This window comes from Chitinophaga sancti (assembly GCF_034087045.1).
GTDB lineage: Bacteria > Bacteroidota > Bacteroidia > Chitinophagales > Chitinophagaceae > Chitinophaga > Chitinophaga sancti_B.
This window is the reverse complement of sequence record NZ_CP139247.1, coordinates 2,988,940-3,104,282: the sequence shown is the minus strand read 5'-3', so window position 1 is coordinate 3,104,282 and position 115,343 is coordinate 2,988,940. Positions and strand designations below refer to the sequence as shown.

95 protein-coding genes (2 of these 95 only partly in view) are annotated in these 115,343 nt (G+C 44.5%); 42 read left to right on the top strand and 53 right to left on the bottom strand.

From position 1 onward, the window contains the following. Positions 1–1,005 carry the 5' portion of a serine palmitoyltransferase gene (gene spt, locus SIO70_RS12940; protein WP_083722743.1) on the bottom strand. Its footprint begins 222 nt before the window's first position, so 1,005 of the gene's 1,227 nt are visible here — the first part of the coding sequence; the start codon lies at positions 1,003–1,005; its stop codon lies beyond the left edge, outside the window. Between the two features lie 588 nt (positions 1,006–1,593). Here spt and SIO70_RS12935 point away from each other — a divergent pair. Continuing rightward, the gene (locus SIO70_RS12935) at positions 1,594–2,733 is read left to right on the top strand and encodes a hypothetical protein (RefSeq protein ID WP_320581270.1); all 1,140 of its coding nucleotides are present in this window, start codon (positions 1,594–1,596) and stop codon (positions 2,731–2,733) included. Between the two features lie 25 nt (positions 2,734–2,758). On the opposite strand, the gene SIO70_RS12930 is transcribed toward SIO70_RS12935, so the two are convergent. The 3 genes from SIO70_RS12930 to SIO70_RS12920 all read right to left on the bottom strand — a co-directional run bounded on the left by SIO70_RS12930 (position 2,759) and on the right by SIO70_RS12920 (position 7,340). Then, entirely contained in the window at positions 2,759–3,331 is a 573-nt protein-coding gene (locus SIO70_RS12930; protein WP_320581269.1) for a GNAT family N-acetyltransferase, read from the bottom strand. A 65-nt stretch (positions 3,332–3,396) separates the two neighbouring features. Next, on the bottom strand, positions 3,397–4,113 hold the full coding sequence (locus SIO70_RS12925; protein ID WP_320581268.1) for a ThuA domain-containing protein: 717 nt from the start codon (positions 4,111–4,113) through the stop codon (positions 3,397–3,399). Between the two features lie 2 nt (positions 4,114–4,115). Then, positions 4,116–7,340, bottom strand: a complete 3,225-nt coding sequence (locus SIO70_RS12920; protein WP_320581267.1) for an AsmA-like C-terminal region-containing protein — start codon at positions 7,338–7,340, stop codon at positions 4,116–4,118. A gap of 217 nt (positions 7,341–7,557) precedes the next feature. Here SIO70_RS12920 and SIO70_RS12915 point away from each other — a divergent pair, with 217 nt between their 5' ends. The 4 genes from SIO70_RS12915 (at position 7,558) to SIO70_RS12900 (ending at position 11,915) form a co-directional block, all read left to right on the top strand. Continuing rightward, on the top strand, positions 7,558–8,442 hold the full coding sequence (locus SIO70_RS12915) for a helix-turn-helix transcriptional regulator (protein ID WP_320581266.1): 885 nt from the start codon (positions 7,558–7,560) through the stop codon (positions 8,440–8,442). Between the two features lies 1 nt (position 8,443). Continuing rightward, positions 8,444–8,869, top strand: coding sequence for a DUF983 domain-containing protein (locus tag SIO70_RS12910; protein WP_320581265.1), 426 nt, complete (start codon positions 8,444–8,446; stop codon positions 8,867–8,869). A gap of 425 nt (positions 8,870–9,294) precedes the next feature. Then, positions 9,295–11,292, top strand: coding sequence for an ATP-binding protein (locus SIO70_RS12905; protein WP_320581264.1), 1,998 nt, complete (start codon positions 9,295–9,297; stop codon positions 11,290–11,292). Beyond that, positions 11,289–11,915, top strand: a complete 627-nt coding sequence (locus SIO70_RS12900) for a response regulator transcription factor (RefSeq protein WP_320581263.1) — start codon at positions 11,289–11,291, stop codon at positions 11,913–11,915. Before SIO70_RS12905 ends, SIO70_RS12900 begins: the two co-directional genes overlap by 4 nt. Here the strand turns inward: SIO70_RS12900 and SIO70_RS12895 are convergent. Further along, positions 11,907–12,596 (bottom strand): Crp/Fnr family transcriptional regulator, encoded by a 690-nt coding sequence (locus tag SIO70_RS12895; RefSeq protein ID WP_320581262.1) that lies wholly within the window; start codon positions 12,594–12,596, stop codon positions 11,907–11,909. The two genes, SIO70_RS12900 and SIO70_RS12895, sit on opposite strands and share 9 nt — an antisense overlap. Next, a complete protein-coding gene (gene cobA / locus SIO70_RS12890) occupies positions 12,583–13,347 on the bottom strand; it encodes a uroporphyrinogen-III C-methyltransferase (protein ID WP_320581261.1) in 765 nt (254 codons plus the stop codon). The genes SIO70_RS12895 and cobA overlap by 14 nt, the downstream gene beginning before the upstream one ends. 183 nt (positions 13,348–13,530) lie before the next feature. Here cobA and nirB point away from each other — a divergent pair, with 183 nt between their 5' ends. From nirB to SIO70_RS12855, 7 genes are all read left to right on the top strand, one after another. Next, a complete protein-coding gene (gene nirB, locus SIO70_RS12885) occupies positions 13,531–16,017 on the top strand; it encodes a nitrite reductase large subunit NirB (RefSeq protein WP_320581260.1) in 2,487 nt (828 codons plus the stop codon). After that, positions 16,008–16,379, top strand: a complete 372-nt coding sequence (gene nirD, locus SIO70_RS12880; RefSeq protein ID WP_320581259.1) for a nitrite reductase small subunit NirD — start codon at positions 16,008–16,010, stop codon at positions 16,377–16,379. The genes nirB and nirD overlap by 10 nt, the downstream gene beginning before the upstream one ends. Positions 16,380–16,453: 74 nt before the next feature. After that, positions 16,454–17,809 (top strand): alginate export family protein, encoded by a 1,356-nt coding sequence (locus SIO70_RS12875; protein ID WP_320581258.1) that lies wholly within the window; start codon positions 16,454–16,456, stop codon positions 17,807–17,809. Between the two features lie 97 nt (positions 17,810–17,906). Next, complete coding sequence (locus SIO70_RS12870) at positions 17,907–19,205, top strand: MFS transporter (protein ID WP_320581257.1); 1,299 nt, start codon at positions 17,907–17,909, stop codon at positions 19,203–19,205. Next, positions 19,166–22,654 carry a molybdopterin-dependent oxidoreductase gene (locus SIO70_RS12865; protein ID WP_320581256.1) on the top strand — a complete coding sequence of 1,163 codons (3,489 nt, stop codon included), beginning with the start codon at positions 19,166–19,168 and terminating at the stop codon, positions 22,652–22,654. Before SIO70_RS12870 ends, SIO70_RS12865 begins: the two co-directional genes overlap by 40 nt. Next, positions 22,648–24,018, top strand: a complete 1,371-nt coding sequence (locus SIO70_RS12860; RefSeq protein ID WP_320581255.1) for a rubredoxin domain-containing protein — start codon at positions 22,648–22,650, stop codon at positions 24,016–24,018. The genes SIO70_RS12865 and SIO70_RS12860 overlap by 7 nt, the downstream gene beginning before the upstream one ends. A 214-nt stretch (positions 24,019–24,232) precedes the next feature. Next, positions 24,233–25,717, top strand: a complete 1,485-nt coding sequence (locus SIO70_RS12855; protein WP_320581254.1) for a malate:quinone oxidoreductase — start codon at positions 24,233–24,235, stop codon at positions 25,715–25,717. A gap of 120 nt (positions 25,718–25,837) precedes the next feature. Here the strand turns inward: SIO70_RS12855 and SIO70_RS12850 are convergent, their stop codons facing one another. From SIO70_RS12850 to SIO70_RS12730, 25 genes are all read right to left on the bottom strand, one after another. Continuing rightward, entirely contained in the window at positions 25,838–26,821 is a 984-nt protein-coding gene (locus SIO70_RS12850; protein ID WP_320581253.1) for an acyltransferase family protein, read from the bottom strand. A gap of 167 nt (positions 26,822–26,988) precedes the next feature. Next, the gene (locus tag SIO70_RS12845) at positions 26,989–27,663 is read right to left on the bottom strand and encodes a hypothetical protein (RefSeq protein WP_320581252.1); all 675 of its coding nucleotides are present in this window, start codon (positions 27,661–27,663) and stop codon (positions 26,989–26,991) included. Between the two features lie 210 nt (positions 27,664–27,873). Continuing rightward, complete coding sequence (locus SIO70_RS12840) at positions 27,874–29,259, bottom strand: undecaprenyl-phosphate glucose phosphotransferase (RefSeq protein WP_320581251.1); 1,386 nt, start codon at positions 29,257–29,259, stop codon at positions 27,874–27,876. 12 nt (positions 29,260–29,271) lie between these two features. Beyond that, complete coding sequence (locus SIO70_RS12835; RefSeq protein WP_320581250.1) at positions 29,272–30,501, bottom strand: WcaI family glycosyltransferase; 1,230 nt, start codon at positions 30,499–30,501, stop codon at positions 29,272–29,274. A 2-nt stretch (positions 30,502–30,503) separates the two neighbouring features. After that, on the bottom strand, positions 30,504–31,052 hold the full coding sequence (locus tag SIO70_RS12830; RefSeq protein WP_320581249.1) for a WcaF family extracellular polysaccharide biosynthesis acetyltransferase: 549 nt from the start codon (positions 31,050–31,052) through the stop codon (positions 30,504–30,506). Further along, positions 31,027–31,491 (bottom strand): VanZ family protein, encoded by a 465-nt coding sequence (locus SIO70_RS12825; RefSeq protein WP_320581248.1) that lies wholly within the window; start codon positions 31,489–31,491, stop codon positions 31,027–31,029. Before SIO70_RS12825 ends, SIO70_RS12830 begins: the two co-directional genes overlap by 26 nt. Then, entirely contained in the window at positions 31,491–32,399 is a 909-nt protein-coding gene (locus SIO70_RS12820) for a glycosyltransferase family 2 protein (protein ID WP_320581247.1), read from the bottom strand. Before SIO70_RS12820 ends, SIO70_RS12825 begins: the two co-directional genes overlap by 1 nt. A 1-nt stretch (position 32,400) precedes the next feature. After that, complete coding sequence (locus SIO70_RS12815; protein ID WP_320581246.1) at positions 32,401–33,552, bottom strand: XrtY-associated glycosyltransferase XYAG1; 1,152 nt, start codon at positions 33,550–33,552, stop codon at positions 32,401–32,403. Beyond that, on the bottom strand, positions 33,549–33,743 hold the full coding sequence (locus tag SIO70_RS12810) for a hypothetical protein (RefSeq protein ID WP_320581245.1): 195 nt from the start codon (positions 33,741–33,743) through the stop codon (positions 33,549–33,551). Before SIO70_RS12810 ends, SIO70_RS12815 begins: the two co-directional genes overlap by 4 nt. 3 nt (positions 33,744–33,746) lie before the next feature. Then, entirely contained in the window at positions 33,747–34,853 is a 1,107-nt protein-coding gene (locus SIO70_RS12805; RefSeq protein ID WP_320581244.1) for a glycosyltransferase, read from the bottom strand. Positions 34,854–34,862: 9 nt separating this feature from the next. Next, positions 34,863–35,846, bottom strand: a complete 984-nt coding sequence (locus SIO70_RS12800; RefSeq protein ID WP_320581243.1) for an acyltransferase — start codon at positions 35,844–35,846, stop codon at positions 34,863–34,865. Further along, positions 35,815–37,200 (bottom strand): hypothetical protein, encoded by a 1,386-nt coding sequence (locus SIO70_RS12795; protein ID WP_320581242.1) that lies wholly within the window; start codon positions 37,198–37,200, stop codon positions 35,815–35,817. Before SIO70_RS12795 ends, SIO70_RS12800 begins: the two co-directional genes overlap by 32 nt. Beyond that, the gene (locus SIO70_RS12790; protein WP_320581241.1) at positions 37,193–38,326 is read right to left on the bottom strand and encodes a glycosyltransferase; all 1,134 of its coding nucleotides are present in this window, start codon (positions 38,324–38,326) and stop codon (positions 37,193–37,195) included. The genes SIO70_RS12795 and SIO70_RS12790 overlap by 8 nt, the downstream gene beginning before the upstream one ends. Then, entirely contained in the window at positions 38,235–39,572 is a 1,338-nt protein-coding gene (locus SIO70_RS12785; RefSeq protein ID WP_320581240.1) for a hypothetical protein, read from the bottom strand. The genes SIO70_RS12790 and SIO70_RS12785 overlap by 92 nt, the downstream gene beginning before the upstream one ends. Continuing rightward, the gene (locus tag SIO70_RS12780; protein ID WP_320581239.1) at positions 39,569–40,807 is read right to left on the bottom strand and encodes a glycosyltransferase; all 1,239 of its coding nucleotides are present in this window, start codon (positions 40,805–40,807) and stop codon (positions 39,569–39,571) included. The genes SIO70_RS12785 and SIO70_RS12780 overlap by 4 nt, the downstream gene beginning before the upstream one ends. 7 nt (positions 40,808–40,814) lie before the next feature. After that, positions 40,815–42,305, bottom strand: coding sequence for an oligosaccharide flippase family protein (locus SIO70_RS12775; protein ID WP_320581238.1), 1,491 nt, complete (start codon positions 42,303–42,305; stop codon positions 40,815–40,817). 2 nt (positions 42,306–42,307) lie between these two features. Then, positions 42,308–43,312 carry a polysaccharide pyruvyl transferase family protein gene (locus SIO70_RS12770; RefSeq protein ID WP_320581237.1) on the bottom strand — a complete coding sequence of 335 codons (1,005 nt, stop codon included), beginning with the start codon at positions 43,310–43,312 and terminating at the stop codon, positions 42,308–42,310. A 484-nt stretch (positions 43,313–43,796) separates the two neighbouring features. Beyond that, on the bottom strand, positions 43,797–44,894 hold the full coding sequence (gene gmd / locus SIO70_RS12765; protein WP_320581236.1) for a GDP-mannose 4,6-dehydratase: 1,098 nt from the start codon (positions 44,892–44,894) through the stop codon (positions 43,797–43,799). A 31-nt stretch (positions 44,895–44,925) separates the two neighbouring features. After that, entirely contained in the window at positions 44,926–46,260 is a 1,335-nt protein-coding gene (locus SIO70_RS12760) for a UDP-glucose/GDP-mannose dehydrogenase family protein (protein ID WP_320581235.1), read from the bottom strand. A 38-nt stretch (positions 46,261–46,298) separates the two neighbouring features. After that, positions 46,299–47,240: a GDP-L-fucose synthase gene (gene fcl, locus SIO70_RS12755; RefSeq protein ID WP_320581234.1), complete on the bottom strand. Its 942-nt coding sequence runs from the start codon at positions 47,238–47,240 to the stop codon at positions 46,299–46,301. 9 nt (positions 47,241–47,249) lie between these two features. Beyond that, positions 47,250–48,269, bottom strand: coding sequence for a mannose-1-phosphate guanylyltransferase (locus SIO70_RS12750; protein WP_320581233.1), 1,020 nt, complete (start codon positions 48,267–48,269; stop codon positions 47,250–47,252). 12 nt (positions 48,270–48,281) lie between these two features. After that, a complete protein-coding gene (locus tag SIO70_RS12745) occupies positions 48,282–48,824 on the bottom strand; it encodes a UpxY family transcription antiterminator (protein ID WP_320581232.1) in 543 nt (180 codons plus the stop codon). 193 nt (positions 48,825–49,017) lie between these two features. Further along, on the bottom strand, positions 49,018–51,396 hold the full coding sequence (locus SIO70_RS12740) for a polysaccharide biosynthesis tyrosine autokinase (RefSeq protein WP_320581231.1): 2,379 nt from the start codon (positions 51,394–51,396) through the stop codon (positions 49,018–49,020). Positions 51,397–51,514: 118 nt separating this feature from the next. Continuing rightward, positions 51,515–52,246: a polysaccharide biosynthesis/export family protein gene (locus SIO70_RS12735; RefSeq protein WP_320581230.1), complete on the bottom strand. Its 732-nt coding sequence runs from the start codon at positions 52,244–52,246 to the stop codon at positions 51,515–51,517. 225 nt (positions 52,247–52,471) lie between these two features. Continuing rightward, a complete protein-coding gene (locus SIO70_RS12730) occupies positions 52,472–53,158 on the bottom strand; it encodes a response regulator transcription factor (protein ID WP_320581229.1) in 687 nt (228 codons plus the stop codon). Between the two features lie 423 nt (positions 53,159–53,581). Here SIO70_RS12730 and SIO70_RS12725 point away from each other — a divergent pair, with 423 nt between their 5' ends. Continuing rightward, positions 53,582–54,319, top strand: coding sequence for a HAMP domain-containing sensor histidine kinase (locus SIO70_RS12725; RefSeq protein ID WP_320581228.1), 738 nt, complete (start codon positions 53,582–53,584; stop codon positions 54,317–54,319). 9 nt (positions 54,320–54,328) lie between these two features. Then, complete coding sequence (locus SIO70_RS12720; RefSeq protein WP_320581227.1) at positions 54,329–54,724, top strand: response regulator; 396 nt, start codon at positions 54,329–54,331, stop codon at positions 54,722–54,724. Here SIO70_RS12720 and SIO70_RS12715 read toward each other — a convergent pair. Continuing rightward, a complete protein-coding gene (locus SIO70_RS12715; protein WP_320581226.1) occupies positions 54,696–56,291 on the bottom strand; it encodes a gliding motility-associated C-terminal domain-containing protein in 1,596 nt (531 codons plus the stop codon). The genes SIO70_RS12720 and SIO70_RS12715 overlap by 29 nt on opposite strands. Positions 56,292–56,842: 551 nt before the next feature. Here SIO70_RS12715 and SIO70_RS12710 point away from each other — a divergent pair. Then, positions 56,843–57,547, top strand: a complete 705-nt coding sequence (locus SIO70_RS12710) for a hypothetical protein (protein WP_320581225.1) — start codon at positions 56,843–56,845, stop codon at positions 57,545–57,547. Here SIO70_RS12710 and SIO70_RS12705 read toward each other — a convergent pair. Then, positions 57,544–58,527: an acyl transferase gene (locus SIO70_RS12705; protein WP_320581224.1), complete on the bottom strand. Its 984-nt coding sequence runs from the start codon at positions 58,525–58,527 to the stop codon at positions 57,544–57,546. The genes SIO70_RS12710 and SIO70_RS12705 overlap by 4 nt on opposite strands. Positions 58,528–58,711: 184 nt before the next feature. Here SIO70_RS12705 and SIO70_RS12700 point away from each other — a divergent pair, with 184 nt between their 5' ends. The 5 genes from SIO70_RS12700 to bioB all read left to right on the top strand — a co-directional run bounded on the left by SIO70_RS12700 (position 58,712) and on the right by bioB (position 63,910). Beyond that, positions 58,712–59,152, top strand: coding sequence for a hypothetical protein (locus tag SIO70_RS12700; RefSeq protein ID WP_320581223.1), 441 nt, complete (start codon positions 58,712–58,714; stop codon positions 59,150–59,152). Between the two features lie 121 nt (positions 59,153–59,273). After that, positions 59,274–60,812: an acyl-CoA carboxylase subunit beta gene (locus SIO70_RS12695; protein WP_320581222.1), complete on the top strand. Its 1,539-nt coding sequence runs from the start codon at positions 59,274–59,276 to the stop codon at positions 60,810–60,812. 22 nt (positions 60,813–60,834) lie between these two features. Further along, entirely contained in the window at positions 60,835–61,665 is an 831-nt protein-coding gene (locus tag SIO70_RS12690; RefSeq protein ID WP_320581221.1) for a UbiA family prenyltransferase, read from the top strand. A 63-nt stretch (positions 61,666–61,728) separates the two neighbouring features. Then, positions 61,729–62,829, top strand: coding sequence for a M42 family metallopeptidase (locus SIO70_RS12685; RefSeq protein ID WP_320581220.1), 1,101 nt, complete (start codon positions 61,729–61,731; stop codon positions 62,827–62,829). Positions 62,830–62,917: 88 nt separating this feature from the next. Continuing rightward, complete coding sequence (gene bioB, locus SIO70_RS12680) at positions 62,918–63,910, top strand: biotin synthase BioB (protein WP_083722795.1); 993 nt, start codon at positions 62,918–62,920, stop codon at positions 63,908–63,910. A 200-nt stretch (positions 63,911–64,110) separates the two neighbouring features. On the opposite strand, the gene aroQ is transcribed toward bioB, so the two are convergent. The 3 genes from aroQ to ytxJ all read right to left on the bottom strand — a co-directional run bounded on the left by aroQ (position 64,111) and on the right by ytxJ (position 65,572). Then, on the bottom strand, positions 64,111–64,524 hold the full coding sequence (gene aroQ, locus SIO70_RS12675) for a type II 3-dehydroquinate dehydratase (RefSeq protein ID WP_083722796.1): 414 nt from the start codon (positions 64,522–64,524) through the stop codon (positions 64,111–64,113). A gap of 16 nt (positions 64,525–64,540) precedes the next feature. Continuing rightward, positions 64,541–65,104, bottom strand: coding sequence for a UbiX family flavin prenyltransferase (locus tag SIO70_RS12670; RefSeq protein WP_320581219.1), 564 nt, complete (start codon positions 65,102–65,104; stop codon positions 64,541–64,543). 138 nt (positions 65,105–65,242) lie between these two features. Then, on the bottom strand, positions 65,243–65,572 hold the full coding sequence (gene ytxJ, locus SIO70_RS12665) for a bacillithiol system redox-active protein YtxJ (RefSeq protein ID WP_320581218.1): 330 nt from the start codon (positions 65,570–65,572) through the stop codon (positions 65,243–65,245). A gap of 329 nt (positions 65,573–65,901) precedes the next feature. On the opposite strand from ytxJ, the gene SIO70_RS12660 reads away from it, so the two are divergent. The 4 genes from SIO70_RS12660 (at position 65,902) to SIO70_RS12645 (ending at position 69,785) form a co-directional block, all read left to right on the top strand. Further along, positions 65,902–67,254 carry a UDP-N-acetylmuramate--L-alanine ligase gene (locus SIO70_RS12660; RefSeq protein WP_320581217.1) on the top strand — a complete coding sequence of 451 codons (1,353 nt, stop codon included), beginning with the start codon at positions 65,902–65,904 and terminating at the stop codon, positions 67,252–67,254. Positions 67,255–67,263: 9 nt separating this feature from the next. After that, a complete protein-coding gene (locus tag SIO70_RS12655) occupies positions 67,264–68,037 on the top strand; it encodes a 3'-5' exonuclease (RefSeq protein WP_320581216.1) in 774 nt (257 codons plus the stop codon). 69 nt (positions 68,038–68,106) lie between these two features. Beyond that, positions 68,107–68,871, top strand: coding sequence for a polyprenol monophosphomannose synthase (locus tag SIO70_RS12650; RefSeq protein ID WP_320581215.1), 765 nt, complete (start codon positions 68,107–68,109; stop codon positions 68,869–68,871). A 50-nt stretch (positions 68,872–68,921) separates the two neighbouring features. Continuing rightward, entirely contained in the window at positions 68,922–69,785 is an 864-nt protein-coding gene (locus tag SIO70_RS12645) for a DMT family transporter (protein WP_320581214.1), read from the top strand. A gap of 34 nt (positions 69,786–69,819) precedes the next feature. Here SIO70_RS12645 and SIO70_RS12640 read toward each other — a convergent pair whose 3' ends face one another. From SIO70_RS12640 to SIO70_RS12630, 3 genes are read right to left on the bottom strand one after another with little or no spacing between them, the layout of a single operon-like run. After that, a complete protein-coding gene (locus SIO70_RS12640; protein ID WP_320581213.1) occupies positions 69,820–70,581 on the bottom strand; it encodes a DUF4397 domain-containing protein in 762 nt (253 codons plus the stop codon). An 11-nt stretch (positions 70,582–70,592) separates the two neighbouring features. After that, positions 70,593–72,221, bottom strand: coding sequence for a SusD/RagB family nutrient-binding outer membrane lipoprotein (locus SIO70_RS12635; RefSeq protein ID WP_320581212.1), 1,629 nt, complete (start codon positions 72,219–72,221; stop codon positions 70,593–70,595). 16 nt (positions 72,222–72,237) lie between these two features. Beyond that, a complete protein-coding gene (locus tag SIO70_RS12630) occupies positions 72,238–75,342 on the bottom strand; it encodes a SusC/RagA family TonB-linked outer membrane protein (RefSeq protein WP_320581211.1) in 3,105 nt (1,034 codons plus the stop codon). Positions 75,343–75,749: 407 nt separating this feature from the next. Here SIO70_RS12630 and SIO70_RS12625 point away from each other — a divergent pair, with 407 nt between their 5' ends. From SIO70_RS12625 to SIO70_RS12610, 4 genes are all read left to right on the top strand, one after another. Beyond that, positions 75,750–78,500 (top strand): alpha/beta hydrolase family protein, encoded by a 2,751-nt coding sequence (locus SIO70_RS12625; protein WP_320581210.1) that lies wholly within the window; start codon positions 75,750–75,752, stop codon positions 78,498–78,500. A 243-nt stretch (positions 78,501–78,743) separates the two neighbouring features. After that, positions 78,744–79,550: a DUF6597 domain-containing transcriptional factor gene (locus SIO70_RS12620; protein WP_320581209.1), complete on the top strand. Its 807-nt coding sequence runs from the start codon at positions 78,744–78,746 to the stop codon at positions 79,548–79,550. Between the two features lie 297 nt (positions 79,551–79,847). Continuing rightward, positions 79,848–80,363 carry a cupin domain-containing protein gene (locus SIO70_RS12615; RefSeq protein WP_320581208.1) on the top strand — a complete coding sequence of 172 codons (516 nt, stop codon included), beginning with the start codon at positions 79,848–79,850 and terminating at the stop codon, positions 80,361–80,363. A gap of 155 nt (positions 80,364–80,518) precedes the next feature. Beyond that, a complete protein-coding gene (locus tag SIO70_RS12610) occupies positions 80,519–81,133 on the top strand; it encodes a DUF4230 domain-containing protein (RefSeq protein WP_320581207.1) in 615 nt (204 codons plus the stop codon). 98 nt (positions 81,134–81,231) lie between these two features. Here SIO70_RS12610 and SIO70_RS12605 read toward each other — a convergent pair whose 3' ends face one another. Beyond that, a complete protein-coding gene (locus SIO70_RS12605) occupies positions 81,232–81,951 on the bottom strand; it encodes a hypothetical protein (RefSeq protein ID WP_320581206.1) in 720 nt (239 codons plus the stop codon). A gap of 206 nt (positions 81,952–82,157) precedes the next feature. Between SIO70_RS12605 and SIO70_RS12600 the strand changes: the two genes are divergently transcribed. Continuing rightward, positions 82,158–82,487, top strand: coding sequence for an RNA recognition motif domain-containing protein (locus SIO70_RS12600; protein ID WP_072361796.1), 330 nt, complete (start codon positions 82,158–82,160; stop codon positions 82,485–82,487). A 176-nt stretch (positions 82,488–82,663) separates the two neighbouring features. Here SIO70_RS12600 and SIO70_RS12595 read toward each other — a convergent pair whose 3' ends face one another. From SIO70_RS12595 to SIO70_RS12580, 4 genes are all read right to left on the bottom strand, one after another. Further along, positions 82,664–84,058: a dihydrolipoamide acetyltransferase family protein gene (locus SIO70_RS12595; protein ID WP_320581205.1), complete on the bottom strand. Its 1,395-nt coding sequence runs from the start codon at positions 84,056–84,058 to the stop codon at positions 82,664–82,666. 100 nt (positions 84,059–84,158) lie between these two features. After that, on the bottom strand, positions 84,159–85,409 hold the full coding sequence (locus tag SIO70_RS12590) for a CinA family nicotinamide mononucleotide deamidase-related protein (RefSeq protein WP_320581204.1): 1,251 nt from the start codon (positions 85,407–85,409) through the stop codon (positions 84,159–84,161). 20 nt (positions 85,410–85,429) lie between these two features. Continuing rightward, positions 85,430–85,840 (bottom strand): acyl-CoA thioesterase, encoded by a 411-nt coding sequence (locus SIO70_RS12585; protein WP_083720362.1) that lies wholly within the window; start codon positions 85,838–85,840, stop codon positions 85,430–85,432. 31 nt (positions 85,841–85,871) lie between these two features. Continuing rightward, positions 85,872–86,282 carry a DoxX family protein gene (locus SIO70_RS12580; RefSeq protein ID WP_320581203.1) on the bottom strand — a complete coding sequence of 137 codons (411 nt, stop codon included), beginning with the start codon at positions 86,280–86,282 and terminating at the stop codon, positions 85,872–85,874. A gap of 366 nt (positions 86,283–86,648) precedes the next feature. Between SIO70_RS12580 and SIO70_RS12575 the strand changes: the two genes are divergently transcribed. The 3 genes from SIO70_RS12575 to SIO70_RS12565 all read left to right on the top strand — a co-directional run bounded on the left by SIO70_RS12575 (position 86,649) and on the right by SIO70_RS12565 (position 92,488). After that, entirely contained in the window at positions 86,649–89,720 is a 3,072-nt protein-coding gene (locus tag SIO70_RS12575) for a tetratricopeptide repeat protein (protein WP_320581202.1), read from the top strand. A 20-nt stretch (positions 89,721–89,740) separates the two neighbouring features. Next, on the top strand, positions 89,741–91,375 hold the full coding sequence (locus SIO70_RS12570) for a hypothetical protein (protein WP_320581201.1): 1,635 nt from the start codon (positions 89,741–89,743) through the stop codon (positions 91,373–91,375). A 111-nt stretch (positions 91,376–91,486) separates the two neighbouring features. After that, a complete protein-coding gene (locus tag SIO70_RS12565; RefSeq protein WP_320581200.1) occupies positions 91,487–92,488 on the top strand; it encodes a hypothetical protein in 1,002 nt (333 codons plus the stop codon). Positions 92,489–92,492: 4 nt separating this feature from the next. Here SIO70_RS12565 and SIO70_RS12560 read toward each other — a convergent pair whose 3' ends face one another. Both SIO70_RS12560 and SIO70_RS12555 read right to left on the bottom strand, forming a co-directional pair. Further along, positions 92,493–93,386 carry an SDR family oxidoreductase gene (locus tag SIO70_RS12560; RefSeq protein ID WP_320581199.1) on the bottom strand — a complete coding sequence of 298 codons (894 nt, stop codon included), beginning with the start codon at positions 93,384–93,386 and terminating at the stop codon, positions 92,493–92,495. A gap of 101 nt (positions 93,387–93,487) precedes the next feature. After that, complete coding sequence (locus tag SIO70_RS12555; RefSeq protein ID WP_320581198.1) at positions 93,488–95,632, bottom strand: prolyl oligopeptidase family serine peptidase; 2,145 nt, start codon at positions 95,630–95,632, stop codon at positions 93,488–93,490. A 325-nt stretch (positions 95,633–95,957) separates the two neighbouring features. Between SIO70_RS12555 and pfkA the strand changes: the two genes are divergently transcribed. Then, entirely contained in the window at positions 95,958–96,938 is a 981-nt protein-coding gene (pfkA, locus tag SIO70_RS12550; RefSeq protein WP_083720367.1) for a 6-phosphofructokinase, read from the top strand. 10 nt (positions 96,939–96,948) lie between these two features. Next, positions 96,949–98,388: a pyruvate kinase gene (gene pyk / locus SIO70_RS12545; protein WP_320581197.1), complete on the top strand. Its 1,440-nt coding sequence runs from the start codon at positions 96,949–96,951 to the stop codon at positions 98,386–98,388. 66 nt (positions 98,389–98,454) lie between these two features. Here the strand turns inward: pyk and SIO70_RS12540 are convergent, their stop codons facing one another. Beyond that, positions 98,455–101,229, bottom strand: coding sequence for a TonB-dependent receptor domain-containing protein (locus SIO70_RS12540; protein ID WP_320581196.1), 2,775 nt, complete (start codon positions 101,227–101,229; stop codon positions 98,455–98,457). 118 nt (positions 101,230–101,347) lie between these two features. Here SIO70_RS12540 and SIO70_RS12535 point away from each other — a divergent pair, with 118 nt between their 5' ends. The 4 genes from SIO70_RS12535 to SIO70_RS12520 all read left to right on the top strand — a co-directional run bounded on the left by SIO70_RS12535 (position 101,348) and on the right by SIO70_RS12520 (position 105,397). Beyond that, positions 101,348–102,334, top strand: coding sequence for a helix-turn-helix domain-containing protein (locus tag SIO70_RS12535; RefSeq protein ID WP_320581195.1), 987 nt, complete (start codon positions 101,348–101,350; stop codon positions 102,332–102,334). A 28-nt stretch (positions 102,335–102,362) separates the two neighbouring features. Next, positions 102,363–103,721 (top strand): NAD-dependent succinate-semialdehyde dehydrogenase, encoded by a 1,359-nt coding sequence (locus SIO70_RS12530; protein ID WP_320581194.1) that lies wholly within the window; start codon positions 102,363–102,365, stop codon positions 103,719–103,721. A 48-nt stretch (positions 103,722–103,769) separates the two neighbouring features. Beyond that, a complete protein-coding gene (gene coaA / locus SIO70_RS12525; protein ID WP_320581193.1) occupies positions 103,770–104,714 on the top strand; it encodes a type I pantothenate kinase in 945 nt (314 codons plus the stop codon). Positions 104,715–104,866: 152 nt separating this feature from the next. Further along, positions 104,867–105,397 (top strand): YceI family protein, encoded by a 531-nt coding sequence (locus tag SIO70_RS12520; RefSeq protein ID WP_320581192.1) that lies wholly within the window; start codon positions 104,867–104,869, stop codon positions 105,395–105,397. Between the two features lie 171 nt (positions 105,398–105,568). Here the strand turns inward: SIO70_RS12520 and SIO70_RS12515 are convergent, their stop codons facing one another. Further along, the gene (locus tag SIO70_RS12515; protein ID WP_320581191.1) at positions 105,569–106,840 is read right to left on the bottom strand and encodes a hypothetical protein; all 1,272 of its coding nucleotides are present in this window, start codon (positions 106,838–106,840) and stop codon (positions 105,569–105,571) included. A gap of 41 nt (positions 106,841–106,881) precedes the next feature. Here SIO70_RS12515 and SIO70_RS12510 point away from each other — a divergent pair, with 41 nt between their 5' ends. Then, complete coding sequence (locus SIO70_RS12510) at positions 106,882–107,616, top strand: GntR family transcriptional regulator (RefSeq protein WP_320581190.1); 735 nt, start codon at positions 106,882–106,884, stop codon at positions 107,614–107,616. 168 nt (positions 107,617–107,784) lie between these two features. Here the strand turns inward: SIO70_RS12510 and tssD are convergent, their stop codons facing one another. From tssD to SIO70_RS12485, 5 genes are all read right to left on the bottom strand, one after another. Further along, on the bottom strand, positions 107,785–108,174 hold the full coding sequence (tssD, locus tag SIO70_RS12505) for a type VI secretion system tube protein TssD (RefSeq protein ID WP_083720376.1): 390 nt from the start codon (positions 108,172–108,174) through the stop codon (positions 107,785–107,787). Positions 108,175–108,356: 182 nt separating this feature from the next. Continuing rightward, positions 108,357–108,869, bottom strand: coding sequence for a type VI secretion system TssO (tssO, locus tag SIO70_RS12500; protein ID WP_083720377.1), 513 nt, complete (start codon positions 108,867–108,869; stop codon positions 108,357–108,359). A gap of 29 nt (positions 108,870–108,898) precedes the next feature. Continuing rightward, entirely contained in the window at positions 108,899–110,074 is a 1,176-nt protein-coding gene (locus SIO70_RS12495; RefSeq protein WP_320581189.1) for a hypothetical protein, read from the bottom strand. Between the two features lie 25 nt (positions 110,075–110,099). Further along, positions 110,100–110,954, bottom strand: coding sequence for a TssN family type VI secretion system protein (locus SIO70_RS12490; RefSeq protein ID WP_320581188.1), 855 nt, complete (start codon positions 110,952–110,954; stop codon positions 110,100–110,102). Positions 110,955–111,073: 119 nt separating this feature from the next. Next, positions 111,074–112,030 carry a type VI secretion system baseplate subunit TssG gene (locus tag SIO70_RS12485; protein ID WP_320581187.1) on the bottom strand — a complete coding sequence of 319 codons (957 nt, stop codon included), beginning with the start codon at positions 112,028–112,030 and terminating at the stop codon, positions 111,074–111,076. Between the two features lie 245 nt (positions 112,031–112,275). Between SIO70_RS12485 and SIO70_RS12480 the strand changes: the two genes are divergently transcribed. The 3 genes in view from SIO70_RS12480 to SIO70_RS12470 are tightly spaced (at most 55 nt apart) and all read left to right on the top strand, a layout consistent with a single transcriptional unit that may run on beyond the window. Continuing rightward, a complete protein-coding gene (locus SIO70_RS12480) occupies positions 112,276–113,259 on the top strand; it encodes a PKD domain-containing protein (protein WP_320581186.1) in 984 nt (327 codons plus the stop codon). A 29-nt stretch (positions 113,260–113,288) separates the two neighbouring features. Then, a complete protein-coding gene (locus SIO70_RS12475) occupies positions 113,289–113,720 on the top strand; it encodes a GPW/gp25 family protein (protein WP_083720382.1) in 432 nt (143 codons plus the stop codon). Between the two features lie 55 nt (positions 113,721–113,775). After that, on the top strand, positions 113,776–115,343 hold the 5' portion of the coding sequence (locus SIO70_RS12470; protein ID WP_320581185.1) for a hypothetical protein. 265 nt of this gene lie beyond the right edge of the window; the window shows 1,568 of its 1,833 coding nt (coding positions 1–1,568); its start codon is at positions 113,776–113,778; its stop codon lies off the right edge, out of view.

The following is a 115,343-nucleotide window of genomic DNA, read 5'->3' as shown; positions in this document are numbered from 1 at the left end:
TTCTTCATTGCGGATGTAAATAGGAATGATGGGGGTTTCAGATACTTCACCCGTGTCAAAACCAGCATCTTCCAGCAGTTTGCGGGCATACTCTGTATTGTCCCACAATCTCTTGATATGATCAGGTTCTGATTCAATAATATCCAGCGTAGCCAGTACACTAGCCACAGCAGCAGGGGTCATGCTTGCGCTGAAGATCAGTGCGCGGGCAGTGTGTTTCAGGTACTCAATAATGGTATTGTCAGCAGCAATAAAGCCCCCCAGGGAAGCAAAGGATTTGCTGAAAGTACCCATGATCACATCAACCTTGTCAGTAAGACCAAAGTGAGAAGCGGTACCGGTACCATTCATTCCTAAGATACCCAGACCGTGTGCATCGTCTACCATGATATTTGCACCATAGGTATCAGCCAGCGATACGATATCAGGCAGTTTAGCCAGATCGCCTTCCATGCTGAACACCCCGTCTATAGCAATTAAACGCACCGCTGTTGATGGCAATGCCTGTAGCTTGGCTTCGAGGCTGTCCATATCATTGTGCTTGTATTTGACCACCTTGGAGAAGGATAAACGGCTACCATCAATAATGGAAGCGTGATCCAGTTCATCCAGCAGGATGTAATCATTGCGGCCGGTCAGACTTGACAAGGCACCCAGGTTGGCTTGAAAACCAGTGCTGAATACGATGGCGTTTTCTTTGCCTACAAACTTTGCCAGCCTCGCTTCTAATTCCAGATGTAAATCCAGGGTTCCATTCAGAAAACGCGACCCCGCACAACCGGTTCCGTATTTTTCTGTCGCCTTAATAGCTGCTGCTATTACCTGAGGATGGTTTGTGAGCCCGAGATAGGAATTGGATCCAAACATCAGTACTTTCTTACCCTCAATTTCTACCTCAGTGTCCTGACCGGAAGAGATAGGTCGGAAATAAGGCCAGATTCCTCTTTCTTTTGCACTGTTTACCCGGGCTATTCCCGCCATCTTCGCACGTAACATTTTACTCATCTTTTTGCTCTAATTCGGTTGTTGTAACACAATACCTGTGCAATTTCAGATACTGTGTTTTATGACCTGCACCTTTTTCAGATCATAATTGACAGTATTTAATACTTATGACGACAGGCTAATAGCCAGGCATCACACCACTGAATGCAGCGTTTAAAAAAAAAGGTCCAAAAGCAGTATGCGAGTTGCGGTTTAAGCACTATTCACGAAAAATCGTAAATGGTTTTATTTATTAAGTATGTTTGAAAACAAAATGGTGACTATCATTATTCAAACAATGTCCTAATTTGGTGGCCCAAAAACAGTATGCGAGTTGCGGTTTAAGTAGAGTGATCCGGTAGCCCGGACCTTACGATTGACGGCACCAAATTAGGAATAAAAATTGAATTAAGATCAAAAAAAATCTAAATCATCAAGAATCACAATCAGATAGACAAATAAAATTATTTTATACGTTCAATTATTTTCACATTAATTATCAATTAGTTATACAACAAAAAGACCGAACCCATCCAATTGGCACAGTTTTTATATAATATAATTAAACTATTTGTAATTTCACTTCCCTAACGATCTAAACAACATCGTATGCACCTTTCAAAAACCATTTCTGCACTGCTCCTATGTTTTGCTATAGCAGTTTCCGCCAGCGCGCAGGATCAGGAAGCAGATTCTACCGGTTTACCCGGGGACAATTTCAGTTTACAGGGAGCTTTGGATTTATTTAAAAAGGCAGGATCACCTGAAGAATTCGAAAAATTATTAAACACACAGGATAATAAAATCAATAACCTCGACCTGAATGGAGACGGACAGATTGATTATGTGCGTGTTACAGGAAAGAAGCAGGACGATGTACAGATATTTGTACTGCAGGCCCTGGTATCGCCCACTGAAAGTCAGGACGTTGCCGTGATCTCTCTTGAGAAAACTGCTGATGACAATGCAGTGATCCAGATAGAAGGGGATGCTGATATTTATGGTGAATCTACCATAGCAGAGCCATTGCCTGAGGCCGACAATGTATTTAATTACAGTCCTGCCAGCCACGGTCCATCCGTTTCAAGCCCCGAGGGGATTATTGTAAATGTGTGGTTCTGGCCATGTGTTCGCTTTGTATATGCACCGGCTTACACTGTATGGATCTCACCATTCACATGGGTAGCACATCCGGTATGGTGGCGTCCATGGCGTCCAATGCCTTATTACGAATACCGTCCTTACTGTGCACATTACCGTACCCGCTATGTAGTTGTACCTACCCGCAGAATCCAGCCTGCACGTGTAATGTACAGACCTACCCGCATGACTTCTGTAACCGTGATTCAGCGGAACAGGGTTGTGGTGGATAACTATCGTAATAACAGGAATAGCGGCAGGGTAGATCGTGGTGGAAATTATGGCGGCAGAGGCGGTTATACACCGGGAAGGACTAATAATGGCGGTGGCAGTTATACACCGGGCAGAACTAACAATGGTGGTGGGAACTACACCCCTGGAAGAGTGAACAATGGCGGATCTAACGGTGGCGGTAACTATACCCCGGGCAGAACCAACAATGGCGGATCAAATGGCGGTGGTAACTACACCCCGGGCAGAACCAACAATGGCGGCGGCACCAGGCAATCTGTAGGAAACGGCAATAGCGGCGGCAGACAATCCAGCGGCAGCGGCAGATCATCTAACAATGGTGGCGGTTCACGCGGTGGTCGCGTTTCCAGAAACTAATATATTTCCCAGCAGGTAGTTTCCCTCAGGAAACTACCTGTTCTTTTCTTTTACAAAATGCCAGATGCGCCGTTTTCTCCGGCAACTCTACCAACCCCTGATACTCAAACCCCGCTCTCTTATTCAACACATGTATCTTCTCATTTCTCGCATCCGGTTCCACTATCAATCGCTCCACCCTCGCATCACTAAATAAAAACGCCATTATCACCTGAAATACCTGGAAGGTAAAATCCGGTATCCGCTTCTCCACCGGCGCCATCAGGATATGAAATCCGTAATCCCCCGGTAGCGCATCATAATACTCCCCTATCCTATCTTCCTGTGCCTTATAAAACTCCACCAGAAAAGCCGGCTTGTCATTATAAAACCCCAGAAAAGGCTGTACATGCGGCAAAGCGATCAGATCGGCATACATTTTACGCACTGTCTCTATCGTACTATGCTGTAATTGCCAATACACGGCATACTCCCTGTTCACCCAATCGTGAATCAAAGGAATATCAGTATCCAATACCAATGGTCTCAGGAAAAACTCACCGGAAGAAAAAGACGTGCCTGCATCAGCACTTAAAAAAGCAGGTAATTGTTGCGTCATAGTGGAATGGGTTATAAACAGCAAGCTAAAACAATTCAAAAATATCCATTGCTCAAAAATGGAATTTATTTTGCGGAAGCCCAGCTGATTGCATTCCTGAATAGTAAAACATAAGTCGGGTTATCAAACAATTCAGGCGCATGCCCCATAAAAATATATACATTCCGTGCTTTCATACGTGGGTTCGTCCATATCACCGGATGATCACCTTTCAATATAGTATTCACATGTGCCAATACATGCACATCCTGCCGCGGACTCCTGTCATATGAATACCACTCTTCTTTCTTCACTAAAAATGAATCAGGCACACCCCGCATCACCGGATGCTTCGCATCTTCCACCACCACCTCTCCATCCGCAAAATCAGGAATATAATCCTTCCACCTGATATTCCCCATAAACCGGTGAAACCAATCCCACATAGGATACCCATCAAACTCACCCAGTAGTGTAGCATGATGAAAACCGATCCAGCCACCTTTGCCTTTGGTAATGTATGCTTCAAATGCCTTCACTGCCGCTGGTTTCCAGGCATAAGGTGCATAATCCAGTTGTATAAACAATTGATACCTGCTTAAAAAGACTGCATCAATCTTATCTGTATTCTCAATATAATCGATCACGAAATTGCTGTCTTTTGCCAGCTGATCCAGCCACACCTTTGCTCTTTTAGTGTAAGCAATATGATGTCCTCCATTTTCAGCCAGTGCAAGCACATGCAATCGCTGTGCCTGCACCGTACTGCAATAAATTAGAAGTATCATGATTGCTTTCAACATAGTTACGCTTTTTTTGCCTTCCCTAATCCAACTTTAAATTTATCTGGCGTACCTGTCACTTTAATATTCATAAACCGGATCGTTTTGTTCTTATCCCTGTACTCAATCGCATCTTCCTGATCCGGATCCACATCTTCTTTTTTCCTGCCAAACAACCCCTGCCATCCTGCACTCGTTACCACCTTCATGGGCACTCTCAGGTAATACTCCATATTGAAATCCAATCCCTGCTTACCTGAAATCTCTATAAACCCAAGTGATGAGTTGATATTCATTTTAGGAATTTCCAGTACGCCATTCTTCAGGGTCAGCTTATTCTTCAACGTATCAAAGTTGATCTTGTTCAGGTTCTTGTCTTTAAAGTAACTTGCCATCGCCTGCATCGGGGTAAAGTTCACCAGACTACCATTCCTGATATCCACATCCAGTGTAGCTTCTGAATCTTCCAGCCTTGGTGTCAGATCCGGATGCATCAGTACACGGCACCTTACCTGTCCAAACAATCTTCCCTTCACATTCTTATTGATCACATAATCCTGTCCAAAGTAATCCAGCTTCAACATCATCTTCTCAATGTTCACGTCATTGAAACGGATCCTGCTCCTGAACATAATTTTAGCCGGATCAGAACCATTAAAGTGACCTCTCATCCCAATGGTACCTTCAGCAATATTCATTCCCAGGGTATCGATATACATATGATGGTTACTCTGCATCCGCATCTTTGTCGTAAAGTTCTTTATCCACAGATGATGGTACTTCACCTTTCCTACTTCCGCATTCACGGTAATATCTGTAAACGGTACATTGAAAATGTTGAACGCACTCTTATGAATAGAATCCGTTACTGTATTTCTCACGGTTGTTGGCGCTACCAGCGGCTTATCCTCTTCCTCTTCCACACCTGAAAATTTATAATTCGTGAGCTGATCCACATCCAGTTTTTCAGATTTGAATGTGAAGAAATTCGGTTTCTTCCGCTGGGTGGTATCAGATCCTAAAAACAAACGGCCACTGATATCAAAGTCACTGTTACCTATTTTTCCTGTCAGCGTGTCGATGCGTACAAAGCGGTTATTACCATACATGATGGTACCATTGATCTTTTCCAGTGCGATCGGGTGCACTTTCAGTGATCCGGATATATTCGCAATATGAAGTTTAGCAAATTTGAAGACAGAATCATACTTCATATCACACTTGGCACGAAGCCAGATATTACTGGCTACCTCATGCTGATAATCTTTTGGCACATAGTTTTTGCTAATTCTTCCCAGCAGGTCATTCATGGCCAGGTGTTGTGATTTCAGGTCAAATGCTACCTGTGTTTTTCCTCTCTTTACCTTATCAAACCACAACTGGTAGTTGATCACTCTCGCACTCAACTTCAGATCCGTACTATCAATCAGGCCACCGAAGTTACGCATCAGCAATGCAGTATCATTGATCGCCACTTCTGTACCAAAATCATGAAATACATGTGGGTAGTATTTAAAGGATGCATTCAGTTTCTCCATTTTGAAAGTGCCTTTGGGCAATGGAGCAGGATGCAGCAACTGGTTCACAGATGTTTCGAGAGACAAGGCGATGTTAAACCCATTGATCTCTTCCTTTGCTTTTCTTGCTTTGGCAGAATCAAAGGCCAGCACATCGCTCATCAATACCTTATTGCTATGTACATTCAGCGTCACCTTTACTGGTTGCTGGTGCTTGTGGAACACTGCAGGCAGGTCACTCAGTGAGCCACTCAACATGATGTCAGAATGGCCTACGCGCAACGCCAGACTATCCAGCGTTACCATGCCATTCTTCATGTTCGCATGCAGGTTCATATTGCGCACCATATGCGGGTAATTCGGAATCCAGAAGGTCAGCTTGCTCACTGTCAGTTCACTCTGTATACCTTCTTTCAGTTTACCGAGCGAAGCTTCCGGCAGTTGCATATCCACCAGTTCCTTGAAGTTCATGTTCAGACTGATGTGCCCTGTTACCTTCTGCAGGTCTTTGATACCCAGGAAAGCACCGATGAATTCGAGTTCCAGTTCTGAATTCACCTGCATCACAATCTTTGGATCGGTGAAGTCGCGCATCACAAAGTTGCCTTTGAACACACCTTTATCAGGCAATGCGCTCATATTCAGAATGTGCAGCTCAGAGGTTTTGAGCGAATGCTCAGCACCATTGGTATAATATCCTTTAAAGTTAAGACTGTCCACTTTCTTGTTCGCATCCGGGTTCAGGAAGTAAGCATTTTCACAACCGAAGTTGACAGAGATGAGTGGCTTTTCGCCATCGCCCAGTTTACCCTTCATGACGCCTTTGAAAGAGATCCGGCCGTCGTATTTAAATTGTTTCAGTTGCTCCGTCACACTCGCAGGTGCAAAAGATAATAACAGGTTGATATCAGGCTTGTCTCCTTCCAGTTTCACATCAACCAGGTTGCCCTGAGACATATTCAGGGAACCTGTTACACTAAAGCTTGCCTGTTCCAGTTTCAGTTTGCCCACGGGCAGGTTCAGTAACTGATGTTTGCTATCATAACTCAGTTGCAGATCTGTCTCAATATTTTTATGGCGGAAAAGCACAGTGTCAGACGGGGTGGTATAATCAATGACCTGCTTACCTTCCATCGTTGCCTTGATCAGATCCCCATCCATTCTGAACGAGGTCTTGATCTTGTCGATATGTGTGGCCGCATGCGATCCCATCACCTTGTCGGTATACGAGATATCCAGGTCTCTCAGAATAATCTTTTTGATATCCAGCTGCATAGGTGCCGAATCACCGGAAGAAGTAATAGTCGAATCCGACTGAATACGGTTGGCCTCCACGATATCGATCTTCCCATTTTGCTCTTTAACCAGGTGCAGGTAACCATTTTTCACCACCAGTACCTTTACATTATATTGCTGGCGGATGATGTCTGGCAGACTAAATCCGACAAACAATCTTTCAACCTGGTACAAAGGTTTGCCAGTATGCTGTTTGTTAGCATAAAATGTAACATTCTTCAGTCCAATCGATACGTACGGAAAGTTTTCAAATGGGGCGATATTACTGCCCCCCACAACGAGATCACCGGGCAGCTGCTTATTCAGCTCCCTGAGTGCCATTTGTGTTAATCGTTCCTGCTGCGTGTACAAAATAAGAGAGGCGATCCCTAATAATGCCAGCATAGAACCCAATACGATATATAGGATACGAAAAATGCGTTTCCGTGTCTTCATGCTTCTTTAATGATGTGTAAGTTGAGACTTATATAATTATGCAAAATTAACCAGAACCATATAAAATAAAAATATTTTATATGTATATAAAACGCTTCCCGGCACAGTATTCCTCCAGTAATTACCGAATCAGTAAAAAGTACCATAACACCCCCTTATTTCACCATCATATACTCATGAAATCCGGTAATTTTGTACAATCAATAACAACAGCACAATGGCTCGCGCTACAATACCGGTTTACGACGTTTGTACCATCGACAAAAACGGGCAACCGTTGCACCTTATGGTAGAAGACTTTGCCGGTTACCTCGACAAACACTACCAGGCAAGGCATCATCCGCACAGGCACGCCTTCTATCACCTGGTGATGTTTACAAAAGGTAGCGGATCCCACACCATCGACTTTGTCAAATTCGATGTTCAGCCCTTCCAGATCTACTTCATGGTACCAGGACAGGTACACAGCTGGGACTTTACAAGCCGTACAGACGGGTATATTATACATTTCGCCGCCGACTTCTTCCGCTCATTCCTGCTCAATCCAAACTACCTGGACCAGTTCAGCTTTTTCAGTGGCAACAGTCAGCAATCCGTTTGCGAGTTGCCGGGTTACGTTCACCCTGAAGTGACCGAGCTGTTCGAAAAACTGCTGCGGGAAGCAAATCAGCATCCCCAACTCAATTTGGACATGATCTGCCTGCGGTTGCTGGAGCTATTCATTACCGTAGAGCGACATACCTCCCGGGGGGGACCCACTGCCCTGACATTGCACACTTCCATGCAGCTCCGCAACTTCCAACAGCTGATCAATCAGTACTTCCGTACTAAAAGACTGCCAAAAGATTATGCCGCTTTGTTGTACATAACGCCTAACCATCTCAATGCATTGTGCAGAGAATTGTTGGGTAAAACAGCCGGCGACGTCATCCGCGACAGGATCCTCCTGGAAGCTAAACGCCTGCTAACCAACGCGGACATGAGTATATTGGAAATCGCGTACGATCTCAACTTTAAAGACAACTCTTACTTCACCCGTTTCTTTAGAAATTACGAAGGGATCACTCCCGAAGAATTCAGAAAGAAATACATTACTCAATAATATGTGTGCAGAAAAAATCGAGAAACAGCCTAATTTATTCCTTAGCATCTGGAAAAACAGATGCCCAGCCTGCCGTAAAGGAAAGCTCTTTAAGACGGATAATGCATATGATCTGAAGCACTTTACAGAAATGAACGATAGATGCCCGGTGTGTGGAGAAGATCTGCAAAGGGAAATAGGGTTCTATTTTGGAACCGGTTATGTAAGTTATGCCCTCACCGTAGCGATCAGTGTGGCTACCTTTGTGGCCTGGTGGGTACTCCTTGGGTTTTCCCTCTATGATAACAGAATTTTCTGGTGGATTGGTGTGAATGCGGTGTTACTGATCCTTTTGCAGCCACCTATCATGCGCATATCCAGAACCATCTGGCTGGCATTCTTTGTCGGGTATAATCCTGAAATAAAAACAGGACACTATCACCACTAATGTGGTTTAGGTCCTTAGGTCAGCTCAGAATATTGAAATTTAAAATGGTTATGTGAACAATAATTTAACGAGAAGCTCGTTTTTGGTTAACAGGCAGCGGGTGTACGAATCCCGCTGCCTTGTCATCTCTGGGGTTTGTTCAATAAAATCTATGGCCTCGTGAATATTTTTGATTAGTATATCGTCATTGTTGTAGCCCTTCGGCATATTTCGCTTTCACATTTCCCTTTCGACATCACAAAAGTACAGCCTGTTCTCCCGGAAAAAAATCCCGGAAAACAGGGGTTTTCTTAGCTGATCATATTAAAAACAATCTAAATCCAATAATCTCAACCAATTAGCTATATTTATAAAATATTTTATATATTTCCATCCGGATGGGAACATTATTTACTTACAAGCGGGTACTAAGTATACTCATAATCATGCTGTTAATAGCTAACAGCGTATTTATCACCAGCTGCTCCAGGTCCAAACCGACCTATCTGGATAGTCTTCAGAATGCCATTCGTCGGGTACCTGACGAAGCATCAAGAGTGGAATTATTCCTCCGGCTTGCAAAAAAATTGCAAACCACCGACAGCGCTTTAGCCTTCTCTTACATACAACAGGCACTTAAACTGGAAGAAAAACGGGACAACAAGCTCGGCATCGCCAGTGCTCATCTGGCCCTGGGTGAATGGTACCGCACGTACCACGACCCTCAGGAAGCGGAAAAGTACCTGATCCTGGCCAAAGAGGCCCTCAAAAAGGACACAGCCAGGGAAAGCCGCAAGCTCATGGCCATGACACGGATCAATCTCGCCATGGTCATGGGCGACAAAAGCTATACCCAGCTACAGGTAGAAGAATACCTGAAAGCCATCCCCGTACTCGAACAGCTTAATGAGCCCAAAATACTGGGGGGCACCTATCAGAGCCTGGGGGATATCTTCTTTAATAAGGCACAATACAAAACCGCCACTACTTATTATAATAAGAGCCTGGATACCTACGCAGATTCTGCAGCGTTTACGGAAGATATCATCAGCCGTCACCTGAACCTGTCCAGTTGTATGTTTTACCTGGATAGCCTGTCGCAGATGCAACAACACCTCGCAGACGCCAAGAAGAAACTGGACTCCATGCCTGGCGACTCTTCCAACCTGTGGGCTTCCTGGTTCGATTACCAGGGGCAACTGGATCAGAAGCACCAGATGTATGTACATGCTACTACGATGTTCAATAGCGGATTGTCCATCGCCCGGCGCTACCAGGACAATACTACAATCTGTCAGAACCTTTATTCCCTGGCCAAATTGTACAACCGCCTGGGCCAGTATGATATAGCCATGTCATTCATGAATGAATATACCACGCTGGCGTCTTCCCTCAGGGATTACCCACTGCACATGCTGGCGCTGGACCTCATGGCGGATATTGCTTACAAACAAAGTAATTCAGATCAGGGCTACCGTTTCCTGAGACAATATATTACCCTTTCCGATAGTATGCAGGAGCAGGAAGTCACGGCCAAACTGCACGAACTGGAAACCCAGTTCCAGACCTCTGAAAAGGAAAGGCGCATACTGCAACTGCAACATGAAAACGAAAGACAGGAATTTGCCCTGCAAAAAAACAGGTTGTTGATTTCCCTGATGATCGTGATTATGATTTCGTTATTAGTCGTTGCAGGTTTGAGTTATCTGTTCTACCGAAATGGCCGCAAACTCCTCACACAACAGGAGCAACTGCACCAGTTCGAAGTAGACCGCATCCGCCAGGAACACCACATTTCCCTTTTGAGCGCCATGCTCGAAGGGCAGGAACAGGAACGTACCCGACTGGCCAGAGATCTGCACGATGGATTGGGTGGGTTGTTATCTGGTATCAAACTTGAGCTATCTACCATCCCTACCATAGATGATATTGAGATCAAGCATGACAAAGTAAACAACACACTACAACGACTGGACGGCGCCATGGACGAATTGCGTCGTATAGCGCGTAGCATGATGCCTGAAATCCTGATTAAATATGGACTGGGTGAAGCAACAGTAGAATACTGCCGTGGCCTTAAAAAGACCGGAGTTAATAATATCGTCTGCCAGGTATACAACTTCCATACAGATAGTATGAAACATACCCGCCAGGTTGTACTTTACAGAATTATGCAGGAGCTGGTCAACAATGCTATCAAGCATGCCGACGCCTCCCAGATCCTCGTACTCCTTCAGCAAACCGGCGATACCATCTTTCTCACAATAGAAGATGATGGTGCCGGCTTTGACACCACGCAGGGAAATAAGCTGAAAGGCGCAGGCCTCGCCAATATTCAGGCCCGTGTAGACTTCCTCGGTGGAAAAATGGAAATTCAATCAGAAATAGGAACAGGAACCACCATCACAATCGAATGTGCAACAAGCGAAAAAAATGATGCATGATAAAGGTTATAGTTGTTGAAGACCACCCCATTATGGTGGAAGGACTGAAGAACATACTACGTTCTGACCTGACCATTAATGTGATCGGGGATTATGGCAATGGAAAAAGTGTACTACAGGCATTGGAAGAAAAGGAGCACCCGGATGTCATTCTCATGGATGTAAACCTTCCGGATGTGAGTGGCATAAACCTGACCACTGAAATAAAAAAGAAATACGAGGATATCAAGATCATCGCTCTCAGCGTACATGATGAGCAACCTGTGATTCACAGTATGCTACATAACGGGGCCAGTGGATATGTGTTGAAAAATGCGCTGGGTAATGAAATCATCAAAGCTATCAATACTGTGATGGATGGAGAAGAATACCTTTGTACAAGTACCCGCGAAGCACTGAAAAGCGCTGATCAGGACCTGCTCAAAGCCATCCCCCGTATTACCCGCCGTGAAAAGGAGATCCTCCAGCTCATAGGCAAGGGGCTCACTACTATTCAGATAGCAGAACAATTATTTATCAGTACCCATACAGTAGAAAGCCATCGTAAGAACCTGATGGAAAAATTCGGTGTGAACAATACGACTTCGGTTGTAAAACTCGCTGCTGAATACAAACTATTGTAACTGGGAATACACCTGCAGCTTCGCGGTATCTGTCACGGCTATGCTCTTGCCGGATACAGCGATGGCCTGCTCCTGTATCAGTTCACTCATCACCCTGAAAGCCGTTTCGTACGTGGTACCTGTATAAGAAGCCAGATCCTGTCTGCTTAATATCAGGTCTATATTCCCCTCGGCATCCTGCCCAAATTTTTCCAATAATAATAACAGGGCATACGCTACTCTTCCCTTCACCGGCATATTCACCAGGTTCCGCATTTTCTGCTCTGACTCCTGGAGTTCAGTGGCATAGAAGAGCATCATAGCATACAGAAAATCATGGTTGACCTTTAGCGAAGTCTGGAAAAAATCAATGGGGATAAAACAAACTTCCACAGCTTCCAGCGCGGTAGCCGATACAGGGTAAAGTAAGGTTGTACCCACTCCCCGATGACCAACAATGTCTCCCTTGCGGGCAAAGCGGACTATCAATTCCTTCTCCTCTCCCCAGTGCTTATGCACTTTTACAGAACCACTATACAAAAAGTAAATGCCCTGTACCGGTTCGCCTTCCTTAAATAATAATCCTCCTTTTTTGACAGTATAGGTTTGTTTGTGTGCCTGTATTGCAGGTTTCCATTCGGGTACACAAAGCTTACAAAACATACAGGTGGCGACGTCGCAACCTGGTTTATCTTTCTTCATCGTTCTTCTTTTTGATCAACGCCTGCACTTTGGCAGTTATGTTACGCAAACGTACTACTTCTCCGACTACTATCACAGCTGGATTTGCCATTCCTTCATGATGTGCTTTATAATAGATATCCTTTACGGTACCGAGTACCATTTTATCCCTGCCTGTAGTGGCTTCCTGTATGATGGCCACCGGCAGATCCTTCTTACCATGCTTGGAAAAGATTTCCATGATGGCTTCCAGTCTGCTCATCGCCATTAATATAATCACAGTAGCAGTCGATCGGGCTGCCAGTTCAATATCTCCTGAAATATCGCCGGTCAGTGTAGTGCCGGTTGTTACCCAAAAGCTTTCGGTCACCCCCCTGCTGGTCAATGGAATCATCTGTGATTCCGCCGCTGCCAGCGCACTGGAAATACCGGGAATAACGTCCACTGGTATACCTGCGGCATTCGCTGCTGCAATTTCTTCACCTGCACGGCCAAATACAAAAGGGTCCCCCCCTTTCAGTCTTACTACATGCCCGTGGCTAAAAGCATACTCTACGATCAGGTGGTTGATCTCCTGCTGAGACAAAGAATGGCATCCATATCGCTTGCCTACAAAACGCAGCACTGCATCCGGCCGGGCATAACTCAGCAAAGCCTCGTTCACCAACGCATCATATAATATTACATCTGCCTGTTTTAAAACATTAATGGCCTTTAGCGTAATTAGTTCCGGATCACCCGGACCAGCACCTACCAGGGATAATTTTGCCATGCTTCCTCTATATTATAAATAATTATATTTGATACAAATCATACTATTCAATATAAATTTACAATCATTATTCTTAATTTTATGATGCAAGTCATATAAAAAGGAAGAAATTCGATAGTCAGTCAGGAAAAAGTTATCATATTAACTATTTCGTAATAAATAACCTTCTGCTTCTTATCAACCATGAAAATAGTAATCATTGGCAACGGAATGGTGAGCTATAAGTTTTGTGAGAAAATAATCTCAAAGACACACACAACACCACCTCAGATCACGATATTTGGCGAAGAGCCCCGTCCGGCTTACGACCGTGTTCACCTAAGCGAATTTTTCGCCGGCAAAACTGCGGATGACCTCCTCCTCGCACCTGCTGACTGGTACAGCAAAAATAATATTCGGCTGCATACCGGAGACCCTGTTCAACATATAGATCGTGAAAATAAGACCGTTCACTCTTACAAAGGTATCAACGAATCTTATGATTTTCTCATATTCGCCACAGGTTCAGCTGCTTTTGTTCCTCCCATCCCCGGTGTTGACAAAAATGGTGTATTTATATACCGTACCATCGAGGACCTGGAACTAATGCGCGACTACGCCCCCAAAGCAAAGCGTGGCGTAGTGATAGGCGGTGGTCTGTTGGGCCTGGAAGCAGCCAAAGCCATGCTGGACCTCGGCATTCCTGACACCCATGTCATCGAATTTGCGCCAAGACTCATGCCCCGGCAGATTGATGATGCCGGCTCCCGCATTCTCCAATCCAAACTCAGCCAGCTGGGCCTGGAAATTCATACCAACAAGAACACCTCTATTATATTAGGTGATGATACCATCACGGGTTTACAATTTTCCGACGACTCTATCCTTGAGGCAGACATGCTTGTGATCTCTGCAGGTATCAAGCCCAGAGATGAACTGGCAAAACTGTGCGGTCTGGATACCGGCCACAGAGGCGGCATAGTAGTCAACGACCAGCTGCAAACCACCGACCCGGCCATCTTTGCCATTGGTGAATGCGCCTTACATAATGGTATGGTTTATGGCCTCGTTGCCCCCGGCTATGAAATGGCGGATGTAGTCGTTTCTAACCTCACCGGCAGCAACAAAACCTTTACCGGTTACGACATGAGCACCAAACTCAAACTCATCGGCGTAGATGTAGCCAGCTTCGGAGATCCTTTTACCGGCCGTCCGATTGTATATGAAGACACCATGAAAGGCATCTATAAACGTATTAATGTATCTGACGATGGTAAAACACTGATAGGCGGTATTCTCGTTGGGGAAGCGGAAGCTTACAACATGCTCCTGCAAACCGCTAAGAACAAAGTGGTGCTGCCCCCCAATCCTGAAGATGTACTGCTCGGCGCCCGCGGAGGCAATGCTGAAGCAGGTGCCGGGGTATTAGGCCTGCCTGACGAAGCCATCATCTGTAGCTGTGAAAGTGTGACCAAAGCCACCATCTGCCAGGCAGTAGAAGCAGGTAATGAAACACTGAATGATGTAAAGAAATGTACCAAAGCCGGTACCTGCTGTGGAGGTTGCGTACCTATGGTCAAAGACCTCATCACTTCTACCATGAAGGCACAGGGCAAATACATCCGTAATGTGATCTGCGAACACTTCCACTATTCCCGCCAGGAATTGTACGACCTGATCAAAGTAAAACACCTGTATACTTTCGATGAAGTACTGGACACTTACGGTCATGGCGATGGCTGCGAAACCTGCAAACCCGTAGTCGCCTCCATCCTGGCCAGCCTCTGGAACGAACTCATTCTCGACAAAGGCAATGACACCGTTCAGGATTCCAACGACCGTTTCCTCGCCAATATCCAGAAAGGTGGTACCTACTCAGTAGTACCCCGCATTCCCGGTGGCGAAATCACCCCTGCTAAATTACTGGTCATCGCACAAGTGGCCCTTAAATACAATCTCTACACCAAAATCACAGGTGGTCAACGTATAGACCTGTTCGGAGCTCACCTCAGCGATCTGCCTTCCATCTGGGAAGAGTTGATCGCTGCGGGCTTCGAAAGTGGCCATGCGTATGGCAAAGCACTGCGTACAGTAAAAAGCTGTGTAGGTTCTACCTGGTGCCGTTTTGGTCTGCACGACAGTGTAAGCTTCGCTATTCAGATAGAAGAACGCTATCGTGGTTTGCGTGCACCACATAAAATTAAATCAGCTGTATCAGGTTGTATCCGTGAATGTGCTGAAGCCCAGAGCAAAGACTTTGGCATCATCGCTACCGAAAAAGGCTGGAACCTGTATGTAGGTGGCAATGGTGGTTCCAAACCACAACACGCCATCCTGCTGGCTTCGGACCTGGACAGCGACACCTGCATCCGCTACATCGATCGCTTTCTCATGTTCTATATCAAAACTGCAGACCCACTCACGCGTACGGCTACATGGCTCAACAAGCTGGATGGTGGCATTACCTACCTCCGCAATGTAGTCGTGAACGATAGTCTGGGTATTGCAGGCCAGCTGGAAGCAGAAATGCAATCCCTCGTAGACAGGTACAAGTGCGAATGGAAAGAAGTGGTTGACAATCCAGAACTCCGCAAGCGATTCAATCACTTCGTAAACGCCCCCGGCGAAAAAGATCCTACCGTAAAATTTGATCATCTCAGAGAACAAAAAAAAGCTGCCGAATGGAAATAACTACCAACACTCAGAAAGATTGGGTACTCGCCTGTCACACCACCGATGTACCTGCTAACGGTGGCGTATGTGTAAAACTGGGCGATGAACAGATTGCCCTGTTCTACTTTGCCCGCCGAAACGAATGGTATGCTACCCAGAACCTTTGTCCGCACCGCCAGCAGATGGCCCTGAGCCGGGGTATGACCGGCACGCAGGAAGGCGAACCCAAAGTGGCCTGCCCCTTCCATAAAAAAACATTCTCGTTGAAAGACGGACGCTGCCTCACGGATGAGCATGAATGTAACATCACCACTTACCCCGTGAAAGTGGTTGAAAATAAAGTATATATAGGAGTGTATAATGCGGCGATGGTTATGTAAATTACGATAGAACCTGTCATGTATTGAATAATAACAGTGTAACAATCGTAATTCACACCACTCAACCAGAATTTATGAAGCTACTGTTCCGCGCCGGAGCATTCTCCATCGTACTTAGCGCTATCTTCTACCTCCATGCAGATGCGCAGTTTTCTATCGGGGCTCAATTAAGAACACGCACGGAATACCGTGATGGACAAGGGGCACCACTACCACAGGGATCAAACCCCGCCGTCTTTACATCTCAGCGTACCCGCCTCATGACAGGGTTTTCCGGTTACCGTTTCAAACTGGGTGCTACTATCCAGGATGTAAGAGTATGGGGCCAGGATGTATCAGTGATCAACCGCACCACTACCCAGGACCTCAATGGCCTGATGGTACACGAAGCCTGGGCAGAAGTAATGTTGCTCGACACCGTTTACAAAAACAAAGCCCTGAACCTAAAGGTCGGCAGACAGGAAATTGCCTACGACGATATGCGGCTGCTGGGTAACCTGGACTGGCTGCAACAAGGTCGTCGCCACGATGCAGCTATCCTGAAGTATGAAACAGGCCCTTTCCAGTTACACCTGGGTGGCGGCTTTAATCAAAACAAGGAAAACAGCACAGGAACGATTTATAACGAAACGCCTCCTGGCAACTACACAGCTACCACTAACGCAGGTACCATGTACAAAGCCATGGAATTCCTCTATGCCGGTAAGAAATTTAAGAAGGGCAATATATCGTTCCTCTTCTTCGCCGACCAGTTTTCTAAATATCACATCGATACTGTGGCAGGTGTGGCGACTAAAACATATGAACAGGCGACCTACACCCGCATGACCACCGGACTGTTTTACACCAACACATTTAATAAGTGGACGGTGACAGCTTCGGGTTATTACCAGTTTGGTAAAGGCGCCACTGGCCTGAAACTGAACGCAGCTACCCTGAATGGTAACTTCATGTACCAGGTATCCAAACCATTCAGCGCAGGTGCCGGTGTAGACTTTGCCACAGGTGGCACGTCATCGGACGGCAAGACCAGCAACGCCTTTGACTTCCTGTATGGTACCCCTCATAAATACTGGGGCTATATGGACTACTTCTATGTAGGCAGTCCGTTTGGCAACAGGGGCTTACAGGACTACTATATCAAAACGAAATTCAAACCAAATACCAAATGGACACTCACCGGCGATATTCATGAATTCCTTGCCAGTAGTGAGATACCAGGGTATGATACCCGCCGTTTTGGGGAAGAGCTGGACATCGTAGCCAACCTTGCCCTGACGAAGGTAGTCAGCTTCGAAGGTGGTTATAGCCACTTCTGGAGCACCAATGCATTAACATCCGCAGGCGTTAAAAATGTTGCAAACGCTAAGAGTAATAGTAACTGGGCTTACTTAATGATCATCATCAAACCGGATTTTATTTTCAAGTAAAGGATTAGGATACATCGTTCGCCAGCCATAGCTAAAAGTACGCTTTCAGCTAAACGGTACTGCCATGCCATCACTTAACCAAAAAACTCATTGCACTATGTCGCAAAACAACCAGCTCAAAACCCTCCCGCTGTTCTCACTGAATAGCATTAACATGCGCACATTTCACATTACGTGGCTCATGTTTTTTGTTTGCTTCTTCGGCTGGTTCGGTCTTGCACCGCTCATGCCCACCATCCGTGAAGACCTGGGCCTATCTAAGGCACAGGTAGGCAATATCATCATCGCCTCCGTATCGGGTACCATACTGGCACGCCTCATCATTGGCAAACTATGTGATACCTGGGGGCCTCGTAAAACGGCTATCCGGCTACTGATTGCTGGTTCAATACCGGTGTTTTTGGTAGGGCTGGCCAGGGACTATACCACTTTCTTACTTTTCCGCTTAGCCATCAGTGTGATAGGCGCATCCTTCGTAGTCACACAGTATCATACTTCCATGATGTTTGCCGCGAATATCAAAGGCACTGCTAATGCAGTAACCGGTGGCTGGGGCAACCTGGGTGGTGGGGTAACGAACATGGTGATGCCGGTTATCTTCGCAACGATTGTGGGCCTGGGGTTCACCAAATCTGAAGCATGGCGGTATGCAATGATCCTGCCCGGCATCATGATGCTGATTGTAGCCTTCCTCTATTCACGCTATACAAAAGATACACCGGATGGTAACTTCGATGAGATAGGCCATCATGCGAATAAAACAAAAACTGATTATTCCATACTTGCTGACTGGCGCATATGGGCATTGACATTGGCATATGCAATGTGCTTTGGCATGGAGATCACTTTTGACAATGTGGCTTCTTTACACTTTGTCGATACATTTCATTTATCACAGAGCAGTGCAGGTTTCTGGGCAGGCGTGTTTGGCTTCATGAACATCTTTGCCCGTGCCATGGGTGGTATCGTATCGGACAAAGTAGGTGCCCGCTTTGGTCTCAAAGGCAAAGGTCGTCTGCTCGCCATCGTATTATTACTCGAAGGCATTGGCCTGTTGCTCTTTGCACAGGCTGGTAATCTCACACTGGCGATTATCTCTATGCTCACCTTTGCGCTCTTCCTCAAAATGGCGAATGGTGCTACCTACGGCATTGTACCTTTTATCAATGAGAAAAACATTGGACTGGTCAGCGGTATCGTAGGTGCAGGAGGTAACCTGGGCGGTATGCTCTTTGGCTTCCTGTTTAAGTCTGAATCCATCTCCTACATACAGGCATTCACTTACATTGGCTACATCGTAATTGGTGTATCGCTCATCGTGATGCTCACAAGATTTATCAGTAAACCAGCTAAATCATGGCTTCATACAAAACAACCTGTTGCTATTGCGGAGTAGGATGTGGGATCGTCGTGCACCAGGACAGGCAGGGAAAGATCCAGGTAGAGGGAGATAAAGATCATCCTGTAAACAGGGGCATGCTTTGCTCCAAAGGGATGAATCTTCACTATACTGTGATGGACACCAGCGACCGGTTGCTCTACCCTGAGATGCGCTACAACCGCCACTTACCCAGGCAACGCGTATCATGGGATCAGGCACTGAATCGCACTGCCGCCGTGTTTACAAAAATCATTCAACAATATGGCCCGGATGCAGTAGCCTTCTACGCATCCGGGCAATGCCTTACAGAAGAATATTATGTAGTCAATAAACTCATCAAAGGATTCATTGGGAGTAATAACATAGATACCAACTCACGCCTTTGTATGAGCAGTGCCGTTGCTGCTTACAAACTGGCGTTGGGCGAAGACAGTGTACCCGGTGCTTACGATGACCTTGAACTCGCTGACTGCATCTTCGTAGCTGGTGCGAACCCTGCATGGTGTCATCCTATTCTCTGGCGGCGTGTAGAAGCTGCGAAAGCTGCTAATCCTGATTTGAAAATTATCGTCAGCGATCCCCGTGTTACACAGAGTTGTGCTATGGCAGATCTGCATTTGCAAATTCATCCCGGTACCGACATTGTATTACATCATGCCATTGGCCGTGTATTAATAGAACAGGGACATATAGATCCACTATTCATTCGCGATCATACAGATGGTTTTCAACAATACAGGGATATCGTGATGGAACGCAGCATAGCAAGTGCTGCCGAAATTTGTGATATACCTGAAAATGCTATCTACGAAGCTGCATCACTGATTGGAAATGCATCTGGCTTCATGACTCTCTGGACCATGGGGCTTAATCAAAGTGTAGTTGGTGTACGCAAAAATCTCAGCCTGATCAATCTTCATTTGATTACAGGACAGATAGGCAAACCCGGTGCAGGACCTTTCTCCCTCACGGGCCAACCCAATGCCATGGGGGGCCGTGAAGTGGGTGGCTTATCTAACCTGCTGCCGGCACATCGTGTATTGGATAATCCGGCGCATCGCAAAGAAGTACAGGCGTTCTGGGGTGGCGTGCCGCTATCAGAAAAACCCGGTCTCACCGCCACAGAGATGTTCACAGCACTCAATGATGGTAAACTAAAAGCCATCTGGATCATGTGTACTAATCCGTTGGTAAGCTTACCTGATGCGCGATTGGCAGAAGCAGCTTTAAAGAAAGCAAAGTTTGTAGTGGTACAGGAAATATCCAATCGCCCTGAAACCTTGCAATATGCTGATGTGATCCTTCCCGCCGCTGCCTGGACGGAAAAGGAAGGTACCATGACGAATGCAGAACGCCGCATCAGTTATCTCCAAAAACTCACAACACCTCCCGGCGAAGCGCTGCCTGATTCAGAGATCATCTGTCGCTTTGCAATCAAGATGGGCTTCCATGGTTTTGATTATGAAAATACTGCCGCTATCTATGATGAGCATTGCCGCCTCACAGCGGGGACCAACATCGATGTAAGCGGCTTAAGTTATTCTACTTTACAGGAAAAACGTACCGTGCAATGGCCGTACCCACAGGGGGAAAAAGGATTTGGTACACCGCGTCTTTTCACAGATCATACTTTTTATACCCAAACCGGCAAGGCAGCGATTCACTCTTTTCCTGACGGGAATAACTCTACCCCTCCTGATCCTGAGCTACCACTCATTCTTACCACAGGCCGTATACGCGACCAGTGGCATACCATGAGTAAGACAGGTAAAGTGAGCAAACTAAAACAACATATTCCAGCGCCACTATTAGAGATCCATCCTGACGATGCAGCAGAAAGAGGCATCAAAGTGGATGATATCGTTGAGATTTACAATGCTAACGGCAATGTACGTGTGAAAGCACAGCTCAGTACCAATATCAAGAAAGGAGTGGTCTTCCTGCCTATGCACTGGGGCAAGACACTCAACAGTGATCTGAACAGGGCAAACAACCTGACCCATACGCTGGTAGATCCTATTTCCAAACAACCTGACTTAAAATACACCGCAGTACAGGTACGGCGTTTTCAAAAGCCTACACAACGTATCATTATTATCGGTGCGGGTGCAGGTGCCTGTGGTTTTGTAAAGTCGTACCGGACGATGAATACAACAGATGAAATCACTGTATTCAGCAAAGAAAACTTCCCTTTCTATAACAGGGTCATGCTCCCTGACTATATAAGTGGTACCCAGCAATGGCAACAGCTGGTAAAGATGACAGATGAAGAAGAAGCTTCACTAAAAGTGAATCTGCTCAGAGGCATCAGCATCGTAGATATAGATCGCAGGCACAAAACAGTCACAGATAGCCTGGGTAATGAACACCAGTATGATATCCTTATTCTGGCGATGGGTTCAAGAGCAGCCATGCTCAAGGGTGTACCACCATTAAAAGGTGTATTCACTATGCGCAACAGATTGGATGCCGATGCGTTTATCAAACATATCGACCCGGCCAAAGGAAAGGTGATGATTGCAGGTGGTGGTCTCTTAGGCATCGAACTCGCAGCTTCGCTCAGAGAGATTGGGATAGAAGTAGGTGTACTGCAACGTACCTCCCGCCTCATGTCCGCACAATTGGATAAACTGGGTAGCCAGTTATTGTATGAAGAACTGAGTGACAGAGGAATTGAAATATTGTACAATGATGAAATAGAGCGCTTCACAGGCATACAAGCATTAGATGGTATCAGGTTGAAAAGTGGCCGGCATGTACCTTGCCAGGCAGTCGTACTCTCCATAGGTACCACCCCAAATATAGAGCTGGCGCAGGCTTCACAGCTCACCTGCAATAGAGGAGTGATTGTAAATGATTACATGCAAACCAGTGATCCTGCAATATTTGCTATCGGAGAAATCGCAGAGTTCAAAGGTACGCTCTATGGTATTACAGCTGCTGCAGAGCAACAGGCGGCCGTGGTAGCGAAGTTCCTGAGTGGAGATATCAGCACTTATTACCAGGGCTCACTCTTCATGAACATCCTGAAGATGCATGGCACGGACCTTTGTTCCATGGGCACTGTAGAGACACCAAACGACCCGGCCTATGAAGAAGTTGTATTCATCGATAAGTCCAAGCGCTATTATAAAAAGTGTGTCATTCACAATGACCGGCTCATTGGCGCTATATTAATAGGTGATAAATCAGAGTTCCTGGAGTTCAGGGACCTGATAGCCAATAAGATTGAATTATCAGAGAAACGATTAGCCCTGTTACGGTCCAACAAGAAGGCGACTCCTGTAATCGGAAAGCTCATTTGCAGTTGTGGTAGTGTGGGAGAAGGGAACATCAAAGAGAAGATCAAAGAAGGGATGCACACGCTGGAAGGCATCTGTCAGGCTACAGGAGCAGGATCTGGCTGTGGTAGCTGCAAGCCGGAGGTAAAGGCGATCCTTGAAAAGATATTACAACCATGCTAAAGAAAACACAGACCATACAGATCAATTTTACGGGTGGAATTATTTCTCCCGGCTACCTGCTGTCTATCTTAGAAATCGCGGAAACAGCGAAGATATCGGAGGTACGTTTTGGACAGCGGCAGCAACTGATCATAGAAGTATCTGCTCAAACGGCCCGATTATTCGAGGATCATGTCAGTACCACACCCAATATCATCAGCGCTTATCCGGCCACCGGTATCTTCATTTCCAATACCTGGCTCTCTGAAGGTATCTATAAAGATGTCTTTGAAATGCTGAATTGGGAGTCGAAACTCAAGATCAATGTCTGTGATAGCCGCAATACCTTTACTCCTTTCTTTACAGGGCACCTGAACTGGATAGCAGGTACGCAACCCAATTACTGGCATTTGGTATTTCGCTATCCGAAGAGCACCCAGCTCTATGCATGGCCGGAACAGTTGTACACAAATCACATCGGTGAATTGAGCAGACAGCTGGAAACACAGCTGCTGAACCATGAACCGATTCAGGGTGTAGCCGTGGAGAAAGACCTGCAATTACCAGACTTTCACCTGCCTTACTATGAGGGTTTCAATAAGTACGATCAGTATTACTGGCTGGGTATTTACCGCCGGAATGAATACTTCCCTGTTTCATTTCTGAAAGGGCTCTGTCATATCTGTATGGAAACAAAGACCGGCCAACTCTATGCTACACCCTGGAAATCATTGATCATCAGGAATATTGAGCAGGAACACCGCCCGCTGTGGGATTATTTATTAGGGAAGTATGGCATCAATGTACGACATGCCGCCAATGAACTGAACTGGCAGATACCAGATAATAATGAGGATGCACTGGTGCTCAAACGCCACATCATCCGGCACTTTGATAATGCGGATGTACGTACTTACGGGCTTTGTTTCAGTGTAGGTCATCATTGCTTTGGGAGCATCGTCATCACACAGCAGGAGGCGAAATACAAGACAGCGCTCAAGGGACAACTCCGTTACGATATCAGCTATACGCCGGACTTCAATCCCAACTCTGGCACTCTGATCAATTACCGGTCCGGGGTAGCCAAAGAACATCTGGGGCCCTACATCACTTCACTCTGCAAATACTTTTACGAAAGACACAACACCAATGATCCGCTGCCGGGTTATGTTGCAGCACATACGGTAGCTATACCACCTGTGGAAAAATACGTGCACCAGTGTCCTGCATGCCTGAGTATCTATGATGAGCAAATGGGGGATCCTGATCAGTCAATAGTGCCCAATACCACATTTGAGCAATTGCCAGCACACTATAAGTGTGCACTCTGTGATGGGCCCAAAGCGGATTTTAAACAGGTTTCGTATGCTACACTTACGGCATAAATAGCATTCCACCGGGAGTTTTTTCCTTGCTACTGCAGGCAATATCATTGCTTTAACAATACATTTGCATTTTTCCAATACCACCACTCGCAGTACCTTCCACACCATTCTCATCCTTATAGTCCTATAAAAAGAGTCAAAAAACCCTGATTTCACTACAAAATGCGATCATTAAGTATTATTTTTGCGCTGCAAATCGCGTAAAAAAAATAATATGTCTCCTAAATCGGCGCCTGACATCGTACTGATCGGTGCGGGCATAATGAGTGCAACGCTAGGCGTATTGCTGAAAGAATTACAACCGGAGCTGACAATAGAAATCTTCGAACGACTGGACGTGATCGCCGGAGAAAGCTCAGATGCCTGGAACAATGCTGGTACAGGCCATTCTGCTTTCTGTGAGCTGAACTACACACCAGAAAAGAAGGACGGATCTATCGACATCGGAAAAGCGATCAAGATTGCAGAATCTTTTGAAATCTCAAAAGAGTTCTGGTCGTTCCTCGTGCAGGCAGGTTGCGTAAACTCGCCGGGCAATTTCATACAGAGCGTACCTCACATGAGCTTTGTATGGGGAGAGAACAACGTAGAATATCTCAAGAAACGTCAACAGGCGCTTTCTGCAAATAATCTCTTCAAAGGCATGGAATTTTCCGAAGACCCTGCGGTGATCAAAAACTGGATCCCCCTGGTAATGGAAGGTCGTGACCCTAACGAAAAAGTAGCAGCTACCCGTATGGAAGCTGGTACTGATATCAACTTCGGTGCCCTCACCCGTTCTCTCATCGCTTATCTGCAACAACAACCTGGTGTACATCTTCACCTCGAACACGAAGTGAAAGACCTGGAACAGGGCGAAGATGGTAGATGGAGATTGAAAGTGAAGGATCTGAAAAATGGTAAAAAAAGAACATTACAGGCGAAATTTGTATTCATCGGCGCTGGTGGAGGTTCCCTTCCACTGCTGGAAAAATCAGATATCATAGAAGGTAAAGGCTTCGGTGGATTCCCTGTAAGCGGACAGTGGCTGGTTTGTAAAAACCAGGCAATTGTTGAAAAGCATGCAGCTAAGGTATATGGTAAAGCTTCTGTAGGTGCACCGCCAATGTCGGTACCTCACCTCGATACCCGTATGATCGATGGCAAGAAGGCATTGCTGTTCGGACCTTATGCAGGTTTCTCTACCAAATTCCTGAAAAAAGGTTCGTGGCTGGATTTACCCCGCTCTATCAAGTTCAATAATATCCGTCCGATGCTGGCTGCTGGCCTTGATAACCTTCCTTTGACAAAATACCTGATTGACCAGGTACGTCAGTCACCGGAAGAAAGGCTGGAAGCATTAAAGGATTTTCTGCCTGAGGCGAAGATGGAAGATTGGGAACTGGAAGTAGCCGGACAGCGTGTACAGGTGATCAAGAAAGATCCGGAGCATGGTGGGATCCTGGAATTTGGTACAGAAGTGGTAAGTTCCGCCGATGGTAGTATTGCTGCATTGCTGGGAGCTTCTCCTGGTGCAAGTACAGCGGTGTCTATTATGTTGGAATTGCTGAATAAGTGCTTTAAGAAGGAGTTGGCGACAGAAGCATGGAGGAATAAGTTGCTGCAGATGATTCCGTCTTATGGGAAGAAGCTGGCGGATGAACCTGATATGCTGGAACAGGTGAGGTCATGGGCGAATAATGTTTTAGAATTGAAATAAAATAATCATGAAAGAGGGTATTGAATTCCCTCTTTCATAATTGTTTTATTCTTTTTTATATCAAGGCCTGTTTTTCAACATAGAAAGAAGGCCCCTTTTATTCATTTGATAAAAAAGCCCCTACCATACTGCTGATATCTTCTGTACAATAGGTATTCTAAATATAGCATCTACTATTGGATCACATACCAACTGCCGCAACTTTTCTATACTGATACCCACTACAAACACTACGATCCCTACACCCAGCAAACTGCTGAACAATTCCACATCATTATGTATAATACTGTCCAGATACACCACAAAGTCACTTATCACAAAACAAACATTGCGCTGCTCATGTATCAGATACGTTCCAAATACCAGCGTAGAGATTGAATTAATAAATCCACTTCTAATAGATATATTCCTGAATGTATAAAACAGGGATACCGCTGCCAGGATGATGAACGGACTATTGTAGTTATACACATTCCATGCCTTATCATATTTCCCCATTCTGAATGCTGTATAAGCCAGTGCAAAGGTCACAAGACAGCACAGGATATACCACAACCAGGGCACTCTGATTACCGGCACATAATAACGACAAAAATAAGCCAGTATATAAATAAAGATGAAATTACAGATCCCAAATCCCCGATCGGAAATGAAGTTCCCCGGAATGTATTTAATATTACAGAACACCAGCAGGATGAGCAGTATCCATATCAGCTGTCCTTTACTCATCGCATTCAGTCCTTTATTCAATATCGGAGATATAGCATACAACACTAAGAACACCGGGACAAACCACCATCCTTTATAAATAAAAAAGAACGTGGTAATAAAAGTGCCCTTATCAAAAGGTGCCTGCCCTGTAACTACAAACAACAGGTACAATAGCACAGAATACACCAGTGCCTGGAAGAATAATGCAAAGAATGATTTTACTTTGAACCTGATCTGAAAATAGCCGGAGATGAAAACATAAGTATTCACAGCCACAATCAGAAAACTATTCAGTAATAACTGGAACGCTGTAGAAGAAGTAGGTATATACCCCCCTGTGCCCAGCTCTCTCAATCTTAATCCTCTTGTCACCACATGATGCATTATGATCATAAACATAAGTAGTATACGCAATAGTTCAATATTAGAGTCTCGCTGAACTTTTTCAATTTTCATTGGAGCAGATTATTATTATGATGAATGTGAAAAACAAAAAAATAGAGGATATGGAAATATCCCCTTTGTTTTAACCTTATCTTATTGTTTCTAAGAGACTTTTTTTACCTCAACCCCGCTGCCTTATACGGTATCCTCACTACCACACTCACACTCTTTCCCGGCTTTATCACCAAACTAAAACTCCCCTCATGCAACGCCGCCATATAAGACATCAAATAACACACCGGCTGGTTGAGCAATTCGTTATCAGCATCCCTGAAATAGTTTGCATTGAAATTTCCCCTGATCTCAAAATAGCTTTCTTCAAAACTAAATATAAGCTTAGGCAACTGATGACTCATTGAATGCCGGTTCATCCAGAAATAAAGATTCAATACCAACTGACGGATCACAAACTCATCTATATAAGCATCAATCCCTTTTTTTACAGATGGTAACTCAGTGACGGGTTGCAACACTTTATTATATGGTTCATCCCGGATCAACTGATTCAAAAATAAATGCAGGCTCGTTTGCTTCCTCTTAAATGCAAAACTTTTGTTTAGCATATATTGTACTATCCGTACATTTTGCAGCTGGAAGTCTAATTCGATCACCTGCGACTTGATGGCCTCCGTCTGACGTATTATTCTTCCTTCGACTTGCTTCCCATCATATAACGCGATCAGCTCTACGCTGGAAAGAATACTCGCTACAATGGATTTCAACTCGTGAAAGATGTCCTCAATAAGCCGGTTGTCCTCAAGGAAATTTTGTACTGACACAGAAGTTTTCATTTACAACGCTGTTTACAGGCTTCCTAAAGTTGGTTATCGGCTTATAATAATGCCGGAGTGTAAAACTAACACTTAATGCCTGTTATTTGCTATTAACATTATTACTTATATTAGTAAAATATGGCCAATCTGATGTTTTTTTTCAAGGTAGTATCATGCTAGCTTATAAATAGTATACAACCCAACTGCCGTTCACTATATTCAAAAAAGTTAAAACGCATTTTTATCTCCTCTGATGGTATTGAATACTGTCAGGAAAATGATCTTCAAATCAAAATACACCGACCAGTTTTCCATATACCAGATGTCATGTTCTATTCGCTTACTCAGATGCAGATCGTCTGTAATCTCCCCCCTGTAACCGTTTACCTGCGCCCAGCCCGTAATACCCGGTTTTAAGAAATGCCTGATCATATACTTCTGAATAATCGCCGAATATTCTTCTGTATGCTTCAGCATATGCGGTCTCGGACCTACAATCGACATATCTCCCCACAACACATTCAGGAATTGTGGCATCTCATCGAGGTTCGTCTTTCTCATGAATTTTCCCAATCTGGTAAATCGCTTGTCATTTCTCGTCGCCTGCTTACTGTTCGCATCATTGTTTACATACATACTTCTGAACTTCAGACAACGGAATGTTTTGTTATTTCGACCGGTTCTGTTCTGGATAAAGAATACAGGTCCCCTGCTTTCCAACTTCACCAGCAGCGCCAGTAAAGGTATCAGCCAGCTCAGTAAAAAGACCGTCACCCCTAAGCTGAATACCAGGTCAAAGAAACGCTTCCTGATCCTGTTTGCAATATCATCCAGCGGCTCTGACCGCAGTGAAATAATAGGAATGTTATCCAGGTAATCAATGTAGATCTGCCTGTTTACAAACATCCTGAAATCAGGGACAAAGCGAAAACGGATAAAATGTTTCTCTGCTTCATGGGCCAATGTATACAGGTAAGGAAACTGCTCAGGTGATAAAGTAGAATAGATCTCCCTGATGTTATTTGACTGTGCATAATTGATGCACTCCTGCAAGTTGCCGATAACGGGATAATATGACAGCTCATGTACATTGTTGTATTCTTCAAAATAACCCTCAAAACGGAGATTGCTCTTTCTACCCAGCAGGTTATCAACCAATTGCTTGGAAAGGTCGTTATAACCCACGATCACCACCTTCCGCTCGATTTCCTTGCGCCGCATCAGGTAATGCGTCAGCATATAAAAGAAAAGCCTGTCTGCCAATACAATGATGAGGAAAAGCGAACAATATGTAATGATGAAGATTCGGTTATAGGCTTCTTTATTTAAAAATACAAATAACAATATTAAGAGCAGGTAAAGCAAAATACCCTGAATCGTTTTCCTGGCTATCTTTTCATAAGACATCTGCTGACTCATAAAATAAATACCCGTAGTATACAACGCAATAACCCACGCAATATTTGAAGCGAGTAAAAAAGTATCTCTATCCAGGTGTACTGGTACCTCTTTTTGTTGTAACCAGTAAGAAACAAAGAAGAAAAAAGCATTCAGACAAAAGAAATCCATAATCAGGATCTGAATGCTGCATATTTTTAAATAACGGTTCAACATAAAAAATAAGTTTTATCCTACTACTACATGTTCTTCGAATCGCCCCATAATCCTCCCGACTGCCAAATAATTCTCTGCGTACGCTCTGCCGTTTCCTGCTATCACGCTCACATCTTCACTCACTGACCGAAGTATCCCTTCGTTGAGGGCCTGTTGATCTTCTGCATCTACCAGTATCCCCATATTATGTGCAGACACCAGGTCATGCAAGCTCGTGCCGCTATTGGCCGTTATCAATGCCAGACCACCCACTGCTAAAATTGTCGTAAGCTTGCTTGGCATAACCAGGTCACTGGCATTTGCTTTTTGTATCACAAGATGTACATCGGCCATATTCAGGAAGTGATTAAACCGCTCAAATGGTTGCAAAGGGAAAAAGATCACATTCTCCAATCCCATCTCCTGCGCCTGCGCCACTAACCGCTCTTTGTATGGTCCTGACCCACAGATCAGAAATTTAAGATGTCTGTCTCCCCTCAATGCCTGTGCGGCCAGCAGAATGGATTCCAACCCCTGTTTCTCCCCGATCGCACCTGAATACAACACAATCTTATCCGTCGCAGCAAAGCCGTATTCTGTTTTCAACAACAACCGCTCTTCAATAGGATGAAACTTGTTTACATCCACCCAGTTCGGAAAGAAGAAAATATCTTTCTTCGCCTTTTCCTGGATCTTCTTCATCATACCATCCGAAATACTGCCCACCATATCTGCCTGCCTGAAAATATATCGCTCCATTTTGAAGAGTATATTGATCAGCTTTGGCGAAGTAATCAGCTTCAGGTCTCTCGCTGCTTCTATCTGCATATCCTGTATATGATAGAACACTTTCGCACCTCTCAGTTTCTTATAGATCACCGCCAGCAATCCCAGATGGAAAGGAGGAACTACCGTAATCACAACATCATACTTCTTCCGGGGCAACAATGTCAGCAACTTAAAAAATGCAGATACGGCAAATGAAAAGTCGAGCATGATCCTCGTTTTGCCCGTAGGTTTTGCCGGCACATATTGCGGACATCGGTATACCGTCAGGTTGCCCTGTTTCTCTTTCGTATACCAGTTCTTTTTCCTGTCGTAAGGTGGCTGCACCTTCCACTCCGGGTAATATGGGTAACTGGTGATCACTGTACAGTCATACCCGTTATCCGCCAGCCATTTCATCATCTCACCATTGTATTTCCCTATCCCGGTAGGTTCCGGTGAAAAGTTCCCGCCTATCAATAATATTCGTTTGGACATATCTATGCTAAAATCTCTCTTTTACGTACTGAAATAGCAGGGTTCCCTGCATAAACAAGCCAGGCATCCATATCCTTCGCTGCGACTGACTTCACCGTCAGTACAGCATGGGAGCCGCATACAATACCAGGGCACACTACTGACTGCGCACCAATCCACACCCCATCTTCTATCCTGATACCACCCAGTCTGTAAGGAAAATCACTACGTTTGTAATCGTGATTACCCGTCAGCAACATGGCCCCTTGTGATATACACACATGATCGCCAATACGCACCTCATCCAGATTGTCGATCCAAACACTCTCTCCAATCCAGCAGTGATCACCAATTTCGAGCTTCCACGGATATTTGATCCTCACCTTGGTCTTGATCACAAGACCTTTGCCCACCTTCGCGCCAAATGAGCGCAACAGCCTCCGCTTAATGCCATAGGGCCATGGCAAAGCACTGTTAAAAATGTAATAGTTAACCAGGTACCATAATCCGATTTTCCACTTGGGTCCGGCTGCATAGTTGCCTGTGTTAAACCTGGATAGATCTGTGTTCATCGGTGTATGAAGTATTTGATTTGTTTTGAAAAAAGCGGCATAAATAAACTCCAGCTATTGCGCCAGTCGTATTGAGCAATACATCGTCAACATCAGCGACTCCACTTTCTGTATAATACTGTATGATTTCAATGGCAAGGCTTAACAAAAATGCTAATACGGCTATCTTCACTACACGCTTCATATTGAATACCTGCATCATCACAAATGCAAATGGCAGGAACAACACGATATTACCAAACAGGTTGCCGAAGAAATAGAAAGCATGGACCAACCACGTACCTCCATGTGTGTCAAACAACTCCTTCACACTATCCACGATCGGGTGTAATCGCAATCGCTCTGCATCTGACAACTTCACTCCTTTTCTCCACGGCGCCCAAAACACGATATAAAACAGCCCCACGAAATACGTAATACTATAAAAGGTCCTTTTCATTAATTAAGCACGATATTATAATCCTCCTTCAGCACAGCAAGCATCTTTTCTTTCCCTTTATCTCCATTCAGCTTCCGTTCAAACTCTTCCAGGTTCACATCTACCAGTAGGCGATACCAATACCCCTGCATAAAGTGAAACACAAATCCATGATACCCGTCCATAAATCCGAATCGTAAAATGTACCTGTACATGAAGTAAAAGGAAGCCCGCATACCCGGTGATAAAGAAGAATATACCCGCTCCTTCAGGAACCGTTTTTTCTTCGCCTGCGTGCTCTCCATTTCCAGCAATCGCTTATCTGCACTCAGCAGGCCGTATTTAATATTCAGCAGGTCAACCATCTCACGGATGGCATAGTTATTATGCTTGTTCACCCACCAGTGTATCGCATTCAGGTTGTAATCCACAATGTGCTCTTTGAACTGTGCTGTCTTTCCTTCGGACAGTACAATATGTTCATCCATCCACCGCTGCTCTATACTGCCTATTCTATTTCGCCAGATGCGCAGCAGGTTGTGTGGATAGAAACCACCATGCCTGATCCACTTGCCTTTGAACAATACCTTTCTGCGAATGTAAACACCACTTACTTCTGCTGGCAGTCCCTGTACTTTTTCATTGATCTCTGCAATCAATGCCGGTTCCAGGTATTCATCACTGTCCATGCGCATTACCCATGACGCCTGAATACCACAGTTATCCAGTCCCCATTGAAACTGCTGCGCATAATTCACCCATGTGTGCTGAAACACCTTTGCACCATAGCTCTCTGCAATCGCTACCGTACCATCCGTAGAAAATGCATCTACGATATAAATCTCATCCGATACCTGTCGCATGCTTTCCAGACAGCGACCGATATGCTTCTCTTCATTGTATGTAAGAATAATGACTGCCAGATCCATATTATATTACCTTTTTCGCTGTTCCTGAACTTTGATACAAGGTGACATAATCTCCTGCCAGCTTGTTCTCATTAAAATCCCTGTTGATGATATCCTTCGCAGTAGCCGTAATGCGGTTGCGTTCCAGCTTATCGTTGTAAGCCAGGGTCAGCTTCGCTCTTACCTCTTCAATGTCTTCAATACCTGTGATCCATCCCAGCCTGTTTTGTTCTACATAGCCAGACAAGCCCACATTGTTACTGATCAATACCGGTGTACCTACGTACAAAGACTCGATCACTACAATCGCAAAGTTTTCATTGTGCGAAGTGAGGGCAAACAGATCTGTATTTGCAAGGAAAGGGAATTTCGTTTCTGAATTCTTCCAGCCTACCCACTCTACATGATCTTCCATATTCAGTTTAGTAACGATCGATTTCAGTTCTGCCACATACGCTTCCTCACCTGAACCTGCTATCTGTAATTTATATCTGAAAGGCACTTGGGATAAGGCAATGAGCAAAATGTCCAACCCCTTCTTAGGATCTACACGAGACAAAAAGCTGATAGTAAATACTTCATTCTCCTGACGGGGACAGTCTACCACTGGCAAGTCTACCAGGTTAAAGATCTTTGCCCCCTGCCAGCCGTTATGGATGCGCAGACACTCATTCCACTCCATAGGCGAAGAAGTATGCAGATAAGTATGCTTGAGTAAACTTTTGCCGATTACATTGTGCAATACTTTTTTCTTTGCCTGGTTCTTAGCCGTCAGTACATAATCGCAGAACATACCATGCGGAGAAAGTACCGGTTTGATGCCTCTCAGTCTGCACATGAGCGAAGCACCTAATACAAGGAAACTCCACCATGAATGTATATGTACCACATCAAATGACTTCGCTGTTTTCCAGGTATGTTTCCACAAAGCAGGAGATACATGTGTATGATCGCCTGTTATTCTTGGAAAGTAGTACACTGTTACACCATCCACCTGCACAGGTGTCTTTAAAGGCACCTCTAATTCCTGATGACCGTTCGCAGTTGTAGTGAATACAGTCACCTCATGCCCAAGGCTTACCAATCTCTCAGCCAATCTGGCAATCACTACAATGGGCCCGCCGTATATAAAAGCCGGCTTGTAAGAAGGAACAATAAATAAGATTTTCATCATGATGCTTTTGCGCTGATCACCGGCATGGCTACAGCTGCTTTCTTACGTTTTTTTATCAATAAGGGCATAGCCACTCTTTTCTGAAAATGTATTTCCAACAGGTAAGCCATCACTAAGGTCAGCCCTGCAAAACAGATCCATGTCAGTGCACCGGGTCCCATGTGGTGCTTTACCAAACCTCTAAAGGCCATAACTTATTTTGCGTCTTCATGCAGTACAGGCTTGGGTGAAGAAATATGTCGGATGGCGGTCACTGCATTATCCGCCATTGTATCCATGGTTAATTCTTTCCTTACATAAGCGCGGGCATTCTCGCCCATTCTGCCTATTTCTTTTTCTGTTGAGAGCGACAATGTATCTACACATTCCGCCATGCTCTCGAAGATCATTCCATTGTGACCGTGTCTGATATAGCTGTATTCCACACATTGCAATACAGACTCAGAACGTTTGAATGTAAATACCGGCTTACCGTAAGACATCGCTTCTACAATTGATAAGCCCACCCATCCCGGCTGAAAATAAATATCCGCCATGCTGAACAACTCATCCTTCACCTTTCTGTCATACAGTGCCCCAAAATCATGAACATGTGTATACCCGGAGAAATCTGGTTTCAATCGGCCATCACCGATGATTACAAATGCGAAACCTTCAGGTGACAATCTTTCTATCAGCTCTACCAGCAGATCTACCCGTCTGCCCGGCTCATTGAATCTTGCACAGTATATGAGCACCCGTTGCTGGGTTATACCATATCTTTCTCTCAAAGATTGCTTATCAGCCATATTCAATTCGAGAATGGCATCCACACCAGAGATCGTATTATTTAATGCATGTCCATTCATCTTCGGCATAAACGGTTTCCACACTTCTAGTTCTTTCTTTGTATAGAACCACACACCATCAGACAAGCCAATCATCCAGCGCAGTAACAGGTGCGGTTTCTTTTCTTCCTTCACATATCGCTTTACAGAAATTCCATGTCCCCACAACACAATTTTTTGTTTGATGAAAGGCTTCAGTAACAGGATCAGCCAGGTGCTCAGGTGACCAAAGTTCAGCATCAGCACCAGTACTTTGTATTTCCTGTTCAGCAACGGGAAAGGATTATACAAAACGAATGGTCCTTTCATAAATGCACGCAAAGGAATAATGCCGGTATTTCCCTCTTTGAAATGATGCTTGCCAATATCGGCCTGCTTCTCATAACAATACAGGTCCATTGGCAACTGCTCCTTCAGCATGTTGAAAAACTCCTCCCTGTAGTGAGGTATATATGGTTGCAAAATGCCGATCATGTTAAAAGTTTAATTGCCCATCAGGTACTTTCTCAAAATGTCATTCTTTGATAAGATCTCAGAAACACCAAAGCTGAGCAGGTAAGTCACAATAATGGATCCCAGTGTCAGTACCAGTCCCTGTACAGGATGATGGATGAGCTGCATGCCTGTTTTAATCCCTTCCAGAAACACACCATGTATCAGGTAAATGCCCATTGAATTCCTGGACAATGCCATCATACCCGGATAACTACCATTTACCTGGAATAGCAGCAATGGAAACAACACCGCTACAAAAGCCAATCCAGTCAATACATGTGGCATAAACAGCTGTGCAAAAAACAACGCCACTGCCCATATTGGTACCAGTATGTATAAGCTGGTGCCATACATCTCTTTCACCTTTTCATAGTTGATGTAAAACAACATCCCTATCGATGCTGAAATCAGCGAAGGCACAAAGTACAACAGGATATGCCTGGTAAACCAATCGGCCTGCTTGATATCAGAAGGTGTATACCATAACACAATAGCAGATATGCACACAATAAAGAAGATGACCACATTTGCTATCTTCCGGTTTCGCACAGCCACATTCAATAAAGGAAAAAACAGGAGACTGAGGTAGAAAAGGTTGGGCAGGTACCACAACTGGTAAGAACTGCCTTTGAACACGAACGTCTCTATCCACTTCATTTCAAAAGGCTCGTGTATAAACCTTGCTTTAAATATTCTAATACCCAGGTAAATCAGTGTCCACAAAAAGAAAGGAATCATCAGTCGCTGGATGCGGGTCACCAGCATTTCTCTAAAGTTTCGGCGCCCCTTTCCGATGATCTGCCAGGCAAAGAGAAACATTGAAATGGCGATAAATACCGGTACCGCATAAGCATTCAACGGGTTCAACCTTTTCGTCAGTATACTACCGGCACAACCATGTATCCATACAACACTTAAAGCGGCGATAGGCCTGATAAAATCAAACCCCGTAATGTGCTGCCTGTCGTTCATGTGCGGAGGGGGTGTCTTTTGATTTAATAATATCACTTACATCGAATCCATAAATTTGCCTGCTGCCTTCATGAATGGAATCAAACGCTACCATGGTACCGTCTCCTTTCCATCTTGGGTGCAAATCACAGTGCAGACCACTGCGTGTGAAAGCCATCTGCTGAGGAGAGAATGCTTTCAACACTGTCTTGTCCACACCCTGCAGGTATGGCATAGATTTATCGAGGTCAGGCTGTTGATCCAGCATCTTATAAGTGCCAAGATCTACGCGGCGCTGTGTACTGTATTGGAATAAGAACAAGGTGCGGATGCCTTCGCTGTTGGGATAGGTATCACAGATCATCCAATCCCTGTTAGCAGGACAGAACATCGGATGCCCATCTTCAGTAATTACATCCTTTGCCAGCAAAGAGTGCGGCGCACCTTCTGCATCTGTAAACAACAACCAGTTAAAACCTGGATTACTGTTCACACCTGGTTTAGGCTTATATAAAATCTTCTTGATTATTTTTTTCGCCCTGCCTACCAAACCAGTTGGAAGCATGCGATATAACAATGAACTACGCAGTTTTTCCACACTACTACCTGTACGTCCCCATATAGCAATATGGTTATCATCCTGCCAGTCAAAGTGGCTCAGAAAACCGGTTGCCAGACAATGCAGTTCAGAGCCATCCGTATTGATAGTCATGAGGCGCGTGGTCTCACCACCATCTTTCAGTTTATATCTGTGCAAGAAGCAAACACGTGTCTGTGAAGGGTTCAGTAACAAGTGAGTGAAGTAATGGTTATTCCCCAGGTTCGCATTCATCTGGTAGTTCGCTACCTCTGCTACAGAGATGATCATCTCTTCTTCCCCTGTGTATACATTGTGCTTCACGATACCAGAATCAGCAGGTGCATCTTCACCTGCATATGCATCCGGCAAACCTGTGTAACCATAACCACCTACTCTGAACAACCGCGCATAGTCCAGACCAAACGCCCAGCCATCATCTGTAATCACATGGGTAGGAAATTCCAATGGTGTACATTCACCTGTTTTTGTATTATAGATTTTAGAACGCCATGCATGATTGATCTTATCATTTACAATGAAAAGATCTGATTTACCAATCCACTGCTGGCGTGCACCCTGTGGATAATTGTATGCATAAGTCTCTCCCATTTTATGATACTTTCCTTCCTTGTCCAGGTACCCGATATCACAGGGTACATCAGGATTTGGCGGTGTTAGCATATCATCGATCCTTAATGCAAGTAATTTATCGCCAGCATTGTTCCATGCGATCAGATCATGGAAACCGAAATAAAAGTTTCCTTCTCCCTTAGAAAGTAAAACAGCTTTATGCATACATCGGTTCTTTTTGTAGTATCCAGTTGGAAAATTCACGGGAACGGGTTGTCCAGCTATGCGCTGTAACGTCCAATGGCACACGCTCCAGCTGCTGCCGGACAAGCCCCGTAATCAACTCTGCCAGGGAACCCGGCTGAGTATTGTCGAAGTAGTACCCTTCGTTACCAAATATCTCTTTCGGCTCACCAATATTGCAGGTGAATACCGGTTTATGAAAAGGAATGTACATGTAGATCTTGCTGGGACAACGCGCCCAATCCTGTACCGTATTGTTCAATGGAGAGATGAATGCATCTGCCAGTTCGAAGTAAGAACTCAGCATGGTCTCAGGTACGTAACCCAGGAACTCAATGTATTCTTCAAGACTATTCGCTTTCACATAGGCTTTCGCCTCATCCAGGTGCCGGCCTCTACCCAGCAGCAATAATTTGATATCAGGTGTTTCTTTCACCGCTTCCTTCACCGCTTCCAGCATGGTGAACAGACCATAGTTCTTCGTCATTGTTCCCATATAGATGAGCACCGTTTTCCCTGCATACTTTGCCTGCAGGTCATCGAGGTGTAGCCTGGGAGCATCAATCACTTCTGTACTATAAGCATATGGAGAATACAACACAGACATATTGCGACGCATGAATTGTTTAGATCTCTTGCGATAGAAAGTTTCAAGATAACGGCTGGCACAAATCAGTTTATCTGCATATATCACAGACAGTGATTCAATAAAGTGTGCCATAATCTTTTTCAATCCCTTATTATCAGGAATACCTGATTGTAGTTCAGAGTGTTCAATCACCATCTGCGGGTTGAAGCCCAATGCACTTTTTCGAATCCAGTTACGGAATCCAAAAGAGCAGAAATAAATATAATCAGGACGAATCTCTTTCAGCAGCATGATTTTTTGTTCCACCTCACCATTCATGTTGGCTGGTTTATAAAAATATACAGCTACATTAGGACCACACTCTATGCTGGCTCTTTCCCTGTTCTCAGCACAGTCCATCGCAATGATGGAGACCTCCCATCCCAGATCAGCTAATGGATTGGCCATTCCCAGGGCGCGCTTCATAGTAGCTATCGTCGTGATATCCCCCGTTGTCAGGAAGCAGATCTTCTTCTTCATCGTCTTCTTCGTTTTGTAATGAATGGTAAATGGTAATTATGAATCCGATTATCAATGGTAGCGTATTTCGGATATGTGGCAAAGGTGAGAATGGGAATACCCAGAGTAGCTGAACCGTAAAGTATACAAGGATCGGGTAGTAAGGAGTCTCCATAGCCCGCTCATTCATGATAAGTGAAAACGCCCGTTTCATGACCAACCAGAAAATGTAGAAGATACAGAGAAATGCAATGATACCTCCATACAACCAAGCCCCCAATAATATAGAGTGACTGGGTATCACACCACTGTTATTCAGTGCTTCCATTCGGCTTCTATCTCTGTCTAGATCTTTAAACATCAGACTGCGGTAATGATTGTTCTCATCTACTGCCCAGGAGCCATGTCCAAGCCAGGGTGCATCTTTTATAGCTTCGATGGCTACAAAAAATTCACCTCGCCCCTCTCCGATCAAAGCAAATGGATTGTAAGGATTATCTGCATGTGATAGCTGATCATCGGCATGCTTACCTCCAAATTCACCAGACAATACGGCATTTACATAAAATATATACAAGACCTGGAAAAGAATGCCCACAAAAATGGTTAAGCCGATTTTTCTTGCAAGAGTCATATGCATAAGCACCCTGCGGAAGTGAATGATCAATCCCCCAAAAAGGAAGAACATCCCGTTCGAACGAAAGTCAAGTGCCACATTGGTAAGTCCATACGCCATAATAATGGCTACGGTGAGCATATCCTTTCGCTGATTATACGTGTAAAACGTAATGATTAAAATAATATAGTTAGTAATTGGTGCAATCCTGAACTTAAAGACTGAATAGTCCTCCATCATAGAAGATGTATCCTGCTCCAGACTCGAACTGCCAAAGAGAATCAACCTGACTACCTCGGCACACATAAAGGCGATAATTATCCGGGGTGTGTCGTCGAACATCCTGAACATAAATGTAAAAACCACCAGGGATACCCCAATCGCCGCCCAACCTCTTAGCATGTTGTTCATGCTATTGTTATTAATCACATCGCTCAACATTTGTATGGCGAGGAATATCAGCAAAGCTACCTGTATCCTTTTCACGTCAGGATTATTGTGGTATAGTTGTTTGGTACGGCTAAAATTCAATGAGTTGAGACCTGCATATACTTCACTCATAATAAGCGTACCCACAAATGACATCTGCACAGAACTGAGCAGAGAGTACAATACGATTTTTATATTCGATTTGTTCCTGGATAAATTCATGCGCTGATTATGCTTTTATATAGTTCAGTTACTTCCTGTGCATATCGTTCCCATGTGTGGCCGGTGCGAATCGTTTCTGCTGCTTTGAGTCCCAATTCCTTTCTCAGTGCCGGTGCTGCGCTTAGTTGCAGGATAGCAGCTGCCAGTGCATCGGCGTTATCATCGGGAATCAAAAAACCGTTTTCCATGTGTGTTACCGGCGCCCCGCTGTTTACAGTGGTGATTACCGGTAGTCCTGCTGCCATCGCCTCTTTCACGGATTGTGCCGCGCCCTCTACATATGTCGGGAAAATATACAGATCGCTCTTTGCGAGAAATGTCTTCAGCTGATCTTGTGGCATTGAACCATGCAGGGTGATACCCGGATGATTCCTGAACCAATCCGGAATAGCCAGTTCGTTCGATACATTGCCAATCACATCCAGTGTGAAAGGAAAATCTTTTTGAATAAGTTGTTCGATAGCCGATACGATCAGGTGAGCACCTTTGCGTACACCGAAGTTGCCTGTGAAAACCAGGCGGATCGTACCTGACTCATAAGATTGTTTTAGTGAATGAAAGCTCTCATCGATACCCAGGTGAATCACTTTGATCTTATCAGCAGCAAAACCCTGTGCAACAAAAGTGTCTTTCACATAGTCTGAATTCACCAACACCACATCTGCTTCTTCACAATCTTTCAACACATTGTTCCAGAAGCCATCGGAGATATTGATGAATTTTGATTCTTTGCTTTCGCTTAGTAGTTTGTCCAGTTGTCTTTTAATTTCACTGGGGTGCGCAATACTATGGTCTACGACAACTTTCATGCCCTGTGCACGAGCCTTTTTAATAGCACCTGCGCGGCCTGCACCACTACGTACATGAAAGATCTGGCCATTGCGGATGTACTTTTTTGATTCAATACCAAAAACTTTCCATCCCATTCTTGCCGCTTTATCTCTCGTTAAAAATTTCTTTCTGGTAAGGATAAAAAGAAACTGTATATAAAATTCAGAGAAACTGCAGGTGCGGATCAGCTCTCTCGGAAATCCCTTGGGAGAGCGCTTTCGCAAGCCGTAGGCAAGGTTGCTCCTGCCTACCAGTTTGCCCATGACATTGATAACTTTGTCAGGAAAGTGCTTCCCAGGTACCCAACCTGTAATCACTTCCACATCTACTCCCTGCTCTTTGATAGCAATGGCGGACTGTATCAGATGTAATCTGCCCTGTCCTGTCGAAATAATACTCTTCATATTTGATCTAGTTCCTTGTGAGCAAGCGTTTAACTCCGTTGACAACGGGGATTTTTTCAAACAGCAATCTTTTGATCTCTGCAAATGTATCTGGCATAGTAAGGTATATGCCACCCATATAGAATCCTGAACCGATTACAGAAATAAGGATCATGGCCGTGACCGGGTTAGCACCCAGATAAAGGAATCTGAAGAAATACCAGCAACTACCATAGCAAAGCATCGCTAAAGGAATCGGTATCACAAATACCTGCACGGTTTCTTTCCAGGTACCACCCAACAGTTTAAAACCATTGTATAACCAGATGGGACTAATCAATATATAAAAAAGCGATACACCTGCAGCCGTGCCATGCACCCCCCAAAGCAGTGTACCCGATAAAACCAGAATCACCATGACTATCAGTCCATAAAAGGATTGCCTCGCCATACCGGCAAACATCCCTTTTAGCCTGTAGGGTGTAGACCAGAGCCATGCTACCGCACGAAAAGCCATACCTATAGACAATATTTCTACCAATGCAATGGTCTGTACCCATTTTGCAGAGAGAAACACCCGAACGATCCAGTAAGCAGTAGCACCCTGCCAGATGGCGAAGGCCGCACCAAATACAGACAAATAGGTCACACTTTTTTTGAACATATCCTTAGCCCGCTGGCTATCTTTAATCGAAGCCAGGCTTGGAAACAATACACTGGGCAGGTTATTTGCCACAAAGCCAATCACCTGTATCGACAGGCTAAAGGCCATATAATAAATACCTACTATGGTCTTACTCACTAAAAGCCCAAGTACGATATAGTCTGCCTGATCCATGACTCGCTGCACAATGGAATTTATTAACGACCACGAACTGCTTACGGTAAGGTACTTCCAACGGCGCAGGTGTAGATTAAAATGAATATTCAGGTGTGTAACACGGTATTTTACAATTAGGAATGTCACTGAAACAACAAGTGGAGGTATTACAAAGCTATATACTCCAAACCCTATAAAAGCCAGTGCTACCGTCATAAACATCGTCAGCACTGTCTCCATGATCCGGATAACAGAAAGCGTTTTAAAATCTAAATCTATACGCAGTTTTGTCAGAGGGATCACACTCAATGCGTCCAATGGTGTAGTCAGTGCATAGAAAGCAACCAGGACGAAAATGTTATGATCCTTGTACACTAAACTTCCTATATAACCCATCACCAGCAAAAAAATACAGGAAACAAATCCGAATACCCATGAGATGCCAAAGGATAAAGGAAGCCAGTTTGTAAAGGCCTTCTGCCGCCTGATTAATACATCGTTCAAGCCAAACTGCTGAATGATCAGACCAATGCTGGTGACGGTATACACCAGGCTGATAAGACCAAACTGCGCTGGCTCCAGCATCCATGCCAAAACGATCTGACCTAAGATGGAGGTTAACTTTGTTGCTCCAGTTTGCATCAGCATCCAGCTGATGCTGTTAAATACATGTGTTCCTGAAAGATTCTTTTTGCTCAAAATTAAATAGATGACTGAATGAATGAAGATAATTTCTCCGCTTCTGAATCAATGATATCAAGATTAGGATACATGATGCCATTGTTCTTTTTATGATCAAAGCCTAGTCTGTTAAAAATACCCGCCCTCGGACTATTGGTCAGCAATCGGGCAGGCTTACCAAAGGCGAGACTTACTGCACAGGAATGTACCCTGTCTGATACCGTGAAGTCTGCCGATTTATACAAGGCCAGGTAAGAAAGCAGATTATAGCTCAAAAACGAATTAGGTAATGCAAAATTGATATGGTTAAACTTTGTAGACACTTCCTGGTTAACTCTGACAATCTTATGTCCCTTTATAGCTTCCTGCACAGGGCGAAAGCGGTTCAGGTGGCGGCTAAAACGGTGATTGAGCCCACAAAATGTCTTTTTACGCTCCAGCTCTATGTTCCTGATCTCAACCTCTCCATTTACTTTGTAGACTGGTTCCAGTTCCCTGTAAAAACTGCTGATAAAAAATTTGAAATTTTTATCCAGTGTATCTACAGGCAACATTTTATTCACCAGGAATGCGGTGCAGATACCATTGTAAGAATTCTTTACATAATCTTTGAACTTCAGATAAGTATCCTGATCGCGGGATGATAAGAACAACGGCTGATATTTTTGAAAAAATTCTCCCGTTTCAGTGCGCAAAGAATCAGAGATACCTGCACTTGATACACTAACGAGTGCATACTGCTCCCCTCTTTCTTTGATCTGTTTGATCTTATCTTTATAATTGGTCAGTATCTGGCGAATTATAGGACCAGAGAAAATATGCAGATCAGCAAATTGATAATTCATCAAGTGAAGGGCATTCTTCTTTTGCCAGTCGCTCTTCGGGCGAAATGCTCTTAAGATCGGTCCCTCTTCCATTAATACATTGGCTTCCGGATACAATTTTTTAATTAATACAAAAAGTGCACTCTGGTAAAACCCATCACCGATGTTATTCCAAGTAGAATTTTCAACTAAAATTTTCATATAGATAGATATTTAATTCACCATTGCCGGCATAACTTCCGGGTGGCTGATTAGAACTCGCTTAAAGGTTGACGTAAAAGATTTTTCCGGGAAACAATGTAAAGCATATGCCAACAAGTGTGACAACAGCGACAGCCAACAATACAAAGGTTTTTGATATAGCTATTGTTAGTTTACAGTAATATTCAGTTAGCTAAAAAAATGCAACATTAAATTATAATAATAACATAGACAATCAAGGATACCGTCAGTAAAACAGATCAAATAAAAAAGCAGCATATCGAACCCAAACCTGCACACAGAAATATCTCATGCAAATACTTTACCGATCACACTATACGAATTGCCTGAATGAACTTTCTTCTTCCTCTCAATTCAGGTAGGAAGCATGCCCTGTAGCTACGTACAGGGCAGCCAACCCACGAAGGCCGTCGAGAAAGGAAAGACCTGTCTTAACCGGTAATAACTTCGCAATTATTATATTTTAACCGATGAGATGTTCAAATTGTGCAACAGACTCTTTGCGGAACAGCTCAACATCTGCCGCTACCATTTCTTTCACCAGTTCAGGCAGGTCGTATTTAGGCTGCCAGTCCAGTTTTGTCTGTGCTTTGGTTGGATCACCGATCAGTAATTCTACTTCTGTAGGACGGAAGTACTTCGCATCTACTGCTACTACTTCTTTACCGATTGGCAACACAAATTCCTTGTTACGGCAGGCTGTTACAATCGCCACTTCTTTTTCACCCTGGCCGGAGAATGCCAGTTCGATACCCAATTCGTTGAAAGCCATTTTTACAAAGTCACGTACAGGTGTAGTAATACCCGTTGCGATCACATAGTCTTCAGGGGTATCCTGTTGCAGGATTCGCCACATCGCATCTACATAATCTTTTGCATGACCCCAGTCACGACGTGCATCCAGGTTACCGAGGTACATTTTGTCCTGCTGACCGAGCGCAATCGCAGCTACACCACGGGTGATCTTGCGGGTTACGAAGGTTTCGCCACGCAGCGGACTTTCGTGGTTGAAAAGGATACCATTGCAGGCGAACATGCCATAGGCTTCACGATAGTTCACCGTGATCCAGTAAGCATATAGTTTTGCTACTGCATATGGGCTACGTGGGTAGAAAGGTGTTGATTCGCGCTGAGGAACCTCCTGCACCAGACCATATAGTTCTGAGGTGCTAGCCTGGTACACGCGGGTCTTTTTGTCCAGCTTCAGGATACGGAGTGCTTCGAGAATACGAAGAGTACCGATACCATCAGCGTTGGCAGTATATTCAGGAGTGTCAAAGCTTACTTTTACATGGCTCATAGCAGCCAGGTTGTAGATCTCGTCAGGTTGGGTTTCCTGGATGATGCGGATCAGGTTAGTGCTGTCGGTCATATCACCGTAGTGCAGTTTGAAACGCACGTTCGGATCGTGGGGGTCCTGGTACAGGTGGTCGATTCTATCCGTGTTGATAAGGGAAGCACGGCGTTTGATACCATGTACCATATATCCTTTTTCCAATAAAAGTTCTGACAGGTAGGCGCCGTCTTGTCCGTTAACACCGGTGATTAAGGCCACTTTCATATTATATAGTTTTTAAAGAATTTAAAGTTTTTTATTTGGTAATAAATTCGATCTCTGTCGGCTGTGCTGTTCCTATACCGTAAGCCACTATTCCTTTCTTCTTCAAATAAGGCAAATCATAAATATTCCTTCCGTCAAACACCACAATTCCTTTCATCCTATTCCAATCCGGTAACCTGAAATCATTCCACTCCGTCACCAGTACTACCGCATCCACACCTTCCACTGCATGGTACATATCCTCGCACCATATCACCGTATCGCCCAATGTCTTTCTCGCTTCTTCCATTGCCACAGGATCAAATACTCTTACCACTGCACCCGCTTCCAGCAATGCATTGATCAGTACGATACTCGCTGCTTCGCGCATATCGTCCGTACCGGGTTTAAATGATAAGCCCCAGATACCAAATACGACTCCGGTCAAATCACCATCATAATGATTTGTGATCTTGTCGAACATCACCAGCTTCTGATCATTATTCACGGCTTCCACCGCTTCGAGTATGCGCAGTGTATGCCCATAATCTTTACCGGTTTTCACCAGTGCTTTCACATCTTTTGGGAAACAGCTACCGCCATAACCAATACCAGGATATATAAAACTGGTACCAATACGTGCATCAGAGCCAATCCCTTTTCTCACCATATTTACATCTGCGCCAACAAGGTCACAGAGGTTAGCAATATCATTGATAAAAGAAATTTTCGTTGCCAGCATCGCATTTGCTGCATACTTCGTCATTTCTGCAGATGCGATGTCCATGAAAATGATCGGTCTTCCATTCAGTAAAAAAGGTCTGTACAGTTGTTCCAGTATCTCTTTACTCTTACCACTGTTCACACCCACCACGATCCTGTCAGGTTTCAGGAAATCCTGTACCGCAGCTCCTTCTTTCAGGAACTCAGGATTTGAAGCCACATCATAATCCAGGAGTTCATCGCGTTTAAGTACAGCCTGTTTGATCTCCCTGTTTACTTTCACCGCCGTACCTACAGGTACAGTAGATTTTGTCACCACTACGAGATAGTCAGTCATAGACTGTCCTATTTCTTTAGCCACCTGTAATACATATTGCAGATCTGCACTACCATCTTCACCCGGAGGCGTGCCTACTGCTATAAATGCAACAGCAGCACCCGGAATCACCGCTGCCAGGTCAGTACTGAAAGACAGTCTGCCATTGGCTACATTGCGGGTCACTATTTCTTCCAGTCCAGGTTCATAGATGGGAAGAATACCACGATCGAGGTTCCTGATTTTTGCTTCATTTACATCCACACACACTACTTCTGTTCCTACTTCTGCCAGACATGCGCCGGTTACCAACCCTACATATCCGGTACCTATTACGATTACTTTCATCAGATTACTTTGATTAACAATGTGAGCAATAAAAAAACTCAGCTAACGGCCATATGACGTTTCCTGAGGAAATCCGCGTATGCTTGTACTAATCCTTCTTTCAGTTCAGTCGTGTGTTTCCATCCCAGGCTATGCAGTTTGGAAACATTCATCAGTTTACGTGGAGTGCCATCAGGTTTTGATGGATCAAATACAATTTTGCCATCATAACAAACTACTTCTTTCACCGTTTCTGCCAGTTCTTTGATGCTCAGGTCTTCGCCCGTGCCAATGTTGACCAGTTCTTTGCCATCGTAGTGCAGCATCAGGTATACACAGGCAGCAGCCAGGTCGTCGGCAAACAAAAACTCACGACGTGGGGTACCGCTTCCCCATACAGTTACACTGTTCTTGCCCGCTTCTTTTGCTTCGTGGAAGCGGCGGATCAGGGCAGGTAAAACATGTGAGTTTTCAGGATGATAGTTATCACCAATGCCATACAGGTTTGTGGGCATCACACTGATATAATTACAACCATATTGATCACGGTAAGCTTCGCAGAGTTTGATACCTGCTATCTTGGCGATGGCATATGGTTCGTTCGTCATTTCGAGAGGTCCTGTGAGCAGGCTATCTTCTGTGAGTGGCTGTGGGGCCATTTTCGGATAGATGCAGGAGCTACCCAGGAATTGCAGTTTTTTTACACCGTGTTTGTAAGCAGCATGAATAATATTGGCTTCCATCATCAGGTTATCGTACAGGAACTCTGCACGGTAAGTGTTGTTCGCATAGATACCACCTACTTTTGCAGCTGCGAGGAATACGTAATCAGGTCGTTCGCTTTCAAAAAACTCATTTACAGCGGCCTGGTTACGCAGGTCCAGGTCTACAGAGCTACGGGTGAGCAGGTTGTTGTACCCTAAAGTCTGCAATCTTCTTTTGATTGCACCGCCTACCATGCCGCGGTGACCTGCTATATATATTTTATCGTTTAGTTGCATAGTATTTATTTAAAGTAATTCAGGTCTGTTTTCTTTTACCCACTGGTGCAGTTGTTTCACTTCCTGGCCTTTCCCTTTTTGCAGAATCAGCAGGGCTTCAGGCGTGTTCACCACTACTACATTTTCCACGCCTACGAGCGCAACCAGTTTATCTTTGCCAAGGACCATGCTGTTCACAGGGTCGCTCTGGATAAAGACAGCCTGGTGATTGCTGTACTGGTAGTGTTTGGCAAGTGCATCTGCGAGTGCTTCATATCCCCCTACGTCACTCCATTCCATTGTACTGGGTACCACTTTTACAATATTGCTTTTCTCAAGTACTGCATAGTCAATACTGTCAGCAGGAATTGCTTCCATGGTAGATAGCTGGATGCGGCCTGTTTCCAGGTATTCATCAGCAGCAATGGCAGCAGCAGTGTAAATAGCTGGAGCATATTGTTGCAGCTGTTCCAGCAATACACCTGCTTTTCCACAGAAGATGCCGCTGTTCCAGAGGTAGTCACCACTGTTGAGCATTGCTTCGGCAGTTACGATATCCGGTTTTTCAGTAAATCGTACTACATCGTAAGCATCGTATTGTATATACCCATAGCCTGTTTCAGGATAGGTAGGCTGTAGCCCGATAGTTACGAGGTGATTGGCAGCAGCCAGTTTCTCTGCCATGAACACATTCTGGGCATAGATATCCGGCGTACCAATAAGGTGATCTGCTGGTGTAATGAGGAGAATTGTTTCCGGATCGGCGACGAAGGCTGCTAAAGCAATGGCAGCAGCGGTATTTCTACCTACAGGTTCAGCAATCCAGCGTGCATGTGCAGCACCGGAGTTTTGCAGCTGATCTGCAACGGTAGTGACCTGTTGTTCATTTACAATGGCCAGTACACTGTCGCAGGCAAACGCATTGCGTTGCCAGGTCAGTTGCAGGAGGCTCTGGCCGTCAAATAACGGCAATAGTTGTTTAGGCGTCTGTTTGTTAGACAGCGGCCAGAGGCGGGTACCAGACCCGCCACAAAGGAGAATATGTTGCATGGAGAGGGGGGGTTAAAGCGAAACGTTAGAAGGCTGTTGCCTGAATTGATTGCTGTTGAGAAGCACCAGTTCGCTTTTCCTGACAGTAGCGGTAAGGGCAAATCCCATGCTGTATAATACAGCTTTCACCGTATTTTTTCCTGACTCCACTACCCTGCCACGCTGATGCATGAGTGGGCCAGCAGTGATCTGTATAAGGTCGTTTTGATGAATGGGGAAACTTTCTACTTCCACATTGTCATATTCATGCAGGAAACGCTTGATCAGATCAATCTCATGCTCAGGAATACAAGCTGGTTTACCCAGCCAGTATACAAAGTTTACAATACCCGCCGTTTCACGCACGGTCGTTTTCATCGTCTCTGGAATACGAACAAATACATAAGATTTAAAAAGCGGCTCTTCCACCACTTTTTTACGATCACTCCACTGATGAGTAACTCTGTTGATGGGACAATAGGTTTCGACCTGTTTACGAATCAATGACTCTGCAACTTTCTTTTCCCATCTAGGTTTGGTATACACGGCATACCAGAAATTCTGACTCTTTTCCATGGGAATGGTTTTAACGGTTAAAAAATCGAAAATGCATTTGGGGGGAATTTATAAAGACAGGGGGGGGGCATGGTCTTTTGATCAGAAGGCATGGCTTCGCCTCCTCAGTCCCATGAGTGTCTTGATGGATGTCTATATCTCTAAATGTTTATCTGTATAGGATCAGAACGTTGTGGTGTGTGTGTAACGCAGCTTATTTAAAAAGCCGGTTTAATCCTTTCTTCTTTATTGAACCGTTCTGATGTTCGTCGGTATAACCATAACCATAACCATTGCCATAACCATAGCCGTAACCATTGGCATAACCATAGGAGTAACCTGGTATACCCCGCATTTTGATACCATTGAATACAATACTCAGTTTCCCAAGTTCTTGCGAATGATAAAATTCGTCGATCATTCTTAAGTGGAACTTAGGCGTACGCTGGTGGCGTACCACAAACAGGGTTGCATCTGTAAATGGTGCCAGCAGGCGGGCATCTGTTACCGGACCTACCGGAGCGGTATCGATAATAATATAATCAAAAGTGGCACTAAGCGAAGCTAACAACTGTTCCAGCCTGCCATTCAGGATCAACTCGGCAGGATTCGGAGGAACCACCCCGGATGATAGCAGATAAAAATACTCGTTCCCTTCCACGGGTTTCTTCAGAATATCACCGATTACCGCCTGATCGATAAGGTAATTGGTGATACCAGGCGTATGTGGTACATTCAGCATCTTACTTACCTTTGGCTTTCGCAGGTCAAATTCCAGCAACACAACCTTCTTTTTTATCAAAGAGAGGCTTATAGCCAGGTTGATGGCAATAAAGCTCTTTCCCTCACCTGATATGGAAGAAGTGATCATAATGGTCTTATTTACCCCGTTAATGCCAATATAGCTGAGGGATGTACGCAGGGCACGAAATTGTTCCGCTACTGCCGTACGTCGACCATCAGTGATGGCTATCGGATGGGCTTTGTCGTCCTGCATGATTTCGCCCAGTATCGGTGCATTTGTAGCCTTTTCGATGTCAGCACTGAACAATACTTCCCTGTTGAACATATCCTTGACAGAAATAAATCCGGCTACCACAGCCAAACCGCCTAATACTGCAAGACCAAGTATCATTGATCGTCTTGGACTGAACGGGAAGGAATCTGCTTCTGCTGCATCTACGATACGGCTGTCTGAAATAGCCGCAGCATATTGCAGGGCAGTTTCTTCTCTCTTTTCCAGCAGGAATGTGTAAATGTTATTTTTGATCACCTGCTGACGACTGATGGTCAACAGTGCTCTTTCTTTGCTGGGTACTGTTCTGAGAATGCTGCTATACTTCACATTATCTACCATCAGCTTTTGCTTGCCTGCTTCCAGGTTTGAACGCAGACTGCGCACATTTTCCAGGATGGCAGGTGTCAGCTTCTTTTTCTGATCCTGCAGACTGGATAACAGCGGGCTATTTTCACCCGTCGTTTTCTTCAGACGTGTGAGCTGCATTTCGATTTCAGAAAGCCGGTTCACAAGTTCCAGCAACACAGGATCTGTTAAACCAAATGTAGCAGGTACCATATTTTCATCTTCTTTTCTGCCCTTTACATAATCTTCGATTGAATTTAAAACGGACAACTGCATGTTCGCTTCTGTCAGTTTAGTATCATTCTCCTTTACACTCTCCAGGAACATCTTACTTTGTTCACTGATATCGACCAAACCCTCATTCGTTTTGAACTTTTCGATTTCACCTTCTACCAGCCCCAGCTCATTGCTCACGATCCGAAGGCGTTCATCTACAAATGCCATGGTTTTAGCACTCATCCTATTCTTATCATCGATGGCTGCAGCATCGTATACCTTCATCAATTCATTCAGCACAGCTTCGCCTCTTGTAGGTATCACATCACTGTATTCCAGGCTGATCACGTTCGCTTGTTTATTAGCCTGTCCTACTTTGAGATTAGCCATCATTTGTAAAGTAAGTACTTTATCTCCGGAGACATGCAAAAAATAATTGTGCCTGACATCACCTTTCACATTGCCAGGCAGGAAAACCATCCTACCCCATTGTGTTTGAACGGTATCACCCATGTGATAGGTAATATTACCTATAGACACCTGTTGGGTAGCATCATTTACTTTGAGCGGTAACTTTATGTCCTCAAGTGGCGCTATATGATCTGGTTCCAGAAATAACATTCTCACGGGTGTCTGCTGATAGACTACCACATCCCTGATCTTGCCATCATCAAATACTTCGCCGTAAAGATTCAGGTGCTGAATTACTTGTCTGGCAAGTGTTTTAGACTTAAGTATTTCGATTTCATTATCTATTTGCTTACCCGATCCGAAGATATCCAGAGAAGAAAGCACTGAGCCCTCCATACCCTTCGTATCATCTTTTATGAGCAATGCAGCTGTCACTTTGTATACAGGAGTAGCATATCTCAGGTATACAAAGGCACCAGCTAACGCAATCAGACCAGCAAGCACAAATAATGGCAAGTAAGGCTGATAACGGCTCCTAAGCAGATCCAGCAGATCAGTCTGATCTTCCTGCTGTTTACGAATATCTGTTTTCTTTCTTTGCATGTAATTCAGCCAACTATTTAATAAAAAATGGGGTTAATAAGTACATTACAATCAGCACGACCTATCTAATCTCGTCACATGGTTTTCCGATAAATCAAAGTCGATATATTTTCATATTCTAATTGAAGACTAACCGGTCTAAAATAATTACCACCAGTGAGAGACTACTAAGGACAATCGGTATTATCTGACGCGCCGTATTGGTGCTTGCCACCTTTGCCTTATTAGGTTCCACATACACTACATCGTTAGAGTTCAGGTAATAATAAGGCGATGATAAAAGTGAGCGGTCGTTCAGGTTAAGCCTTTTCACAGTTCTGGTCCCATCATCACTTTCACGTATCAGCATTACGTTCTCTTTCTTCCCGAATACCGTAATATCGCCTGCTAATCCCAGTGCTTCGAGAATAGTGACCCTGTCACTTCCAACGTTTACTACCTGGGGCCTTGCGACCTCGCCTATAATGGTTACACGATAATTTAAAAACCGAACACTCACCACCGGGTCTACGAGCAATTTACGTTCCGTGAGTTGATCCCGTATTGATTTTGACAGCTGGGCCTTGGTTAGACCTGTGACCTTTACCTGGCCCAATACGGGATATTGTATATTTCCCGAATCGTCTACTAAAAATCCGGTTGCCTGAGGGCCGCTGCTGGCGACACCTCCCACTGCGGCCATACTTGGCGTGTTGTAGATAACTGCATCCTCCACGTTCATTGAGCTAACAGTGATTTGCAGAATGTCATTTTTCTGAATAACCGGCTCAAGATTTCCTTTTATGGGTGCCAATACAGTGTCAGGTAAGTCATGAAAATATACTGACTGCTTTGTACTAACACAAGACATAAAGAAACAGCAGATAAGGACCGGGAAAAAAAATCGGGGTAAATAATCCTTACTTAAAAACATTGTTCCAATTTATTATTTTAAGGTTTTTTCTTCCTCGCTTTCCGTAGTACAATATTAGTTTATCATGCCCTAAAGCACTATTACTTACTAGAGTATAATTCGATGATATACCCAAAACGCGCCTACTTATGATAGTAGTGCTTATTCAAGCCACACGATTTATCATGCGAAAAACTGATTTGAACAAAATCCTGCAAAACATTTAAATAAAAAGGCTATACAAAGACTTTTCGACCAGATTTTTGAAATCAACTCCGATTTTGTAGCAACATTCAGCTTTTGATATACTTTTTTGAGATGTTGGTTGACAGTAAAGACAGTAACAAACAACTTGTCTGCCATCTCCTTATATGAGTAACCCTCCTTGAGTAATGCAAGTAGTTCATATTCCCTCTTTGTCAGCTTGTGTCTTATATCTTCTAAGGGATCTTTATTAATATGGTTAATCAACATATGTGCTGCTTTGGGTGACAATGTGCTTCCCTCACTGATGGCATCTAATATTGAATGATAGATTTCCATCAGACGACTGGTCTTAATGATGTATCCATTAGCACCTTTTCGAATCGACTCTATAACATAATGCTTTCCATCATGCCCTGATAAGACGATGATTTTAGCGTCAGGATATATACGGCGCAATTCATGCATGCCCTGTATACCCGACTCTCCTGGCAGCGAAATGTCTAAAAGGATGACATTGACATCTGCTTCTTTAAAGGAAAGCTCTCTAAACTCCTCCATTGATTTACAAGCAAAGATAACTTTACACTCTTGAAAATCTTCGAGAAACTCTCGGTAATTATTCAATTGAAAATAGTTATCCTCTATAATTCCGATGTTGATCATAGGTCATTAATTAACTTGGTTTTTTTTTCAATATGACATGGTCTAATAAATTTTATATGAACAAAAATGATTCCAGAATATTGGTCTCGGATATGAATTTTTAATTAATAATTAAACAGAACTTTATATATTATTCTTAATCTTCCACTATCCTACTGTAGCTATTTAAAAAAAATCTATGTATCTATTTTAATAACATCCTGTGACAAAAAATTGTTCAATCCAATATTACAGGCAAATTATGACTAATCTCTTTTAAAACACAATTCAACTTTAAAATTAGGGGGTAATTACCTATCTTGTTTTAGAAAGATGATTTCAAAGACACGAAATTGTGATTAATATATCATTAATTTCCATGTAAACAATTTTCTACAGATCGTGTATACCACATTTCATCAATTGCACGTTAACCATAAACACATGAAAAATATAGATACTACTTCATCTAATGATGTTGCGAACTTACTTAATAACGCAAGCAATATTATTGCTATTACGTCACATGAATTTAAAACTCCGCTGACAGCCATATCCGCATCAGTAGAATTATTGGCGGCAAGACTACACAGCAACCAACAGATGGATGCCTTCTATGAGAAAAATTTATCACGTATCACCACCGAAATTTTCCGCCTCAATAATATGCTGGATGAGATGCTTACCATCAATACCATTATGTCCGGTCGTATGACTCTGAATAAACAAATCATAGATGTTGTTCAATTGCTCATAACATTGCGATCAAATTACTTTGCAGATCCGGAAGATACCCGTAGCTTCGAACTTATTGTTAGCGGTATACCGCAGTGCATTTATGCAGATCACAATCAGATGAACAGGATCTTTATGAACCTCGTGGGCAATGCTTTCAAATTTTCAAGAGAGAAGCCTCCAGTGGTTGAAGTTGATTTTGATCATCACCAGGTAGTGATCCGGGTTATAGACGATGGTATCGGCATTCCAGCCAGTGATTTGCCACAACTATTTCAACCCTTCTTCAGAGCAAGTAATGTCGATGAAATTGCCGGAACCGGGTTAGGGTTATCAATTGTTAAAACCTTTGTGCAGGAAAATAATGGCACTATTACTGTGGATAGTATTGCTGGTGAAGGCAGTACATTTACACTTACCTTTCTATATCATTCTGATTCTCTATAGAGAAAAGCTATGCAACATACCATCTTATTGATAGAGGACAAACCAGGCTTGAGAGATACAATACAAAGCCTGCTGGAATTACATCAGTATCAGGTCATCACCGCCGCAAACGGGGAAGAAGGCATTCACATGGCCACTGAACACCTGCCACACCTGGTGATCAGTGATATTTATATGCCTGTTTTGAATGGTTATCAGTTACTGGAAGCCTTTCAGGCGAATGAACAACTACGCTATATACCTGTCATCATACTTAGCGCAAGATCGGCCACTGAAGAAGTAAACCTTGCCCTTAAAAAAGGCGCAGCGGCCTACATTAACAAACCATTCCTGTTTGCCAATCTGAATGCCAGTATCCAGCAACTGTTACAAACCACTAGCGGATCAGCACCACTGACCCTCTGAACTCTTTATGTTCATTGTTCCTGTCATTGAAGGTGCAGATATATGCAAATGCCTGCTGATCCTGTATAACACCTTTTACACTTCCATCCCACCCTGCCTGCGGATCATTGGTACGAAATACCAGGCCTCCCCAACGGTTGTATACACTTAGTTCATAATGCGTGAGTGCATCGTATACTTTTGGTTTGAACAGGTCATTGTTACCATCGCCATTCGGACTGAAGGCAGTCGGCATGACCACGATACAGTTATGAAAGGGTGAAGTGATATTAGCACTACCACCAATCTCACAACCATTGGTATCTGCTACCTCATATATATAGTGCCCTGCTCTCAGTGAGTAAAGAATGCTGTCCTGCTGCCAGGTACCGCCCTCTATCCGGTATTTGTAAGGCTGTGTGCCACCTTCAATCTGTAAAACTATTTTTCCATCCTGTGTTTCACCACAACTACAGGGTTTTATGGTTATTCCTTTCAATGCAAGAGGTTCGGGGTCGCGCAGCAACGCCGTGAGGGTATCGGTACAGATCTGTCCATCCTTTACATACACCAGGTACCTGCCTTCATCTAACCCTGTAAATACCGAATCGCCTACAGGTGCATTATCATCCAATACAAACCGGTAAGGAGGCATACCACCTGAAACGGCTACATGAATTTCTGCATTATGACGACCGTTACAGGTAGATGGAACCGTTGTGAGTGTTGTAGTCAGGTCAGACATGCCCACTGTAACAGTGCCTCCCCCCGTCGCACCATTTTCGGCTGTGACGACTACCGTATATTCACCGGGTGGTAATTGATTTACCCTGGCCGTTGTGTAATTGCCCGGTGTCCAGAGATATGTATAAGTAGTGCCATCATCTACCGGCGTAACCTGGATAGTACCCGTACTGGCATTGTTACAACTTGGTGTAGCCGACAGCGTAGTCTTTATCACCTGCCGGATGTTGGAGAAATTATCAATCAGAACAGCTGTACCTATATCACTCTTTGGGCAGGTCTGTGAAGGATCTGCCCAGATGGATATATATTTATAATCAGCTGTTGGCTCAAGTATGGCATAATACCGGCTCCAGGTAGTATCTGTAAACGGACCGGACGACCAGAGTCGCTGTGCAGTATCCGTAGGACTATTGCCTCCATAAATGGTGAGGTTACCATTGCAGGCAGCCTGCAGGTATTTTGGAGAATAGGCCAGGTCTACAGAGATAACATAGGCCAGTCCTTTTTGCAAAGGAGCAGAGAGTAGCTGTGCAAGACCTTCCCTGTAAGCAGGACCGCTATGCAGGCCAGCATAAGCTTTACCATCGGAGGGCCGCTTAAAAATGTTGAGCGGGCCGGGTAATACATCGGGCGTGTGTGACGCCGCTACCCAACCGGTAGGCACACTATCCCTTCCAATATTTCCTTCCATTGACGGGTTGTTCAGCTCAATTACCTGGGCATTGGCAATCTGAAGCAAACAAACATTCACTGTTAAGAAACACAAAACACGGGTTATCACACGAGCTATATGGCTATAGCGGTGCGCTACCCGTATTCTTGTAAATACAGGCAATGACATAGGATACGATTTTTAAATAACGGATGAAAAGCCAACAACATTCTATGCCCGTGGTATTGGAGCAAGGAATCATTCATTTTCATAGGTCAGGATGGAGGATAATTGGGAGGTGATCCCAATTTCAGCATCCTTTATAAGGTTTATTGGCTTATTGCATTCTCAGGTAAAACAAATATACAATATATTTAAATACAATATATGTTAAGAAGTGATTTTCTTGAACTGACGAGATTGTTAGTATTCCCTTGTTTGAGTAATACGGCAAATATAGCATAGCTTTTAGGCTATCCCGGAGGTAAAAAATATATGATCCGCCTATAAGCCGTAGATATCCCGCCCCTATATAGATGCGGGATATCTACGGCTTATAGGCGGGTTATAGGCGGCTTATAGGCGGGTTATCTCCCTGAAAGTAATATAGAAACCTTATAGAGACATATCTTTCCAGCGATACATTTTAAATAAACGTAAAACTGTACCTTTAACTTTTCGCTTCCCCTTATTTTTGATAATTTGCAAATAAAGCCACCTATGCCAGGCATGAAGTAAGTATGAAGAAACAGACGCAGTTCATAACAAGCACATACTTCATTTCCCTGATCAAATCATGGTTACAGGGCACCAAAACACGACCTGAAATCATATCTGAGACTGCAGACGTATTGCATTTAAGTAACATCGCATCGACCGATGTTACTTACCAGCTTATCAGCACTGCCAGGGAAATGAATGAAGATTTTTACACCGATATCGTGAACCACATCAATTACGATGCGGATACGGTTCCTACACGCGCAGGACTGATACACCACCTCAGTGCCCTGCTGGCGGAAGAAATTACACTGGGGGAATTAATTGAATGGGCTACCTGGACCAACATCGGAGAAGATGAGCTGAGTGCGGGTATCTTTGAAGATTTTACAGTGGAGTATTTCTGCCTGGATTTCCTCCGGGCCAATGACGATCTTTTCTCGCCTCAAATGTGCAGGCGGGTATTAGAAATTCTGCAATACACAGGCGCTTCGCCTTTACAACAGAAGATCGCCTTAACATTATTACCAGATCATGAACTGGATGATTTTAAGGAGTTTTTATCGCAGTATTCTCAAAAGCCTCCCTCTATAACGGTACTAGATCAGTACCTTATGAAAAAATTTGGAATGAATCATGAGAGTTTCCCATATATGCAGGAACTCAGTTCACCGGGAACAGGAACAGCAACTTTAGTGAATAGGGTACAATTAATCACCACTTAACCAACCATGAGGCTACACCCTCTTAAAGCCGAATTATCCAGTCTCCCTAATACTTCGAAAGTGCCATGCTCATGCAAGCGGCCAATATCTTCTGTTGCTATAAAAGAACAGGAATAGATATTCGCAAGGTCGATTACATTGATCACGCCGGCAGCTTTTTCAGTATAGAGCTGGAAGGGGTCATTTTCATCCCTGACCAGTACCTTCATCCATGGCGGGGTGTTGAAAAACCCCTGTCCATAACTGTATGCCTGGGAGAGTAACTCGGTCATACCATATTCTGCATGGATCTGGCTGCACCCCAGTCGTTCCTTCAGGAAAACGTGTACCTGGTCGCGGGTCCATTCTTCTCTCCTGCCTTTCATTCCACCGGTTTCCATGACGATGGTGTTTTTCAGTTGAAGGGCATATTGCTCTGCAAAATCCAGCAGACCAAAGGTGACACCGATCAGCAGGGTTTTCTGACCACGGGCTTCCAATTCCTGGAGCTGGCGATATAATTTATCGTGTTCATACAGGTAAAAACCGCTGGCAGGATGACCGCTGCGCTTTACCATGTCCTGTACCATGTAAACGAGGGAGGAGTGCTTTCTTTCCAGGTAAGAAGGCAGCAGGCCGACAACCACGAAATCCGTAACCGGACCATAGAACCGCTCGAAAGCAGTGAGGAAACTCTGTTCGTAGATAGCCGCTTCTTTCACCAAATGTCGACTGTTGATCGTCTGGGTGGTACCACTACTTTCAAAGATCAGCTGGGGTTCAAAAGTGCCACAGGTAACCTGGTGAGTTTTGAAGAACTGAATAGGGAGGAAAGGGATTTGCGCCAGGGAGCGCACATTGCCCGGCTGAATGCGCAAAGCATCTGTGTAAGCACGATATAATGCATTTTCACGATACTGAAAACGAAAGGTCTCAAGGGACAACGCTTCCAGGTCCGACCCGTCAGAAGAAAATATTGCTGTTGTAGAAATGCCACTCATATACACTGATTAGTAAAACCTCACAAAGTTAGGGGGAAAGACGTAACAAAAAATGAATATTGGACGTTATTACAATCGGAACGCACTCCTGCCGGAGGCAAAACCCCTGTTTTGGAGCGTATTCCGTTAAGGAGAGCAACTCCGTATATTAGCAAGAGTTAAAAAAATAATGTAGGTTTGTTATATGAAGAAAATAGCTTTTTTATCCCTCATCTCTTTACTGGCCATCAACGCCTGTAAAAAAGATTCTCTGGGTACTAAACCAGTGATTACGTTTAAATCATATTCTTCTTCCCCCGTATCCGCATCTACCGGTATGGACGTGACTTTCGACGTATCAGACGGAGATGGAGACATTGAAAATACCTTCAATTTCGCCGCTATTTACGACACCGCTCCTGAAGATACCGCCTTTGACGGAAGGCCAATGCCAAGTCTGGATGCGCACAAGGGTACCAAACTGACAGCCGAGGTGATCCTTCACCTGACTGCGACCGACTTCCCGCAAATCGGGGCGAACCCGGTCGCAAAAGATAGCGTACATTACCTGGTATATATTCAGGATGATGCCGGTAATTACAGCGATACCATTGTAACACCTAAAGTACAGGTGGTCTACGAATAATAGTTCAATACCTTTTTATATATACCTTTTTAAAAAAACGCTTTTGCCTGTGGCAAAAGCGTTTTTTTATGTTTTTTTCCCCGATATTTAGTGTTCGCGCGTTATTTAACACCTTGATACAATGGACAAAACCACGGAACTCCAAAACAAAATAGCCGAAGCTATGCTCGGCGGAGGCGAAGCCCGAACCGCCTCGCAGCATAAAAAAGGAAAACTTACAGCCCGTGAGAGATTACAATTACTGATGGATGAAGGTTCTTTTGAAGAACTGGATATGTTTGTACATAATCGCAACCGTGGTCTGACCACCGACCAGGAAAATTTTCCGGGAGACGGCGTTGTCACCGGTTTTGGCACGATCAATGGCCGGCTCGTCTATGTTTTTTCACAGGATTTTACTGTCTATGGGGGCAGTCTTTCTGAACCCCATGCCCGCAAGATCTGTAAGATCATGGACCTGGCTATGCAGAATGGGGCACCTGTAATTGGTCTGAATGATAGTGGCGGTGCACGCATACAGGAAGGTGTCGTGAGCCTGGGTGGTTATGCAGATATCTTTTATCGCAATACCCGGGCCTCGGGTGTCATACCACAAATATCGGCCATCATGGGCCCCTGTGCCGGCGGTGCTGTATATTCCCCTGCTATTACCGATTTTATCCTGATGGTGGAACAGACTTCTTATATGTTCGTAACAGGACCGAATGTGGTAAAGACCGTTACGCATGAGGAAGTTACTTCTGAAGAACTGGGTGGTGCACATACCCATGCCTCCAAAAGTGGTGTGACACACTTTAGCTGCGCCAATGAAGTGGAATGTATTCAAAACATCCGGCAACTGCTTACTTATGTACCGCAGAACTGTGAAGAAGATGCACCGAAATACCCTTATACACCTGCAGATGAAAAGAGAGCAGCACTGAATACCATTATTCCTCCAAACAGTAATCAACCTTATGATATGAAGGACGTGATCGCTGAATTGACGGATATGGATAGTTTCTTTGAAGTACATGCGAATTATGCAGAGAATATTATAGTAGGCTTTGCCCGTATTGCAGGCAGGAGTATTGGCATTGTGGCCAACCAACCGGCACACCTGGCGGGGGTACTGGATATAAAGGCTTCAGTAAAGGGAGCCCGTTTTACCCGCTTTTGTGATGCATTTAATATTCCACTGCTGGTACTGGTAGATGTACCCGGATTTCTGCCAGGAACAGATCAGGAATGGAATGGGATCATTACCAACGGAGCAAAACTACTCTTTGCACTCAGCGAAGCCACCGTACCTAAAATTACGGTGACTACCCGCAAAGCTTATGGTGGCGCCTATTGTGTAATGAACTCAAAGCATATCGGGGCCGACCTCAACTTTGCTTTTCCGCAGGCAGAGATTGCAGTGATGGGACCAAAGGGCGCGGTAGAAATTATTTATAAAAAAGAAATTGATACAGCTCCAGATCCTGAAGCCAGGATGAACGAACTGGTGGCAGAGTATACAGAACGGTTTGCCAATCCTTATTTAGCAGCAGAAAAGGGATACATTGATGAGGTAATATTGCCTGAACTGACAAGGATCAAGCTGATCAAAGGGTTTGCGATGTTGGAAAATAAAGTAGTGACGCTGCCACGCAAAAAACATGGAAATATTCCATTGTGATTGCTGTAAATTGCATCCCACTATGTTCAGGGCATTTACTAACTTTTTATTGTTCTCGTCGGTTTACGTCTCGCTCTGTGCCATATTACTTATATGGCAAACGAACACCTTATTGAATTTACATCCGGTCAATATTGACTATTATAAATTCGCATTTTTCTCGACGATCTGTAGTTATAATTTTCACTGGTATCTTACGCCTGCCGAGTATTCATCTTCGCCACGATTGCAGTGGGGAGTGCGGCATAAGAACCTGCAACTCGTCTTCGCTATTATCGGCGGCATAGGTGCTGCCATCTGTTTTTGGGACCTGAAGGCCTACTGGCTGGAACTCAGTGGCGCCGCCTTTCTGACCTTTTTGTATTCTGCTCCTAAAATTCCGATTCCTCCTTTTACCTGGCTGCGTAAAATTGCTATTGGTAAAACGATCTTCCTGACGTCGGTATGGGTATATGTCACGAATGTACTGCCCATCTTTTTGTCAGGCGCACACTTTACCACGCAGGCTGTACTTTATATCGTACACCGGTTCTTTATAATCTATGCATTGTGCATACTGTTTGACTATCGGGATGTAGAGTCGGATAAAAGAGAGGGGATCCGTTCACTCATCACATGGCTTAGTAAGCCGGCGTTGATGAGATTGTATTTCTTTTCATTGCTGATATCGGCGCTGTTTGCGTTTTTGGTATGCAGGGATATTATTACTTTTTACCTGTTGACACCAATCGTCATTACTGCTTTACTTACTAAATATACACTCAACACAAGATCGGATTATTACTATTACTTCGTATTGGATGGGCTGGTTATGTTATCGGCCGTACTACACTACATAGCAGTGGTTGCCTGATAATTAAGGTCTATACACGTAATAGCTTTTCCTTACTTTTGTGCCATAAATTACATTAACAGCATGTCAAAAAAGCAAAAGTCCGTAATAAGCAAGGACGCGCTTACGTTCCTGCGGAATTACCTGAATAATCCCTCCCCTACTGGTTTTGAGAAGGAAGGACAGAAACTGTGGCTGGAATATCTGAAGCCTTATATTGATGAGTACTTTGTAGATGCATATGGTTCTGCGGTGGGAGTGATCAATCCCAAAGCACCCTTCAAAGTCGTGATAGAAGCACATGCCGACGAAATTTCCTGGTTTGTAAATTATATTTCTCCTGAAGGGTTGATTTATGTGATCCGCAATGGTGGTTCTGATCAGCAGATCGCACCATCCAAGAGAGTGAATATTCATACTGAAAATGGTACTGTAAAGGCCGTGTTCGGATGGCCGGCTATTCATACACGTATGCGTAGCACAGAAGGCAAAGAGCCACAACCTAAGGTAGACAACATCTTCCTGGATTGCGGTGCACGCAGCCGTAAGGAAGTGGAGGAACTGGGTATCCATGTAGGTTGTGTGGTGACGTTCGAAGATGGTTTTGAAGAGCTGTCAAATGACTATTATGTATGTCGTGCGATCGATAACCGGATTGGTGGTTTTATGATTGCAGAAGTTGCACGTATGCTGAAAGAAAAGAAGCAGGAGCTGCCTTTCGGTCTGTACATCGTAAATGCAGTGCAGGAAGAAGTTGGTTTGAGAGGTGCTGAGATGATTGCAAAACGCATCAAGGCAAATGTTGCGATCATCACAGACGTAACGCACGATACCACTACGCCAATGATCAACAAAAATATTGAAGGTGAAATCAGGTGTGGTTCCGGTCCAAGCATTACTTATGGTCCGGCGGTACACAACATTCTCCGTGATCTGATCATCAAGACAGCGAAGAAGAATGATATTCCTCACCAGCTGCATGCAGTAAGCCGCAGTACCGGTACAGATACAGATGCATTTGCATATGCGAATGATGGTACACCTTCTGCATTGATCAGTTTACCGCTACGATATATGCATACTACGGTAGAAATGGTGAAGAAAGACGACATAGAGAACACTATATTATTGATTTACAACACATTACTGAACATTACACCAAAAACAAACTTCCTATACCTGTAATTAGGTGTTTAGACACCTAATCCATTCATACTCCGTAGTTTGGCAGTATGGATTAAATGTATAGATTTGCTACTCAAATTACATTATTATGCAAGATGTGCAGATCCGTCACGACTGGTCTATTGAAGAAATAAAAGAGATCTACAATACGCCCTTACTGGAGCTCGTTTTCCGTGCGGCATCTGTTCACAGACAGACGCAGGATACGGCGGAAGTACAGGTATGTACTTTGCTCTCCATCAAAACCGGTGGTTGTACCGAAGACTGTGCTTACTGCCCCCAGGCAGCGCGCTATAATACCGACATTAAAGTACATGGCCTGATGCAGAAAGATGCGGTGCTGGCATATGCGGCAAAAGCGCGCGAAGCTGGTTCTACCCGTTTCTGTATGGGTGCTGCATGGAGAGAGGTGCGGGATAACCGCGACTTTGACCGTGTACTTGAAATGGTAAAAGGTGTAAATGAAATGGGCATGGAAGTATGCTGTACGCTTGGTATGCTTACGGAAGATCAGGCGCAGAAATTGGCGGATGCAGGCTTATATGCTTACAACCACAACCTGGATACTTCCGGAGAGTATTATGAGCAGATTATTACGACCAGGACTTATGATGATCGTTTGAAAACGTTGGATAATGTACGTAAGGCAGGGGTGAGTGTTTGCTGTGGAGGTATTATTGGTCTGGGTGAGAGCCATGAGGACAGGATTGGTATGATCCATACGCTGAGCAATTTGCCGGTGCATCCGGATTCAGTGCCGATCAATGCATTGACACGTGTAAAAGGTACGCCACTGGAAAATATGCCGAAGGTACAGTTTTGGGATATGGTGAGGATGATTGCGACAACGCGTATTTTGATGCCGAAAGCGATGGTGAGGTTGAGTGCGGGACGTGCGGAGATGAGTATGTCTGAGCAGGCGCTGTGTTTTATGGCGGGTGCGAATTCTATATTTACGGGTGAGAAGTTGTTGACGACGGCGAATCCTTCATTTGAGGAGGATCATATGATGTTTGAATTGTTGGGGTTGAAACCGAGAGAGGCGTTTAAGGGTGAGGAAGTTCAGGCGGCGATATTCTAAGTAATAGCGCTTAATTTAAACTAAATATTACTTAAAATCATTCCAAAAAAAATCGCTTTTCCCCTTTGGGAAAAGCGATTTTTTTTGGGGCGGGATTCTATCAGCAAGCTCCGCTTGCTGATAGAATCTCGTAAGCGAGCTGATTGAATTCCGTAACCTCCTTGATAGAATTTCGCAAGCGAGCAGAAAGAATTTCGCGATTATAGGAAGTAATTTATCCCTAACGCATATCCTTTCATTCCCAAACCAGCAATCGTTCCTTTACACACAGGAGCAATTACAGATGTATGTCTGAACTCTTCCCTTGCATGCACATTACTGATATGAATTTCTAACACCGGCGTTTTAATAGCCGCTATTGCATCTCTGATGGCAATCGAGTAATGTGTATACGCACCTGCATTCAACAAAATCCCATCATAGGTAAAACCTATCTCATGTAAAATATCGATTATATTCCCTTCGGAATTATTCTGAAAATATTCCAGCTCTACATCTGCAAATAACTGCTTAAGTTTTACGAAATAATCTTCAAAAGATTCATTTCCGTAGATACCCGGCTCCCTTTTACCCAATAAATTCAGGTTAGGGCCATTAATGATTGCTATTTTCATTTGTACAAATTACTAATTATTCTTGTCCCCATCTATAGGTATCCTGCTGAATGCCAGCCAGATCAATGACCCTGTCTACTACAGTTGCAGCTACTTCCTCTAATGTGGAAGGTACACTGTAAAAAGATGGTGTAGCCGGGCAAATGATCCCTCCTGCCTCTGTGACCGTAAGCATGTTTTTAATATGGATCACATTGTAAGGGGTTTCCCTTACTACACATATCAGTTTGCGACGTTCTTTCAGCACCACATCGGCTGCCCGGGTGATCAGGTCATTGCTCATTCCTCCGGCTATCCGGCCCAGGGTGCCCATGGAACAGGGGCAAATGATCATCGTATCATACCTGCCTGAGCCACTGGCAAACGGTGCCATGAAATCCTGCTGGGTATAGGTTTTAAAGGACAATATCTTATAATCGTCCGTACCCAGTTCCGTTTCCCACACCGTTTTGGCATTTTCCGTCATCACAATGGCCACGGCTTCTGTCTGCGCAGCAGCTTTTTCAAGCTTCTGCAATAACTGACGTGCATAAATGGCCCCGCTGGCCCCGGTAACTGCTACAACTATACGGTGTTTCATACTTACAAAGCTAGGTAAAAAATAAGCGCTACTTTCAAATACAGACTATCTCTTAATAGTCCCCCAACTGATAAAAAAAATACCGGCCTTGTGGCCGGTACTAATTTCTTTGGATAAATAGCTGCAAGCTAATAACTCTTAATTTGCATGTGATACCAGCTCATCCATTATAATGGCACTATGGCTCTCATCATACACACATTTCCCATTCTTTATCAGCAACACCTGGGGAGATTCATGCTCTACACCATAAGTCGCTGCAATTTCATCTGATATTTTCCGATACTTAATAAGGTCCAGATAATAGAAAGTCATATTCTCAGGCGCTTCAGCTCTGTCGAGCCTTGATTTCGCTACCGCACTGATGGAACAGCGGGTGCTGTGCTTAAAAATTACAACGGCTTCCGTTTCAGATGCTTCCTTGATGGAATTTAACTGATCTTCATTAGTTAAAGGAATCCAATTCATTAACAATCTTTGCTGTTTGTCGCATGGCCCACCTTGCCTATCTTCATCGGACAGCCCAATTTGTTTTGAGACGCACACGAAGTGAATAAAGTAGCAAAGATACAAATAAGCGCAGCGCCGCCCAAAACTTTGAATGATACTTGCATAAAGGGATGTTTAAGTGGTAAATGAAATTTCATAGGGAAAGGTGATATCACTTTTTTAATCGCCATTTTTTGACGTTACTTTGCAAATATAAAATTTATATTAAAAATTTTATTGATAATATCAGCCCTTTTTCCCGTTTTACATAAATATAACGCAAAATACCGGCAACTGTTTTATTGCATATGACAAAAGTACATTTTATTGCTATAGGTGGTAGCGTGATGCACCAGCTGGCAATAGCACTGAAGATAAAAGGTTACCAGGTGACAGGGAGTGACGACGAAATATTCGAGCCTGCTCTCAGCAACCTGCGCCAGGCAGGTATTCTGCCTGCTACCATGGGGTGGGATGATTCCCGCATTACCCCAGACCTGGACGCTGTCATTCTTGGTATGCACGCCCGTGGCGACAACCCTGAACTACTGAAAGCCAAAGAACTGAACCTCAGGATCTACTCATTCCCCGAATATATCTACCAGGAAAGTTTGCAAAAGAAACGTGTGGCAGTCGGTGGCAGTCATGGTAAAACCACCACTACTGCTATGATTATGCATGTGTTACAACAGGCAGGCCAGGACTTCGATTACCTTGTAGGCGCACGTCTGGCTGGTTTTGCACAATCCGTGAACATCACCAGTGCACCCACCATCGTGATGGAAGCAGACGAATACCCTGCCTCTGTGATCGAAAAGCGCCCGAAGTTCCATTTTCTCCACCCACATATCGCTGTTTTAACCGGTATTGCCTGGGACCACATTAATGTGTTCCCTACTTATGAGATCTACCTGGAACAGTTCTCTATCTTTATCAAAACCATGGAAAAGGGCGCGACCCTGATCTATAACGATACCGATCCTGAGCTGGTGAAGCTGGTAAATGCCGAAGGCGGTCACCTGAAACTGGTCCCTTATGGCGTACCTCCGCACCAGATCAACAATGGTGTGACCAGCGTTACCTTTGGTGGTCAAACCAAAGAATTGGAAGTATTCGGCGACCACAACCTGCTGAATATGCACGCTGCCAGACTGGTTTGCAACGAACTGGGCGTAGATGATACTACGTTTCTATCCGCCATTGCTACCTTCAAAGGGGCAGCGAAGCGACTGGAACTGGTAGGCAAAAATGATCATTGCGCTATTTACCGCGACTTTGCCCATGCACCATCCAAAGTGAAGGCCACGATCGAAGCCCTAAAAGAACAATACCCATCCCGTCAGCTGATCGCTGTACTGGAATTACATACTTATAGCAGCCTGAATGCCGCCTTTATGGTGCAGTACCAGGGTGCTATGGACAAGGCAGATGTGCCTGCCGTATTTTATAGTCGTCATGCCCTGGAAATCAAGCGTATGCCAGATCTGCAGCCGGAAGGCATTGCACAGGGATTTGGCAGAAACGACCTCCAGGTATTCAATAACAGAGAGCATCTGCAGGCGTTTCTGGACGCACAAAATTATCAGAATGCAAACCTCCTGCTGATGAGTTCAGGAGATTATGAAGGAATGAACGTACCTTCGCTCACAAAGTATTTATAAAAATCAGTCATGCCATCACTGCAACTTACAAGGCCCCTGGCCGTTATTGACCTTGAGACAACCGGTACCAATGTGGCCACAGACCGTATCATCGAGATTGCGATCGTTAAAGTAATGCCCGACAAGAGCATTCAGAAAAAAACAAGACGCATCAACCCAGGCATGCCGATCCCTCCAGCTACTACTGCCATTCATGGAATCAGTGATGAAGATGTGAAGGATTGTCCTACATTTAAACAGGCTGCGAATGAACTGAGACAGTTCATGGACAATTGCGATATAGCCGGATATAACTCAAACCGTTTTGACATACCGCTGCTGGTAGAAGAATTCCTCCGTACCGGACTGGAATTCGATGTAAAAGGACGTAAATTCATCGATGTACAGAAGATCTTCCATCTGATGGAGAAGCGTACCCTCAGCGCGGCCTACAAATTCTACTGCGATAAGAATCTTGAGAATGCACATAGCGCGGAAGCCGATGCACTCGCTACTTACGAAATCCTGGAAGCCCAGCTCGACCGTTACGAACAGTTACAATCAGAGGTGGAACCCCTGGCTGAATTTACCAAAGAAGAAGAATATGTTGACTTTGCCCGCCGCATGATCATGCAGAACGGCACAGAAGTTTTCAACTTCGGAAAGTACAAAGGCAGGGCGGTAAGAGATGTGTTGAAGATTGAGCCTCAATATTATGACTGGATGATGAAGGCCGATTTCCCTTTGAATACCAAGCAAAAACTCACAGACATCTACCATAGTATGATGTTAAAAAAGATTTAATGTTTATAAAATAGGGAACATATTTCCCGATTATTATAATTTCGCAGTCCTAAAACAACACTTAGCTGATTGGAAAAGCTTGTCATCATTCCGACCTACAACGAGAAGGATAATATCAGGAAGATCATTGATGCAGTATTCTCACTGCAGGAGGACTTTCACATTCTGATCGTTGACGATGGGTCGCCGGATGGAACCGGGAATATAGTAAAGTCCTTACAGCAGCAACATCCGGGGGAGCTCTTCCTTTCGGAAAGAAGCGGCAAACAAGGGTTGGGTACTGCCTATATTCATGGGTTCAAGTGGGCGTTGGCCAAGGGATACCAGTATATCTTCGAGATGGACGCGGACTTCTCCCATAACCCGAAAGATCTGCCAAGGCTTTATAATGCCTGTGCAAGAGAAGGTGGGGATGTAGCCGTTGGCTCCCGCTATGTAAAAGGTGGCAGAACCGAAAACTGGCCATGGGACAGGGCTGTGCTCTCCTACGGCGCTTCTGTATATGTACGGTTCGTGACCTGGATGCGTGTAAAAGATGCGACCGCCGGATTCGTATGTTACAAGAGACAGGTACTGGAATCTATTAACCTGGATGCGATCCGGTTCGTTGGATATGCATTCCAGATCGAAATGAAGTTTACTGCCTGGAAACTGGGCTTTAAGGTGAAGGAAGTGCCTATCACCTTTATAGATCGTAAGGAAGGATATTCCAAGATGAGCAAGGGGATTGTAAAAGAAGGGATATTGGGCGTGCTAAAGATTCAATGGGAGAGCCTGTTTAGGAAGTATGAGAGAAGAGTGCGGAACGAACAGTTACAGGAGCAGGAACAATAGAGAATGCTGATATCGCTGCCTCAGCCTATTGGCAGCGAACTGATACAAAAATGAAAAAACCTTTGCTGCAATTACACCTGTCAGTCTTCCTGGCAGGTTTTACAGGCATCCTGGGGAAGTTGATTTCCCTGAATGAAGGATTGCTCGTTTGGTACCGACTATTATTCACTGTCATTTCTCTGTTTATTATATTTCGCTGGAAGGGAATGTTGTCGCGACTGTCGTGGAGACAATTGGTGCCTATTGGATTGAATGGTGTGGTGATTGCTATGCACTGGCTGTTCTTTTATGGGAGTATTAAGTACTCGAATGTAAGTATAGGTGTGGTTTGTTTTTCATTGACAAGTTTGTTTACAGCGGTGCTGGATCCGATTATCAGCCGGCGAAAATTTGATGTGAGAGAGTTGCTATTGAGTGGGATTACCCTGGCAGGGATTGTGATGATTTTCCATTTTGATTCGCAGTATCATACAGGAATTATAATGGGGATCGTGTCATCAGTTTTTGCGGCGTTGTTTACCATTGTGAATAAGCAGTTGCTCATGCATTATGATTCACCTTCCATTACGTTTTATGAGTTGTTGGTAGGATTTGTGGTGCTGTCGATGTTTATGCCGATGTATTTGGGAGTGGTGAATCAACATTTCTTACTGCCGTCTACGACGGATCTGATTTATTTGCTGATATTGAGCTGGGCGTGTACGGTGTGTATGTATATGTTACTGATGGCGGCGTTGAAGAAGGTGAGTTCGTTTACGACTAATCTGACTTTTAATTTAGAACCGGTTTATAGTATTATTATAGCGTTTGCGTTATTTCAGGAGAATAAGCAGTTGAGCTGGGCTTTTTATGCGGGGTTGGGGTGTATTATTCTTTCGGTGTTTTTGCAGATGCGAAGAGTGATAGCAAAATAAAAGAAGCCGCCTTTATGAGGCGGCTTCTTTTATTTTAATAATGTACATACCCGATCAAACCCCGAGCCTTAGTACCAGATGTCACTGATATACTTCCTTTGAAAATAACGGTGTAACTGCGTTGTACAGTAAGGTTCGCGATATTCCCGGTAGTTAATGCCATGGTAGCAAATACAGACCTACCTGACAACGGTGTATCTGACGAAGCAGAACGGGTTACATAGAGCGTATCCTTTACGTTTACATTGTAAGCGACCGGGATGTAATCACTCAGTTCACCGGGACTAAGTCCTGCCACTACCACACCATGTTTGGCGGAGTAGAGATCAACGGTTTGACCGGTGGTATCGTTTAAGACCGTGTGAATAAAACGGATATCGATCTTGCCGGTATCAGGTGTAGGGAATGCATCCTGTGTAAAGATCTGCCCTGCACTGGTGAGAATAAAAGTATAGTATTTACCAGCTTCGAAAGTGTCACTGAAGCTTTGTAAACTGATGCTGTCACCGACTAAAGTACCGGGTTTAAACAGCTCTACTGTTTGTGTACCAGGGTCAATAGTGAGATAAGAATTGACACCTGATACAGGGTAGATACCATTGTAAGTGATGGCAGCACCATTCACTTTAGTACCTCCCACATAGATATTGAATGTATCCAGGTTTGTTGATACATGTACTACTTTTAAATACGCTTTTCCACTTGTTCCTTCTTGCGTAGCATGAATCGTGAATTCCTTTTTACAGGCTGTGATCCCCATCAATAAGGCCATACCTGCTAATATGAATCTCCGCATATCAAATATTTTTATTGTTGTGAAAACCAGCATTCCTTCGTGTGATAATCCAGTTCCAAAGCACCCAATGCTGTCAGTGCAGGAATGTTGTACAGGTACTCTGAGTTGTACCTTGGACGACAACGGTAAGTCAGTTTCTGGTTGTTATTGATATACAGATCAGCAGCGCTGAGCGGCGTCCATCCTGCATATACCTGCGCCCCTGTAACAGGGTCGAGGTCTGTGTAGTGGAATCGACGCATATCTACCCATACTTCATTTACACCAAAGCAATACATAGCAATGTACTTTTGCAGCATGATATGTGTGAGGGTCAGGTTTGCCGCACTTGTAGGTACCACACTGGCATTGGCCATGTAAGTGGCTTTTGCAGTAGCCGTCATTTCCTTGCCTGTAGGAATGTTTGTAGGATAATCCAACATCATATCCATGCTGAGAGAGATCGCGTTTGTATAGGCAGTCAAGGCAGTAGCCTTATCACCTTTGCGATAAGCCGCTTCTGCTTTCATGAATTGCATTTCTGTAGCTGTCATTACCGGCCATGGAGAATCATCTGCATAGAGGTAACGTGGATTCAGTGATTTGGAAGAACTATACTGACCACCCCAATAGTTGCGTGGCAGATCGGCAGTATCTAAACCAGTGCTACCGGTAGCGCCATAGTTAGGACGGATACCTTTGAAGGTACCATTGAAATTTTCACGAATCAGGTAGTAAGCACGGGGATCAGCCACTGGGAAGACGGTGTTGTTGCCACTTTCAAGGTTGGCGATATACTCGCCCTGTACAAGAGAACCGATGTTTGCACGGAAAGGACCAAAGTAGTTTTTAGTCGCGCTGGTTGATGCATTCGCTACTCTGTAAATGGCATTATCTTCATTGCTGCTCATGGCCAGATCTGCATACTTGATTACAGAATCCGGCTGGTAAGTAGATTTATTGGAGAGATGATTGTAAGAACGGGCAAGAACACCATATACAAACTTCTTCCACTTATTCACATCACCATTGTAGAGGTAAGCATCGCCTTTGGCAAGGTTGGTAGCGCTTACATTATCACCAGTCATGTTCAGGTAAGTGAGTGCACGAAAAGCAACAGCCCTGGCAGTATCGTATACTTCGGCCTGTGAGTCGTAGTCAAACTGATCCTGGCTGGTGTTGAAGGCTTCTTTCAACACTACTTCACCATATTGATCCGTGAGACTGAGCCATCCCCAGGCACGCAGTGCATAGGCGACACCTACGTAATCCCATTTCTTTTGTTCAATCCCCCACTCTACTACCTTGTTCAGGTTTTGTCCCATGCCATAATAGTGGGCAGCCCACAGGTTCCCCATGATGTCGCTGGAACCCGTAGCGCCTCCCATTTTGTCGTATTGGTTGCCATTAGCATTTGCACACCAAAATTGTATATAACGCCCGATGTAATAGTTATCTACTACGGTTCCATAGTTCGTACCATTGGCCGTATAACTGTTGACCAGGTTAGAGATCAGGTTGGGCAATAATGTTTCGATCGGTTGTTCCACATCCGCATTGGGATTGGTGTAGGCATCATCAATCAGCTTCTTACACCCCGTACCCAGCATACCTATGATAGCGCCGAAGCAGGCATATTTCAACAATTTATTCTTAGTCATACCTGTAGTTTTTTAATTAAAATGAAACCCTTAAACCAAAGTTGGCACTCACCGGAGCAGGCAGGTTGCCATAGTCAAATCCAAAACCACCCACGCCTCTGTTGGCAGATGTATTACCATTGCTTACAGGGTCTGCGCCTCTGTAGTTGGTGATCAGTACCAGGTCATTGAAGGTGGCGAATGCACCTATGTTGCTGATACCTTTCCACTTGCCAAAGTTGTAGCTGATGGTCAGATCGCGAAGGCGGAACCAGTTCACATCTTTCTGTATGAATTCTTCTTCAGGCATATTTGTATAGTAAGCCTGCTGGCGATAAGGGAGTACTACGATATTGTTTTCTGTAGGCTTGTCTGTGTTCTGCAATCCATCGTTCAGCACACCTTTGATGATACGGGCAGTTTCTCTGTCGGCAGTCTTGATGCCTTTACCTTGAACGGTCAGGTACATGTCGGTAGCGTCAAATACATCACCGCCAACTTTCAGGTCCCAGAGGAAACTCAATGTCCATTTTTTATAACGGAGGGTATTGTTGATACCCAGGGTGAAGTCTGGATTACGATCACCGATCACGCCGAAGGTAGCATCGACAACAGGGAGGCCTGTTAAAGGATTGATGAGGATATCACCTTTGTTGCTGCGGGAATAGTGATAACCTGTGATAGTAGTCGTTGCACCGCCTTTCTTGAGCCCCCCTCTGGCATTGCCGTACACCCAGGTATCAGCGATGTAATATTCAGTGAGGGTGCTTGGGATGGCAAGCACCTTGTTGTACATCTTGTTAAAGTTCAGTGTCAGGTCCCATCCAAAATCTTTTTTTCGCACGGGTGTCGCAGAGATCATGGCTTCGATACCTTTATTGCGGGTAGAGGCCGCGTTCATGGTATTCAGGATAAAACCGGTAGCATAGCTGGCGCGGAAGTTTTCAGCGATCTGGTCTTTCACCAGTGTATTGTAGTAAGAAACTTCTGCATTGATTTTACCATCGAACATCCTGAACTCTGTACCTATTTCAAAGGTCTTTTGTCTTTCCGGTTTCAGGTTAGGATTCGCATTGGTATACCCATATGAATATCCACCACCACTAGCCAGGTTATTCACAAATACAGACTGGTTGGCATAGGGTGAAGAGAGTCGTGCGGTACTCGCCATGGAAGCGCGTACTTTCCAGTAGCTCAGCACCTTGCTGGTTTTCATACCTGGAATCACTTCACTTGGAATGAAGCTGGCGCTGATGCCTGGGTAGTTATAATTGCGGGAGGCGGCTGGCATGATGCTCGTTGTTTCGAAACGCTGTGTGAAGCTCACGAATGCGAGATCGCTGTAGCCGATGGCTGCTTCGCCGAAGTAAGCGATATTCCTGTTGATGCTCATGTTGTACAGGCCTTTTGCATTTCTGAGCAGGCGGGTACGGGTGGTGGGATCTGTATTGCTGCTGTCTGTACCCATAGGGTCAGTGAGGTTGGTACCTCTTACGGCATACATACCTGTTTCATTATCCTGCCACATGGTACCGATCATTAAGCGACCGTTGAACTTCTTGTAACTCTTGGTAGCGGTTGCAGTGATGGTGTGGTTATAACTCCAATATTTCAGGTAGTAATTTTCCAGTGCACCATTTTGTGCGGCAGTAACATTGTAGGAATCAGGGTTGTATAACATATAACCGTCGGTGTGATAGGCATCGTAACCGAAGCGACCTGCTACTACCAGCCATGGGAATGGATTGATGTTGATACCCAGGGTCGCGATGTAACGGTTATTTTTATCCTGGCTCAGGTTACGTTCCACACTGAATACGGGGTTATCTACTTCTGAATTCGGAGAGTTGCCCGCTACGAGAGTAGCTTTGCCACCTGTAGAATCCTGCCAGTCATGGATATCATGATCGGTAGGCCAGAGGTATAAATCCAGCAGGTAACCGCCGGCACCTCTCAGGGGTTTGTTGTTCACACTGTTGATTACAGAGAAGCTCGGTGTGATTTCTACATACTTACCGATTTTGGTAGTATTGCTTAAGCGCAGGTTGAGTTTCTTGTAATTATTGTTAGGGATCACACCATCCTGGTTGATGTAAGATGCAGAGAAACGAAAACCGGAATTCTTCACACCAAAGTCAACACCGAGGTTATGGCTTTGGGTAAAACCGGTTCTGAAAAAGTTGTGCACGTTATCATACAGTTTTGTGGTATCGCTGTATTTAGGACCAAAGAAGGTGCCACTACCAGACTGGAAGATGGAGCTATACACGCCGTCATTACCAGTGTTGTAGGCATTGGTCACTTTATTGAAGCGGGTGATCTTTTGTGTACGGAAGCTATTGTCATAGCTCACGTGAATGCCTTTTCCTTTGCTTCTTTTGGTAGTGATCACGATGGCGCCGGAGCTGGCCTGGCTACCATACAATGCAGTGGCTTCAGGGCCTTTCAGTACGGTGATGCTGGCGATATCAGCAGGGTTGATGTCGGCAGCGCGGTTGGTGTAATCACTGTTTTTGTTTGCCATGTCGGATACGAGGCCGATACCTGCACCGCCATTGGAGCTTTGGTTCAGGGTCTGGTTGTCAACGATGATACCATCTACGACGAACAGTGGTTGGTTGCTCAGGGAGAGAGAGTTGAAACCTCTGAGTACGATAGAGGAACCGGAGCCTGCCTGTCCTGTGGTAGGTGTGATGGTCACACCGGCTACCCTGCCTTGTAAAGCATTGACAAAGTTTTCACGTTGGGTGGCGGCGATTTCATCACCACTTACACGCTGTACGGAGTAACCGAGTTCACGGGCATTACGCTTGATGTCCATGGCAGTGACTACCACTTCGCCGAGTTCACCATTGCTGGGTTTCATCACGACTTTGGAGGCATCGCTGGCATTGATTCTTACTATGCCATAGCCGATGTACGAAAAGAGGAGTTGTTGATCTTTTTCAGCGGGAATGGTATAGTGGCCGCTGGCATCGGTTTGGGTCCCTTTTTTGGTGGTAGTGTTGACTACAGTTACACCAATCAAAGGGGTTTTCCCGTCTTCTGCCAATACGGTACCTGTTACCGGCGCCGTCTGACCAAATGACTGTAATAATGAGGATAGAAGCAGGACTATCATCATTCCGGCAAATTTTCGCATAGCATTGATTTTATGAATAAATAGGCAAAAGCATCCCTGCTGCGCAGATAGCGCAGTTTCAACAAACCAGAATAAACTGAGTGATACTTGTGTACCTCAGTAAATGAATACCCTGTAGCTACATAGTGCTATTGTTTACGATCAAATGTGACTACGGCTCAGATGAATGAAAAAGTTCAATAGTTAAAGCTGGTTGATAAAAATTCTTACATACTGGTATACTTACCCTTCACCATAAAACAAATAAAAAAACCGCATATTCCCGCATTTATTTGGCCAATTTATGCAAATATGTTTATTGATTCATGCATAAAGCGGCATTGGGGAGAAAATACTATTATTTTTATTTAACCTTTCATACTTTTTACGGGATTCGCGAAGTGTATTTTTTTTAATTTGGTAGTCATATGAAAAAAATGATGGTTACAGCCGTTCTATCCGGCATATCTCTTCTCACCTATGCGCAACAACCAGCAAAAAAACCGCTCGATCAAAGTGTGTATGACAGCTGGCAAAGCATTGGCACCAAAGTCATCAGCAACAACGGACAATTAGTTGCTTATACCATTACACCACAGGAAGGTGATGCTTCGCTGGTGATCTATAACACAAAATCAAAGAAACAAATTTCGGTGCCCCGTGGTAGTACACCGGTCATCACAGAAGATAACCGGTATGTGGTGTTTGCCATTAAACCCACTTTTGCGGCTGTAAGACAGGCAAAAATTAAAAAGAAAAAACCGGCAGAAATGCCGAAAGACTCACTGGGGATCTTGTATCCTGGTGCAGATACTGTATACAAAACAGGTACCATCCGCAGTTTCAAAACACCTGAAAAAGGCAGCGGTGTACTCGCTTACCTGCTGGAAAAAACACAGGTGGATACGAGTAGCGGCAACCTGGTGATTGTATCGCTCAATAAACAACAACAGGATACCATAAAAAACGTACAGGATTATGTGATCAGTAAAACGGGTAACTACCTGCTCGTAGAACTGGTGGCAGATAAAAAAGATTCTACTACACATGATGCCTTGCTGCGCTGGGATGTAGGCGCGAGAAAAGCAGATACACTGAGCAGAGGTTTTGGGAACAGAACACAACTTTCATTTGATGATGCAGGTAAACAAGCGGCCTGGGTAAACACCCGCGATAGCGTAAAAGCACTGCAACAGTTCTATGAATTGTATTACTATACTGCTGGTCAGGATACGGGTGCGATTGTGGCGGATAGGAACACCAAGGCGTTTCCGGCAGGTTGGTCTGTGAGTCAAAATGGTAAAGTATGGTTCAGCAAAAATGGTGAAAGATTATTCTTTGGTTCTGCACCTGTTCCGCCTGCAAAGGATACAAGTATCGTAGAATTTGAAGTGGCAAAAGTAGATATCTGGAATTACCTGGATGATTACCTGCAACCGATGCAGCTGAAAAACCTGGAAAAAGATCAGCAGAAGAATTTCCTCGCTGTATATTTTCCTGATAATAAAAAAGTATTGCAACTCGCAGATAAAGATGTGGATAATGTGAAGGTTGCTGATGAAGGGAATAGTGATTATGCAATTGCCTATACAGACAAAGATCAGAGAGTGGCGGTACAGTGGACAGGCGGTACGTTGAAAACATCTTACCTGCTGCGTATTACAGATGCTTCACGCAAACTGATCATCAAAGACCTGGATAGTGCATCTTATATTTCTCCTGATGGTAAATATGTGATCTGGTATGACCTGAATCAAAAACATTATTTCACATACGAAACTGCAACAGGTACTACGCGTAATATCACTTCCAACATCCCTGTTCAGGTATATGATGAAGAAGATGATCAGCCGGAAACACCGGGTAACTATGGTATTGCAGCATGGCTGGAAAAGGATGCAGCTGTGTATATCTACGACAGGTATGATATCTGGAAAGTAGATCCTGCCGGAAAGCAGGCGCCAGTAATGATTACAGGTGGTACGGGCAGACAACAGCATCTTGTGTTCCGCTATGTGAAATTAACTAAAGATGAACGCTTCCTGAAAGCAGGTCAGCAACTGGTGTTGGTGACTTATAATGATATCACAAAAGAAAACGGTTATTATACGGCAGAAAGTACAAAGAGTAATTTGAAACCAGTAGTAATGGGGCCTTACAACTATACAAAACTGGTAAAGGCAGATAATGCGAATTACTATTTGTATTCAAAAGAAAATTATCAGCAATCTCCGGATGTATATGGTGGTAGCGATATTCCACATGCTGTACAACTGAGTCATCTCAATCCACAGCAGGCGGAATATAACTGGGGTACAGCTTCTCTCTTTAAATGGACGGCTTATAATGGTCAGCCGGCTGAAGGTATTTTGTACAAACCGGAAGACTTTGATAGTACGAAGTCTTATCCGGTGCTGATGTATTTTTATGAGAAATTGTCTGAGCAATTATACTGGTATATTCCACCTGCACCGACACCTTCCAGACTGAATATTTCTTTCTTTGTGAGCAGAGGTTATCTGGTACTGGTACCTGATATTCATTATGAAAAAGGGCATCCGGGCAAAAGTGCGTATGACTATGTAGTGAGTGGAGCACGTGCATTAGCGGCACATTCATGGGCAGATAGTACGAAGATGGGTATACAGGGGCAAAGTTGGGGTGGTTATCAGGTGGCTTACCTGATCACTGCTACTAAGTTGTTCAGTGCAGCATGGGCGGGTGCGCCAGTGGCAAATATGACGAGTGCTTATGGTGGTATCAGATGGGAAAGTGGTATGAACAGGCAGTTCCAGTATGAGCGGTCTCAGAGTCGTATTGGTGCTACGCTGTGGGAGAAACCGGAATTGTATATCGAGAATTCCCCCCTCTTCCACCTGCCAAATGTTTCTACTCCATTGGCAATCATGGCAAACGATGCGGACGGTGCAGTGCCCTGGTATCAGGGTATAGAGCTGTTTACAGGTATGCGCAGACTGGGGAAACCAGTGTGGATGCTGAATTACAACAATGAAGCACATAATTTGATACAGCGGCAGAATAGAAAAGATATTTCCCGTAGGGAGCAACAGTTCTTTGATCATTTCCTGAAGGGGGCACCTGCGCCTGAGTGGATTTCGAAAGGGGTGCCTGCGTTGGATAAGGGTAGAAACTGGGGTTGGGATGTAGAGAAAAACTAATGTCCGATGCCGGGCAAAACAGTTGTTAACTAACTGATTTCAGGGATACAAATCAAAAGCAATAAGGGCCGCAAATTGCGGCCCTTATTGCTTTTAGCCCGATTTATCCGTTATAAAGTATTGTGTCTCAGTTCAATCAAATTATTTTTTTTTATATACTATCTAAGTTCTATGTTTGTATCAGAAATGAGACCCTGATTGGAATGTGATTGTAACCGACTAACCACCTAACATGCTGATCCTATGAACTTCCGTATCTACTCCCCGGCGGCATCGCTTGCCCCTTATGTAAAGCATTACTATCATTTACAGAATAGCAATGATGGCTTGCTACATCTTCCTCAGAACCTGTTTTCTTTGGGTGACCTGTATATGGTTTTCTTGCAGGAGGGTGAAGTAACTTTTCAGCCTGAACAACATGCTTCTTTTACACTGCCTAAAGCAGCTGTGGTAGGACATTTCACCTGTCATCATACCATCAAGGTACAAGGGCCGGTAAAGATGACGGTTGTACAGCTGAATGCTTATGGTTGTTATAAACTGGCCGGATTGAACATGTCCGCTTTTAACAATTATTATCGTGATTTGCTGAAGCAGGATAGTGGGCAGTGGCAGCATTTGGTAGAAGCGATACAGCAAACTACCAATTTTATGCAGTTGGATGCTGTGCTGGATAAGGTGTTTATTGATATGATGTCTACACAGGAGCATCCTCTGAAGCAGATGGATGAAGTAGCTGATTATATGCTGCGTCATCAGGGGCATGTGAATATTGAAAGGTTGGTGAGGAAGTTTAAGATTTCCCGTCCTACATTGGAGAGGAAGTTTATGGAGGTGATTGGGATAACGCCACAGTTGTATGCCAGGATGTTAAGATTCAGAGATGCGATGAGGCATATGCAGCAGATGAATGTAGAACAGTGGCAGTCGTTTATTACGAAGAGTGAGTCTTACAACCAGGATTTGTTTAATCAGGATTTTCAGTTTTTTAAGGGTTCTGAGAGTACGATAGCGAGGATGCCGGTGGCACAGACGATGGCGGTGGCGTAATTTTACGATAGCCTGAATGTTTGTATCATAGACGATGGCGGTGGCGAAAGTGAGGATTGATTTTACGATAGCCTGAATGTTTGTATCACAGACGATGGCGGTGGCGAAAGTGAGGATTGATTTTACGATAGCCTGAATGTTTGTATCACAGACGATGGCGGTGGCGAAACGATAGGAATAATGCTTCTATTCCCCTGCTTGAATTTTTGCTTGCGCAGATAATTTTTACTATACAATTAAAAAGGTGTCTTGTTCGAGGCACCTTTTTTGCTTTCTTTGTAGCTCATACTGATTTCTATGATGCTCAACCATAACCACAACGCCGAGTACTGGCGTGAACATTTGCAATTGGAATCTCATGTGGAAGGCGGTTCTTTCCGGGAAACGTACCGGGCGGCTCTGAAAGTGCCAACGTCTGTATTGCCGTCTACCTTTAAAGGGGAGCGGAATGCTTCGACGGGGATTTATTTCTTGCTGGAATTTGGGGATTTTTCTGCTTTCCATAGAATAGCAGCAGATGAGATGTGGCATTTTTATGATGGGTATACACTCACGATATATGAGATTAAGGCAGAGGGGGCACTGGTGGTGCATCAGTTGGGGAAACATGTGCATTTGGGAGAAACGCCACAGTTGGTGATATCGGCGGGGAGTTGGTTTGCTTCGAGAGTAGAGGTGGAAGATGGGTATACATTGGTAGGATGTACGGTAGCGCCGGGGTTTGATTTTGCGGATTTTGAGTTGGGGGACCGGGCGGAATTGCAGAAGGCGTACCCTGCGCATGCGGGAATTGTGGAGGAATTAACCAGATAACTGAAGGTTTAGGGCTGAATTAATCAGCAAGCTGATAGTGAGGACTGAATTGACCAAATCAATGATGGCTGGTGAATGAGCTAACCGGGTAATTGAGGATTGAATTTATCAGATCAATGATGGTTAAATTAACCAGATAATTTATGATTGCCAATATGAAAAAGTTTATACGGTTTTTGATATTAGTAGGGTTTGCATTATTACTCTTCTGGCTGGGAAAACAGTTTGGGAGTAAGAATGTGAACCAGGAGATATTATCAAACAGCATGATTGTAAGGGAGATTGCGGAGCTGGCAAGTTTGGAAGTGCAGGGGAATGCGACGATCAAGAGGAGCAATGTGGCGAATGATGGGAGTTGGATGAGTAATATGAAAAAAGCATTTGTAGAGAATACAATTTGGGTGACGGTGCCTTATGTGGCGAAGTATGGGGTGGATGTGGATTCCCTGAATTTTAAGGTGGAAATTTCTGATAAAAAGATTGTGGTGAAGTTGCCGGAGCCGAAGTTGTTGAGTTATGAGTTAAGGGTAGACAGGATGGAGACGGCGAACAGGAAGGGGTGGTTGTTGTTTTCGGATGACGAGACGTATACAGATGTGCAGAAGAAATTATATACAGAATCGAGGGGGCAATTGGAGGGGAATAAGTTGTATGTGAATCAGAGTAAAGAAAAGGTGGTGAAGATTATCAAAGAATATTATAAACCGTGGTTAAAGGATCACGAGTTAATAGTGGAGTTTGATGGCGAAAAGGTCCCTACTCTCAATTAGCAAAAAAATCAGGTCGGGCTTTGCCCGACCTGATTTTTTTGCACGGGCGGTCACTGCTGCCACTGGCCAAAGGCCAGTGGCAGCAGTGACCGCGATTTTTAGGCGGCATTATTGGCGATGTATTTTACTAGACTTCGTTTGGCGATCGGTAACAATGTTTCATTTATAGGAAATGCCAGCTTCGTATCCACGCGGTACACAGCAGGATTCGGCAGTTTCTTCCGTTTTTTAATAAGAGTAGTTTTGATATGTTCGCAGGAATGAACAAGATCTTTAGCAAATGACTCAAGGTACTCTGTGTGAATTCCCCTATACCTCTCATCGTGCCGCTCAAAAATGCTTAACCTGTACTCATATACCAAAGTCTCCTGTTGCCGGCCATCACACAAAAAGAAATACCCCTCCTGAGAATCCAGGGGAATTAGGCCTACGGGGGAAATCTGCAGACTGTCCTCTACAAATTCATAGATTTCAGTACCATCTTTGATGGCAGTATTCATCCGGAACATAGCGAACTGAATAATATTTTCCAGCTCCTTCATCAGCTCATCATCCGCGATGATCTGCTCATACAATAACTGTAGACGTTCAATATTCACAGCGGTCAGTCTCTTGGGAAATTGTTGTTGCAGGTACTGCTTGTTGTCCCTGAAAGATACCAGGTTGTTGTAGTGAAAAATGAGGTCCCCCAGCTGCGGATACAGCTTGTTTTCATTAAAATAACGGTTGATTTGTTGAAGATAAGCCAGTAAAGAGTACTTTTTCGACTCAAAATCAATATAACCGTCTGCAAACCAAGTTTCGCTCAGACTCTTCATATTAAAGATAAATTAATGGATTATCACACTTAATTTACAAAAAAAAGTGCATATTCCACCACCCATTTTTGTGGTATCCATGGGGATTCCAGGGTCAAAATGACCCCCAAAAACTCCTATCAGGAAATAATTTTGAGGGCTGATGCATTTATTGAACTTATTTCTTTAACTTCAGTATTATTTTTCATTTTTTTAATTTTTTAGTCATGAACATTTACGTAGCCAACCTGCACTACAGGTTGAACGATGCGGACCTTCACCAGATATTCAGCGAATTTGGCGAGGTAACTTCTGCAAAAATTATCAAGGACCATGAGACTGGCCGTTCACGCGGTTTTGGTTTTGTGGAAATGCCAAACCAGGAAGAAGGTAGCAAGGCTATGGATAGTTTGAACGGTACTGAAATCGAAGGCAAACAACTGATGGTAAACGAAGCAAGACCTAAACAACCGAATAATAATTCAAGAGGTGGTGGATTTGGTGGAAACCGCGGTGGCGGCGGATATGGTGGCGGCGGTGGCCGTGGCCGTTACTAATTATTCTGTTGGCCCAAAGCTTATTTCGGTCAAGAAATTAAAGGCTCCCGATTCCGATTGGGAGCTTTTTTTGTGCCCTGATGCCAACAAAAAAAAGCGCTCCCACCACAAGGTGAAAGCGCTCTTCGCTAAAAAGGTTCGCCATCAGCGGGCAATTGAAGCCGAGGCAAAGCCCATTAATATTCCCGATGCGTATCGAAATGCTCTAACTCATGCACTACCGCACTTAAGAAGGTAGAACCCAATGCCCCATCAATAATTCTATGATCATAAGACATTGACAGATACATCATATGACGGATCGCAATCGTATCACCATGCTCCGTCTCTATCACCACCGGACGTTTCTTTATCGTACCCACCGCTAGTATCGCTACCTGCGGCTGATTAATAATAGGTGTGCCCGCCAGGCTACCAAAATTCCCCACATTCGTGAGGGTGATGGTACCATTCTGGGTATCATCCGGCTTTAATTTATTATTACGTGCAGCGTTTGCCAGCTGGTTTACCTGCCTGGTTAATCCCACCAGGTTCAGTTGGTCCGCATTGCGGATCACCGGTACAATCAGGTTACCGGAAGGCAGTGCTGCCGCCATACCCACATTGATATCTTTCTTGATAATGATCTTATCACCTTCGAGAGAGCTATTTAATAATGGGAAGCGTTTGATACATTTAACCAATGCTTCTATGAAAAGCGGTGTGAAAGTGATCTTCTCTCCTTCTCTCTTTTCAAAGTTCTTTTTCTCCTGCTCTCTCCACCTAACAATATTCGTTACATCTGCTTCTGCGAAGCTGGTTACGTGCGGGCTGGTCTGCACGCTTCTCACCATGTGATCAGCGATCAGCTTACGCATACGATCCATTTCAATGATCTCTGCAGTACCATTGTAAGATACAGAGTGACCATTGGAAGTAGCTTGTGTTTGTGGTTGTACCTGCACCTGTACCTGGGGTACCTGTGATGGTGGTTGTGATTGTTTTTGTGGCTGAGGTTGAGCCTGAGCTTGTTCCTCTGCTGGCGCTTCTGCGGCCCTGGCCGGCATTGGCGTAGCGGTAGGCACAAAACCTTTCGCCTTGGATTCAACGTAGTTGAGTATATCTTTCTTAGTCACACGACCCTCAGTGCCCGTACCCGGAATCTTCTCCAGTTCGGCGAAACCGATACCTTCCTGCTGTGCGATCGTCAGCACCAGCGGAGAATAAAAACGAGGACCAGCAGCAGTTGTAAACTGTGGCTCATGTACTTCCTCCTGTGGCGTTACCACCTCCACTTCGGCCTGTTGCTGTACAGGCGCTTCAGGAGTGGTCGCAGTGGCTGCGGCTTCCACATTCGTGTTGATACGTGCTATCACAGCACCTACCGGAACTACATCATTTTCTGCGTAGAGTATCTCGGTAATTTCGCCATCGGCGATAGAAGGTACTTCGCTGTCTACCTTATCAGTGGCAATTTCCAGGATCGTCTCATCAGCTTTTACCTGATCTCCCGGTTTTTTATGCCAGCGTAATATGGTGGCTTCCATTATACTTTCTCCCATCTTGGGCATTACCAGTTCTACAATGGCCATAAGATTGCGTTTAACTATTTGATAGAAAACAAAAGTATGAATTAAATACTAATTATCAGGAAAGGGGAAGATGCATGCAGCCTTTCTGATGAACATCATTTTACTGAATGATCTTCCGCAGCTCATTCATTGCATAAGCCGCTGTCATCTGTATATTCAAATACCGGTCATATCTTAACTGAAACTTCACAGCAACAGTTTCATGCGCACTACCTACGCCTACCCATACCGTACCCACAGGCTTCTCCGGCGTACCACCATCAGGCCCCATGATGCCGGATACGGTTATCACATAGTCAGTTTGTAAATGCGCCAGCGCTCCACGCACCATCTCCTTCACCACTGCTTCACTCACCGCTCCATTTGCCGCCAGTGTTTCAGGTTTTACTCCCAGTATACGGGTTTTGATTTCATTCGCATAGCTGATCACACTCCCTTTGTACCATGCGGAACTACCCGGCACCAGTGTTATACTATGTGCTATAAAGCCACCAGTACAGCTTTCAGCCGTACCCACGGTTTTACCTTTTTCCTTGAGCAACTGACCAATCACCTCTGCCATCGGTTGATCCTGGTCTGTCACCACGATGTCTGACAAAATATCTTTCAGCTGGTGAAACTGCATTGACAATGAAGCCGCTGTCGATAATTTATCTTGTCCATGTGCCGTAAGCCGCAATTTGATGGTGCCATACGAAGGCAGGTACGCCAGTTTGATATTAGCAGGCAACTGTGCTTCGAAATCCACCAAACGCTCGGCTACAAAAGACTCTCCCATTCCAGCTATGATCAGTGTCTGGTGCACGACCACCGGTGTCTGAAAATATTCTTTTAATCGTGGCAACACATGATCTTCCATCAGACCTTTCATCTCAAATGGAACACCCGGCATGGATACGAACACTTTTCCATCCTTCTCAAACCACATACCCGGTGCGGTTCCCCGCTTATTATGCAATACAGTACATACATCCGGCACCAGTGCCTGGTCCATATTACGTTGTAATGGAGGCAGTCCACGGCTTTCGAAGAACTCCATCACCTGTTTAAAAGTGGCTTCATCCCTCACCATTGTTCCACCAAAATATGCTGCCAGCGTAGGTTTGGTGATATCATCTGCGGTGGGGCCCAGGCCTCCCGTGATCAATACGATGGGCGACAGCGCGCTCTCGTCGTCCAATGCCTTTACGATGGCTTCCTTCACATCGCCAATCGCCACCCGGCGGTGCACCCATATACCCATGGCATTGAGTTGCTGCGCCATCCACGCCGAATTCGTATCTATCGTCTGTCCGATCAGTAATTCATCGCCAATAGTGATGATACTGGCTACTACCTTTTGCCCTTCCATAGTATTGTTATTATTACAGGCTATTCAAAAAAAGGCGCTAAAGCCTCCCGCATTACCGGAGGCAGGCCATATTTCGTTTTGGTGTCTGCATGTAAAAATACGAGTGTGGTCACCCCTACATTCAGCAACTCGCCCTTTTCGTTGTACAATTCTGAATGGAACCGGATCTTGTGATCTACGGGCATCTCCTTCAGTATAGTCTTCACGGTTATCAGGTCATCATAGTATGCCGGCCGTATGTACTTTACATTCAGCTCTGCCACTGGCATGATTACGCCTTCTTTTTCCAGCTGGGCGTATGTAAAGCCCAGTTTACGAATGGCTTCTGCACGTCCTACTTCATAATATAAGCCATAATTCCCGTAATAAAGGTACCCCATCTGGTCTGTCTCTCCATATCGTACCCTGATTTGCGTCGTCTCTATAAACATATCTTTTCTTTAACTTTCTCATTTACAGCACTTATTTACCAATTGCATTGTCCAGGCTGAACTTTCCCGGACCACTGAACAGGATCACCAGGAAAGGAACAAGGTACAATATAGCTGATTCCTGCTCTTTCAGTGACTGATGACCATGGATCATAAACAATGCCACACCCATCGTAACTATCACAGGCACAGTAGCTAAGCGGGTAAGAAGACCTATTACTACCAGTCCTGCACAGAACACCTCTGCAAATACTGCTAAGCCCAGGGAAATAGCGTGACCTATATGCAATGGATCAGGAAATGTATCCTTCATCCCCGAAAATCCTTTTAATTTAGAGAGCCCATGATTCCACAGCAACAGGGCGCCAAAGCCCACGCGCAGTAACAAAAGAGAGAAATTGATAGCACCATTGGATGCTTTGGAGGAAAACAGTTTGCTCATATGTCAAAAATGGTTTGATCTTTGCACAAATATAAATCTTTGATTTTTTGATAGTGTATGAAATTGGTGAAGTTGCATCTGCCTTCGGCAGAAGATATGGAATACAAGAACAGATCGGGAAGATCAAATTTGTATTTCCCTTCAGCAGAAGATGTTGAGTGTAAGGGGGAAGGGCTTTGAATCTGGCAGCACATCATTCCATGTTGTAATCTGCAAGGCTTACGCAGTTTATTAATTAAAAGCAATAACTATATTTGTCCCTGTTTTAGTTTCCCTGAAAGCATTATTTATTGATCCTTAACAGAAAATAATAACTGTAAGGGATTCGTTTAAAACGCATATTAAAGTTTATAACAGGTTAAAAGCATGCAATTCATAAAAAAGTTTCTTGTTCCCGGACATTTGTTTCTCTATCTGGCTACCTGCTGTATCCTGGCTACTTCGGTCGCCAACGCCCAGCAAACCCGCATCTACACGGAGCCGGATAAAGTCTTCAAAGACGCCCAACAACTTTTCCAACAGGAAAAATATGCGGTGGCCATGCAATTGTTCAGGCAAACACTTGATAATATCGGTTACTTCCAGGAGACCAGCCGTAGCCTCGTAAAAACAGACGCCCAATATTATTATACCGTCTGCGCCCTTAAACTGGGCAACGCCAACGCTGAAAAAGCTGCCCTGGAATACATTGCAACCTACAATAACAATGCAAGGGAACAACTCGTCAGCTATCAGCTGGCTAAATACTACTTTCACCAGAACAAACTGAAGGAAGCCATTCCCCTCTACGAAAAAGCAAACATCGAGAACCTCTCCAACAACGAAATAGCTGAAGCAAAGTTCGAACTCGCCTATTGCTACTTTAATGTGAAAGACTTCAAAAAGGCACAGCCACTGTTCCAGTCGATTAAAGAGCTTCCTGGTAAATACTACATTCCGGCTAACTACTACTACGGTTTCATCGCCTACTACAATCACCAGTATGCTGAAGCACTTACCAGCTTCCAACGTGTAGTAAAAGAACCAAAATACAGCACTGTCGTACCTTACTATATTGCCGAAATTTATTACTTCCAGCGTAAACCTGACCAGGTGATCGCTTATGCTGAACCACTCGTAAATGCAGGTGGTCAGTACTACGAAGCGGAACTGAAACAGTTACTGGGTCAGACTTACTTCGAAAAAGGTAACTATGCAAAAGCACTGCCTTACCTGCAGGAATACCAGGACAATGCAGAAGAAGTACGTAAAGAAGATATCTACCAGCTGTCTTTCAGTTACTACCAGACAGGTAACTACGCAAAAGCGATCAATGGTTTCAAACAACTGAGCAGCGAAAAAGACTCACTGGGTCAGAACTCTATGTACCTGCTGGGTGACTGTTACCTGAAAACAGGTCAGAAAGCCAACGCACGTAATGCCTTCGCCTTCTGTGCCCGCAACAGCGCTAACCCTGGCCAGCAGGAGATTTCCCGTTTCAACTACGGTAAACTCTCTTACGAACTCGGTTATGGCGACGTCGCTATCTCTGAACTCACCAGCTTCCTGAGCACATATCCGAATTCTGCTTACAAAAACGAAGCAAGAGAAGTACTGGTCAGCGCATTCCTCAACACCAATAACTACAAGGATGCGATGGCGGTCATTGACCAGATCCCTGACAAGAACCCTACTGTGCTGAAAGCGTATCAGAAAATCGCTTATGGCCGTGCGGTAGAACTGATCAACGACCAGCAATTGCAGGATGCTGACAAACTGCTGGACATTGCCATTAAGAATTCTTACGATAATAATGTCGTTCAACTGGCTCACTTCTGGAAAGCAGAAATCGCCATGCGGCAGAACAATACCGATGGTGCTATTACTCACCTGAATGCTTATCTGACCAGCAATGCACCTTCTTCTGGAGAAGCGAATCCGCAGACTGCAAGCTACAACATGGGTTATGCGCTCCTGAAAAAAGAAGATTATACCCGCGCCCTTCAGCACTTCGAAGCTGCGCAACGTACCACAGGACCTAATGCTGCCCGTATCACCAACGATGCTGCGCTTCGTGCTGCAGACTGTTACTACATGCTGAAAGATTATTCCAAAGCACTGTCCCTGTATGATCGTATCATTGCCGGCAACCAGCCTGGTTCTGACTACGCTACTTATCAGAAAAGTATCATCCTCGGTATTCAGGGTAACGCAAATGAAAAAGTGGCCCTGCTGAAACAACTGGGCGATAAATATCCTACCTCCGGTTTTGGTAACGACGCTGATCTGGAAATCGCCAATACTTATCTGGCAGAAGAAAAATATACTGAAGCCATTCCTTACCTGGAGAATGTGCTGAGCAAGCAGCCAAACGGCCCGAATGCACCAAGAGCATTGCTGAAACTGGGTCTCTGCTACTTTAACAGGGATGATGAGACCAAGGCACTCTCCTATTACCGCCAGGTGGTAGAAAAGTACCCTAACTCTCCTGAAGCAAACACCGCACTGGCCAGCATCAAAGACATCTATGTAGGCCAGGGTAAAACCGATGCTTACGTAGCATTGCTGAAATCTACCGGTCACTCTGTATCTACCAGTGCAGAAGATTCCCTGTCTTATGCTGCTGCTGAAGCTAAGTTCAGCACCGGCGATTGCACAGGTGCTACAGCAGCGTTCAACAGTTACATCCAGCGTTTTCCTGACGGTCAGTTCATACTGCCTGCTCAGTTCTACAAATCAGAATGCGCTTATAATAATAAAGATTACACTGGTGCATTGCCTGGTTATGAGTTTGTATTGTCTAAAAACGCCAGCCTCTATGCAGAACGCGCTGCACTGCAAGCTGCCAATATCAACTACTACCAGAATAAAAATTATGAGAAATCACGTACTTACTACCTGCAGTTACAAGACCTCTCTACCAGCAAGGAAAATACCTTCACTGCTACAAGAGGCCTGATCCGCACCAATTACCAACTGAAACACTGGGATGAAGTAGGTAACTACAGCGAATTACTGTTGTCCAGCTCCAATATCAGTACAGACGACCAAATCATCGGTCACTTCTACCTGGGTAGATCTCAGCAGGAACAAGGTCAGTACGACGAAGCGATGAAGGAACTGAAAATAGCTGCTGGTCTGACAAAATCAGAAACCGGCGCTGAAGCAAGATATAATATTGCGGTTTGCCTGTTGGCTAAAAACGACCTGCCTGCTGCTGAAAAAGCAGGCTTTGATGTGATAAAAAATACACCGGGGTATGAGATGTGGGTTGCAAAATCCTACATCCTGCTAGGTGATATCTACGCCCGTCAGAAAGACTATTTCAATGCCAAGGCGACTTACCAGAGTATTGCTGAAAACAGCTCTATCGCTGAGCTGAAAGCGGAAGCAAAAGATAAACTGGCGAAGACTGAAGCTGAAGAAAAAGCCGCATCAAAGATCAAATCCAATAAATAATTACGAACTACGACCATAGCATGAACTCATATATCAAACATATTCAACGGGTTTTAACAGTTACAGGCGCAGTAATGCTGGCACAGCAGGGTATTGCCCAGGACAAAAACCTGAAACAGGAAACGATTGATATCATTTCAAATTACCGCCCGAAACTGCGGGATGCGGCTAAACTGAACCTGACAGCCTCTCTGCCTGCTTCTGATACCACGCGTCCTAAATATCAGTACCAGGTACCTGCGCTGAACCTTTCCTTCCTTTATCAGCCAGTACCCCTGAAACCACTGGCTTTGGGTAAGGATACACTGGCCACCCTGCAGAACAACTTTATCAAAGCAGGTTATGGTAACCTGAGCACACCACTCATACAGGCTGGTTTTGGTAGTGGCAGACAGGATAAGTACAATTTCGGTATCTATGGTAACTACACTTCTTCCAAAGGGAGTATCAAAAACCAGGATTATAGTACACTCAATGTACTGGCATCCGGTACTTACTTCTCCCCCCTACTCGAAATCAATGGTAGTGTAGGTTATGATCGCAACCAGTTACATTATTATGGATATGACCATGCGGCCTACGACTATAGCAAGAGCGATGTAAAGCAGGCCTTCAACCAGTTCACCGCACAGGTGGGTGTGAAGAACAGGCCACAGAATGACTGGGCGTTTATGTTCCAGCCTTCTGCAAAGTTCATTTACTATAGCGATGCTTACAACCGCAAGGAGCCAACTGTGATACTGAAAGCACCCGTGAGCAAACAACTGTTCGAAGATATTTTCCTGCGTGTGGAAGGTGTGTTTGACCTCTCTTCTTTCAAAGCAAAAGACAGTGCACAGTTTAATAACAATGTTGTAGCAATTCATCCTGCACTGGAAATCATCAAACCAAGGTTTGTATTGCATGCAGGTGTGAACCCTACCTGGACTAACAGTAAGTTTTACCTGTTGCCAGACATCGTGAACGAGTCACACATCATTTACAAGAAAGTGATCCTGAGCAGTGGCTGGATTTCTTATATCAATAAGAACAGCTACCGCAATATGACCAATACGAATCCGTTCTTCACCAGCTATGGCAGCGGTATCCTGAATACCCGTGTGGAAGAGAAATACACAGGTATCAAAGGTACCCTGGGCAGCCACTTCAACTACAACACCAAGTTTGCCGCAGTGACCTGGTACAACATGCCACTGTTTGTAAATGACAGCCTGGATGGTAAGACTTTCTACACCAGGAACGAAGCTGAACTACGTGCTTTCAACCTGCATGGTGAAGTAGGTTATATCCAGGAAGAGAAGTTCCAGCTGCGTTTTACTGTAGACTGGTTCAATTATACCAAACAGAAGACGGAGGTGAAACCATGGGGACTGGTGCCATTCCAGACCGAAGCGTTTGCTCAATATACATTTGCCAGAAAACTGCACCTGAATGCAAATGCATTCTTCCTGGGCAGCAGCTATTACCTGGCAAACGGCGATTTCCAAAAGACCAAAAGCGGTTGGGACCTGAATGCAGGTGCCAGCTATGACATAGGCAAGAACTTCAACCTGTGGGTGAACGCCAATAATGTGTTCAATACCCGCTACCAGCGGTGGTATGGTTACAACACCTACGGTTTCAACATAGTAGGTGGTGTAATGGTTAAATTTTAAAATCGTACCATTGCAGTCTGTGAGGCTATCCTTCTCCCACGGGAAGGATAGCAAACACAGGCATATTTATTGATAGAGAGTCATTTTACAAAGGAATATCTTTTATAAAAATTGGTACTACAGCAATACATACAGGACACTTTGTTCCGGAAGGAACCTTGTATTCTCCCCAAAACAGGCATCTTTTCGGTGCAACATATTCCAGCACGTTATAATGTGACAACCAAGACACTTGAACCACCGCAAGAGGTGATCCGGTTCGAGGATACCTGGGGAGATGAAGAGCAACTGGTGAAATGGATTTCACAGAGAGAGCATCTGGTCAATAATATTGCCCGGATGAAGATGGAGAAATATGTGGAAGAGGTACAGGCCATGCTCAAATCGGGTCAGACCTTCGCTATTCCGGGCGTAGGACAGCTGAAAGCCGATATGGCGGGGCAGGTGATCTTTATAGCTGAATACCTGCCGATAGAGCTGGAAACCCTGATGGTACAACCTGTAATCAGGACAGACGTGAGTCACCGTGTAACGATCGGCGACAAGGAGTTTGTGAACAACCAGGTGGTGAACCACTTATCTGCTTCTTCAGAAAATGCAAAGCCCAATCCGGGATATACCGCAAATACAGATTATCCTCCTTATCCGGAGCCGGCGCAATCTTCCTTCCGCTGGTGGTGGGTGGCTATACCTGTAGCCGTTGTACTGGCCGCAGGCCTGGTATGGTGGCTGATAGCAAAGCAACCCCAGGAAAGCCAGGAGCCCGTGATCTCTGCAGACAGGAGTGCTCCTGTCACAGTAGATACCACACTCGTGCAGGATTCCACTACCCGTACAGACAGCAGTCAGCTACAGGCAGCGGCATCTGCTACGGCTACCAATAAAACATATTATGTGGTGGTGGAAGAATTTCACGACCTCAAGAAGGCCACCAAAAAGCTAAATTTTCATCATAAAAACGACCGGGGTTACGTAACGCTGCAAGCTGATTCCAATGATACCAGTTTTTACAGACTGTTAGTGCCTTTCAATACCCCATTGGCTGATACAACGAAGTCAAAAGATTCTATCCAGAAATTCTTTGGGGTACCTAAACGTCCTATTGTTTATTAGGACTTTATATCTCTTTTGCTACTATCTGTAATCCCTCTTCAAAACTGTGTGGGTGATAGCCCAATTCCTGTACGGCCTTATCAATCACGAAACCTGTCTTGGCAGGGCGCTTAGCTGGCTGTGTAAAGGTTTTGGCATCTACTTTTTCCAACAATTGTGAGTTTAACTGGAAGTAACCTGCTGTTTGCACAGCCATTTGGTAAGGAGTGAGTGTTTCACCACCAGAGATGTGGAAAATACCACCTGCCTTTTTATCGGCTACCAGTTTGCAACCAGCTGCCAGATCCTGTACCAGTGTAGGTGTACGCCATTGGTCATCTACCACTTTCAATTTCTTTCCCTGTTCCAGATTCGCTTTTACCCAGGTAATTATGTTACTACGCTTAGGATCTGCGGCTACACCGTATACCAATACTGTACGTACAATAGACCATTCCAGATGACTATTATGGACAAGCCTTTCTGCGGCTACTTTGGTAGCGCCATAGTAACTGAGGGGGTTCACGGCATCTTCTTCTGCATAAGGGCCTTGTAGGCCATCAAATACAAAGTCAGTGGAGAGAAAAATGAAAAAGCTTTTGGTTTTTTCTGCAGCCTGGATGAGGTAGCGGGTAGCGTTAACATTACAGTCCCAACAGGCATCTTTGTTTCTTTCGCAATCGTCTACCTGGGTCATGGCAGCCGCGTGGATAACGATATCTGGCTGATGCTTCTGTAGTAACTGATTAACACTGGAGGACTCTCTCAGGTTAACCGGCTCGTAAAGGTAACCTTCCTGTTTAGGGAGACGGTTAGCGCCCCTTCCGGTGGCGATGACTTCGTAGCGGGAATCCTGTAAAAAGAGGGGGATGAGGTGCTGGCCCAATAATCCGTTACTGCCTGTGATTAATACCTTCATATTTATGCCTTTTTCTAAAATTACGAAGAAAAGAGTTTGGTTAAAAAAAAACGCTGATGTCAGAGACATCAGCGTTTTATGAAAGAGGCCCAGGCCTTCCTTTAATTCTTAAAATGCATTCCCAGATTATACATTATAAAAGCCCATATATCCGCAGATTCCTCTATCAGCTTGCCTGTTGGCTTACCAGCTCCATGGCCTGCCTGCGTGTCTATACGTATAAGCGTTGGGTTAGGCCCTGCATTGTCCGCCTGTAGCGTAGCAGCGAATTTGAATGAGTGTGCAGGCACTACCCTGTCGTCATGATCCCCTGTAGTTACCATGGTAGCAGGGTAAGACGTACCTGGTTTCAGGTTGTGCAGTGGTGAGTATTTGATCAGGTATTTAAACTGGTCTTCCTTATCGCTGGTGCCATACTCCACACCCCATGCCCATCCGATGGTAAAGTGCTGGTAACGCAACATATCCAGCACTCCTACTGTAGGTATGGCTACCTTGAACAGATCCGGGCGTTGTGTCATCACCGCACCAATCAGCAATCCACCATTTGAACGGCCATGTACCGCCAGTTTGGAGGTATTGGTATATTTTTCTTTGATCAGGAACTCTGCAGCCCCGATAAAATCGTCAAATACATTCTGCTTCTTTTCGAACATACCTGCTTTGTGCCACTCCTCGCCGTACTCCGCACCACCACGCAGGGTTACCTGTGCATAGATACCACCCTGCTCCATAAAGAACAGATTAGATACGCTGAAACCCGGGGTGACCGGGATATTGAAACCACCATAACCATACAGCAATACAGGATTGTTCCCATCCAGTTTGATCCCCTTCTTATAGGAAAGGAACATAGGGATACGAGTACCATCTTTACTATTAAAGAATACCTGTTTGGTTTCATATTGGGAAGGATCGAATTTCAGTTCAGGTTTGAAATAGGTCGTAGACTTACCGGAAGCTATATCATATTTATATACCAGAGCCGGTGTCACATATGAATTAAAGGTGTAATAGAATTCCTTGTCTTCTTTTTTACCACCGAATCCACCTGCGGTACCTATACCCGGGAGTTTGATCTCCCTTTCCAGGTGACCGGCATAGTTTAACTGGTATACACGGTTGGCAGCATCCTGCAGGTAGGTAGCAAAGAGTTTTCCACCACCGGTACCCACATGCATGAGGGTTTCCTTGCGTTCAGGAATGATCAGTGTACGGGGACCCTCTGGATTTTTGGTATCGATCAGCTCTACTTTATAATTAGGTGCGCCCTCGTTAGTGATCACAAATAGCTTATCGCCGTCATTGTCTATTACATTTGGCTCATGATCGAAGCCTTTGATCAATAATTTGAACGTCTTTTGGTCAGGATTTTTCATGTCCCAGAACCATATCTCATTGCCGGAAGTCCCTTCTGACGCGTTTAGGAGCACGAATCGCTCATCTTCGGTAACAGTTGCCTGAAAATTGCGAAGTGGGTGATCTGAATCAGCGTGGATCAGTACATCCTTATCCTGAGAAGTGCCTACCTTGTGATAGTAAACTTTATGGAATTCGTTCTTTTTGGAGAGTTTGCTGGATTCGGTAGGTTCGTCATAGCGGCTATAGTAAAAACCATCTCCTCTCCATGAAAGACCACTGAACTTGAGCCAGTTCAGGCTATCCGGGAGCAAAGTTTTGGTAGCTACGTCCATAATATGGGCCTGTTGCCAGTCAGAACCAGCCTTTGCAATTAAATAGGCGGCATATTTTCCATCTTTGGAAAACTGTACGGTGCCTAAAGCTGTTGTACCATCGGCGGAGAGTTTATTCGGGTCGATGAAGACTTCGGGAGTAGCGCCCGGGGTGGTAGACTGCCTGTAAAGTACAGACTGGTTCTGTAAACCATCATTTTTATAGAAGTACAAATAGTTACCTCTATGATCCGGTGCACCAGTTTTTGGATAATTCCATAACACTTCCAGACGATTTTTTATAGCGTCGCGGAAAGGTATCTTTGCAAGATAATCCTGGGTGACTGCGTTTTGTTCTTTCACCCATGCTTTGGTTTCCGGGCTGTTATCGTCCTCGAGCCAGCGGTATGGGTCGGCAATAGTGGTACCATGGTAGTTATCTGTCACTTCGGTCTTCCGGGTTTGCGGATAAACGAGGCCTGGCTGTTGAGATTGGGCTTGAGCTGTTGTCATAGTCGTAAGCAGCAATGAGGAATTAATAAAAGTGAAAATAAAAGCAGGTAGACGTTGCATTATTGCATTTAAATTATACATATGTATATTTTTTTAAAAAAATACTCTATTGGTTAACTGAAATTGAAAATTTTCTTTAATTCATCAGAATACTATTAGAAAGAATATCCAAAATGTTATTTTTGTGCGCCAATTAAATATTTTTCCGGCAATTTAACCATAAGGAATGTGATAATCAGGAAAAGAAGAGGACTTGCGGAAAGAGATTGTTAGAATATTCGGGATATACCACTATGACACATTTGGGGTATAAACTGGGCGAGAACAGGTTCAACGTCGGGAATTCCCACATAAAACAACGTAGAGAGGGAAATATAACATAACTATGAAAAAAGTTAACAACATTGCGGTCCTTACATCAGGCGGAGACGCGCCGGGCATGAATGCTGCCGTTCGTGCGGTTGTAAGAACGGGAATTTACAATCAGCTGAATGTTTTTGGTGTCATGTATGGTTACAGGGGAATGTTGAAGAACGAAATCTTTCCTTTGGAGTCTAAATCTGTTGCCAACATTATACAACGCGGTGGTACAATCCTAAAAACGGCCCGTTGTAAAGAGTTTTACGAAGCCGAAGGCCGTAAAAAGGCATACGAAAATTTAAAGAAACACAACATCGACGGAATAGTAGTGATCGGTGGCGATGGTTCTTTCAATGGTGCGTACAAGTTGAGCCAGGAATTTGACATTCCATGCATTGGCCTGCCAGGCACAATTGACAAAGACATTGCCGGTTCTGATTTTACCATCGGATTTGATACAGCTGTGAATACTGCGGTAGATGCGATTGATAAAATCCGTGATACAGCAGATGCGCACGACCGTTTATTTATCATAGAAGTGATGGGGCGCGATGCTGGTTATATTGCCCTTCACAGTGGTATTTCCACTGGTGCTGAGCACATTATGACTCCTGAGCACATTATTGATGTACAGGACATTATCTTGGAACTGCAGGCTAACGAACGCCGCAAGAAATTAGTTAACATCATCGTAGTAGCAGAAGGTTCTGCTGCTGGTGGTGCAGAAGCGGTAGCACGCCAGATTAAGGAGCAATGTCCTCAACTGGATACCCGCGTAACCATCCTCGGACATATACAACGTGGTGGTAGCCCAACCTGCCAGGACCGTATCCTGGCCAGCCGTATGGGTTATGCAGCTGTTGAGGCGCTGTTGAATGGCACTTCCAATGTTATGGTAGGAATTGTAAACAACAAAATCCAATATACACCTCTGGAACAGGCCATCAAAGCCAAAGAGCATATCGATCCGGAATGGTTTAAAATTGTAAAAATACTTGCGAGTTAAAATAAGAGCTATGAGTACACAAGATATATCTAAACACAAAACGAAGATAGTTGCCACAGTAGGACCGGCATGCGACACTTACGAAAAATTACTGGCACTGGTAAAGGCTGGCGTAAACGTGTTCCGTCTGAACTTTTCACATGGCTCTCACGAGGACAAGCTGCGCATCATTGGTTACATTCGCCAGATTAACGAAGTTGAATCTTTCAATGTTGCCATCCTGGCTGACTTGCAAGGTCCTAAACTGCGTGTAGGTGAAATCGCTAACAATGCACTGCCACTGACTCCGGGTATGATCCTGACTTTCGTAAACGAGAAGGTAGTTGGTACCGCTGAAAGAATATACGTATCTTATGCAGACCTGCATAAAGATGTAAAACCAGGCCAGAAAATCCTGCTGGATGACGGTAAGATCGAAACTGTAGTAAAAGAAATCACTGCTGCAGGTGAAATCAAAGCTGAAGTTACCCTGCCAGGCGTTCTGTCTTCCAAGAAAGGTTTCAACCTGCCAGATACCAAAGTATCTCTGCCAGCACTGACTCCTAAAGATGTGGAAGATCTGGAATTCATCATCGACCACGACTGTGACTGGGTTGCCCTGTCATTTGTAAGAGATGCTGCTGACCTGCAACTGATCCGCAAACGTCTGAAAGAACGTAACTCCAAGATCAAGGTTATCTCTAAGATCGAAAAGCCTGAGGCTATCGCAAATCTGAAAGAGATCATCTGGGAAAGCGACGGCGTAATGATCGCCCGTGGTGACCTGGGTGTGGAACTGCCTGTTGAGCAGATCCCAATGATCCAGAAAGATATTATCCGTAAATGTATTCATCGTGCTAAGCCGGTAATCGTGGCTACCCAGATGATGGAATCCATGATCGACCGTACCCGCCCTAACCGTAGCGAAATCACTGACGTAGCTAACGCAGTACTGGAAGGTGCTGATGCCGTAATGCTGAGTGGTGAAACGGCAACTGGTCAGTTCCCTGAACTGGTAATCCAGACTATGCGTAAAATCATCGGTGAAGTAGAAAAAGAAGAAATCATCTACAACCGTAACCTGATCCCTCACCGTCATTCTCCTACCTTCATCAGCGATGCACTGTGTTACAATGCATGTAAAATGGCTGAAGACCTGGAAGCTAATGCACTGGTTGGTATGACCCAGAGTGGTTACACCGGCTTTATGCTGAGCAGCTACCGTCCACGCTCTCCACTGTTCGTATTTACTAAAGAGAAATCTTTAGTGAATCAGCTGAGCCTTAGCTGGGGTGTACGCGCCTTCTATTATAAGGAAGAAATTGGTCTGGATAACATTATCAATGACCAGATCAGCATCCTGAAAGATAAAGGGTATCTGAAAACTGATGATATTGTGGTAAATACCGGTTCTACGCCTGTAGCAGAACATTTACCTACAAATACTATTAAAGTATCCAAAGTACAATAAGCTATTTTGTATAAAAACAGGAACGGCTCCCTTCGGGAGCCGTTCCTGTTTTAGGGAGATTTTATTTTAAAAATCCAATACAATTCTAGTAAATAAACGCATACCATTCACACCCATCTGCACCGGATCCCAGGCACCACCTGCTTCGCCATCAAAAGCTGACAGCTTCGCCCCTTTCACATAGCCTAAATCAGGATGTACATTAAATACGTTATCCACACCTACAAACCAGTTGATATGCCTGTTGAATTTATAACCTGCATATACATCCGTCACTACCTTTCCCCTGTACACAAATAATTCAGGCACTGTCTTGCCACCTTCATCCAGTTCTACGATCGGGTTGATACCTGTACCAGCCAGGTCGCCGGAATAACCGTAACCATACAGTTCTACCTTGCCATAATAAGTGAGGTGTGAACCAAAGCTGATTTTATTAACACCATATTCCAGGTTCAGACCCATTTTCACCGGTGGTGCAGAAGCTTTTACAAAGCGTTGCTCACGGTCGCTGAAGAAGGATTGACGGTGTACATACGTGTCATTTAATTTGGCAGGTACATTGATATTGTCGATGGTCATGTGCTGGACATTGCCTGTGAATAATCCACGGAAATGATGATTGCTCCAGCGTTTATTATAATCAACGACAAGGTCTACCCCATAGTTGGAAGTGTTCACCGCATTTGCAAAGAACTGTGCGTTGTCGATGTGTAATTCGTTTAGCGTATTGTATACTGCTGCATCCAGCGTGGTATCGCTGGCGCTGAACTGACCGGAGAGAACGATACGGTCTTTTACTTTTACATAGTATCCATCCAGGGTTACGGTCAGTATTGGCAATGGTTTCCAGGTGAACCCAAGACTGGCGTTGATGGACTTTTCCTGTTTCAGATCAGGGATGCCTGCAGCTCTTGTAATCGCGTTGTAGTTAGGTGCGATCTTCACTTCGGTGATCGTGCCACCCTGTACGTTGGTGTATTGGGAACTGTAGTTGATTTGCTGTAAGGAAGGCGCTCTGAAACCAGTACTAACTGATGCACGGATGTTGAAATCGTTCGTGATTTTGTAACGGGTAGCCAGTTTGTAATTGGCGGTGAAGCCGAAGTCAGAATAATTTTCTGCCCTGATGGCGGCGCCTACCAGCCATTTACTGGTCACATCCAGTTCTGCATCTACATAGGCAGCGATATTGCTACGATTGGCCACTACCTCATCGCTGGGGCGATAGCCAGGGAAACCCTGGGAACCGGTGGCTTTATAAAAAGTGGGATCGTAATTGGTGTAAGAGGCTTCTTCGCCTGCGTAGATGCTATACCTTTCGTAACGGTATTCTGCACCAAATGCGAGGTTCAAATTTGAGACCGCTTTGGTGAAAGTTACATTCGAGGTGTTCTGTAAAAAGGAGAACCCTCCATCGTCAAAGTGGGTAGGAGAGTTTGCACCCAAAGAAGCATTGAAAGTTTTATCTCCATAGAAGTGGAAATTGTTTCTGCCCAGGGTATTGCTCACATCCCAGGTCCAGCCTTCTCCAAATTCACCTTTTACTCCTACAGCAGCAGAGATGTCACTGACATGGGTCTGGATGTGGGGATCGAAAATGGTGTCGCCCGGTACGGCATACATAATGTCTTTATGGAAGATCAGGTTCCCGTTATCATCAGTAGGAAAACGATCCGGATGCCCGCTGAAAGAACGGGAATAGGCAAATGCATCGGAGCTCTTATAGTTATATCCACCAAATGCATAGAGGGTGGTATTGCCTGTACCAAAAGGCACTTCCAGGTTGATCATGCCACCTCCATTTACACGGGAGCCATCGCCGGCACCTCTTCTCACACTGTTCACAGGCAGCCCATCTTTGTGACTCAGGTTCGTATCGAGGTTCTGCCTGTAGGTTTTACCCTGGATGAGGAAGTTGCCCGAAAAGTTGAGAAACCCGCCGTTTTTATCCAAAGGAAGGCCATAGCTGAGGCCCAGGGTACCGGTATTCCCATCGATGGGTACACCGTACTGGTATTGGGATTGTTTACGGCCAAACCAGGTATTGTACTTATGGTCATAATAACCGGCATAACCTGCGGTCACATTGAGGTGGTTCACATCTTTTTTGAGGATGAGGTTGATCACCCCTGCAATGGCATCGGAGCCATATTGGGCAGAGGCACCGTCGCGAAGAATTTCGACCCTGTCGATGGCAGCTTCGGGGATGGCATTGAGGTCAGTGCCTGAATTACCACGGCCACGGGTACCGTATACGGCTACGAAGGCTGTCTGGTGACGTCTTTTACCATTTACAAGCACTAAGGTCTGATCAGGTCCAAGGCCCCTGAGGGTGGCGAGGTCGATCATATCAGCACCATCACTCCCACTTTGTTTGTTGTAGTTCAGGGAGGGAGCGGCCATGTTCAGGACGGCGGTGAGATCTGTTTTGGCAGTAGACTGGGATGCCTGGGCAATGGGTATGACATCGACGGGAACAGGCGTTTCCGTTCTGGCACGCCCCGTACCCCGGCTACCTACGAGTACGATCTGGTTGAGCTCCGAGACGGCGGAGACCAGTTTTACATCGATCACAGAGCGCCCATTGACGGAAAGGGCCTGTGGGGTGAAACCGATGGCACTTACTTCCAGTACATCATTGGCTTTGGCCTCGATGGTGTATTCACCGGACTTGTTGGTTAAACTGCCGGAGTTACTGAGTCTGACCCTTACGGTGATTCCTTCTAGTGGGGCACCGGTTGTGGCATCTGTTACTTTTCCGGTTATTTTCTGTTGGGCGCTGGCTACAGTCAGGCAAAGGCATAGTATTGCCATACAGTACACGATCTTGGTTGACATATTTACAGGTTTGGGTGATTAATTTAAATATACCCAATTTGTCGCATACTATTACTACTCACATAATTATGAGTATTTTTGAGTACCAATCGCTTTAGTCAATCGACTTATATCTGATATGAATTTAATCAGACAGGCAGAACAACAAATTTTCGCAGACTTCATCCAGGTAGAGAATGTCCCCGAAATTATGCATTCCTATATTGTTCCCCATGCAAGAAGAACGGTATACGGCAATGCCCGCGTATTTGTATTTAAGCAATTGCTGGAAGCAACTCCTTTTCGTGTATGGCAGCATCACGTAATCACTTCACAGGTGACAGATATTCATCCCCATGTAGATCATCCTGGTTTGCACCTGGCTGTTACGCTTTCTTCGCTCAATGTGCATTCTGCCATGCGTGGCGGAATACCAGAGCATGTGCAACAGGGAGATCTGAATTTATTTTATGTAACGCATGAAGAGAAAGCAGTGTCTATACATCCAGGTACGCATTGTTTTTTAAACATTGAATTCGGTGAAGCACAACTACCATTATTTGCGGAACCTACATTTATTGAACAAACCATCCTACCTGCCATAGCTGAGAATCTACATGGTGGTGTAATTAATGCAGCACCTGTAGCACTGGATGCATATGCTTCGTTGCTACTTGAACAGATACGAAATCCATTGGGGTGTAATGAATATGCACGTAGCAGGTATATCAGCAAACAATGTGAATTATTGTTAGTGCATTTCTTTGCACAGTTACAATATCCGCCATTGGAATATCAACCATTGACGAACGAAGATATCAATAGTATTGATAGTGCGAAAGCATATATCAAAGCGAATACAATTGGTGTGCAAATTTCGGAATTGTGTGAGTTGTTTGATATCTCTGAGGAGAAATTACAATATGGATTCAGACATTTATATGGCACCAGCGTAGATGCATTCGTCATCTTATGGCGACTGGAAAAAGCGGCGGCATTATTAACATTGCCGGAGATTGATTTGCAGCTGGTGGCAGATGAAACAGGGTATAGCCATGTAGCTGCATTTGTGAATAGTTTTACCCGGTACTATAATTGCGCTCCTGATCAGTTCAAGCAATTATAATCCTTACTTTTATCAAAACTTTATTCACATGAGTACCTTTAAGAGTATTAACCCATATACACAGGAAACCATTGCTGAATATACAGCGCACACAGCATCAGAACTGGAAGAGAAACTTGTTAAAGGTCATCAGGCATATCAGGCATTGAAGCAGACTTCACTGGAGCAGCGTGGTGCCTGGATGCAAAAACTCGCGGATGTGCTGAAAGAGAAAGCCGATGAACACGCTGCGATCATCACCCGGGAAATGGGAAAAACACTAAAAGAAGCAAAAGCTGAAGTATTAAAATGCGCAACCTCTGCTGAATATTATGTACAAAATATTGGTAGCATGCTGGCCTCAAAAATCATCAAATCTGATGGGCAGCAGAGCTATGTGGCATATGAGCCAAAAGGTATAATTCTGGCTATTATGCCGTGGAATTTCCCTTACTGGCAGGTGTTCCGTTTTGCCATTCCTAATATTCTTGCCGGCAATGCAGGTATACTCAAGCATGCCAGCAATGTAAGCGGTTGTGCACTGGCCATTGAGCAGGTATTTTTAGAAGCTGGCTTCCCCGAAGGCGTATTTCAAACCGTGCTGGTGAATTCCAAACATATAGAACCACTGATTGCCGACGATCGTGTACAGGGTGTGACCCTCACAGGTAGTACTGCTGCAGGTCAGAGCGTAGCCGGGCTGGCAGGAAAATATATTAAAAAGACGGTATTGGAACTGGGGGGCAGCGATCCCTTCATCGTGTTGAAAGATGCAAACCTGGAAGAGGCAGCACGTACAGCTGTGAAGGCCCGTTTTCAGAACGCCGGTCAGTCCTGCATCGCTGCAAAGCGCTGGATTGTAGACCAGGCAATAGCTGACGCATTTACAGAACAGGTGACCACACTCATACAGCAAATGAGCCAGGGAGATCCTACCTTGCAGAAAATTGACATGGGGCCAATGGCCCGTCCGGATCTGGCAACGGAGTTAGGACATCAGTTACATCAGAGCATAGAACAGGGTGCGAAACTGATCACAGGGGGGCAGCGTTCGGGTGCGAATTTCGCTCCTACCCTGCTCAGCGGTGTAAAACCAGGCATGACAGCCTTTGACGAAGAAACATTCGGCCCACTGGCTGTTATCATTCAGGCTGATAATGAACAACATGCTGTTGCACTGGCGAACCAGACGCCCTATGGGCTGGGGGCTTCTCTCTGGACCAGCGACCTCGATAAAGCGAGAAAACTGGCTGTACAGATCGATAGCGGCAATGTATTTATCAATGCCATGGTGCGCTCAGATGCCCGTCTGCCTTTTGGGGGCGTAAAACAGTCGGGATATGGCAGGGAACTTTCCCTGGAAGGCACACATGAATTTTTGAATGTTAAAACGGTTTACATAGCTTAGCACCCTGAAACAACGGAATCGATAAACAGGCAACAGCATCTAAACTAAATGACACGGAACAACTACGCTCCCTATATCACGATTGCCCGTGAAGCATGGGCAAATAAAAGTGATGAACTCATGGAACACCTGATCAAAGATCTGGATAAGCTACATGGGTTAAATGAGCCGCTAACAAAGGAAGAGGTTACACAAATATACGTGCCGCTGTCACGATTGTTAAATCTGTACGTAACAGCTGCGCAGGAACTGCATGCAACAACGAATACCTTTTTGGGAAGCAAGGTGACTAAAGTGCCTTATATTATTGGAATTGCAGGAAGTGTGGCGGTTGGGAAAAGTACTACAGCGCGTGTATTGCAATGGTTGCTGGCTGCGTTTCCCAATCATCCGAGAGTCGCGTTGGTAACGACAGATGGTTTTCTATATCCGAACAGGGTATTGGAACAGAGAGGGATTATGAATAGAAAGGGGTTTCCGGAGAGTTATGATATCAGGAGGCTGGTACAGTTTCTGGCGAATCTGAAATCAGGGAAAGAAAAGGTGGCTGCGCCGCTGTATAGTCATTTGGAATATGATGTGCTGGCGAATGAAATGCAGTGGGTAGAATCGCCGGATATTGTGATTGTAGAGGGAGTGAATGTGTTGCAGGTGAGGCCGAGGCCACTGGGGTCACCGGAGCCAAGTATATTCGTATCGGACTTTTTTGACTTTTCTATTTTTGTGGATGCAGAAGATAAGGATTTGGAGCAATGGTATATAGAGCGGTTTAAATCATTGAGGACGACGGCGTTTGCGAATCCGGAGTCTTATTTTCACAGATATGCACATTTGACAGATGTGGAGTCAGAAGAGATTGCGAGGAAGATATGGAATGAGATCAATAAGCCGAATCTGGTGCAGAATATATTACCGACAAGGTTTAGGGCGAGTTTGATATTGGAGAAGGGGAATCATCATTTTGTACAGTCGTTGAAGTTAAGAAAGACTTAAAACTTGCAGGCTGTTTTTTAATTGTTGGGAATGCTTTTCGCAGCAGTATTGAAAACTATATTAAAAGAATATTTTGAACGGCTTTGCCTGATGGCAAAGCCGTTTTTGTTGGTGCTTTTTTTGCATACTTTTAGGTTAAATAAACAAGTACAATGAAAAAAATCCTCCTTCCCGTTACTGCCCTTATTATTTTGGTAGCATCAGCGTTTACGGTTCTCTCCGGGCCAGATTATAAGATCGCTGCTGGTTATGCTGTAAAGTTTTCTGCTGCTGGCGCCAACGGTATTTTTAAAGATCTGAAAGGCAAGGTAGTATTTGATGAGCAACATCTGAATACTTCTAAATTTGATGTGACCATTGACGTGTCTAGTATCAATACCGGTAATGGATTGAAGAATACACATGCGAAGGGTGATAAGTGGCTGGATGCGAAGAAATATCCGACGATTGCATTTACGTCTACAGAGATTACGAAATCAGGTAGTGGGTATGTAGCGAAAGGTGAGTTGACAATGCATGGTGTGAAGAAGCCGTTTTCTATACCATTTACATTTGTGAAAACCGGTAGTGGTGGAACTTTCGCAGGGAAGTTTGATGTGAACAGAAGTGATTTTGGAGTGGGTACACCGGGTGGTAAGGTGGATGATATTATTAAGATGGAGGTGAATGTTCCGGTGAATTAATTTTTTTTAATACAGCTGGCAGTTACATTTTAATCATATTTACACGCTTTGCAGGAAGAGATACCGGCCGTATCAGGATGGATATGGATGGTATCTCTTTTTTGATAGAGTTGACACGCATTAGGCATTGCAGATATGTACAAACATATAGACATATCAGCAAGAAGCAATTTATTTTTGATGGTTGGCCCAGTTTTTCAATACCGCAATTGCATCATATAATACCCCTGCCTCTCCCCTGAAATCCCCCGAACCTTTTGGCTCGCCAGTCTGTACATCATACCATTCATAAAAGCCATGGTGGATAAGGGCACGATCCAGCATCGGGCTGAGTTCATCGTAAGCTTCTTTGACAAAGCCATGCTCAATGAGGGCTTGTACCATTCTACCACCAAACCAGGACCAGTCACCCGCATTCTGGTACACATAAGGTTTCATGTTAGGAAACTCCTTTTCAGGATAAGGCGGGTAGACGGTGATGCCAATGGTGGCATATTTCTCTCTGGAAGCAGCCCTAAGCATTTGCTTATTAATGCCGGCGATCTCTTTCGGAGAGTGAAAACCCGCAAGTATTGCGCAGGCAGAACCACCCGTATAGAGGATTTCCTCTTCTTTGAAATCGGGAGAGAAAGGGCTGCCATTCAGGTAGAGATGTGGCAAATACTTACCAGTGCCAGATTGCCAGAGGTATTTGCGAACGTTGGTTTTGAGTTGGGTGTATTGGGTGAGGTAGGATCTGTTTTTTGATAATTCCGCGTATTCTTTGAGTGCAATAGCGTACATCGCATTGTCATAAATATCAATAGACCACTTTGTATGGTCATTGATCACCACACCCCATCCTTTTTCAGGTTGTACATCTCCCCAGTCAATAGTAGTAGCACCTGTTACAAGGTGATATTTAGCTGACCAGCGGGCTTTGTGTACATATTGCAATGCTGCATCCAGGCGCTGTAGCACGGTTTGGTGATCGATGACGATGTGCAGGATGCTTGTATCGTTGGTATGTTTGATGTATTTGTATACAGCCTGCACCAACGAGGATTCCTGATCTGTTTCCACGGTATTTTTGTGGGCGGCCCATTCAGGGGCGAGGGCGGAGTAGATATAATCGTATCCTGCCTGTGCTTTTTGTTTGGAGATCATGCCGTCTACGACATTACCATCTTTGCCCTGCATTTTGAAGAAGAGAAGGAGCATTTCTTTCACCTTCTCTTTGTCATGGACGGCGAGAGAGCCGTTGATAAAGGTGTTGAAATCCCTGATCCAGACTTCCCCATAGGAGGTGCCGGCGGTGAACCCTGTGAGTAGCCGCAGGCACCTGGCCTGAATGGTGTCGAGGCGGTGATCTGCCATTATTTTATTGGCCAGTTGTTTGTTTTGAGCGCCGGATGATAGCACGGCAAGCATGATAAAAGCGAAGAAGAAGACCTTTTTTCTCATAGTATGTATATACATACAAACATAATGATTAATTTTGGCAGATGGAAATAAGTATTGATCATCAGAATCCAGTTCCTTTACACATACAGGCGGAGCAGTTATTGCGCAACATGATCAGGGATCCGAAGTACGCGGGCGGGCAGTTTTTGCCCAATGAGGTGGAGTTGGCGAAACAACTGGCGATATCGAGATCTACCTTGCGGCAGGCGTTGAATAAGCTGGTGTACGAGGGATTGCTGGTGAGAAAGAAAGGTGTAGGTACTAAAGTGGCCGATTTGGAGAAGATCAGCTCTAAGGCGAAGAACTGGATCAGCTTTACACAGGAGATGCAGGCAAGAGGCTTAAAAGTGCGGAATTTTGAATTGCATGTAACGTGGGTGTTGCCGGATAATGATGCGGTGGCATTTTTTGGTATTCCTGCTAATCAGAAGATCTTGAAATTAGAGCGATTGAGAGGAACGCCGGAAGGACCGTTTGTTTATTTTATTTCATGGTTTCATCCCAGGATAGGGTTGACAGGAGAAGAAGATTTTAAGAGGCAGTTGTATGATATCCTGGATAAGGATTATGGAGTAGTGGCAACATTGTCAAAAGAGGAAGTGAGTGCAAGAGCAGCAGATAAATTTGTGGCAGCGAAATTAGAGATCGATGCAGGAAGTCCGGTTTTGTTCAGACGGAGATATGTGTATGATAAAAATGATTTACCGATTGAGTATAATATAGGTTACTATAGAGCGGATAGTTTTGTATATACTGTTGAAAGCAGGCGGGAGTAGGTGGGCCTGCGGCAGCAAGGAAATAGTATTGTTTAGTGATGGAAAGTTCTTTTTTGTTGAAGACGAAATTGTTTAAGCTGATAGCAATTTCAAAAAAAATATAAAGCCCCCCTGCGCCAGCAGAGGGGCTCCTTAAAAGGCATAATTTTCATTTAGCAAATCATACCACTACTTTACCCATTCATTAATATGGGATGCGTTACCCATGGCAATTTCACGGGCTGAGATAGTGAATGCAACCGTCATCGGGTTTTGATTATCTGAATCAAAAGTTTCTTCAAACTTTACCAGATAACCTTCCTTGAAGTTTAGCGATTTCAACTTTGCATCTGAATCTCTCTTGTAGAAAGTGATAGTACCATCCTTCCTTTCGAAGTTGTTCACCATCCACTCGAACAGATCAGTGTCGCCATTAGATTCAACGATTAAACGGATGCGGCCACCACGGGTAATTGCTGAAGGGCGACCAGTTGCATCTACTTCTTGGGTGAGGTCGTAGCTACAGTGTTTAACAACCAACTGTTTCCCTGCTACTTCAAACACGGATTTGAATGACATGGGTTAAATGTTTAAGGTTTACAATAAAGAATTAACAATTAAGGGCTATTTATTTATTTATATAATTATGATGGTTAAAATTAAATATAATTCCGCGTATAGCCAAGCCTAACAGGCCTTAAAACACCACTTTAACAAATTATATTTTTAATCATTTATCATTAATGAAATGTATAAAATCATTACCTGCTTCTCATTAACTGCCTGTTGTAATCCAGCTCGCTCCTGGCATTTTCCAATTCTTTATTCAGATCATTGATCTTCTCTTTCAGCTCGGCAATGCTCTGTTGTGCATTCGATAATCCACGCAATTGCTGCTTACTTTGTTGCAACAAAAGACAGTTCTGTATGATGTTTGCATACAAGCCATAATGCGTTACCGCATCCTTAGGTATAGAGTTACGCATACTCACCAGGTCCTGTGCAATGACCTGATCCATATAATTCGCATTCTGGTTTGGCAGGTTGATGGAGTCTAAATTGTTTCTTACTCTTTCCAGCTTACCCAGAAACTCTCCCTGAAATGCCTGCTCCTGGCGGAATGTAGCCAGCTCCTTGCGCAGCTCTGCATTCTCACGGCTTGGCACCTGGAAGTTGAAAAATATGGCCAGTACAAACAGACCTACTGTAACGATAAAAAATAACAGGAACCATAAAAAAGCGGATAATCTTTCCTGCTTGTTCAGTACACGCATGTGATATTAAATTGAGTTGAAAATTATGATCAATCTGTGAAAAACCATTTCCTGGTTTTATGCTTACGTAAATATTCTGCATCCTCTGCTGACTCTTCTTTTACGAAGATGCCACTGTCCATCTTACGACCGATGTAATCCAGTCTGCTCAGGCTCTCGAACAACTTATTGATCGCACGTACAAAAGGGATCATAGGTTGAAGACATTCTCTTACATCTATGTGTTTGTAACGGATGTTCGCACAATTTACCATCAGCGCTTCCAACTCACCCTGCTTCAGTTCACACCATTCTGAAAAGTAATTCAGCAATTCTTCTTTACCTGCACTGGCACGTTGATCGATCGCATTCTTCATGGTACGAGCCAGTCCAGCTATCACTTCCAGCATTGCTGCAGGTGTTTGATAAATACCTAACCAACGGAACTGTGAAATACGTGTGCCCAGGTATTGTACTAATCTTTCTGTGATGTACAGTACTACTTGCGCCAGATCATTGTTCTGATTACGTGCATATACTTTCTGTACAATGTGCACACCATAGAGTTCCAGCTGACCAAGAAACTGATCCAGCTCCTGGTGCAGGTCTGCCAATGCAGGATGCGCATACACCATCGTACATGGTGGTATATAATCATCATCTATTTGCGGCCGTCCATCTACAATGTTGATACGCCCCAGTACCATCTGATAACTGCCTAACTGTCCCTGTGGCAACTGGGACGCAGGTGTTACATACAAATGATATTCTGGTGTGCCATATGGTAACCGTGGTGGATCTTCATGCAGCAATGGTTCTCCGCTTGGCTGACGATTGAAGGGGTTTACCTGTATGAGAATATAGTAAGCATTTTCTGCATGCTGTGGATCCCAGTTAAATGTAGCTTCTGGAAAAGTAGTAGCGTATTTCAGCGAGTGTACAGTGTGTTCAGGAATTTCAATTCTTGCGCCACCTGGGGTAACGGCACGACATTCAGTGAGTTTCACTCTCCATTGTTGTTGGTTATCGGTCACAAACCAGCAACGTAATGATTCTTTACTATCTGCTTTTGCAGGCAGCAATCCGTAGTTCTGCGCATGCAAGCCGCTGGAAATAGCATCCCTTATCTGATCCAGCATTGCGTTTTCTGTTTCAACGAAATGCTGCTTCTTTATCTTCATACCATCAACCCAGTTGACGGGAAAATATTTAAGCGGTTCTGCCATGGATGAATAATTTAAAATGTAGGGATTAATTGATAATAATTCTGTTACAAATAATGACACTGTTTTCGCGCATGCCATTCATGAATACAGCTTTGTCAGGATCGAGGGTTTTAGCTGTACCCAGCCAACCTGATTTGAGGTGAAATACCCAGCCATATGGTTGTCCGTTTGCATCCACTACGTCAATCGGCGTATTGGGATAACGGTCGTTATAGTCATTGATGAAATGATAGAAGAGATCGCCCAGGTCCATTTTGATAGGCGTACGTGCACGGAAGTATGTGCGGTCATGATCTGTTACTTTCTTCTCCAGTTCGAAACCTATTACAATCAGGTCGCGCATATCATCTTCATTCACTTCGGGCAATTCCTGGTAAGCAGGATATTGCCACCACTTGAAAATTTTGGCAGGAATGGCCATCATCTTTTCGAAAGTCTTATACACAAATGTAGGCAGTGCGAATGCGAACATACAGGTAAGCAGCGGGTAAAATGAAAACTCTCCTTTTGCAAAAAGATGCTGAATGAGAATGAACCCGATCCCACCAAATAACCAGATAGCCACAATGAATGCCAGCTCTGAGCCAAACGAATCTTCACTCCCCCAGAAACGCGTATACATGAGGTTACAATGTACTACGCCTAAACCCAGGAACCATACTTCGTAGAAGACATACTGGCTCATGGAATTCTGGTGTGTAAAGAGGAACGGAATAGAGCTGATGACAGCAAATACCAGTACCATGATAGCCAGGTACCAGAGTGCCTTTTTCTTATATAGGGAAAAGTTTTTAATATAACGGCTCAGCAGTCCCACTATCAGGGAGCCGATAGCCATGAATGCCGCCAGTACAATGTAGATCTTAGCTTTTAGTATCATAGTCTTATTTCCTCGGAAAGGGTTAAACCTGTTGGATGAATCTGGGGCTGGAATACTCCGCTGGGCCCGGAATCAAACCATAAGGGTATATTACATGCAAAAATAGTTCCATTTAATGCCTACAGGTAAAAATTGTACCCTCCTAAACCCTCTTTTTCCTGAGTATCAGCCATAAAGACTTCCTTCTCATCGGGGTGAGGCTCCAGGATGGTCTCAACATCTACATCAACTGGCACCAGGAAACTAAAACAGGTCTCCAGCAGACGGCCATAAGGCTGCCACGGGAGGAAGTCGTGTACCCTGTGCTGTTGAAGGGGGCCAATGGTAATTTTCCATACAGGCATATCTGTATAAAAGAGATCGCCAGTCATCGCATCCAATCCTAATCTTGAATCACCTAAAGGCACCTGGCTGCCTGTTTCTACAGCCGTCGGCATATCTTCCTGTACAATTTTTACAGGCTCATCCAGAATGGCCTGCAAATACAATTGTACCAAAGGCAGGTTACCTGCTATGCGGTAGATATATGGCAACAATTTTACCAATTTTTTCAGGGCCGTTTTTGGCAAATCAGACCGTATGCCCCAGAAGGCAAGAAACAGTTCATCTGCATCTTTTCCAAACGCATCAAAGAGTAAATGTTTTTCTTTCTGTTCAAGAAAAACTCTTTGCAGGAAGAATTCATTTTCAAGGGGACGAAAAAACTTTCTGGCTTCCTGTTGCTCTTTTTGCTGACGCTTGTAGTTGAGCACCATTTCTCTCACTGAGCGCTGTTGCTGCTGCGGCGTGAACTGGTGGAAGATACCCTCCGGCAAACGATCGTACAGTCCATCACGGGAGAGGGTAAGCGAAATGAATGGATGATAAGGTTGCGAATCATCCAGTTGAGCACTTAAGATATCTTTATTGAAAGACCGTACAAATACGTTTTGATTTTGTACAGCAATTTCTTCGGCACGCACATGATTATCCAGTAACTCTCCCACTACTACTTCGGCACGTACATCATAATGCAATTTGCTGATATGGTCGATCACTTCTTCCAGCACCGCGGCTTTTTGGGCATTATTTACCATACGGGTTAATTTAGGTTTTTCTTGATCTCTTATTTTTCAGGGTTACATACTAACAAATATCACCAGATTTCACGGATTCAAATGTTAAAATTTCAACTACGAATGTAGTTAGTTTATTAATTTATCTAAAAAAATATTTAAAATTGCAGAAATACGAGAAACCTATGACCCCAAGAAAGTCCGCAAATGAGCGAAAAGTTACTACGTATAGACCATTCAGCAAGATAACAAACCATATCGACCCAATGGTACTGTACACATTCCTTGCATTACTGGGCATCAGTATCATTATACTGGCCTTCCAGGCCACCGGCCGCGAAGATTGCAGCCAGATAAGTATTGAACTTGCAAGCCGGAACAATGCAGGAAAACACACTTCTTTTAGTACAGGAGAAGTGATCACCTTTAAAGCTGCTACAAACGGAGGCAGCAACAGCGGGCTCACCTGGGATTTTGGTGATTCTACTGCCACTACCAGTGGCTTGCAGGTATACCATGCTTTTACAAAAGCCGGCACTTATATGGTGACCCTCACACATAGCAAGTGTACCTGGCACCAGGAAGTAATTATTATCAATGCTTTAGCAGATAATACCCCTGCACCAGCCGCCGACCTCTACCCCACTATCGATGGTCCGGAAGAAGTGCTGGCAGGCCGTCCTGCTACGTTTACAAATAGTACTGGCCATGCCCGCACATGGCAGTGGCAACTGTTGCAAAGAGGTGCCGAAGTGCATAGCGGCCGCGCTGTTACATATACATTCTCTTCACCCGGCGAACGCATTTTGTCTCTCATTATCAATGGCGATAGCAGCAAGATGGTGACCAAACATATCATGGTGTTCCCTGCTCAAAGCAATCACAAAGTGGAAGACTTTAAACCCATGCCGTTCCCTGAAGAAAACAAAGTGCCGGAGCCTACTCCGCAACCAACGGCGCCTGAAAAACCGAAGGTACCCTCCGTATCAGACGATGAATTTAAGTTCATGCTGAGCCAGGTGGTAGATAAACAAAAGAATGCCAATGACTTCTCTCCTTACCTCTGCGATAATCTGAATGCAAGGGTATTGCTGAATGATAAGGATACGGACTCTTTCAGTCATTTCTGCTCACGTATCCGTGGTAAGAAACGATTTAAGATTGAACTCGTGAACCTGATCAAAGATCAAAACGGTTGTGTGAAGGAAATACGTGTACGATACGACAAGAAATTCTTAGGCATTTTTTAATGATTGATTTTCTCTTTAATGATTGAAAAATGAAACAGCAGTATTATAAACTACCCATGGATTTTTCCAGAATTTTGCAAAAGCAGGATCTGCCGGATGTGAATCTCGAAGAATCGGTAGCACAGCATATCCAGTTGTTAATCACAACCGTACTGGGAGAGAACAAAGACGATCCCCAGTATGGTTGTCAGTTGTGGGACAACGATTTCGATATCAGGGCTTCGAACAATGAAGTGAAAGAACAGGTGGAGCTGTCGATAAGAGCTTCTATCAACAGATATGAGAAACGGTTGACACAGACGAGAGTAGTGGCGCAGATCAGTCAGGAGGAAGTGATGGGGATGACTTCTAAAAAAGTAAAGAAGAAAATACGGGTGACAGTGACGGGGGTGTTGGCAAGAAACAAAACTGATTTCAATTATAGTAGTTTCTTTTACGTAAGTCCATTGTCATATGATTAAAAAAAATTTCAGTGTGGAATATGCACCAGATTTAATTGACCCAAAACCTTAACCCTTGGCTAAAGAGCAAAAAGAACGAATCAAAGACCGGATGCTGAAAACGGCCGCCAGGCTGTGGGGATACCCTGATGCAGAGGTAGAAACCTCCTTTGATCCCATTGTACAGTTATTACTGGAAGCCTGCGCCAGTGAACTGGAAAAAATATCAGGCGAAGCAGAAGTATCTCATGCCCGATTGGTAGAACGACTGGCCCAGATCATGATGCCGGAACCGATCACCAGCAGCCAGCCGGCCTATGGTATTCTGCATGCAAGTTGCAATGAGCGAACAGCAGCGCTCACACCCGATCACCAGTTTTTCTATTCACTGAGGAACGGCTTCAATAGCCAGGACCTCTTTTTTATGCCCCTGGCACATCATCGCCTGTTCCGCGGACAGGTAAAATATAGCGTGATTGGCGGTAAACTGTTTGAGACCAGGGACCATTGGTTCAAAGAACAGGTCCTTCAAGGCAATTTACAGGCCGATACACCGCCTAATCACCTTTGGTTGGGTCTGAGTATGGAAGGAGCCGTAACCTCCGCAGAAGGGCTCTCTTTTTTCTTTGATCTGCGAAACGTACACCTGCAGGAAATGTTTTATCATTACCTGCCACTGGCTAAATTTTATATAGGTGAAACACCTTTGCAGGTTAAAAGCGGCTATTTTCATAGCAAAAGCGCCGCCCAGGAAGACCTGGAAGCCATCATGGAACCCGCCTTCGATACCAATACCAGGTATAGTCAGCAGGTATTACAACGATTCAAACAACATTTTCTGACGGTCACCAGCACTGAGCCACTACCGGCAGCCATGCCCTTCCCTCCTGCCCTACATCATGTGTTTGGCCAGGGTAGCAGCAGACTGCAACAGGAGATCGTGTGGATCAGGATTGAATTCCCTGAAACTATTCGTCATTCCCTGCTGGAAGACCTGTTCTGCAGTATCAACAGCTTCCCGGTCATCAATAAAAAACTGAATGAACAGTCACAGCGACTGAACAAGTACCTGAATATTATGCCGCTGCATACCAACGATATTTACTTTGATGTGAAACGTGTGTATGATGTGGCAGGCACCGATTACCATGTGCGTAACTTTACGACCAGCGGTGAGATGCAGGAAGGCGAGCTGGTGATCAGGAGCAGTGGTATTGGCCGGTTCGATTCCCGTGAGGCAAAAGAGATCATTGCTTACCTGATTGAAGTGATCCGGGATGAAAGTTCGCTCTTTGAAGAAGTGCGGAATGACTATGTGGCGAGTAGAATGCGGGAACTGCATCAGTTGATCGCATCCCTGGAAGAACAATTACAGCCTACCAGCAACAGGGGGAATATTCCTTACCTGATGATCAAGCCAAAGGAAAATGCAGATTATTTGTTTTTAGAGTTTTATACGACCAATGGTAGTACGGGGAATAATATCCGTATGGGTAGCAGGTTGCAGGAATATGGTAGTGTGCAGTTACAGCCGAATTCTATCTGTATGCTGTCGAATACACAGGGTGGAAAAGACCGGTTGAGTATTGATGAAAAGATCAACCTGTATCGCTATCATTTGCTTACACGGAATAGGATTGTGAC

Excerpts from the sequence above, each read along its gene's own strand:
- SIO70_RS12935 (WP_320581270.1), top strand. The coding sequence starts at position 1,594 with ATGCACCTTTCAAAAACCATTTCTGCACTGCTCCTATGTTTTGCTATA.
- SIO70_RS12930 (WP_320581269.1), bottom strand. The coding sequence starts at position 3,331 with ATGACGCAACAATTACCTGCTTTTTTAAGTGCTGATGCAGGCACGTCT.
- SIO70_RS12925 (WP_320581268.1), bottom strand. The coding sequence starts at position 4,113 with ATGTTGAAAGCAATCATGATACTTCTAATTTATTGCAGTACGGTGCAG.
- SIO70_RS12920 (WP_320581267.1), bottom strand. The coding sequence starts at position 7,340 with ATGAAGACACGGAAACGCATTTTTCGTATCCTATATATCGTATTGGGT.
- SIO70_RS12915 (WP_320581266.1), top strand. The coding sequence starts at position 7,558 with ATGGCTCGCGCTACAATACCGGTTTACGACGTTTGTACCATCGACAAA.
- SIO70_RS12910 (WP_320581265.1), top strand. The coding sequence starts at position 8,444 with ATGTGTGCAGAAAAAATCGAGAAACAGCCTAATTTATTCCTTAGCATC.
- SIO70_RS12905 (WP_320581264.1), top strand. The coding sequence starts at position 9,295 with ATGCTGTTAATAGCTAACAGCGTATTTATCACCAGCTGCTCCAGGTCC.
- SIO70_RS12900 (WP_320581263.1), top strand. The coding sequence starts at position 11,289 with ATGATAAAGGTTATAGTTGTTGAAGACCACCCCATTATGGTGGAAGGA.
- SIO70_RS12895 (WP_320581262.1), bottom strand. The coding sequence starts at position 12,596 with ATGAAGAAAGATAAACCAGGTTGCGACGTCGCCACCTGTATGTTTTGT.
- cobA (WP_320581261.1), bottom strand. The coding sequence starts at position 13,347 with ATGGCAAAATTATCCCTGGTAGGTGCTGGTCCGGGTGATCCGGAACTA.
- nirB (WP_320581260.1), top strand. The coding sequence starts at position 13,531 with ATGAAAATAGTAATCATTGGCAACGGAATGGTGAGCTATAAGTTTTGT.
- nirD (WP_320581259.1), top strand. The coding sequence starts at position 16,008 with ATGGAAATAACTACCAACACTCAGAAAGATTGGGTACTCGCCTGTCAC.
- SIO70_RS12875 (WP_320581258.1), top strand. The coding sequence starts at position 16,454 with ATGAAGCTACTGTTCCGCGCCGGAGCATTCTCCATCGTACTTAGCGCT.
- SIO70_RS12870 (WP_320581257.1), top strand. The coding sequence starts at position 17,907 with ATGTCGCAAAACAACCAGCTCAAAACCCTCCCGCTGTTCTCACTGAAT.
- SIO70_RS12865 (WP_320581256.1), top strand. The coding sequence starts at position 19,166 with ATGGCTTCATACAAAACAACCTGTTGCTATTGCGGAGTAGGATGTGGG.
- SIO70_RS12860 (WP_320581255.1), top strand. The coding sequence starts at position 22,648 with ATGCTAAAGAAAACACAGACCATACAGATCAATTTTACGGGTGGAATT.
- SIO70_RS12855 (WP_320581254.1), top strand. The coding sequence starts at position 24,233 with ATGTCTCCTAAATCGGCGCCTGACATCGTACTGATCGGTGCGGGCATA.
- SIO70_RS12850 (WP_320581253.1), bottom strand. The coding sequence starts at position 26,821 with ATGATCATAATGCATCATGTGGTGACAAGAGGATTAAGATTGAGAGAG.
- SIO70_RS12845 (WP_320581252.1), bottom strand. The coding sequence starts at position 27,663 with ATGAAAACTTCTGTGTCAGTACAAAATTTCCTTGAGGACAACCGGCTT.
- SIO70_RS12840 (WP_320581251.1), bottom strand. The coding sequence starts at position 29,259 with ATGTTGAACCGTTATTTAAAAATATGCAGCATTCAGATCCTGATTATG.
- SIO70_RS12835 (WP_320581250.1), bottom strand. The coding sequence starts at position 30,501 with ATGTCCAAACGAATATTATTGATAGGCGGGAACTTTTCACCGGAACCT.
- SIO70_RS12830 (WP_320581249.1), bottom strand. The coding sequence starts at position 31,052 with ATGAACACAGATCTATCCAGGTTTAACACAGGCAACTATGCAGCCGGA.
- SIO70_RS12825 (WP_320581248.1), bottom strand. The coding sequence starts at position 31,491 with ATGAAAAGGACCTTTTATAGTATTACGTATTTCGTGGGGCTGTTTTAT.
- SIO70_RS12820 (WP_320581247.1), bottom strand. The coding sequence starts at position 32,399 with ATGGATCTGGCAGTCATTATTCTTACATACAATGAAGAGAAGCATATC.
- SIO70_RS12815 (WP_320581246.1), bottom strand. The coding sequence starts at position 33,552 with ATGATGAAAATCTTATTTATTGTTCCTTCTTACAAGCCGGCTTTTATA.
- SIO70_RS12810 (WP_320581245.1), bottom strand. The coding sequence starts at position 33,743 with ATGGCCTTTAGAGGTTTGGTAAAGCACCACATGGGACCCGGTGCACTG.
- SIO70_RS12805 (WP_320581244.1), bottom strand. The coding sequence starts at position 34,853 with ATGATCGGCATTTTGCAACCATATATACCTCACTACAGGGAGGAGTTT.
- SIO70_RS12800 (WP_320581243.1), bottom strand. The coding sequence starts at position 35,846 with ATGAACGACAGGCAGCACATTACGGGGTTTGATTTTATCAGGCCTATC.
- SIO70_RS12795 (WP_320581242.1), bottom strand. The coding sequence starts at position 37,200 with ATGCATAAAGCTGTTTTACTTTCTAAGGGAGAAGGAAACTTTTATTTC.
- SIO70_RS12790 (WP_320581241.1), bottom strand. The coding sequence starts at position 38,326 with ATGAAGAAGAAGATCTGCTTCCTGACAACGGGGGATATCACGACGATA.
- SIO70_RS12785 (WP_320581240.1), bottom strand. The coding sequence starts at position 39,572 with ATGAATTTATCCAGGAACAAATCGAATATAAAAATCGTATTGTACTCT.
- SIO70_RS12780 (WP_320581239.1), bottom strand. The coding sequence starts at position 40,807 with ATGAAGAGTATTATTTCGACAGGACAGGGCAGATTACATCTGATACAG.
- SIO70_RS12770 (WP_320581237.1), bottom strand. The coding sequence starts at position 43,312 with ATGAAAATTTTAGTTGAAAATTCTACTTGGAATAACATCGGTGATGGG.
- gmd (WP_320581236.1), bottom strand. The coding sequence starts at position 44,894 with ATGAAAGTGGCCTTAATCACCGGTGTTAACGGACAAGACGGCGCCTAC.
- SIO70_RS12760 (WP_320581235.1), bottom strand. The coding sequence starts at position 46,260 with ATGAAAGTAATCGTAATAGGTACCGGATATGTAGGGTTGGTAACCGGC.
- fcl (WP_320581234.1), bottom strand. The coding sequence starts at position 47,240 with ATGCAACTAAACGATAAAATATATATAGCAGGTCACCGCGGCATGGTA.
- SIO70_RS12750 (WP_320581233.1), bottom strand. The coding sequence starts at position 48,269 with ATGCAACATATTCTCCTTTGTGGCGGGTCTGGTACCCGCCTCTGGCCG.
- SIO70_RS12745 (WP_320581232.1), bottom strand. The coding sequence starts at position 48,824 with ATGGAAAAGAGTCAGAATTTCTGGTATGCCGTGTATACCAAACCTAGA.
- SIO70_RS12740 (WP_320581231.1), bottom strand. The coding sequence starts at position 51,396 with ATGCAAAGAAAGAAAACAGATATTCGTAAACAGCAGGAAGATCAGACT.
- SIO70_RS12735 (WP_320581230.1), bottom strand. The coding sequence starts at position 52,246 with ATGTCTTGTGTTAGTACAAAGCAGTCAGTATATTTTCATGACTTACCT.
- SIO70_RS12730 (WP_320581229.1), bottom strand. The coding sequence starts at position 53,158 with ATGATCAACATCGGAATTATAGAGGATAACTATTTTCAATTGAATAAT.
- SIO70_RS12725 (WP_320581228.1), top strand. The coding sequence starts at position 53,582 with ATGAAAAATATAGATACTACTTCATCTAATGATGTTGCGAACTTACTT.
- SIO70_RS12720 (WP_320581227.1), top strand. The coding sequence starts at position 54,329 with ATGCAACATACCATCTTATTGATAGAGGACAAACCAGGCTTGAGAGAT.
- SIO70_RS12715 (WP_320581226.1), bottom strand. The coding sequence starts at position 56,291 with ATGTCATTGCCTGTATTTACAAGAATACGGGTAGCGCACCGCTATAGC.
- SIO70_RS12710 (WP_320581225.1), top strand. The coding sequence starts at position 56,843 with ATGAAGAAACAGACGCAGTTCATAACAAGCACATACTTCATTTCCCTG.
- SIO70_RS12705 (WP_320581224.1), bottom strand. The coding sequence starts at position 58,527 with ATGAGTGGCATTTCTACAACAGCAATATTTTCTTCTGACGGGTCGGAC.
- SIO70_RS12700 (WP_320581223.1), top strand. The coding sequence starts at position 58,712 with ATGAAGAAAATAGCTTTTTTATCCCTCATCTCTTTACTGGCCATCAAC.
- SIO70_RS12695 (WP_320581222.1), top strand. The coding sequence starts at position 59,274 with ATGGACAAAACCACGGAACTCCAAAACAAAATAGCCGAAGCTATGCTC.
- SIO70_RS12690 (WP_320581221.1), top strand. The coding sequence starts at position 60,835 with ATGTTCAGGGCATTTACTAACTTTTTATTGTTCTCGTCGGTTTACGTC.
- SIO70_RS12685 (WP_320581220.1), top strand. The coding sequence starts at position 61,729 with ATGTCAAAAAAGCAAAAGTCCGTAATAAGCAAGGACGCGCTTACGTTC.
- bioB (WP_083722795.1), top strand. The coding sequence starts at position 62,918 with ATGCAAGATGTGCAGATCCGTCACGACTGGTCTATTGAAGAAATAAAA.
- aroQ (WP_083722796.1), bottom strand. The coding sequence starts at position 64,524 with ATGAAAATAGCAATCATTAATGGCCCTAACCTGAATTTATTGGGTAAA.
- SIO70_RS12670 (WP_320581219.1), bottom strand. The coding sequence starts at position 65,104 with ATGAAACACCGTATAGTTGTAGCAGTTACCGGGGCCAGCGGGGCCATT.
- ytxJ (WP_320581218.1), bottom strand. The coding sequence starts at position 65,572 with ATGAATTGGATTCCTTTAACTAATGAAGATCAGTTAAATTCCATCAAG.
- SIO70_RS12660 (WP_320581217.1), top strand. The coding sequence starts at position 65,902 with ATGACAAAAGTACATTTTATTGCTATAGGTGGTAGCGTGATGCACCAG.
- SIO70_RS12655 (WP_320581216.1), top strand. The coding sequence starts at position 67,264 with ATGCCATCACTGCAACTTACAAGGCCCCTGGCCGTTATTGACCTTGAG.
- SIO70_RS12645 (WP_320581214.1), top strand. The coding sequence starts at position 68,922 with ATGAAAAAACCTTTGCTGCAATTACACCTGTCAGTCTTCCTGGCAGGT.
- SIO70_RS12640 (WP_320581213.1), bottom strand. The coding sequence starts at position 70,581 with ATGCGGAGATTCATATTAGCAGGTATGGCCTTATTGATGGGGATCACA.
- SIO70_RS12635 (WP_320581212.1), bottom strand. The coding sequence starts at position 72,221 with ATGACTAAGAATAAATTGTTGAAATATGCCTGCTTCGGCGCTATCATA.
- SIO70_RS12630 (WP_320581211.1), bottom strand. The coding sequence starts at position 75,342 with ATGCGAAAATTTGCCGGAATGATGATAGTCCTGCTTCTATCCTCATTA.
- SIO70_RS12625 (WP_320581210.1), top strand. The coding sequence starts at position 75,750 with ATGAAAAAAATGATGGTTACAGCCGTTCTATCCGGCATATCTCTTCTC.
- SIO70_RS12620 (WP_320581209.1), top strand. The coding sequence starts at position 78,744 with ATGAACTTCCGTATCTACTCCCCGGCGGCATCGCTTGCCCCTTATGTA.
- SIO70_RS12615 (WP_320581208.1), top strand. The coding sequence starts at position 79,848 with ATGATGCTCAACCATAACCACAACGCCGAGTACTGGCGTGAACATTTG.
- SIO70_RS12610 (WP_320581207.1), top strand. The coding sequence starts at position 80,519 with ATGAAAAAGTTTATACGGTTTTTGATATTAGTAGGGTTTGCATTATTA.
- SIO70_RS12605 (WP_320581206.1), bottom strand. The coding sequence starts at position 81,951 with ATGAAGAGTCTGAGCGAAACTTGGTTTGCAGACGGTTATATTGATTTT.
- SIO70_RS12600 (WP_072361796.1), top strand. The coding sequence starts at position 82,158 with ATGAACATTTACGTAGCCAACCTGCACTACAGGTTGAACGATGCGGAC.
- SIO70_RS12595 (WP_320581205.1), bottom strand. The coding sequence starts at position 84,058 with ATGGCCATTGTAGAACTGGTAATGCCCAAGATGGGAGAAAGTATAATG.
- SIO70_RS12590 (WP_320581204.1), bottom strand. The coding sequence starts at position 85,409 with ATGGAAGGGCAAAAGGTAGTAGCCAGTATCATCACTATTGGCGATGAA.
- SIO70_RS12585 (WP_083720362.1), bottom strand. The coding sequence starts at position 85,840 with ATGTTTATAGAGACGACGCAAATCAGGGTACGATATGGAGAGACAGAC.
- SIO70_RS12580 (WP_320581203.1), bottom strand. The coding sequence starts at position 86,282 with ATGAGCAAACTGTTTTCCTCCAAAGCATCCAATGGTGCTATCAATTTC.
- SIO70_RS12575 (WP_320581202.1), top strand. The coding sequence starts at position 86,649 with ATGCAATTCATAAAAAAGTTTCTTGTTCCCGGACATTTGTTTCTCTAT.
- SIO70_RS12570 (WP_320581201.1), top strand. The coding sequence starts at position 89,741 with ATGAACTCATATATCAAACATATTCAACGGGTTTTAACAGTTACAGGC.
- SIO70_RS12560 (WP_320581199.1), bottom strand. The coding sequence starts at position 93,386 with ATGAAGGTATTAATCACAGGCAGTAACGGATTATTGGGCCAGCACCTC.
- SIO70_RS12555 (WP_320581198.1), bottom strand. The coding sequence starts at position 95,632 with ATGCAACGTCTACCTGCTTTTATTTTCACTTTTATTAATTCCTCATTG.
- pfkA (WP_083720367.1), top strand. The coding sequence starts at position 95,958 with ATGAAAAAAGTTAACAACATTGCGGTCCTTACATCAGGCGGAGACGCG.
- pyk (WP_320581197.1), top strand. The coding sequence starts at position 96,949 with ATGAGTACACAAGATATATCTAAACACAAAACGAAGATAGTTGCCACA.
- SIO70_RS12540 (WP_320581196.1), bottom strand. The coding sequence starts at position 101,229 with ATGTCAACCAAGATCGTGTACTGTATGGCAATACTATGCCTTTGCCTG.
- SIO70_RS12535 (WP_320581195.1), top strand. The coding sequence starts at position 101,348 with ATGAATTTAATCAGACAGGCAGAACAACAAATTTTCGCAGACTTCATC.
- SIO70_RS12530 (WP_320581194.1), top strand. The coding sequence starts at position 102,363 with ATGAGTACCTTTAAGAGTATTAACCCATATACACAGGAAACCATTGCT.
- coaA (WP_320581193.1), top strand. The coding sequence starts at position 103,770 with ATGACACGGAACAACTACGCTCCCTATATCACGATTGCCCGTGAAGCA.
- SIO70_RS12520 (WP_320581192.1), top strand. The coding sequence starts at position 104,867 with ATGAAAAAAATCCTCCTTCCCGTTACTGCCCTTATTATTTTGGTAGCA.
- SIO70_RS12515 (WP_320581191.1), bottom strand. The coding sequence starts at position 106,840 with ATGAGAAAAAAGGTCTTCTTCTTCGCTTTTATCATGCTTGCCGTGCTA.
- SIO70_RS12510 (WP_320581190.1), top strand. The coding sequence starts at position 106,882 with ATGGAAATAAGTATTGATCATCAGAATCCAGTTCCTTTACACATACAG.
- tssD (WP_083720376.1), bottom strand. The coding sequence starts at position 108,174 with ATGTCATTCAAATCCGTGTTTGAAGTAGCAGGGAAACAGTTGGTTGTT.
- tssO (WP_083720377.1), bottom strand. The coding sequence starts at position 108,869 with ATGCGTGTACTGAACAAGCAGGAAAGATTATCCGCTTTTTTATGGTTC.
- SIO70_RS12495 (WP_320581189.1), bottom strand. The coding sequence starts at position 110,074 with ATGGCAGAACCGCTTAAATATTTTCCCGTCAACTGGGTTGATGGTATG.
- SIO70_RS12490 (WP_320581188.1), bottom strand. The coding sequence starts at position 110,954 with ATGATACTAAAAGCTAAGATCTACATTGTACTGGCGGCATTCATGGCT.
- SIO70_RS12485 (WP_320581187.1), bottom strand. The coding sequence starts at position 112,030 with ATGGTAAATAATGCCCAAAAAGCCGCGGTGCTGGAAGAAGTGATCGAC.
- SIO70_RS12480 (WP_320581186.1), top strand. The coding sequence starts at position 112,276 with ATGGTACTGTACACATTCCTTGCATTACTGGGCATCAGTATCATTATA.
- SIO70_RS12475 (WP_083720382.1), top strand. The coding sequence starts at position 113,289 with ATGAAACAGCAGTATTATAAACTACCCATGGATTTTTCCAGAATTTTG.